Origin of the sequence: Halomonas marinisediminis, from assembly GCF_004347715.1 — a bacterium.
Taxonomy (GTDB): domain Bacteria; phylum Pseudomonadota; class Gammaproteobacteria; order Pseudomonadales; family Halomonadaceae; genus Halomonas; species Halomonas icarae.
Map to the genome: position 1 here is coordinate 1 of NZ_SLTR01000012.1, position 114527 is coordinate 114527.

Consider the following 114527-nt stretch of genomic DNA (forward strand, 5'->3'; position numbering starts at 1 on the left):
AATGTGGCAGAAAAGAACTACTGGAATGCTCAAAACTCAGTGGCCAAAAATACTTGACCACTACAGCTGCCTCCAGACGGTTCCGGCGCTCTAGGGTTATGAAAGGTGCATATAGCGGGAATAGCGTATGACGACGCACCAATAGTGCAGCGTCCAGACCCAACGGCCTGCCAACGTTCATTACCAGCTTCCCCAAGTGGTTTGGCAGATCCGTGGTAGCAGCCACCCAAGGGTCCGAAAAGTACTGCCTCAACAACTCCTTTTGGCTGTCCAAGCCCAGATGGACACGGCAACGAGCCAAGGCGCTGTAGAGTAATTCATCCTGATGCAGCATGGGGAAATACATCTAGCCTGCCTCCCCCCAAAGGCTGCGAAGATCAAACATCATCCCTTGTTCCTTGAACCGCCGGTAGGCCTGGCTCTCTGGGCCAGAGACATGGATCCGGCGTAGATCCTCTTCGGGTAGAGATTTCCACTCGGCCCGTTTCACCCTGCTAGCCTTGGGTTTCTCGGTCTTCGTCCCAGCCATATAGGCGGTTACCTTATGGACCAAGGCGGCCAATGGCAGATCAGGGTGACTGGATAGAATCTCATCGGCCATCGGTACCGCGATGTCTTCCGGGATCTCCATCTGATTCAGCAGGTCAAGCAGACGCTTGGCCTTATCATCATTCACCCTTGACGCTGCCTTGGTTTCCGGCAACTTTTCCGGCACCGATGCCGCCATGGCAAGCATCCTGGTTTCGATCCCCGGCATCTGCAGGTCGTCGTACTGGGCAATGAGTTCCGGTCGGTTGCTCCTCAAGGCGGCCAGCATGGGATGCACCGGCTTCAATTCGTCCTCGTATACCTTGCGCAGCAGAGCCGAAGTGATGCACTCAGCACCGGTGGCGATAGCACGGATCTGAGCTAAGACAAACAACTTCACGACGATGTCCATCACGCCCTGAGTGAGGTCGTACATCGTGGTTTCGAGATCGTCATCCAGGGGCCGAGCATTGCGTAGCCACTGGTATTGCCAGAGGCGCTTCATCAGCTTGGTCCATTGCTTGTCCCTGGGCAGCCTATCCCAGAAGAGGCTGCCCATGCCGGATACCCGCCGTGCAGCCCGGAAAGTCCGCTGAAAGAATTTCCTGGCTCTATGGGTGCCTACCTGAATCACCGGCACCCCGATGGTGTTCACCAGGGAAACAAAGAAATTATGCATCTTCTCTGCCCCACCGGATCTTGCTTCGTTGAGGTTCTGTACTTCGTCGATGATAAGAACGCCGAGGGCATGCAGGTTGGCCACTTGGCACATACTTGCCAACAGTCGCTTGGTACCGAGCCTCTTGCGTCCGTGGCTGCGACTGTAGTCGGTAAGCAGTACCTTATCGACCTGGTTGAAGAAGCTCAGGCAGAGTTCGTCCAGGTCTCCGTCAATGGGGCAGTCAACTTTGAGATAGGTTAACTGGGTGACACCGTGCTCAGGATGATAGACCGCCTGTGGATACATGCCGAGGATACGCTCGAGTGTCCGGCTCTTGCCGCACCCCGAGCATCCGAACAGAGACAGGCTGTTAGCCGTGGATACGACGCCATCGAAAGCCCGCGCCTCCAGGTCCTCCGTCATCACCCTTTGGAAACCGTTCTGTAGGTGCGCGTACAAGGAACCGTTGGCCGGGTTTCGGCCCAAGTAGCCTTGCCGAATCAGCAAGGAGATCTTGGCTTCCAGTTGTAGGTGGTGACCCAAAGGTTGGAAAAAGGAGTGAAGAAGCCTGGCGATGGCGTGAACCCTCAGCCTTCCGTCCAAGTTGAGTTCCTGCTCGTCATAGCGAGGTTTGAGCTGCAACCCTGATACCACCTGCTCTAACGGCATCACTGGGGGAAGGGCGCAGATCAAGGGGTTGTCCCGGTATTCCTCGAGACCGGGATCCTGGTAACTCGCTTCGGGGATCTGGCCGTGAGTTATGGGCTCACTCATCGCCATCCTCCCCAAATAGTAGATCCGTCATGTCAGGATAGGCGTGGTCGTCTTCACTCTCGCCACGAATGCGAACGACTTCGGCCGGAGTCTGCCGCTTCGTCTTGGCGGGCCTGAAGGCGGTGGTACGACGCTCAGCCTGCTTCTCTTCCTGTTTATTCTTCCTCACCTGTGCGCCCAGATCCTGCCTGACGATACCAGAGCGGACGGGGCTGCTCTCTTCAGCCTCGTCAGCAATGGACTCGATGGTCTCCAGCAGTTTGCCTTTTTCCTTCATCGCCTCCATGGCGGCGTTGGCATCGCTTCTACGCTCAGCCTTGGACAACAGCCAAACATCCCAGAAGGTCATGCCCTTGAAACGCCGACTGCGATCGGCAAGGTCGCAAACCCAGTATTCCTTGAGATTGCTGGATGGCCGGATGTAGATATGATCGGCACTGCGTGGATCATAGGCCACCAATATCTTCTGCGGCCTGCGGCCCTGTCCCCGGTGGAACCAACCCTCCTTCAGCGCCTCCTGGCACGTGTAGAAGCAGCCGAAGATCCTGATACCGAGCTCCGATACGGTGGCTTGTTCGTGGGGCAGCAAATTGATGCGGACCAAGTTCTCTGGTGCTGCGCGCAACCGCCCGGTCAGATTAGCCAGCCCCCAGTTCCATAGTTTCACAGGTATGGCCGGTAGACTGGCAGGCACGCCGACGGTCCTGTCGTACTTGCTCATGGTATGGAAGTTGTTGTGCCAAAGGACGCCGGCGATGATATTCTTGGTGAACTCGGCCAGTGTAAGGCTGGCGTCTAGCCTGTAGTCACGCCCGCCACGTTTGCGGCTGGTGGTTCCTTCCACCACACCGCTGACGTAAGGTTTAAAACGATCCTGAGCCGTCCTGAAATAGCGCTCTACTATGCCCTTGGCATCCCCGCGCCGGGCTGACGCATTTTCTATACGCACACCGAATGCTTGGGAAAATGCCTCGACCTTGGTGCCGTTCAGTTCACCTTTATCGGCCAGCACCACGTCAGGTAAGCCCTGCACCGGCCAATCATCGGCATCGATGTCCAAGCCGTACTGACGACAGTATTCCACCTTGTCCAACACGGTGTTAGCCAGGGCCACCATGGCGCTGACCCAGGATGGCCCCTCGAAACCGACGTACATGCCGGTCACCATGCGGCTGAACACGTCAACCACCATGTACACGACGGGTCGGCCGACGATCAGGCTGCGATCATGCTCGGACACCAGGTAAATGTCGGCTATGGTGGCATCTATTTGATATCGATGTCCTGGCCCCAGGGTCTCGGTCGTCGAGGTACTCGTCAGGGGACGAACGTCCTTGGCGAAGTCGACGGCGGAAGTGCGGCGCGCTAATGTGTCGACAAAGTGATATTCGCGCCTGTAGAAATAGCGGAATTGCTCCAGCGTGGGTAATTCCTTCGCCGGGAGGTCGGGCCGAATGGCGCCGATCAGGTTCAAACCGGCGGCATAGGCATCGGTAACCGACGGATGCTTTTCCTTGAGCAGCCGCTCCTCGATAACACGTCGGAAGATACGTTCAATGTCGGGAGTGATGTTGCTTCCCCGGCCATCCCGGACGATACGCGGTCTCCCCAGTTTGACGTGGCCCGGTTTACGGCGCTTCCCTCGCCCCCCGGAATTGATGTAATCCGGCAACAAGGCGTTCTTGCACATGCCGCGCTGCCAGTAACGCCTCAAGAGCCTGTATACCGTCTGCTTGGTGACCCCGTGGCGCTGCATGATGGCCGTGACGATTCGCCCCCTGGACTGGCGCTCGAACAGTCGGGTATCCAGCACCGCCTCGGTAATCATGGCCCAGGCGGCGTCGCGCTTCTGTCGGTCAACGGAGCCTTCTTCTACTTCCCGTAACGTTCTGTCCAAAAAGGGATCATCTATTCGCTGAATGGCCCCATCCATGAGCAACCGTTCCAAATCGGTGACTGGAATCGAAGCTGGTAACGCAGTGGTCGAATCGATGTCGATCCAGATAGCCAGCTCCGCATCACACCAGAGCAGGCGCCTACGATGTTCATCAATTCGAAAAACCTGGTTAACGGGAAGCACGGAGTACCTCCTGCCGTTGGCTTTGGGGAGTTCCGGCAAGATCAGCCGCCTTGAGCGTCCGATACGGCTTATTGATATCGAAAAGAAAATAGTGCTGCGCCAACAACTGGCGGAGCCAATAGAGCGCTTGGCCAGGTTCCAGCCCGTAGGCCATATCCAGACCTTGGGCGATGGTCGTAAGCGGCCGGTCGGGATCGCGCTGGAACTCGTGTAGATACAACTTTTGGTAGTGATCGAGTTCGTCCAGGGAGAGCTCGTTGTCAGATTGGACCGGGTAGAGCCATTGGATGTTAGAGAATGCCGTCTTGGAGACTTCCCTCTCAGTGACGATGGTCCAAGGGACTCCCTTCTCAGCCCAGTACCGCCTCTCGAGTTCCAGCCTCTCGACGACCTCCGACTTCTCGAGATCGCTGCTGTACTTGGCCTGGATGGCCATAGCCGGCCTGGCGGAATCATCAAAATCGACCAGGAAGTCGCTGCTGAGCACCTGTGGAGTGCCCTTGAACCTTGCATGAGGAAGGCCGGCTTCTTCGGCGATCCGGACCGTGTCCTCAACCCGCAAGGGAAACTGTTCTCGTACGTCGACGACCTTGGGCGACCAGTCCAACGACAGGAAGACCGCAAGCTCGAGATCGGACAAGAGATGGTGCATTCGCTGGCACTTGCTGCCGAACAGGCGATGGGAGCGCCCCAACGAGGACACGTCTCGGGTGTAGATGAACGGCTTGTAGTCGGAGCCGTGCCCTTGGCCGCGCCCCTCCTTCAGTCGCTTGTCGATTTGCGCCTGATTGAGCCCCTTGAATGTTCCAGCCATAAAAAAGCCAGTGTCTTAGGTTGTTGAGCTCAACATAGCGGACACTGGCTTAGAATGAAACTTTATTTTCAAGGATGATACTTTATTTTAAGGGATGGTACTTTATTTTCATCCCACAGCGGCGGTTCGGCACGTGGGGCCGTCACTCCACCGTCACGCTCTTGGCCAGGTTACGCGGCTGATCCACATCGGTGCCCTTGAGCACCGCCACATGGTAGCTGAGCAGCTGCAGCGGCAAGGTATAGACGATCGGCGCCAGCGCTTCATGCACCCGGGGCAGGCGCAGCACTCGAATACCCTCGGAGGCCTCGAGTCCCACCCCCTCGTCGGCAAACACGAACAGCTCACCGCCGCGCGCGCGCACCTCCTGCAGGTTGGACTTGAGCTTGTCGAGCAGCTCATCGTTGGGCGCCACGGAGATCACCGGCATGTCGCTGTCGACCAGTGCCAGCGGTCCATGCTTGAGCTCGCCCGCCGGGTAGGCCTCGGCGTGGATATAGGAGATTTCCTTGAGCTTGAGCGCGCCCTCCAGGGCGATCGGGAAGTGAGCCCCACGCCCCAGGAAGAGGGCATGCTGCTTCTCGGCGAAGGCCATGGAGAGCGCCTCGATGGCCGGGTCCAGCGCCAGCACACGCTCCACCAGCCGCGGCAAGCCGCGCAGCGCCGCGACCACCTCGGCCTGCACGGCCTCGTCGAGGCCCTTGACGCGCCCCAGCGCCAGCGTCAGCAACAGCAGGGCGGTAAGCTGCGTCGTGAAGGCCTTGGTGGAAGCCACGCCGATCTCGGGCCCGGCATGGGTCATCAGGGAAAGATCCGACTCGCGCACCAGGGAGCTGCCCGGCACGTTGCAGATCGCCAGGCTGGCCAGATAATCGCCCGCCTTGGCGAAGCGCAGCGCCGCCAGGGTATCGGCGGTCTCCCCGGACTGGGACAGAGTCACGAACAGGGTCCCTTCGGGAACCACGACCCGGCGATAGCGATACTCCGAGGCGACCTCCACCTGCACCGGAACGCCGGCATAGCGCTCCAGCCAGTAGCGCGCCACCATGCCCGCATGATAGCTGGTGCCACAGGCAACGATATGGATCTGCCTGACCTGCCCGAAGAGCGCCTCGGCCTCGGGACCAAAACTCTCCACCAGCGCCGAACGTTCGCCGAGACGCCCCTCCAGGGTCGCGCCGATCACCGCCGTCTGCTCATGGATCTCCTTGAGCATGAAGTGACGGTACTCGCCCTTGCTGGCCGCGCCATCGCCATGCTCGAAGGTTGTTACCTCACTCTCCACCGCCGCGCCGTCGGCATCGAAGATCTCGATGCGGCCACCGGCGGAGAGGCGAACCACATCCCCCTCCTCCAGGTAGATGAAACGGTCGGTAACCTGCAGCAGGGCCAGCGGATCGGAGCCGAGGAAGGCCTCGCCGATGCCCACTCCAACCACCAGTGGGCTGCCCTTGCGGGCCCCGATGATCACGCCGGGTTCATCGGCGTGGATCACTCCCAGCGCATAGGCCCCATCCAGTCGAGCGAGAATGCCGCGTACCGCGGTGAGGAGATCACCCGCCTGGCGGCTCTCGCGCTCCAGCAGATGCGCCACCACCTCGGTGTCGGTCTCGGAAGTGAAGTGGTAGCCCTCGGCCTCGAGCTCACGACGCAAGGCTTCGTGGTTCTCGATGATGCCATTGTGCACCACCGCCAGGCGCTCGCCGGACTGGTGGGGGTGGGCATTCACCTCGCTGGGTCGACCATGGGTCGCCCAGCGAGTATGGGCGATCCCGCTGCGACCGGCCAACGGCTCAGCGTGCAGACGCTCCTCCAGGGCCGCCACCTTGCCCATCGCCCGGCACCGCTGCAGTCTGCCGTCGGGGTCAAGCACCGCCATGCCCGCAGAGTCATAGCCACGATATTCCAGGCGCTTGAGGCCCTCCAGAAGAATCCCTTCCACGTTACGCTCGGCAACGGCTCCGACGATTCCACACATCGCTCTCTCTCCTTAGTCATCCTGCTTGCGGGGCCGGGGCCAGTCCGCCTTGGTTATCTGGCGGGCACGCGTTACCGCCAGGGAGTTATCGGGCACATCCTTGGCCACGGTGGAGCCGGCCCCCACGGTGGCACCCCGCCCGATGCTTACCGGCGCTACCAGGGCACTGTTGGAGCCGATGAAGGCCTCGTCATCGATCTCGGTATGGTGCTTGTTGGCACCATCATAGTTGCAGGTGATGGTGCCCGCACCGACGTTGACACCGCGCCCCAATCGGGCATCGCCCACATAGCTCAGATGGTTGATCTTGCTGCCCTCACCCACCTCGACGTTTTTGGTCTCGACGAAGTTTCCGATCTTGGCCCCTACCGCCAGGCGCGAGCCGGGCCGCAGGCGCGCGAAGGGGCCGATGGTGGCGTGTCCGGCAATCACCGTCCCTTCGATGACGCTATGAGGCTCGATCACGCTCTCGGCACCGATATGGCTGTCGCGAATCACGCAGTGGGGCCCGATGCGAACGCCCTCGCCCAGTTCCACCTCGCCCTCGAAGACACAGCCGACGTCGATTTCCACGTCATGACCACAGCGCAGGGTGCCACGCACGTCGAGACGCGACGGGTCGGCGAGCGCCACACCCTCGGTCATCAGTCTTTCGGCGATGGCCTGCTGATGGGCCCGCTCGAGACGCGCCATCTGCAGGCGATTGTTGACGCCCTCCACCTCGACCGGGTCGCTCGGCTGAGCGGTGACTACCCTGACGCCCTCGGCGGCGGCCATGGCGATGATGTCGGTGAGGTAGTACTCGCCCTGGGCATTGTCGGCGGAGAGTCGCGGCAGCCAGCGGCGCAGCTGGCTGGCGGTCATCGCCATGATGCCGGTATTGCACTCTCGCACCGCACGCTCGCTTTCGCTGGCGTCCTTGTGTTCGACAATGGCGACCGCCAGCCCCTCGGCATTGCGCAGGATGCGTCCATAGCCGCTGGGATCATCGAGGGTCACGGTGAGCAGACCCAGGTGATCGTCGTCGACACCCTCCAGCAGTCGTTCGAGGGTCGTGCGGTGGATGAGGGGAACATCACCGTAGAGCACCAGTACCTTGCCATTGCCGAGCCCATCCAGCGCCTGGGCAACGGCATGGCCGGTACCCTTCTGTTCGGCCTGCAGGGCGAAGTGCACACGACAGTCGGCCAGGGCCTCACGCACCTTCTCGGCGCCATGGCCCACCACCACATGGGTGCGCTCGGCGTTGAGTCCCGCGGCGGTATCGATCACGTGGCGTACCATGGGCTTGCCGGCCAGACGGTGCAGCACCTTGGGCAGGGTCGAGCGCATCCGGGTACCCTGCCCGGCGGCCAGTATCACGACATCAAGCGTCATCCTTCACTCCTGATCCTGTTGTTCATGTTGCCGGGAGGCGTCGCTGTCCGCGACCTCGAGACCCAGCTCCTCGACCCGCGCCTTGCCGAACTGCTCGACGAAGGCGGGAGTGACCCGGCTCGTCCAGCCCTCCTCCTGGCGTAATATCATCAGCGCACTCAGCCGGTGCTCACGGGCCAGCGCCATGCCCGCCTCCTCGCCGAGCACCGTCAGTGCCGTGGCCCAGGCATCCGCCCAGGCGTTGGACGGGTGAAAGACGCTCACCGACGCCAGGCGATGGGTGATCGGGCGTCCGTTGCGTGGATCCAGGGTGTGGGAATAGCGCCGCCCCTCTTCCTCGAAGTAGTTGCGGTAGTCGCCGGAAGTCGCCACCGAGACATCGTGCAACGGCAGCATATATTGCGCCTCCTGGCGATCTTCCAGAGGCGCCTCGATACCGATGCGCCAGGGCTCCTTCTCGCCGTCTCGGTAGCCGTTGGCAAGCAGGTCACCACCGAGGTTCACCAGATAGTGCTCGACCCCCTCGGCGTCGAGAAAGGCGGCTACGCGATCGGTGGCGTGGCCCTTGGCGATCCCACCCAGATCGACGGTCACCTCGCGCGTGCGCCTTGCCTCACGCTGCTGGGCGTCAAGCTCCAGCGCGTCGGTGCCGATCTGTGCCAGGCGCCTGGCCAGCTCGGCGTCGGCGGGGATCTCCTTGGGGCGAGCCTCGGCACCGAAGCTCCACAGGTTGACCAGCCCGCCGATGGTCATGTCGAAGGCGCCACCACTCTCCTCGGCCACGGTCCGGCCGATGGCCAGCACCTCGTAAAGCGCATCGGAGAGCGGCTGCCACTTCCCGGTCGGTGCCTGGTTGAAGGCCATCAGTTCGGAGTCATCGCGGTAGAGCGACATGCTGGCATCCACCGCCTCGAGTTCGGCGAGAATCCCCTCTTCCAGGGCGCTGGCCTCACCGCGGGTCAGGGGGTCGACGATGGTCACCTGGTAGAAGCTGCCGAAGATGGCGCCCTCGAGGCGTACCGGCGAATCGAGCGGCCGGTCGCGCTCGGAACAGCCCGCCAGCGCAAGCAACAGCAATAACATGGGCATCAACAGCAGATGTCGAATCATGCTGGACTCCTCACAGGGGGTGTTACCAGAATAGCCATAACAGCCAGGCTCCGAGCAGCAGCCGGTAGATCACGAAGGGCTGCATGCCGACGCGCTTGATAAAGGCCAGGAAGTAGTGGATGCAGAGATAGGCGCTGATAGCCGAGAGCAGCCCCCCCACCACCAGGGTAACCCAATCCACCTCCGCGGCATCGCGGACAAGTGCCAAGACTTCCATCCCGCCGGCCATCACGATCACCGGGATCGACATCAGGAACGAGAAGCGCGCCGCGGCCTCACGATTCATGCCCAGCAACAGTGCTGCGGTGATGGTGATGCCCGAACGCGAGGTACCGGGAATCAACGCCAGCGCCTGGGCCAGACCGATCAGCAGAGCATCGCGCAGGGTCAGCTGATACTCGTCGCGACGGCCACGATGGCGTAGATCCGCATAGGCCAACAGCAGGCCGAAGGCAATCAGGCCGAAGGCGATGATCAGCGGCGAGCGCATCCGCTCCGCGATATCATCATGGAAGATCAGCCCTGCCAGCCCCACGGGTATCGTCGCCAGCACCACCCACCAGGCCAGGCGGGCATCGGCATCCATGCCGCGCCCCACCAGCGAACCCGACCAGCTCAACGTCATCTTCACGAGTTCCTGACGAAAGTAGAACACCACCGCCGCCAGGCTGCCGATATGCAGCGCCACATCGAAGGCCAGCCCCTGATCACCCCAGTCAGTGAGGACGGGTACCAGGATCAAGTGAGCGGAGCTGGAGACCGGCAGAAATTCGGTGAGTCCCTGTACGATCGCGAGTACGACGACCTGAAGCCAATCCATGGTAATTTCCTGTTAGATGTAGCCCGCGCCCAAGGGCGCCATGCCGTGCAAAGGATACACTCGCATGGCCGAACTGTCCGCCCCGCTTGCCATCGGGTCAGGGCTCATGTGCCGAGGATCGTCGTGGCGATACCGAAGTAGATCAGCACACCGGAGGCATCGATCAGCGTGGTCACCAGAGGTGCCGAGGCGGTGGCCGGATCCCAACCCAGATGGTCGAGCAGGAAGGGCAGGCACATGCCCAGCAGGCTGCCAAACAGCACGATGGTAACCATGCTCATGGCCACCACCAGAGCCAGTGCCTCACCACCACGCATGATCCCAATGGGTGCCACTGCCAGGGCCATGGTCAGCCCTAGCGAGCCCGCCACCAGCATCTCACGCCCCATCAGCTTGCCCCAGTCCTTGATGCCCACCTCACCGGTAGCCATGCCGCGCACCATCAGGGTGGCAGCCTGGGCGCCGGCGTTGCCACCACTACCGATCAACAGCGGCAGGAAGAACACCAGCGCCACCTGAGCGGCGATGGTCTCCTCGAAGTAGGCGATCCCCGCTCCAGAGAAGAGGTTGGCGAATACCAGCAACACCAGCCAGGTAACGCGCTTGCGATACAGGCTCCATAACGGTACCCGGCTGACGCCATCCTCCAGGGTGCCGATCGACATCCCCTTGTGGATATCCTCGGTAGCCTCGGACTCGACCACGTCCAGGGCATCGTCATGGGTGACGATACCTACCAGTCGCGCATCGCCATCCACCACCGGCAGCGCCAGCAGGTCGTAGCGGGCAACGATACGCGCCACCTCCTCCTGGACCTCGTCGACCGGCGCATGGATAACGTCGCGGATCATCAGCGAGTCGATCTGGCCTCCAGGTGGCGCCACCATCAGCTGACGCAACGACAGGGTGCCGGCCAGTCGCCCATGGCTATCGACGATATAGAGCTGATAGACCGTCTCGGCATCGGGCGCGGTCTGGCGGACCCGCATCATCGCCTGGGAGACCGTCATGCCGCTGGGAATGGCCACGTAGTCGGTGGTCATGATCGCCCCGGCGGTGCCCTCCTCATAGCTGGCCAGACGCTTGAGCTCCTGGCGCTCGCGGCGTGCCATCCGCCGCAACAGCCTTTGGCGATAATCCTCATCGAGCAGGTTGAAGAGATCGGCACGCTCGTCGGAGCCCATCTCCTCGAGGATCATCAGCAGATCCTCATCGCCTAGCGCTTCGGCGAGGGTCCGCTGAGTGTTATCGGGCAGATGTCCGAGCACGCTGGCGCGCCGCTCCAGAGGCAGATGTTCCATCAAGGCAAGGGTACGTGAGGAACCCTCATCATCCGCCAGGATGGCCCCGAAAATTTCGGCGATATCCGCCGAGCGTAGCTCGGACAGCAGCGCATCGATGCGCGCCCCCTCCTCCTCGGCAAGCGCCTGACAGAGCGTGATCCGTTGAGTGTTGAGGTTGTCAGTGAGAGACATGGCTTACTCCTCGGCGCCCAGAGTCCGGACACCGGGGTGATAGAGACAAGAACGCCCCCGACTCGACGCTAATGTCGAGCCGGGGGCGCAAGACTCACGCTGGGGCCAAGATCAGCCCTTGCCGGCCTTCTTGCGTAGCTGCTGGATCGTGCGCAGCTGGGCCACGGCTTCGGCCAGTTCTGCCGATGCGCGGGTATAATCCAGCTCGGCGGACTTGTCGTTGAGGTTCTTCAGCGCCTGCTGTCGAGCCTCTTCCGCCGCTGCTTCATCGAGGTCATGGGCACGGGTGGCCGAATCGGCCAGGATGGTCACCACGTCCGGCTGGACTTCCAGGAAGCCTCCCGATACATAGTAATTCTCTTCCTGACCGCCATCATGAAGCACGCGCACCGGTCCCGGCTTGAGCTCGGTCAGCAGTGGGGCGTGACCGGGCAGGATGCCCAGTTCGCCCATGCGACCGTTGGCGATGATCCGCTCGATCTGGCCGGAGAAGATCCCTTCCTCGGCGCTGACGATCTCGCACTTGAAGCTTTTCGTCATGACGACGTCTCCCAGGTAGACGGGATTACTTCATCTGGTTGGCTTTCTCGACGGCCTCGTCGATGGTGCCGACCATATAGAAGGCCTGCTCCGGCAGCTCGTCGTACTCGCCGTCGAGGATGCCCTGGAAACCGCGGATGGTGTCCTTGAGGGACACGTACTTGCCGGGCGAACCGGTGAACACCTCGGCGACGAAGAACGGCTGAGACAGGAAGCGCTGGATCTTACGCGCGCGAGACACGGCCAACTTGTCCTCGTCGGAGAGCTCGTCCATGCCCAGGATCGCGATGATATCCTTGAGCTCCTTGTAGCGCTGCAGCACGTTCTGCACGCCACGGGCGACGCCGTAGTGCTCCTCGCCAACCACCAGCGGGTCGAGCTGACGGGAGGTGGAGTCCAGCGGGTCGATGGCCGGGTAGATACCCAGCTCGGCGATCGAACGCGCCAGTACCACGGTGGCGTCCAGGTGCGAGAAGGTGGTCGCCGGAGACGGGTCGGTCAGGTCATCCGCGGGCACGTAGACGGCCTGCACGGAGGTGATCGAGCCGGTCTTGGTGGAGGTGATGCGCTCCTGGAGCACACCCATCTCCTCGGCCAGGGTCGGCTGGTAACCCACCGCGGAGGGCATTCGGCCCAGCAGAGCGGAAACCTCGGTACCGGCCAGGGTATAGCGGTAGATGTTATCGACGAACAGCAGCACGTCACGACCTTCATCGCGGAACTTCTCGGCGATGGTCAGGCCGGTCAGGGCCACACGCAGGCGGTTCCCGGGCGGCTCGTTCATCTGACCGTAGACCAGCGATACCTTGTCGATAACGTTGGACTCGGTCATCTCGTGATAGAAGTCGTTACCCTCACGGGTACGCTCACCGACACCGGCAAAGACCGAGTAACCGCTGTGCTCGGTAGCGATGTTGCGGATCAACTCCATCATGTTGACGGTCTTGCCCACACCGGCGCCGCCGAACAGGCCGACCTTGCCGCCCTTGGCGAACGGGCAGACCAGGTCGATGACCTTGATGCCGGTCTCGAGCAGCTCGTTGGAAGCCGCCTGATCGGCGTAGCCCGGTGCACTGCGGTGAATCGGCATGCGCTCCTGCTCACCGATCTCGCCCGCCTCGTCGATGGGCTCGCCGAGCACGTTCATGATGCGACCCAGCGTCTCCTTGCCCACCGGCACGGAGATGGCCGCGCCGGTGTTGGTGACGTCCATGCCCCGCTTGAGCCCCTCGGTGGAGCCCATGGCGATGGTACGCACCACGCCATCACCCAGCTGCTGCTGGGTCTCGAGCACGGTCTCGACATTCGAGACCTTCAGCGCGTCGTAGACCTTGGGAACATTGTCCCGCGGAAACTCTACGTCAATCACCGCGCCGATGATTTGTACGATACGTCCGCTCATCTTGGTTCCTCTCAAATACCTGAAAATGAAACCTGCATGCCGGGAGGGCCATGGCCTCCCTGGCGCTTATACGGCCGCGGCACCACCGACGATCTCGGAGATTTCCTGGGTAATGGCCGCCTGACGGGCCTTGTTGTACACCAGCTCCAGGTCGTCGATCAGATTGCCCGCGTTATCGGTGGCACTCTTCATGGCGATCATTCGGGCGGCCTGCTCACAGGCTCCGTTCTCGACCACCGCCTGGTAGACCTGCGACTCGACGAATCGCACCAGCAGGCTATCCAGCAGCGCCTTGGCATCCGGCTCATACAGGTAGTCCCAGCTACCGGGACGCTTGTCTTCTTCGTCGTTAGAATCCGACCCCATATCGGGTGACAGGGGCAACAGCTGACGGACCACCGGCTTCTGGGTCATGGTGTTGACGAACTCGTTGTACACCACGCACAGGCGGTCCAGCCGACCCTCGTCATAGGCATCCAGCATCACCTTGACACTGCCGATCAGATCCTCGACCTCGGGCGCTTCACCCAGGCCGCTCTTCGCCGCAACGAGGTTGCCCCCGTAGCTTCTGAAGAAACTGCCTGCCTTGCTGCCCAGGGCACAGAAATCCAGCTCGGCCCCCTGGTCATGCCACGCCTTGGCGTCCTTGGTCACGGCCTTGAACAGGTTGATATTCAAGCCGCCACACAGGCCGCGGTCGGTGGACACCACGATGTAACCGACGCGCTCAACTTCACGTTCGACCATCCAGGGGTGGCGGTATTCGGGGTTGGCATCGGCGACATGCGCGACCACGTTGCGTATCTGACGCGCATAGGGCTGGCTGGACTTCATCAGGTCCTGAGCCTTGCGCATCTTCGACGCCGCGACCATTTCCATGGCGCTGGTGATCTTCTGCGTGTTCTTGATGCTCCCGATCTGGGTGCGTATCTCTTTTGCAGCTGCCATAGCGATCTACTCCGTTCGTGGCACTCAGTAAGCTCCAGGGCCCACCCCGCGGACGGGATGGGCCAACGGGGTTACCAGCTCTGAGTGGCCTTGAACTTCTCGAGACCCTCTTTCAGTCCGTCCTGGATCTCGCTGTTGTAGTCGCCGGTCTGGTTGATCTTGTCGAGCAGTTCGGCGTATTCGGCCTTCATGAAGTCGCGCAGGGCACGCTCGAAGTCCAGCACCTTGTTGACTTCGACCTCCTCCAGATGGCCCTCGTTGGCGGCATACAGGGAGAGCGCCATCTCGGCCACGGACATCGGCGAGTACTGGTTCTGCTTCATCAGCTCGGTGACACGCTGACCGTGCTCCAGCTGCTTGCGGGTCGCCTCGTCCAGATCGGAAGCGAACTGGGCGAAGGCCGCCAGCTCACGGTACTGGGCCAGAGCCAAACGCACGCTGCCGCCGAGCTTCTTGATGATCTTGGTCTGGGCGGAGCCACCGACACGGGAGACCGAGAGGCCGGCGTTGATGGCCGGGCGAATGCCCGAGTTGAACAGGTCGGTCTCGAGGAAGATCTGACCGTCGGTGATCGAGATCACGTTGGTCGGAACGAAGGCCGAGACGTCACCACCCTGGGTCTCGATGATCGGCAGCGCCGTCAGCGAGCCGGTCTTGCCCTTCACCTCACCGTTGGTGAACTTCTCGACATAGTCGGCGTTCACGCGTGCCGCACGCTCGAGCAGGCGGGAGTGGAGGTAGAAGACGTCACCGGGATAGGCTTCACGGCCCGGCGGACGACGCAGCAGCAGGGAGACCTGGCGATAGGCCACGGCCTGCTTGGAGAGGTCGTCGTAGACGATCAGGGCGTCTTCACCGCGATCGCGGAAGTACTCGCCCATGGTGCAACCGGAGTAGGCCGCGAGGAACTGCATCGGGGCCGGATCGGCGGCGCCGGCGGCGACCACAATGGTGTGCTCCATGGCGCCATGCTCTTCGAGCTTGCGCACCACGTTGGCGATGGTCGACTGCTTCTGACCGATGGCCACGTAGACACAGGTGACCCCGGTGCCTTTCTGGTTGATGATGGCGTCGATGGCGATCGCCGACTTGCCGATCTGGCGGTCACCGATGATCAGCTCACGCTGGCCGCGGCCGATCGGCACCATGGCGTCAATGGACTTGAAGCCGGTCTGGATCGGCTCGTCAACGGACTGACGAGTGATGACGCCGGGGGCGACCTTCTCCACCGCATCGGTCAGCTTGGCGTTGAGCTCGCCCTTGCCGTCGATGGGATTGCCCAGGGCGTCGACCACGCGCCCGCACAGCTCGGGGCCTACCGGCACCTCGAGGATACGCCCGGTGCACTGGGCGGTCATGCCCTCTTCGAGCTGCAGGTAGTCGCCCAGCACCACGGCGCCCACGGAGTCACGCTCGAGGTTGAGCACCATGCCGTAGATGCTGCCGGGAAATTCGATCATTTCACCGAACATCGCGTCTTCGAGGCCGTGCACTTTCACGATGCCGTCGGAAACGCTGACGATGGTGCCCTGGTTGCGGGCTTCGGATGCGACATCCAGCTTTTCGATACGCTGCTTGATGATGTCGCTGATCTCGGAAGGATTCAGTTGCTGCATGCCATGTCCCTCAGACTCAGGCGGTAAGGGCTTCGGAAAGGCGGCTCAATCGACCACGCACCGACCCGTCGATGACGGTATCGCCGGCACGCAGGATGACACCACCGAGAAGCTCGGGATCCACCTGAGTGGTAATGGAGATTTCGCGATTCAGGCGCTTCTTGAGCGCGCCGGAGAGCTTGTCCTGCTGGGCCTTGGTGAGCTTGTAGGCCGACACCACGGTGACGTCGACGCGCTTCTCGTGATCGGCGAGCAGCGTCTCGAACTGTTCGCGGATAGCGGCCAGGGCCGGCAGGCGTCCCTTCTCACCCAGAGTGTTGAGGAAGCGGCCAGCCGCCTCATCGAGGTCGACCTCCGCCAGCTCGACCACCAGGGCCACCTTGCGCTCTGCATCGAGCTTGGGGCTGGCGAGAAGCTTGAGCGCCTCACGGCTCGTCACCACCATGGCCAGCTTGCTCAGCCAGTCGGACCAGGTATCCAGCGTCTGGTGATCGCGTGCGTACTCGAACGCCGCCTTGGCATAGGGCCTGGCGACGGTAGACAGTTCCGCCATGGATCACCTCCTCACAGTTCGGCAGCAAGCTTGTCGAGCAGCTTGCGATGGGCCTTTTCGTCGATGGAGGCTTCCAGGACACGCTCGGCACCGGTGACCGCCAGGCTGGACACCTGGGCACGCAGCTCATCCTTGGCGCGATTGACTTCCTGCTCGATCTCGGCACGAGCGGAGGCGATTATGCGCTCCCCCTCGACGCGGGCCTGCTCGCGAGCTTCCTCGACCATCTGGGAAGAGCGCTTGTTGGCCTGTTCGAGAATCTGTGAAGCCTGTTCCTTGCTTTCGCGCAGCGTCTGCTCGGCGCGCTCCTGGGCGAGTTCCAGGTCGCGCGACGCACGACTGGCCGCATCCAGGCCGTCAGCAATCTTCTTCTGGCGCTCATGAAGCGCATTGCTGATCGGTGGCCACACGTACTTTATGCAGAACCAGACAAAGATCGCGAAGGCGATCGTCTGCCCGATCAGCGTCATGTTGATATTCACGGGGCGGTACCTCTGACAGGTTCGTGTTGTCCGGAAACAAGCAAACCGAGCGCGCAGCGCTCGGTGCTGTCATGCATTAACCGGCAACGACGAAGATCAGATACATCGCGATACCCACGCCGATCATCGGCACGGCGTCGAGCAGGCCCGCCATCAGGAAGGTTTTGGTCTGCAGCTGGTCGCCCAGCTCCGGCTGACGAGCGGTAGACTCGAGCAGCTTGCCGCCCAGGATGGCGAAGCCGATGCCAGTACCCAGAGCGCCCAGGCCGATCATGAGGGAGGCAGCGATATAGACGAGTTCCATGGTAATGCTCCTGATTGAGAGTAGTTTAGGGTTAAGGGTTTAGGGTTGAAGGTTAAGGGTGTTGCAAGGGGTTCGACGTCAGTGGTGCTCGTGTGCCTGGCTCAGATAGACGACAGTCAGCACGGTAAAGATAAAGGCCTGCAGAGTGATGATCAGGATATGGAAGATGGCCCAGGGCACACTCAGGGTCCAGGACACCCAGAAGGGCAGCAACGCGATCAGGATGAAGATCACCTCACCGGCAAACATGTTACCGAACAGACGCAAGCCAAGGCTCAGCGGCTTGACCAGTAGACCGATGATTTCCATCACCAGGTTGAAGGGAATCAATGACCAGTGATTGAAGGGGGTCAGCGACAGCTCCTTGGCGAAGCCGCCAGCTCCCTTGACCTTGATGCTGTAGAAGATGATCAGGGCGAAGACACCGATGGCCATGCCCAGAGTGGCATTGGGGTCGGTGGTCGGCACGAGCTTCATGTAATCGATGCCGAGGCGGGCGAACACTCCGGGCGCGAAGTCGATCGGGACCAGCTTGAGGGCGTTCATCAGGAAGATCCAGACGAACAGCGTCAGTGCCAGGGGCGCGATCACCGGGTTGCGGCCGTGGAAGGCGCCACGCACGGTGAGTTCGATAAACTCGAAGACCACTTCCACCAGGTTCTGCAGCGGCCCGGGAACGCCGGTCGTCGCGGCCTTGCCGGCCTTGCGGAACAGCCAGATGAACAGCACCCCCATGGCGATGGACCAGCCCATGGTATCCAGGTGAATGGCCCAGAACCCCATCTCGCTGGCCTCCTCGGCACTGTGTGCCAGGGACCAACCATTTTCGGGGTGGTGGCCGAAGGTCAGGTTCTGGAGGTGGTGCTGTATATAGTTAGCCGCCGTGTTATCACTGCCTGCTGCCATGCGAAGATCACCTCGGTTAAGGGGTCGACCGCTCGCGCCTAAGCCATGCTGCCAGCCAGGGCATGAGATGGGTCGCCACGTATGCGCTGAAGAAAGAAATAGGGTTTGAGGGGGGCACTGCCACGAAGACCATTGCCAGCAGTGCCACCGTCAAACCGAACTTGCCCGCTTCCGCACGGTAAAGGTTCATCACGAACCGATGTGCCTGTCTCCCGCCTCGCGCCAGACTGCTTCGCCAGACGAAGAACACCTGGGGCAGCAGGCCGACCAGCGCCCCCGAGAGGGCCGACACCCCCACCTCGACGCCTCCCAGCAGGGTCAATGCGGCGACCAGGGCGAACATCACCAGGGCTTCGAGTCGCAGTAGACGCCAGCCCAGATTGTGCCGGCGAGTCACGGGATATCTCATCGTTTTCTCGCCGGATCCTTGGGTCGAGCCTGGCACAAGGCCAAAATCACCGCGGATTATAGGGAACCCCCTTCGGGGCTTCAACTGGAGCGGCAGGCTTTTCGCGTGTTTTCCGGCCACATTCCGACCAAAGGCGCAGAAATTGTCGACAACATGAGGCATATCATGCCGACTCGATTACCGGATGTGCTCCAGAATCCCGTCCAGTTCATCGAGGCTCGAGTAGCGGATGGTCACTCGGCCCTTGCCGCCGCGCCCATGCTGAATCTTCACCGGGGCTCCCAGGAGCTCGCCCAGTCGTGTCTCCAGCCGGGTGACATCGGGGCTGGGGGGGGGCGGCTCGGCCTTGCCGGGCTGCCCCTCGGCAAGCCGCTTCACCAGTGCCTCGGTCGCGCGCACGGTCAGATCCTGATTGACCACCTCGTGGGCAGCCTTGCGCTGCTTGGCAGCAGGCAGGACCAGCAGGGCACGTGCATGGCCCATATCAAGATCGCCTCGCTCCAGCAGGGTCTGCACCTCGGGGGCGAGGGCCAGCAGCCGCAGCAGGTTGGTGACCTGGGTGCGGGACTTGCCCACCGCGTCGGCCACCTGCTGCTGGGTAAGCTCGAACTCCTCCAGCAGCCGCTTGAGCGCCAGCGCCTCCTCGACCGGGTTGAGGTTCTCGCGCTGGATGTTCTCGATCAGCGCCAGGGCCAGCGCGACCTCATCGCTTACCTCGCGTATCACCGCGGGAATGACATCGAGTTCGGCCAGCTGGGCGGCACGCCAGCGGCGCTCCCCAGCGATGATCTCGTAACGATCCTTGGCCACCGGGCGCACCACGATGGGCTGCATTACGCCCTGGGCTCGAATCGAGTCGGCCAGCTCCTCCAGCGCCTCGGGCTGAATATCGCGGCGTGGCTGATACTTGCCGCGGGAAAGCTGGCCTAGCGGCAGACGCTCGAGGCGCTCGGCCGGCTCCGGCTCGGTGGCAGGATTGCTCGACACCTCACCGTCATCGAGTTCCACCTCGGGCAGATCGAGGCTCTCGCGGCGGCGGGCATTACCACCAATCAGGGCATCCAGGCCGCGTCCCAGGGCGCGTTTACGCGTCATCGACTTTCCCTCATCACTGATGTTGCACAACAGGAGTTACAGCGACAGGCGCCGAATCAGTTCCTTGGCCAGCACCCGGTGGGCCTGGCTCCCCCGCGAGAAGCGCGCATACTTGGTCACCGGCAGGCCATGACTGGGCGCTTCGGCGACCCGCACATTGCGGGGAATGGTGGCCTTGAGCAGGGTCTCGCCGAAGTAGTCGCGCAGCTGCTTGGTGATGTCGCGGGTCAGGCTGTTACGGGCATCGAACATGGTACGCAGGATGCCGAAGATCTCGAGCCCGGGGTTCACGCTGTCCTTGATCTGCTCCACGGTGTCGAGCAGCGCGGAGAGCCCCTCCAGGGCATAGAACTCGCACTGCAGCGGAATCAGCACCCCATGGGCCGCGGTCAGGCCATTGACGGTCAGCATGTTGAGCGACGGGGGACAGTCGATCAGCACCACGTCATACTCGTCTGCCACTGCCGACAGAGCGTTCTCCAGGCAGCGCTCGCGCCCCGCCTCTCGGTCCAGCAAGGCGACCTCGGCGGCGGTCAGGTCACCGTTGCCCGGCAGCAGGGCATAGCCCGCCTGGGGACAGTCGAGGATCACCCCGGTGGCATCACGCTCACCGAGCAGCACCTCGAGCACGCTACCATCCAGGTCATGCTTGTCGATGCCACTACCCATGGTCGCATGGCCCTGAGGGTCAAGATCGACCAGCAGCACACGGCGATCCAGGGCCGCCAGGCTGGCGGCGAGATTGACCGCTGTGGTGGTCTTGCCGACGCCACCTTTCTGGTTGGTCAGGGCGATGATCTTGGTCACGGGCAACTCCGTTGCGGGGAAACGCGGGTTGTCAGGGTGCCGGGGCTTATGTCCGGCGCTCTAGCACCACCAGCAGGCGAGTGCCGACATCAAAGGGCACCTCGAGGCGGTGGCGGGCCACCGGGGTGATCTCCACCGGCAGCTCGGCCAGCTCCTCGTCCACGGCGGGCCCCTTCATGGCCAGCCATTGGCCACCGGCCACCACTCGCTCACGGGTCAGCGCGACGAAATCGCCAAGACTGGCGAACGCTCGGGAGATCACCTGGTCATAGCGCTCCTCGAAGGCCTCTATCCGCGCCTGCTCCGGCGTTACATTCGTGAGCCCCAGCTCCATCGCCGCCTGACGCTGGAAGCGAACCTTCTTGCCGTTGCTGTCGAGCAGAGTCACCCGGAGTTCAGGCTTGAGGATCGCCAGCACCAGCCCGGGAAAGCCGGGCCCGGCGCCTACGTCCAGCAGCGTTCGCCCGCTCACGTAGGGCAGCACTGCGGCGCTGTCCAGCAGGTGGCGCGAGACCATCTCCTCGGCCGAGCGTATCGCGGTGAGGTTATAGGCGCGGTTCCACTTGTGCAACAGCCCGACCAGAGCGAGCAGCTGGCGACGCTGCTCCGGATCGACGCTGATCTCCAGCTGCTTGAGCCCCTCGTCGAGTCTCGCCTCCACCATGCCCTGTGACTCCGTCATGCGTTGGCCGCCTTGTGATCATCGAGGAGTCGTCGCTTCTTGAGGTGGATCAGCAGGATCGATATCGCCGCCGGTGTGATACCGGAGATCCGCGAGGCCTGGGCAAGCGTCTCGGGGCGCGCCTCCTCCAGCTTCTGACGAATCTCATGCGACAGCCCATCGACCCGGGTGTAGTCGAGATCAGCGGGCAACGGCGTTGCCTCGTGGCGCTTCAGCTTAGCGATCTCATCGCGCTGGCGGTCGATATATCCCTGGTACTTGGCCTGGATCTGCACCTGCTCGGCCACCGCCTCGTCGTTCACCGTCTGACCGTCGATGCCTGGAAGCCCCGCGACATCGCCATAGCCGAGTTCGGGACGCTTGAGCAGGTCCATCAGGCTGTACTCCCGGGTCAGCGCCTTGCCGGTCTTCTCGGTGATGATACCCGCCGCGGGACTGTCAGGCTGGACCCAGCTGGCCTTGAGCCGGGCACTCTCACGCTCGATGGCCTCGCGCTTCTCGCTGAAGGCCGCCCAGCGTACGTCATCCACCAGTCCGAGCTTGCGGCCCATCTCGGTGAGGCGCAGGTCGGCGTTGTCTTCGCGAAGCAGCAAGCGGTACTCGGCGCGGGAGGTGAACATCCGGTAGGGCTCCCGGGTGCCGAGCGTGATCAGGTCGTCCACCAGCACGCCGAGATAGGCCTCATCGCGTCCGGGGCACCAGGTGTCGAGCCCCTGTGCACGGCGAGCGGCATTGAGACCCGCCAGCAGGCCCTGAGCACCGGCCTCCTCGTAGCCGGTGGTGCCATTGATCTGCCCGGCGAAGAACAGGTTGGAGATAAACCGGGTCTCCAGCGAATGCCTGAGGTCGCGCGGGTCGAAGAAGTCGTACTCGATGGCGTAGCCGGGCCGGGTGATATGGGCATTCTCGAGCCCCTTCATGGAGCGTACGACCTGCAGCTGCACATCGAAGGGCAACGAGGTCGAGATGCCATTGGGGTAGAGCTCATGGGTATCGAGCCCCTCGGGCTCGATAAAGACCTGATGGCTTGCCTTGTCGGCGAAACGGTGGACCTTGTCCTCGATGGAGGGACAGTAACGTGGACCGACCCCCTCGATCGTCCCGGAGTACATCGGCGAGCGATCGAGGTTGGCATGGATGATCTCGTGGCTGCGCTCGTTGGTATGGGCGATGTGACAGCTTACCTGCCGGGGGTGCTGGTCACGACTGCCCATGAACGACATTACCGGGGTGGGTGAATCGCCTGGTTGCTCCTCCAGCTGGGAGAAGTCCAGGCTACGCGCATCCAGGCGCGGCGGTGTGCCGGTCTTGAGACGATCGACCCGGAATGGCAAGGCACGCAGACGGTCGGCCAGGCGGTTCGAGGGCGGATCACCGGCACGGCCTCCATGAGTGCTGTCGAGCCCGATATGGATGACCCCACCGAGAAAGGTACCGGTGCACAGCACCACGGTTTCGCCGAGAAAGCGAATACCGGTCTCGGTGACCACGCCCCGTACCTGGTCATTTTCGACGATCAGATCACCGGCGGCCTGCTGGAACAGCGTCAGATTCGGCTGATTCTCCAGCAGGCTTCGAATGGCTGCCTTGTAGCGCACCCGGTCGGCCTGGGCGCGAGTCGCACGCACTGCAGGCCCCTTGCGGGCATTCAGCACGCGGAACTGGATGCCTCCCAGGTCGGTGGCCAGTGCCATGGCTCCACCCAGGGCATCGATCTCCTTGACCAGATGACTCTTGCCGATGCCCCCGATGGCGGGATTGCAGGACATCTGTCCGAGGGTCTCGATGTTGTGGGTCAGCAACAGGGTCCGAGAGCCCATGCGCGCGGCGGCCAGGGCGGCTTCGGTTCCCGCATGGCCGCCGCCGATGACGATGACGTCGAAGCGGTCGGGGTAATCCAAGGTGCACCTCATTGGCGCTATGGCGCCTGTCTTGCGAGCTAGGGATGAAATCAGCCCGCCAGTATAAACCTCCTGTGGGTAATCGTCAGGGTTTTCCACACCCGCGTCGGCAGAGAGGTCTTTCCTCCGCCCGCCTATCAATTAATATCAGTATATAAATAAAGAAGTTCTGTAATGGTTGTAACTACTGGTGTGGACAATATCTGTGGATAACCATTTCCTCCCCTTTTTGATTAGTGACTTGCGTTGTTGACCACTAAGAGGAGAAGAGGCTGACAGCCTGCGGACTCAGGGTCCGGAACCTGTGGATGAAAGGAGGACCTGTCCACAACGGCAACCCTACACCGCTTGTCCACCGTCGGGTACCTGGCTTGTGCCCGTGGCTGTGAACAACCGCCGTAGTTATCCACGAACCCCTTGGGAGTGGGCCCCGTAGACGAAATGCAGGACATCAGAAGAAATTCTGTCCACAGTCAAAAAAATGGCCCAGCCGCGATGCGGCTGGGCCATTTTTCCTTTCCTCAAGGGCAGGGTTCATGAACATGTCTCATGAATAGGACATGGCAATCTCAGTGCTTCAGTACCCGCGAGAGGAAGCTGCGGGTACGTTCATCGTGCGGGCTATCGAAGATCTTCTCGGGTGGCGCCACCTCGGCGATCTCGCCCTTATGGACATAGATGACTCGATCGGCAACTTCCCGAGCGAACCCCATCTCATGAGTGACGATGATCATGGTCATGCCTTCCCGGGCCAGCTCACGCATGGCGTCGAGCACCTCGCCGATCATCTCGGGGTCCAGTGCGGAGGTAGGCTCGTCGAAAAGCATCAGCCGTGGTTCCATGGCCAGCGCCCTGGCCAGGGCAACACGCTGTTGCTGGCCGCCGGAGAGCTGGGCCGGATACTTCTCGGACTGATCGGCGATCCCGACTCGCTGAAGCAGGCGTTCGGCGGTTTCCACCGCGTCCTCCTGGTTCCAGCCGCGCACCTTCATGGGGGCCAGGGTGACGTTGTCACGCACGCTCAGATGAGGGAAAAGGTTGAACTGCTGGAACACCATACCCACTTCGGTGCGGATCCTCTGCAGCGCCTTGCCACTCTTGCCGTAGGGGGTGAGCTCGTTGCCGTCCACATCGATATGGCCGCTCTGAAACTCCTCCAGGCCATTGATGCAGCGAATAAGAGTCGACTTTCCGGAGCCACTGGCGCCGATGATCACCACCACCTCTCCGGGCATGACCTCCAGGTCGATGTCCTTGAGAACGTGCAGGTTGCCGAAATGCTTGTTGACCTTCTCCATCCGTACGATGGCAGAGGTCGTCTTCTCTTTCTGGGTCATGTGTTGGGCTCCCTTATTGGCCGACCAGGCCGCGACGCTCGAGCTGGCGTAGCAGGATCGACAGGGTCCAGGTGATGGCCAGATAGAGCAGTGCCACCATCAGGTAGACCTCCATGGCGGTGAAGGTGGTGGCGATATAGATCTGGCCCTGTCGCACCAGCTCGCCGACCCCGATCACGGAGAACAGCGAGGTGTCCTTGATGCTGATGATCGCCTGGTTGCCCAGTGGCGGAATCATGCGCCGCAATGCCTGAGGCCAGATGACGTAGCGGAATGCCTGGGTACGTGATAGCCCCAAGGAGAGCGAGGCTTCGCGCTGGCCGCGTTCGATGGATTGCACGCCACCCCGAACCACCTCGGAGATGTAGGCGCCGGAGTTGACGGCGATCGCGGCGATGCCGGCGGTCAGGGCGTTGATCGGTTCACCGAGAATCTGCGGCAGGCCGTAGAAGATGAACAGTACCTGCACCAGGATCGGGGTGCCCCGAAACACTTCGATATAGAAGATGGCGGGCAGGCGCAGCCAGAAGATCGGGCTGATGCGCATAAGACCGAAGATGATGCCGATCACGAAGCCGATGGCGAGACCGCCGAAGGAGATCAACAGCGTCCAGGGTACGCCCGGCAACAGGTGGGGTATCGAGCTGAAGGCGGCCGCCCAGTCGAATTGAAAGGTCACGTCCACGAGAAGTTCTCCGGGAGTGTTAAACGACACGGGGCCGGGAGGTCATGCCGCCCGGCCCCGCGGATACTCGCGTCGCCCTTGGGCGACGATATCGGAAGGGGGAGCCGCCTCAGTCGTCGCTGGGCGCCTCGCCGAACCACTTGGAGTAGATCTCGTCGTAGGTGCCATCTTCCTTCATTGCAGCCAGCGCCTCGTTGACCGGTTCAACCCACTCGCTGCCCTTGTGGAAGACGATGCCGTACTGCTGTCCTTCGTAAAGTGGGCCGACTACCTTGGTACGCCCTTCGCCACGGGTCTGGGCGAAGTAGCCGACATTGGGTGCATCGTAGAAGGTGGCATCGACGTTGCGGCCGAGCAGCGCCATGTACATGTCGGAGGTGCCCGGATAGGGTGTGATCTCGGCGCTGTCGCCCAGCTTCTCCTGGAGGAAGTCGTAGCTGGTGGAGCCGATTTTGGTGGCCACGGTCAGGCCTTCGAGATCCTCGAGGCTCTCCACCTCGTCGTTATCGGCTCTCACCATGATGCGTAGGCCGGAGTCGTAGTAAGGATCGGAGAAGTCGACGATCTCGGAGCGCTCTTCGGTGATGGTCACACCGGCGATGGCGATCTCCTGGCTACCGGTCTGGATCGCCGGGATGATGCCGTTGAACTCCATGGTGGTCAGGTTGACCTCGAAGCCGGCGCGCTCGGCCACTTCATGGATGATATCCATGTCGAAGCCGACCATTTCGCCGGTCTCGGTATCCAGCATCTCGAAGGGGACGAAGCTGGGGTCGGTAACCACATTGACGGTGGCATCCTGGGCCAGGGCGGAGCCGGCCAGACCACTGCCCAGCGCCAGGGCGCTGGCCATAAGAGTCTGTTTCAGGAAGGGTGAAGCCGTAGTGCTATTCTTCATGGGGTTCCCCTGTTCTTGGGACTTTTCTATGGGACTCGCCGTGCCAACCTTGGCGAGATTCCGACAGAGCGTCAAGTTGGGGAATTTCACGCTCCACACCAGCGGTGCGGTGTTACACCATGAAGGAGGCGCCACAGCCACAGGTGGTACTGGCGTTGGGGTTCTGAACCAGAAAGCGAGCGCCGGCCAGTCCCTCCTCGTAGTCGACGGTGGAGCCCACCAGATACTGGTAGGAGAGAGGGTCGACCACCAGCGCCACATCACCGAACGCAATGACGGTATCGTCGTCGGCGATATCGTCGGCGAAGTCGAAGCCATACTGGAAGCCCGAGCAGCCGCCACCGGTAACATAGACGCGCAGCTTCAGCTCGCTGTTGCCCTGTTCCGCGATCAGCGCGCGCAGCCGGGCCCGTGCGCTGTCGGACAGCATCAGAGGCGTGGGGACGAAGGATTCGGCTTCGCTCATGGTGGACTCCAAGGGATGGAAGTGTGACCGGTCATTATCCGCAAACCCCAGTAAAAGGGTCAACTTTGTGTCGTAGGACCTCCTCTGCGACCTTCCCTTGGCGCCCTCAATGTCTGGTGGGAGGGCCCCGGATTAGGGCATCAGGGCGGGGGCAGCCAGGCCGGCGTTTTCGTCGAAGCCAAACATCAGGTTGAGGTTGTGGATCGCCTGACCCGAAGCGCCCTTGACGAGGTTGTCGATCACCGAGAGCACGACCACGGTATCGCCGTCGCCGGGGCGATGCACGGCGAGCCGGCACAGATTGACACCCTTGACGCTGCGGGTCTCCGGGTGGCTACCCGGCGGCATCACATCGACGAAGGGCTCATTGGCGAAGCGTTGTTCGAACAGCCCCTGTAGGTCGTCGTGACTGCCGGTGAGGCGGCCGTAGAGGGTGGCATGGATACCGCGAATCATGGGCGTCAGATGGGGCACGAAGGTCAAGCCTACCGCCCGGCCCGCAGCATCGCCCAGGCCCTGGCGGATCTCCGGCAGGTGGCGATGGCCACTGGCGCCGTAGGCCTTCATGGATTCGCTGGCCTCGGCCAGCAGCGAAGGCACCTTGGCGCCGCGACCGGCACCGGTGACGCCGGACTTGCAGTCGGCAATGATACGCTCGGCATCGATCAAGCCGGCCTCGAGCAGTGGCAGCAGGCCGAGCTGGACGGCGGTGGGATAGCAGCCGGGTACGGCGATCAGGCGTGCCTCACGAATCCTGTCGCGATTGACCTCGGGCAGGCCATACACCGACTCGTCGAGCAGTTCCGGGGCTCCATGGGGCTGGCCATACCACTCGGCCCACTCCGCGGCATCACGCAGGCGGAAGTCGGCGGAGAGATCGATGACGCGAGTGCCCTGCTCGAGCAGCTCACTGGCCAGGGCGTGGGCCACGCCATGGGGAGTGGCGAAGAATACGGCATCGCAGGCGCCGAGACGCTTCGCATCGGGTTCGCTGAAGGTCAGGTTGTCATAGTGACCACGCAGATTGGGGTAAAGATCGGTGACGCATAGGCCCGCTTCGGAGCGTGAGGTGATCGCTTCGACTTCCACCTCGGGGTGCTGGGCCAGCAGCCTGAGCAGTTCGACGCCGGTGTAACCGGTGCCGCCAACGATTCCGACCTTGATCACGTAAGCCTCCTTGGATTGATGGGTGCCGGGCTGTCAACGCCCCGCTGGGATATGATACACAGGTGAAAGACCGGAAGGTTGTCACTCAGTCGTAAAGGAAACCACGACGTGCCGCGTTTGCCACGCTTCGATGTCGGCCAAGGACTGGAGCGCTTTCGCCACCAGCTTGCCAATGTGGATGCACTGCCGCAACTCTGCGTTCTGGGTGTTGTGGCGGGAGTGCTGACCGGCGTCCTGATGGTGGGGTTTCGCAGCCTGCTGGAACTGGGTGGACTGTGGCTGTTCCCCGCCGATAGTCCCGAGGCTTTCGAGCCTATTCCACCGGCGCTGCGCAGTCTTATGCCACTGGGAGCGGCGCTGCTGATCGGGTTGTGGATGAGGTCGACTCCTCAGGCTGGTCGCCAGGTGGGGGTCATTCACGTGATCGACCGTCTGACCTATCATCAGGGACGTTTTCCGCTGCGTAATTGGCTGACCCAATGGGTGGTAGGCCTGATCTCTGTGCTGGGGGGGCTTTCCGCCGGCCGAGAGGGACCGGCCATTCATCTCGGAGCCGCTGCCTCTAGCGGCCTTGGACAGCGTCTGCGGCTACCCCACAACAGCCTGCGCGTGCTGGTTGCCTGTGGCACGGCGGCCGGTATCGCCGCCTCCTTCAACACCCCGATCGCCGGGGTCATCTTCGCCATGGAAGTAGTCATGATGGAGTACACCATCATCGGCTTCATGCCGGTGATCCTGGCCTCCACCATGGGGGCGGTCGTGGCACAGATGGTCTATGGCCCGGATCCCGCCATCTTCGTGCCCGATCTTCATCTCAACTCGTTGCTCGACCTGCCGTGGATCATCGTCAGTGGCCTTGTGATCGGTTTGCTTGCCGGTCTGTTCGTGAGGGTGTCGCGGCTGGGTGAGCGCCTGGAGCCTCTGCCCATGGCACTGCGCTTCCTGATGGCAGGTGGTGCCGTAGCTGTTGTGGCCTGGTGGTATCCCCAGGTGCAGGGCATGGGCTACGACACCCTGCAGGCCACGCTCAGCGGTTCGGTGGCGGTGGATGTGCTGATCGCTGTAGCGGTCGGCAAGCTGTTGCTGACCGCCGGCACCGTGGCCTGCGGAATCCCGGTCAGCATCATCGGGCCGGTATTGGTGATCGGTGGTGCCGCCGGTGCGCTATGTGGCATGGCGGGCCACTGGCTGCTGCCCATCGAGGCATCCGATCCGGCGCTGTTCGCCATGCTGGGCATGGCGGCGATGATGGGGGCGGTTCTTCAGGCACCGCTGGCGGCATTGATGGCGCTGCTCGAGCTCACTCACAACCCCAATATCATCCTTCCCGGCATGCTAGCGGTGGTGATCTCCTGCCTGACCGCACGACAGCTCTGCCGCTGTGGTGGTTTCTTCCTCAGCGTGAAGCGTCAGGGGCTGCACCCCCTGCAGCAACCCTTGATGCAGGCGCTCTCGCGGGTCTCGGTACCGGCGGTGATGGATCGTCGGCTGGAGCGTACCCAGCGCATGGTGACCCAGGCGAAGGCGCGAGCGCTGCTGACGTCCGAGCCAGTGTGGATCCTGATCGAGCGTTCCAGCGACGAGAAGCCGATACTGGCGCTCAAGGCAGCGGATCTGGCTCGCTGGCTCACTGCCCAGGAAGAGGCCGTCCTGGAGGAGAAGGAGAGCGAAGAGTCATCCGTTGAAGGCGAGGTGCCCAATGATCGACAGGGTCGGAAGGAAACTCCGAAAGAAAGAAGCAGGGACAAAGGTGATCCACCCATGATCGACCTGCTGGAGATACCCGGCGAGCGCCTGGAGCTCGCCCCAATCGGATTGCAGGCCACGCTCTCCGAGGCGTTCAACAAGCTCAACGACTCGATGCTCGATGCGCTCTATGTCGAGCATGGTCATCGGCCGAAGCAGAAGCGCATTTCCGGTATCATCACCCGCGGGGACATCGAACGCTTCTATCGCGTCGGTGGCTGACGTCTCCCATCATCTCATCGGTCCCGCAAGGAAATCCCATGTATCTGTGGTTCAAGGCCCTGCATCTTATCGTCATGGTGACCTGGTTTGCCGCCATGTTCTATCTACCCCGGCTCTACGTCTATCACGCCATGGCGCGTGACCGGGGGGAGCAGCAGGCAATCGATCACTTCCTGGTCATGGAGCGCAAGCTCTATCGCGGCATCATGACCCCCTCGATGATTGCCGTGCTGCTCTTCGGTGGCCTCATGCTGGTGCTCAATCCTGGCTGGCTGACTCAGGGGTGGATCCATGCCAAGCTGCTGCTGGTGGCACTGCTGGTCGGCTATCACCATGTCTGTTTGATCTATCTGAAGCAGTTTGCCGAGGCACGTTGCCGACGTGGCCATGTCTTCTTTCGCTGGTTCAACGAGTTGCCGGTGATCGCTCTGCTGATCATCATCTTCCTGGCCGTGATCAAGCCATTCTGATGGCAGACGACGTGACTTACGAACCCCATCTTCCGGTGGTGCTGGTACTGGCGGGCCATGACCCGACTGGCGGCGCTGGTCTGGTAGCCGACGCCGAGGCAGTGGCTGCTGGTGGCGGCTGGGCGCTTACCGTCCCTACGGCCTTGACCGTCCAGTCCTGTACGGATGTCTCCAGGGTGCTGCCTGCCGACCCCGGTGTCATGCGAGCCAGTGTCGCTGCCCTCGATGAGTTCGAGGTGGCGGCGATCAAGCTCGGTCTGGTGGCCGATCTGGCAACTCTGGATGCCGTCAACGATATCCTCGAGCGTTTCCCCGGGGTGCCGGTAGTGGCCGATCCGGTGCTCCGCGCCGGCGGGGGAAGAGAGTTATCCACAATCGAGCTGATCGACGCGTACCGGGAACGGCTGCTGCCGCGGGTGGATATCCTGACCCCCAACCGGGGTGAGCTGACGAGGCTTTCGCCGCAACTGTGCGAGGACACGGAGCGAGCCGTGGCGCTGATGCGTCTCGGCTGTCAGGCGGTACTGGTGACCGGAACCGATGACCCTGAACCCGGCGCACCCGCGGATCGGGTGACACACACACTGCACGCCATTGACCAGAGTCGTCAGTGGAGCTGGCCGCGGCTGGCGGGGCAGTTTCATGGCTCCGGCTGCACCATGGCGGCTTTCCTGGCCGCACGCCTGGCCCTTGGGGAGTCGCTGGTGGCGGCGTGTGAACAGGCCCAGGCCTTCACCTGGGACGCCCTCTCGCACGGTTGGCGACCCGGCTCGGGCCAGGCACTGCCGCGTCGCCTCTGGCACTTGCCGGTGGCGACGCATCGCGGATCATTCGCTTCTCCCTGATGGAGGGATGGTGTTTGGCGGCCGAAGCATCGAGAATGGGGGAATTGAAGACGTTTGCCCCCTTTTCACTCCCTGTGAATAGCTTATCCAGAGAATTATCCACAGCATCGAGGACAGAATACGACATGACAACCTCCGCTCAGCTTTTCGCTCAGGCCTGCCGACATATTCCCGGTGGCGTCAATTCGCCGGTGCGTGCCTTCAAGGGACTGCATCGTCCGCCGGTGTTCATGGAGCGCGCCCAAGGAGCTTACCTGTTCGATGTGGAGGGCCAGCGTTATGTGGATTATGTGGGTTCCTGGGGCCCGATGATTACCGGCCATGCCGATCCCGATGTGCTGGGCGCGGTGCGCAGCCGCCTCGACAACGGCCTCTCGTTCGGGACCCCCACCGCCATCGAGACCACCATGGCGGATCTAATCTGCGAGATGATCCCCTCCATCGAGATGGTCCGCATGGTTAACTCCGGTACCGAGGCCACCATGTCGGCGATCCGTCTAGCGCGTGGCGTCACCGGGCGTGACAAGATCGTCAAGTTTGAGGGCAACTACCACGGTCACTCCGACTCCCTGTTGGTCAAGGCAGGCTCGGGAGCACTGACCCACGGCGAGCCCAGCTCTCCCGGGGTTCCCGCATCCCTGGCCGAGCACACCATCACCCTGGCCTATAATGATGTCGAGGCAGTGGAGCAGTGCTTCGAGGAGATCGGCGATCAGGTGGCCTGCATCATCGTCGAGCCAGTGGCCGGCAATATGAACTGCATTCCCCCGCAACCCGGCTTCCTGGAGTGCCTGCGTCGAGTCTGCAATGCTCACGATAGCGTGCTGATCTTCGACGAGGTGATGACCGGGTTCCGTGTGGCCATGGGCGGGGCCCAGGCGCACTATGGCGTGCGCCCCGACCTGACTTGCCTCGGCAAGATCGTTGGCGGTGGCATGCCGGTGGGCGCCTTTGGGGGGAATGAAACCCTCATGTCCAATATTTCGCCGTTGGGCCCCATCTATCAGGCGGGCACGCTATCCGGTAACCCGCTGGCCATGGCGGCGGGCATCGCGCTTCTCGGCAAGTTGCGTGAGCCCGGCTTCCATGATGCTCTGTCACAACGGGTCGACACCCTTTGCCACGGCTTGCAGGAGCGTGCCGATGCGGCAGGCGTGGAGATGATCACCCAGAGTGCCGGGGGCATGTTCGGCCTCTTCTTCACCGGCCAGAGCCGGGTCGACAACTTTGCCCAGGCCACCGCCTGTGATGCCGACGCCTTCCGTCGCTTCTTTTCGGCGATGCTCGACGAGGGTGTCTATCTCGCGCCGTCGGCCTACGAGGCGGGCTTCATGTCCAGCGCCCATACACCGGAGGATATTCAGTTCACCCTGGATGCCGCCGAGAAGGCCTTCGTGGCTATGCAACGTCAAGACTGAGCAACGTCAGGACTGACGCACTATCGAATCCACCACCGGGAGAATCACCATGCGTCATACCTTGGACGCCAACAAGGCCGGCAGTGGCGAAAGTCTTGAGCTGGAATCGCTTATCGATGCCCTGGTGGCCCATCATCGCGATGCGATACCCCACGCTGCCGTGGCGCAGGATGCCGGTCGGCCATTGACGCTGGCCATGAAGGCCGAGCTGGCGGAGATCCGCGGGGCCCTGTGGGATGAAGGGGAGCGTGAGCGGCTCGACCAGCTGGGCGAGTGGCTGGAGCAGGACCTGGTGCGGCTGACGCCCATCCTCGAGGCGCGTGCCAATCGGCAGGTACCGAGTTGGGCGCTGCACCATCCCGAAAGCCGACTGTGTCACGGCGGACGCCCGCTGCTGGTCAATGCCATCGGTCGTGACCTGGAGGTGCCGGGGGCGGATCTCGTCGACGATCCGGCAAGCGACCTGGCGGCGCTGCTAGTGGGCCTGGAGGGGCGCGAGACTCCGGAGTTGTCGCGGTTGGCGCTGGATCGCTATCTGCGCCAATCAGGAGACTATGAACTCGCCCGTCTGCTTTCGCTGTTCGGAACCTGTCATGCGTTGACCGCGGCTAGACGTGCCCTGCGGCGTCGACTCGCGGATGGGGTCGATACGGAAAACTCCGCTCTGCTGGCCGAGAGCATGGCAGAGTGCCGTCGCTACCTGGCGCTTGCCGAGCGGATTGCGGAGTTTCGCTTTCCACCACTGGTGATCGCCGTGGGCGTCTCGGGCAGTGGCAAGAGCCGCTTTACGCGTGGGCTGGTGACTGGCCTCGGTGCGATTCGTGTCAGTTCAGAGGCTGAGCGTCAGCGTCTTGCACAGCTTGAAGAGAGTTCAAACCATCCACAGGACGATTCCGTTCAGAGGGGTGTGGATATCTTCGGTGAGGCAGCCACGGCAGCGACCTATCGACGGCTTGCCGCCTGTGCCGGCTATCTGCTCGATGCCGGTATTCCCGCCTGTGTGGATGCCACCTGCCTGACCCGCGCCCAGCGCGATCAGTTGCGTCAGCAGGCCGAGGCCCGTGGCCTCCCCTGCCTGCTGGTCAGCTTCGAGGCCGATGATGCCACCCTGCGGCGGCGCATCGAGAAACGAGCCACGCGCCAGGGTGTCCCCGTCGAGGAGAGCCTGGCGGTATTGGTGCGGCAGCAGCAGCGGTTCGAGTCGTTCGGCGACGAGGAGCGTCTGCATCTGGTCCATCTCGATACCACCGCGGACAATGCCGCCGATACCCTACTGGGGTTGATCGAGGAGCACGTGAAGCTTGCCTGAGAGAAATGTCATGATCACTCCCGCTCGCCTGGTGCTTGCCAGTGGCAATGCCGGCAAGCTGCGCGAGTTCGCCCAGCTGCTGGGGCCGCTGGGCTGCCAGGTATTCCCACAGTCGGACTTTGCCGTCTCCGAGGTGGAGGAGAGCGGCCTGACCTTCGTCGAAAACGCTCTATTGAAGGCGCGTGAGGCCAGTCGTGTCAGTGGCCTGCCGGCGCTGGCCGATGATTCAGGCCTCGAGGTCGATGCCCTAGAGGGGGCGCCCGGTATCTACTCGGCTCGCTATGCCGGCGAACCGAAGAGCGATGCGCGCAACAATGCGAAGCTGCTCGAGGCGCTGGCCGAGGTTCCCGAAGGAGCCCGCGATGCACGCTACTGGTGTGTGCTCGTGTACCTTCGCCATCCCGAGGACCCGGTGCCGTTGATCGTGCAGCGCAGCTGGGAGGGGCAGATCCTCGCCCATCCGCGTGGCGAGGGAGGCTTCGGTTATGATCCACTGTTCTGGCTACCCGATCAGGGCATGAGTGCCGCCGAGCTGTCGGCGGCGGAGAAGAATCGCTTGAGTCACCGCGGGCGGGCGCTGCAGGCACTGGTCGAGCCATTCCGTCGAGTCGGCGGGAGCCTCTGATGGCATTACTGCCCATGCTTCCGCACTTGGCACTCTATGTGCACGTACCCTGGTGTGTGCGCAAGTGCCCTTATTGCGACTTCAACTCGCATGGCGTCGGCCGCGATGCCGGACTGCCCGAGGAAGCCTATCTCGACGCCCTGCTCGCCGACCTGGACGCCGACTTGCCGCTGGCGGGGGGGCGCGAGCTGGTCAGCCTCTTTATCGGCGGTGGTACGCCGAGTCTGCTCTCTGCGGATTTCTATCGTCGCCTGCTGGCGGGAGTAGCCGAGCGACTGCCCTTGGCCCGCGATATCGAGATCACCCTCGAGGCCAATCCCGGCACCCTGGAGCGGGGTCGCTTCGCGGGCTACCGCGCGGCGGGTATCAATCGTCTGTCGCTAGGAATACAGAGCTTCCAGGCGGCGCAGCTCGAGGCGCTGGGCCGCATCCACAGCGGTGATGACGCCGAGGCCGCCTTCGTCGAAGCCCGCGAGGCCGGTTTCGACAACCTCAATATCGATCTGATGCATGGGTTGCCGGGCCAGACCCCCGAACAGGCGCTGCAGGATCTTGAGCGTGCCCAGGCGCTGGGACCCGAGCATCTCTCCTGGTATCAGCTCACCCTGGAACCCAATACGGAGTTCTACCGCTATCCGCCGGCTCTGCCCGAGGAGGAAGCACTCTGGGAGATCCAGGATCGAGGCCATGAGCGTCTCGAGGCTTCGGGTTACCATCGATATGAGATATCGGCCTATGCGAGACAAGGGTATCGATCGCGGCATAATCTCAACTACTGGCGGTTCGGTGACTATCTAGGCATCGGCGCCGGCGCCCATGGCAAGTTGAGCACACCCGGCGAGGAGGATGGTCTGCATATCGAACGCCGCTGGAAGAGTCGTCAGCCTGACTCCTATCTGCGCCGGCGCCACGATCCGCGTGGTTTCGTTGCCGATGCGCATCGCGTCAGCGAGGCCGATCTACCGCTGGAGTTCGCCATGAATGTCCTGCGACTCCCCGAGGGGGTGCCGATGACACTGTGGCGTGATTCCACCGGTTTGCCAGAAAACTTGCTGGCCGAGCGTCTTGTGACCGCTCGTGAAAAAGGAATGTTGGTGGAAGCGGCCCATAGGCTTCAAGCTTCGCCTCGAGGTCTACTATTCTTGAATGAATTGCTGGCATCGATCGACGAGCAATGACGATGCCGCCTGTGAAAAGGCTCATCGCAACCTTCGCCATTAACGGCCCCCATGGATGATAGATCGGGCCCTTTGAACCAAGGAGATATTCACGATGACCAAGCCATTTCGCCTTGTTGCTCCGTTGGCTGCCGCTGTTCTACTGGCGGGCTGTGCCACCACGGACCCCTATAGCGGCCAGACCAACCGCAATCAGACGGGAACCGGTGCCGCCATTGGCGCGGTGGTGGGCGCCGCCGCTGGTGCACTCAGCGGTGATGGCAGCACCAGCCGTCGCGACCGAGCTCTTATAGGTGCCGCCGTGGGCGCCGCAGCGGGTGCCGGTGTCGGCGCCTACATGGATCGTCAGGAGCAGCAGCTTCGTCAGAGCACCCAGGGCACCGGCATCGGCGTCGACCGTCGCGGTGACGATATCGTCCTGAACATGCCCAGTGAGGTGACATTTGGATTCGATTCCAGCGACCTGACGTCCAATGCGCGCAATGCCCTCAATGATGTGGCCAGGGTGCTGACTCAGTATGACGATACCCGCGTCAATATCGGGGGGCATACCGACAGTACCGGAGACGCCGGCTACAACCAGCGCCTCTCCGAGCGTCGTGCCCAGGCCGTGGGCAACTATCTCGCTCAGGCAGGTGTGGCGGGTAGTCGCCTGAACATGGCCGGCTACGGCGAGAACCAGCCGGTGGCCAACAACAACACCGAGCAGGGTCGTGCCCAGAACCGTCGTGTCGAAATCACCCTCTCTCCCATTCAGAGCCGCTTCGAGTAAGCGCTATCTCACAGCAAGCGGTAAGCTGTCGGGCTCGTCACACATGTGACGAGCCCTTTCTCTTTCTGACCGATTCGCGGATCCTTCTCCCATGCTCTCCTATCAGCACGCCTATCATGCCGGCAACTTTGCCGACGTTCATAAACATCTGACGCTGCATGGGGTTATCAATCATCTATTACGTAAAGAATCATCTATTACGTATATTGATACTCATGCCGGCCGAGGCCTCTATCCTCTGGCCGCGGAGGAGACAGCTCGGCTGCATGAGTACCGTCTGGGGGTTCTACCCCTATGGGAGTCCCGTAGATCGCTTTCGACGGATGGACTTCTGCATGGCTGGCTGGCGGCCCTGGCCGAGGTACAGTCGGATCCGTCACGGTTGAGCCACTACCCAGGATCGCCCTGGTGGATGAGCCGGTGCCTGCGCTCCCAGGATCGTCAGTTGCTCTTCGAGCTGCATCCAGGGGAGCATGAGCATCTGACGGAACAGACGCTGGACGGCGCCGTCCGTAAGATCCATGGCGATGGCTTGAAAGGATTGGTGCAGCGTTTGCCGGTGAAGACGCCGCGTCTCTGTGTGCTGATCGATCCCAGCTACGAGCGCAAGCAGGAGTATGTCGAAGTGGCCGATACGCTGTCGACGACCCTGCGTAAGGCGCGGCATGCCGTGATAATGGTGTGGTATCCGCTATTGCCGGCGGGACGCCACCACGAGCTGCTTGAGGCGATCAAGGCACATGGGCTACGCAAGGTGTGGCGCAGCGAGTTTATGCTGCATGCTTCCAAGGAAGGGATCGGCGGCATGTATGGCAGCGGCATGTTGATAACCAATCCACCCTGGGGGCTTGATAAGCACCTGGCCGAGGCCATGGCGAGAGTAGCGCCCCTGCTATCGCGAGAGGCCCGCTACCAGGCCGACTGGTGGGTGGGCGAGTAGCGGGCAGAGAGGCGAAGGGATTACAGGCAGCGCCTGAACAGTGCCTCGAGATTGTCTTGGGTCAGCGTGATGGGGTTACCTCCGCAGCTGGGATCTTGCAGGGCCATGGCGACCAACTCGTCGATGCGATCCTCGGTAACTCCTATCTCGGAGAGGGTGCGGGGAATGCCCAGCTGGTCGTTGAGTGTCTGTACAAAGGTACGGAAGCCATCGAAACCGCCCTCGATGCCCAGATAGGCAGCGGCCATGTCGAAGCGCTCGCGGATCGCCTCGGCGTTGAGATCGAGTACTGCCGGCATGCAGATGGCATTGGTGGTGCCATGATGGCTGTTGAACAGGGCCCCGATGGGATGACTCATCGCATGGATGGCCCCCAGGCCTTTCTGAAAGGCGGTGGAGCCCATCATCGCCGCACTCATCATCTGACCGCGGGCCTCGATATCGCCGCCATCGGCATAGGCTCGCGGCAGATATTCCTTGACCAGACGCATGCCCTCAAGGGCGATACCCTGACTCATGGGATGGTAGTGGGGACTCGAGAACGCCTCGACACAGTGGGCAAAGGCGTCCAGGCCGGTACCGGCAGTGATCGGCTTCGGCATGCCGACGGTGAGTTCGGGGTCGCAGATCACCACCGAGGGCAGCACCTTGGGGTGGAAGATGATCTTCTTTTCGTGACTTCGGGAGTTGGTGATCACGCTGGCTCGACCTACCTCGGAGCCAGTTCCGGCAGTGGTAGGCACTGCGACGATGGGGGCGATCGCCTCGGCGTCGGCACGGGTCCACCAGTCAGCGATGTCTTCGAAGTCCCACACTGGACGCGTTTGACCGGCCATGAAGGCCACCATCTTGCCAAGATCGAGTCCCGAGCCTCCTCCGAAGGCAATCACACCGTCGTGCTTGCCTACCCGGTACGCCTCCACTCCGGCCGCCAGGTTGATGTCGTTGGGGTTGGGGTCGACCTCGGCGAAGAGCGCACGACCGAGGCCGGCCGCCTCGAGGATATCCAGCGTGGCTTGGGTGATGGGCAGGGTGGCCAATCCCTTGTCGGTCACCAGCAGAGGGCGGCGGATGCCGGCCTGGGCGCAGGCCTCGGGTAGCTCGCTAATTCGCCCCGCGCCAAAGCGGATGGCGGTGGGATAGGACCAGTTTCCCGTCAGTGTCATGGTGTCTTCTCCTCGGATGTTAACAGTACCCCGTTCGGGGCGCGTTTGATGCCTGGTATCGGTTAGTCCGATGGAGCCTTGAGGTAGTAGGACTTGGGGCGGGTCAGATTGTGGTAGCCAATGACCGACAGCGAGCCGCCGCGGCCGGTATCCTTGCAACCGGTCCAGCACAGTGCAGGATCGAGATAATCGGCGCGGTTCATGAACACGGTACCGGTCTGGAGCCTATCGCCGATATGTTCGGCGCGAGCAAGGTCGGCGGTCCAAAGGCTGGCGGTCAGGCCAAAGGGGCTGTCATTCATCAGCCGAATTGCTTCGGCATCATCGGCAACGGGCATGATGCCCACCACCGGGCCGAAGCTCTCGTCGCGCATCACTCGCATGCCATGGTTCACCCCGGTCAGGATCTGCGGTGTCAGATAGGCACCGCCATCGTCCTGGGGTTTTGTGGTGATATGTGCCGTGGCGCCGGCGGCGACCGCCTCGTCGATCTGAGCACGTACTTCGGCGGCGAAGCGCACATGGGCCATGGGGCCGATATCAGTGGTCTCTTCCAACGGGTTGCCGAGCCGGTAGTCCTCGACGAGTGCCACGGCTTTCTCGACAAAGGCGTCGAAGAGACTTTCGTGCACGTAGATGCGCTCGATGCCGCAGCAGCATTGGCCGGAATTGAACATCGCGGCGTCGATCAGGGTGGCAACGGCGGCATCGAGATCGGCGTCCTCCATCACATAGCCTGGATCCTTGCCGCCCAGCTCCAGGGCCATGCCGGTGAAGGTGCCCGCGGCCGCTTGTTCCAGGGTGCGGCCGGCGTTCACCGAGCCGGTGAAGTTCACGAACTCGAAGGCACGTTCGGCAATCAGCGTCGAAGTGGTGGCGTGATCGAGGAAGACGTTCTGGAACACCGCTTCGGGGACCCCCGCTGCGTGGAACGCCTGAGCCATGCGCTCGCCGACCAGCAGGGTCTGAGTGGCATGCTTGAGAAGCACGCTGTTGCCGGCGATCAGCGCCGGGGCCACGCTGTTGATGGCGGTCATATAGGGATAGTTCCAGGGCGCGACCACCAGCACCACGCCGTGAGGAACACGCTTGATGTAGCGCTTGAGGCCGGCGTCGTCGCTAATCATGATATCGGCCAGTGCCTGCTGGGCGATCTTGGCCATGTGTCGGCCACGCTCCTCGAAGCCGCCGAACTCGCCTCCGTAGCGCACCGGCCGCCCCATCATATGGGCCAGCTCGGGAACGATAACGTCGTTCATCTCACCCACCGCGGCGATGCCGGCCAGGACGCGGTCGATACGCTCCTGCAGCGGGCGGGCGGCCCACTCGAGCTGGGCTTTGCGCGCCTGTTGTGCCACCTGACGCGCGGCGTCGGGTGACAGCGTCAGGCGTTCGGCAAAGACCGTGCCGTCGATCGGTGAGATGCATTGCAGTGTCTGGCCCATTATCCTCTCCGGTAGGCTGAAATCGTTGAACATTGCCTTGCTCAGGCGCGCTCGAAGCCGCGTGCCACCTCAAACTGGGTCACCACCTGGTCGAACGCTTCCAGCTCGACCTCGGCGGCACGCACGTAGTGGTCCACCACGCTGTCGCCCAGCGCCTCGCGCAGCATCGTGGAGCCGGCGAGAGCGTCTCTGGCATCGCGCAGGTTCTGTGGAATCAAGCCACTGTCGCCGCTGTAGGTGTCGCCCTTGGCCGGCGGCGGTAGCTCCAGCTCCTCGGTGATTCCGCGAATGCCGGCGGCCAGCTGGGCCGCCATGGCCAGGTAGGGGTTCAGGTCGGAGCCACCGATACGGTTCTCCACCCTTACCGCCTCGGTACCCGCTGCACAGAGGCGGAGGCCGGCGGTACGGTTGTCCACCGACCACACCGTGCGCGTCGGGGCGAAGGAGCCCTTCTGGAAGCGCTTGTAGCTGTTGACGTAGGGCGCCAGAAAGTAGGTGGTATCGGCGGCGTAGCGCAGCAGACCGGCCAGGTAGTGCTTCATCAGTGGCGACATTCCCAGTTTGTCATCCTCATCGAAGAAGGCGGACGATCCATCTCGAAACAGCGACTGATGAATATGGCTGGAGCTGCCCGAATGGGCGTGGTGCCACTTGGGCAGAAAGGTCACCGCACGGCCCTGCTGCCAGGCGATCTCCTTGATCGCATGCTTGGCGATGGTGTGATAGTCGGCGGTATCGAGTGCCGGCGCGTAGCGAATATTGAGCTCTTCCTGGCCGCGGCCGGCTTCCCCCTTGGTCCCTTCGATGGGGATCCCGGCGGCGTGGAGGTGATTGCGCACGGGGCGCATCACATGCTCTTCCTTGGTGGTCTGGAAGATATGGTAGTCCTCGTTGTAGCCACTGATCGGCTGCAGGTCGCGGAAGTCCCCCTGCCGGATCTCGTCGAAGCTCTGTTCGAACAGGAAGAACTCCAGCTCGGTGGCCATCATCGCGCTCAGACCCAGCTCACTCAGACGTGCCAGCTGACGCTTCAGCATCGCGCGCGGGGAGTGGGCTACGGGTTCATGGGTGTGGTGATCCAGCACGTCACACAGCACCAGCACCGTGCCCTCGAGCCAGGGTAGCGGACGCAGCGTGCTCAGGTCGGGCCGCATGATGTAGTCGCCGTACCCGGCCTGCCAGGACGTGCTGGCATAGCCATCCGGGGTTTCCATTTCCAGGTCGGTGGCCAGCAGATAGTTGCAGCAGTGGGTCTCTCGCCAGCCTCCGTCGATGAAGTGGTGCGCATGCAGCCGCTTGCCCATCAACCGGCCCTGCATGTCGACGAAACACGCCAGCACCGTGTCTACCTCACCGTTTCTGACCTGATCCGCTAGGGCTTCCAGGGCATCCAGCGTCACTGCACTGTTCATTTCCAAGGCTCCTTATGGGGTCGCCGTGCCGCGCCCCGAGGATGTTGGGGCGCGGTAAGGCTCGGGGTCCGGCGTAGCCGGGATCGTGATGTCTCAGGCGTCGGTGTAGCGGTAAGGTCGGCCGGCCTTGCGCATGTCGGCGTTGTACTGCTTGAAGATCTCGACCACCTTGGCCTTGGTTTCCGACTGGGCGGCGATTTCGTCCCAGAATGCGTGGGCGGCGTTCTCCACCTGATCCCACTCGGCGTCGGGAATGGAAGTGAGTTCGAGCTTGTCACCATGTACCCGCAGCTTGGCCTCGCCGCCCCAGTACCAGTGCTGACGGTAATAGTGGGACTGCTCGCAGCAGACCTCGAACAGCAGTCGAAGATCCTCGGGCAGCGCGTTCCAGCGCTCCATGTTGACGAAGAAGTGGCCGATCCAGGCCCCCGAGATGTTGTTGGTCAGGAAGTAATTGGTGACGTCGGCCCAGCCGACCGTATAGTCCTCGGTGATACCCGACCAGGCGATGCCGTCCAGCTCCCCGGTCTGTACCGCCACCTCGATATCCTCCCAGGGCAGGGTCACCGGCACCACGCCGAACTGTGACAGGAAGCGCCCGGCGGTGGGGAAGGTGAAGATACGCTTGCCCTCGAGGTCCTTGAGGCTGCGAATCGGATCCTTGGTGACGAAATGGCAGGGATCCCAGGCGCCGGCACTGACGTGCTTGACGCCGACCTTGGCGTACTCCTCCTCCCAGATCTCCTTAAGTCCGTACTGGTTGAATAGCACCGGTACATCCAGGCTATAGCGCGAGCCGAAGGGGAAGTAGCCGCCGAACACGGTCACCTCGGTGGGCGAAGCCATGGAGTCGTCGTCCGACTGTACCGCGTCGATGGTGCCACGCTGCAGGGCACGGAACAGCTCGCCGGTAGGCACCAGCTGATCGGCATAGAACAGCTCGATCTGCATGCGGTCCCCGGCGATGCGGTTGAACAGGTCGATGGCCGGTTTGGCGACGTGCTCAGCCAGCGCGGCGCCGGCATAGGTCTGCATGCGCCACTTGATGGTGGGTTCGTCCTGGGACTGCGCCATGACGCGGCTGGCCAGTGGCGCCATGGCGGCACCGGCGGCGGCGGTAATCAGAAACTTGCGTCTTGTTGTCATTGTCTCGCTCTCCTGCTATCTCATAACACTGTTGATAACACTCGTCTTTTCCTTGTTTTCTACGTGATTGAGCGCTCCTCCCTGAGTGCTTCCTGATGGCGATGACCCTCGGTACTAACGCCAAATCGGATGGTCATCGATTGGTTTATTGACCATAGACATAGCCGGGCAGCCACAGGGCGATCTGTGGGAACAGCATCACCAGGCTCAGGGCCACCGTCATCACGAACACGAAAGGGATGATCGAACGGTAGATATCGCGAAGACCGATCTCGGGTGGAGCCATGGCGCGCATCAGGAACAGGTTGTAGCCAAACGGCGGCGTCATGTAGGCGATCTGGGTGGTGATGGTGTAAAGCACCCCATACCAGATCAGGTCGAAGCCCAGGGCATCGACCAGCGGCACATAGAGCGGCGCCACGATCACCAGCATGGCGGTATCGTCGAGGAAGGTTCCCATCACGATGAAGCTGAGCTGCATCAGGATCAGGATCAGCCATGGTGATAGTCCCAGCTTCTCCGTGAAGAGGCTCTCGATCGCCTTGACCGCGCCCAGCCCATCGAAGATGGCGCCGAAGGCCAGGGCGGCGAGGATGATCCACATGAACATGCAGGAGATCGCCAGGGTCTGGCGCACCGACACCTCGAATACCCGGCGTGTCATGCGCCCCTTTAGTATGGCCGCCAGCAAGGCCGCCGTGGCACCCACCGCGGAGCTCTCGACCAGCGAGGTCCAGCCCTTGACGAAGGGCACCATCATCACCGCGAAGATCACCAGCGGCAGCACGCCCGCGCGCAGCAGGCGCAGTTTTTCCGCCATGGGGACATCGCGCTCCTCGGCGGGCAGTACCGGTCCCAGCTCGGGCTGCAGGCGACAGCGAAAATAGATGTAGAGGATAAACAGCGTCGCCATCATCAGCCCCGGCAGCACCCCGGCCAGCCATAGCTGGCCCACCGGCTGACGAGCGATCATCGCGTAGAGCACCAGCACCACGGAGGGGGGCACGAGAATCCCCAGGCTCGAGCCTGCCTGGATAACACCCGTGACCATGATCTTGTCGTAGCCACGCCGCAGCAGTTCGGGCAGGGCGATAGTGGCGCCGATGGCCATGCCCGCCACCGAAAGCCCGTTCATGGCCGAGATCAGCACCATCAGGCCGATGGTTCCGATGGCCAGCCCTCCTCTGACTGGCCCCATCCAGACATGAAACATCCGGTACAGGTCGTCGGCGATGCGGCTCTCGGAGAGCACATAGCCCATGAAGACGAACATCGGCAGGGTCAGCAGCGGATACCACTTCATCAGCTTCATGGCGGAGGAGAAGGGAATATCCACTCCCCCGGTGCCCCAGAGGAGTACACCGGCCAGGGCGCCGACGAAACCGATGGCACCGAATACCCGCTGTCCGGTCATCAGCATCAGCATCATCGAGCTGAACATGACAATGGCGATCATCTCGTACGACATCAGATATCCACTCCGCGAAGCCGGCCGATATCCCGGAAAAGTTCGGCAAGGGATTGAAGAATCATCAGAAAAATACCGATGCATAACAGGGTCTTGATCGGCCAGAGCCACGGCCGCCAGGCGGTGGGGCTGCGCTCCAGGAAGCCGACCATGTCTCCCGCTGCCGAGGGCCCCTGGGTCAGGAAGGTCCATCCCAGGTTGAACAGGAAGGCGAAGGGTTCGCTGCCGAAGTAACCCAGCGAGTAGGCCGTCGATACCAGTCCGCCGTACAGCAACACTCCCAGGTAGAAGAGCAGGAAGAACACCGTGAAGGCATCGACCCAGGCTTTGGTTCGGAGGCTCCAGTCGCCATAAAACAGATCCATGCGCACATTCGACCCGAGCTGGATCGAGTAGGGGCCGCCCAACACGAAGTACGCGACCATGACGAACTGGGCGGTCTCGAGCGTCCACATCGAGGGGGTCAGAAACACCTTGGAGGTCGACGACCACAGCAGCACGCCGATCAGCACGAAGATCAGGTACATGGCGCTCCGACCGATGGCACGGTTGAGGGCATCGATGGTGCGGATATAGCTGCGGATCAGGCTAGGCATGGTGGGATCCTTTCGGACCGGGGCGGGTCAACCCCAGCTCTGCCAGAGCCGGTTCAATCAACTGCAGCAGCTCGCCGGCCATTATCTGGATGGCGTCGGGGGTAGACAGCAGGTCGTTGCGGATCTCGAGCATCACGTTGGGTAGCCCATGGCCGATGCCATGCAACTTCAGCGAGTGGGTCACGCCGTCTTCAGGCCCGTAGGGTGCGTTTCTCTCTATCTTGCGGTGCGCCAGGTGTGATGCCTGGGTCAGCATGGCATCGGCCAGACGGCTGTCCGCGTCGTGGAGTACGCCGATCTCCACCGCCCTTGGCCGGCCGTGATAGTCGGGGGTGAAACTGTGCACGGTGACCAGCGCGGTGGGGTGTTGCCGCTCGGTGCGAGCCTCGATGACCTGGGTCACGCTGCGACAGAAGGGACGGTAGACGGACTCGATACGGGCTTGGCGCTGGTCCGGCGTCAACTGATGATTGCCCGGGACCTCGATGATCTCGGAGCGTTCGGGCATGGCGCTGGCTGCCTCAGGGGGGCGATTGCAGTCATACACCAGCCGCGAAACACGGCTGGCCACCAGGGGCGCATCTAGCGCCTGCGAGAGCCGCAGGGCCAGCTCACGAGCCCCTGGGTCCCATGCCGCATGGCTGTAGCGGTGTCGGGGGTCCAGACCCAGCTCGTGATAGGACGAGGGGATATGATGCGATGCGTGTTCGCACAAAAGCACCACCGGCCCCATGCCGGCAGGGTTGTGCAGCTCTACACTCGGGGATGCCTCAGTTGTTGACATTGTTGTTATTGGCATTGTTGTTATTGACATCGTGTTTCCTCCACGTTCTTGTAAAGATATAGACGGGAGTTAATATGAATGTCAAGATTTATTCAGACGCGCCTCTTGCCCCCTATGGCGCACCATAGACAGGTGATGCTTGACGACTCCTAAACCTACCGTGCGTGAGCTTATTCGCCAGCACTATTCGGCACTTACCCAGTCTGAACGCAAGTTGGCAAATACCTTACTGGAGAACTATCCGGCGGCGGGGCTCGCCTCGATCACCAGCGTAGCTAGTGCGGCAGGGGTCTCCTCGCCGACCGTGGCACGGATGGTGAAGAAGCTTGGTTTCAAGGGATATCCGCAGTTTCATCAGGCGCTGCTTGATGAACTTGAAGCCCGCGGTGTGGGGCCGACACAGCGGCGCAACAGCTGGCTTGCCGAGGCACCCGAGACGCACCTGTTGAACCGACTGACCCACGCGGTTCGCCATAATCTCGAGCAGACCTTCGCCCATATAGAGTTGGAACGGTTCGATCAGGCGATTCACCGGATGGCCGACACCGAACATCAGCTTTTTATCGTCGGTGGTCGCATCACTCATGCGCTGGCCGACTACGCCTTTACCCATCTGCAGGCAGTGCGCCCACGAGTCACTCATCTAAGTGACTCCTCGGGCACCTGGCCGCATTACGTGCTCGACATGCAGCCAGGGGATACTCTGCTTATCTTCGATATTCGCCGTTACGAGACCAACCTGCTGCGTCTTGCCGAGCTGGTCGGCCAACGTGGCGTGGCTATCGTGCTATGTACCGACCAGTGGGGGTCACCGATCTCAAGCGTGGCGGATGTAACCTTCAACTGCTGGGTGGAGATTCCATCCGGATGGGACTCTAGCGTCTCCACCCTGATGCTGCTTGAGACAATGATCGCCGCGGTTCAAGAGCAGCGCTGGCCGGAGGTCCGTGATCGTTACGAGCGACTGGACGAGCTGTTCGACAAGACGCACTTCTTTCGCAAGTGAACGCTACTGGTCGATACAGAAGCTGCCGAAGCTCTCGCATGCTGATCTACTTGCCGATACAGAAGCTGCCGAAGATCTCGCCGAGCGGGGTTGCATGAGTGGCGCTGACAGCGCCGTGGCTCGGTGTACTGGTCTACTTGCCAATACAGAAGCTGCCGAAGATCTCGCCGAGCGGGGTTGTATGAGTGGCGCTGACAGCGCCGTGGCTCGGTGTATTGGTCTACTTGCCAATACAGAAACTGCCGAAGATCTCGCCGAGTAGATCATCGGCGCTGAACTCACCGGTGATCTGGCCCAGTGCCTGCTGGGCATCACGCAGGTCCTCGGCGAGCAGCTCGCCTGCACCGTGGCCGGTGAGCTGAGCTTCTCCGTTCTCGAGTGCCTGTTCGGCGCGATCCAAGGCATCGAGGTGGCGCCGGCGGGCCGAAAAGCGCCCCTCTGCCGTGGCGTTGAAGCCCATTACCTCCTTGAGATGCGCCTTCAGGTTATCCACACCCTCCGTGGTCTTCGCCGAGAGCTTCACGATGGGAGTGGGTGTGGACAAGTCGAGTCCCGGGCGCTCTTCGCTGGCGTCGATCTTGTTGCGTACCAGGGTCAGCCGCGAAGGGTCGGGTAGCCGGGCCACGAACTCCGGCCAGATGGCCATCGGGTCGGTGGCGTCGGTGGCTGCGGCATCGACCAGTAGCAGTACCCGGTCGGCCTTCTCGATCTCTTCCCAGGCGCGAGCCACACCGATCTGCTCCACGGCGTCCGGCGTGTCGCGCAGGCCGGCGGTGTCGATCACATGCAGCGGCATGCCGTCGATATGGATATGCTCGCGCAACACGTCCCGAGTGGTGCCGGCAATATCGGTGACGATGGCCGTCTCCTGTTCGGTCAGGGCATTGAGCAGGCTCGACTTGCCCGCATTGGGCCGACCGGCAATCACCACGTTCATGCCCTCACGCATCAGCGCGCCCTGGCCGGCGGCGGCACGAACCATTGCCAGCTCTGCCTTTACCTCGGCGAGCATCGCCGCCACCCGGCCGTCACCCAGGAAGTCGATCTCCTCTTCGGGGAAATCGATGGCCGCCTCCACATAGATGCGCAGCTCGATCAGACGCTCCACCAGGCCTTCGACTCGTCTCGAGAAGTCTCCCTGCAGGGAGCGCAGGGCATTTTCCGCCGCGGCCTGGGAGCTGGCATCGATCAGGTCGGCGATCGCCTCGGCCTGGGCGAGGTCCAGCTTGTCGTTGAGGAAGGCGCGTTCGGAGAACTCCCCCGGACGGGCGGGGCGGGCCCCCAGCTCGAGGCAGCGGCCGAGCAGCAGATCCATGATCACCGGACCACCATGCCCCTGGAGCTCGAGGACGTCCTCCCCGGTGAAGGAGTGTGGCCCGGGGAAGAAGAGCGCGATGCCTTCATCAATCACGCCGCCGCTGCCTTGAAAGGGTCCATAGTGCGCGTGACGAGGTGCGGGGTAGTGGCCCACCACCGCCTCAGCGATCGTTGCACAGAGCGGGCCTGAGACCCGAATGATGCCGACGCCGCCGCGTCCCGGCGGAGTGGCCAGTGCGGCGATGGTGTCCTGGTCGTGAAGCGGGGCCATGGGGGTCTCCTATGCGTGGTGCAGGCATTGTCGTCGCGCCTCCCCAGAAACGCCAGACCCCCGCATGGGCGGGGGTCCGGGGAGTGGCTCGGGAATGAGCGGTTACTTGGTCTTCATGCCCTTGCCGACGCTGGGGTCGTTCTCGATCTTACGAGTGATCACGTACTGCTGGGCGATGGAGATGATGTTGTTCACCACCCAGTAGATCACCAGACCGGCCGGGAACCACAGGAAGAAGAAGGTGAAGACGATGGGCAGCATGCGCATGATCTTCGCCTGCATGGGGTCCGGCGGCGTCGGGTTGAGCATCTGCTGCACGAACATGGAGGCACCCATCAGGATTGGCAGGATGAACAGCGGATCCTTCACCGAGAGATCCTGAATCCAGAACATGAAGGGTGCGTGACGCAATTCCACGGACTCCAGCAGCATCCAGTAGAGTGCGATGAATACCGGCATCTGCACCAGGATCGGCAGACAGCCCCCCAGAGGATTGATCTTCTCCTTCTGATAGAACTTCATCATCTCCTGGGACATCTTCTGGCGGTCGTCGCCATACTGCTCCTTGAGACGCTGCATTTCCGGGCCCAGCTTGCGCATGCGGGCCATGGACTTGTAAGCCTTGGCGGAGAGCGGCCACAGGGCAGTCTTGACCAGGATGGTCAGCAGCACGATGGACCAGCCCCAGTTGCCGATCACGTCATGAATCTTGTCGAGCAGCCAGAACAGCGGGTTGGCGATAAACCACAGCCAGCCGAAGTCGACGGTCAGCTTGAGGTTGGGTGCCACCGCTTCCATATAATCCTGCACCTTGGGGCCCACATACAGAGTAGCGCCCAGGCGTGCCTCACCATCGGCTGCCAGCTCCGTCACGGGCCCGGCAAAGGCGGCCACGTTGCGCCCCCGGGAGTCGGTGGTGGCGTAGAAGAGATTCTGCTGGTTCTGCGGCGGTGCCCATGCACTCACGAAGTAGTGCTGGATAATTGCTACCCATCCGCCCTCGGCCTCGCGGTTCTCGAACTTGCCCTCCTGAATCTCATCGAAGTCGACCTTCAGGTAACGATCCTCGGGCGTGGAGTAGGCCGCACCGAGATAGGAGCGCATTCCCATCTTCGGGCCAGAGGAGGGATCACTGCTGTTGTCTCGGGCCAGTTGCCCGATGAAGCGGGCAGAGACAGGCGACTCGGTATGGTTGGCCAGAAAGTACTCGACATCTACCGCATAGCTGTTGCGTTCAAAGATAAAGCGCTTGATGACCTCGATACCGTTGACCTCACCATTGAGGTCTACCTCGAGGCGGTTGTCCCCCTCGGCCAGGCGATACTCGGTCTGCTCGGGGGCATAGGCGATGCGCCCGGACTGGCCATCCAACTGAAGCCCGGAACGTGCCACGTAGCTGCGCGTCTCGCCATCGGAGAGCATCACATAGGAGCGGTCGGAGTCGAGGCTCAACGTATGCTGGGGCAGGGCCGCATAGACGATGTCGCCGCCCTGGGGGTCGATACGCAGATCCAGCACGTCGGTCATCACGGCAACCAGGTCTCGGCTGGACGCTGTCGCGTTCTCGCCAGGCATCGCCTCCGTCATGCGATCGCCACTGTTCGCCGTGGGAGCCGCCAGGCCTTCATCAGTATTCTCGACTTGGGAGCCGTTGTTTGCGGACTGGCTGCTGGTGAAGGAGGGAGCCTGCGGCTCAGCGGCCATCTGGCCGTAGTCCTGATTCCACTGTACGACGATCAGATAGGCGAGCACCGCCAGTGGAATCAGCAATAGGAGTCGTTTTACGTCCATGAGGGTTCTGCCCAGTGGGTAGTGAACTTGCCAGGGGCGGAAGGCGATTCAGCCGCCCGAGATAGACAAAAGCCTGCCAGGGGCAGGCTGTATTCCGAACACGGACTTTCTAGGGTAGCCCCGGCAGCGTCAAGTCCTGTCTTGCGAAGGAGTGCGCTCATGATCCCGCGAGCTCCGATCCGATGAGGGTGGCTCGATGTTCGGTGGTAGCTGTGTTGCGAACGATTTCTTGGCGTCGCGAGTCAGCCTTTTCCACATCCCGAACAGCTGCCGGTGCAGGGTCTCATTGTCCAGTTCACCGACTCCGCGTCGTGACAATATCACGATGTCGACGGCAGGTAGCCGATGTTGCTGAAATCGGATCGATTCGCGTACCAGCCGTTTGACACGATTACGGTCCACGGCGCGGCGCATGCTCTTCTTGCTGATCACAAGGCCGATACGGGGGTGTCCCAGATCGTTGGGCGAGGCGAGTGCCATCAGCCCTTTGCCATGTACTTTAAAGGCAGCGTTCTCGAAGACCTGACGGTAGTCCCCTGCCGTCAGCAGGCGCAGACGGCGGGGAAACGTTTGACAGGGCACGCAGGGTCCGTGATCAGGCGCTCAGGCGCTTGCGGCCCTTGGCGCGACGACGCGCCAGGACGGCACGACCGTTCTTGGTGGCCATCCGGGCACGGAAACCATGCATGCGCTTGCGCTTCAGGACACTGGGCTGAAAGGTGCGTTTCATAACTCGTTATTCCCACGTGGTTTTCAGGACGATTCGTCGTTTTCGAGGCGCCTGGATTCCCGCTGGGAACCCGGACGTATTCGGCTCAAGACCGGAAATTGTAGTGTTTTCCCCCGAGCGGTGCAATTTTTCCGTGTGCTTGTTGCACTTCTCGGCAAGGTAGGGGTGATGGCGATGGCACCGGGAGGTGTGAGATTTCGGCAGCCAGAGGGAGATTCAGGTACCTAGCAGGCTTGCGCCGCATCAATAACAATAATGTTTATATCTTGTAATGTCTTGTTATTAATGCTGGGGAAGTTGTTTGTGGATAACTGGTTTTATATCAATTACGACAACTAGTTGGGATGCTATAGAATATGTGGATAGTGACGGGAAAAACGGTGCCCTTCACGCGGGAATCCTGTGGATGAAAATGGGCCTTCTCCACAACACTGGATTGCCCACAACTCAATACAGAAGGCGTCATCACACCATACGCCTGTTTTCCACAGGGTGTGTCAAGGTGCCTCGGGGTGTGGATAACCGAGTGTTGTGGCGATACAATGCCCGGCCGTTTTACGACAAGGTGGTGACGTCGCGTGTCGCTGGCTCTCTGGCAACAGTGTCTGGATACCCTGCAGGATGAGTTGAGCTCGCAGCAGTTCAACACCTGGATTCGCCCGCTTCAGGCAGAGGAGGGCGAAGGGGGAGAGCTGTGCCTGCTGGCCCCCAATCGCTTCGTGCGCGACTGGGTCAGCGACAAGTTTGCCAAGCGGATCACCGAACTGCTGCGCGAGCTCTCCCCGGCGCGGCCGCCCAAGGTGGTCCTGAGCGTGGGAAGCCGGCGTGCCGCGCCTCGGCCACAACCGCGGGAGCTCGGCACTCCCGTGTCGGCGACGCCACGGCAGCCGGCAGCTCCGGCGGTCCATACGCGACCCCGGGGTGAGGTGGCCGACGAGGCCGAGATTCAGGCATCCCGAGACGACGCGCCATCGGCCCGACGACCAGGAGGGGAGCGTCAGGTCCAGGTGGAGGGGAGTCTCAAGCACACCAGTGGCCTCAATCCCAACTTCACCTTCGAGACCTTTGTCGAGGGCAAGTCGAACCAGCTGGCTCGGGCCGCCTCGCGCCAGGTATCGGAGAATCCCGGTGGGGCCTATAACCCGCTGTTTCTCTATGGGGGCGTGGGCCTGGGCAAGACTCACCTGATGCATGCCGTAGGCAATGCCCTGGCGGGCCGGCGCGAGAATGCGCGGGTCGTCTATCTGCATTCCGAGCGCTTCGTGGCCGATATGGTCAAGGCGCTGCAGCTCAACGCCATCAACGATTTCAAGCGTTTCTACCGTAGCGTCGACGCCCTGCTGATCGATGACATCCAGTTCTTCGCCGGCAAGGAGCGCTCCCAGGAGGAGTTCTTCCATACCTTCAACGCCCTGCTCGAGGGCGGGCAGCAGATGATCCTGACCTCCGATCGTTATCCCAAGGAGATCAGTGGTGTTGAGGAGCGCCTCAAGTCCCGCTTCGGCTGGGGGCTGACGGTCGCGATCGAGCCCCCGGAGCTCGAGACGCGTGTCGCCATCCTGATGAAGAAGGCCGATCAGGCCAGGGTCGACCTGCCGCACGACGCCGCCTTTTTTATCGCCCAGAAGATCCGTTCCAACGTGCGCGAGCTGGAGGGGGCACTCAAGAAGGTAATCGCCGACTCCCACTTCATGGGCAAGCCGATCACCCAGGACTTTATCCGCGAATCGCTGAAGGACCTGTTGGCCCTCCAGGACAAGCAGGTGGGGGTCGACAATATCCAACGCACCGTGGCCGAGTACTACAAGATCAAGCTCGCCGACCTGCTCTCCAAGCGCCGTTCTCGCTCAGTGGCACGCCCTCGACAGGTGGCCATGGCCCTGGCCAAGGAGTTGACCAATCATAGCCTGCCGGAGATCGGCGATGCCTTCGGAGGGCGTGATCACACCACGGTGCTGCACGCCTGTCGCAAGGTGAAGCAGCTTCAGGAGGAGAGCTCCGACATCCGTGAGGACTACAAGAACCTCATGCGTCTGCTGACCAGCTGACCTAGGGCTATCGCTATCGCAGTTATCGGAATTAAGGGGCGCTGGGGACAAGCCGAAGAGGAGGTCCGAGGACCAGGGATGGCCGAGGTAGCGTACAGGGAGGTATTTACAGCGCCTCCTCGTAAGCTTGTCGCCAGATCAGCCCCGGGCTGTCAAGCTCTTTGCGAATGTCCTGCCAGCTGATCGCTCCGCCCTCCGAGATACTGCCGGCTTGTGGTTTAATGGTCGTCATGCCATCTGGCCGGGCCCCTGCCGGCTGCAACCCCTTCAGGACAAGACGTGGAGCCGACATGAAATTTTCCATCTCCCGCGAAGCGCTGCTGCGACCGTTGACGCTGGTGGCAGGCGTGGTCGAACGCCGCCAGACCCTGCCGGTACTTTCCAATGTATTGATTCAGGTAGGGCAGGACGAGGTCGCTCTGACCGGCACCGACCTGGAGGTAGAGTTGATCGGTCGCACCGTGGCTAGCCGGGTGGATGAGCCTGGTGGCGTTACCGTGCCAGCCCGAAAGCTGATGGATATCTGCAAGTCGCTCCCCGACCAGGCCGAGATCCAGCTCTCCCTGGAGGATGGGCGCGCCGTATTGCGCAGTGGTCGATCGCGCTTCACCCTCTCTACCTTGCCGGTCGCCGAATTCCCGAGCATCGAGGACAGTCAGGGTAGCACCGAGTTGAGTCTGCCGCGGGGAATGCTCAAGCACCTGATCGACGCTACCTCCTTCGCCATGGCACAGCAGGATGTGCGCTACTATCTCAATGGCATGCTCCTCGAGATGCGTGACAACCTGATCCGCGCGGTGGCTACTGACGGCCACCGCCTGGCGGTCTGTTCGCGTCCGGCGGAGCTTCATGTGGAGTCGCCTCAGAAGTTGATCGTACCGCGCAAGGGTATTCTGGAGCTGGTGCGCCTGCTCGATGATGGTGAGGATCCGGTCAGCCTGACCCTGGGAGCCAGCCATATTCGGGCCCACACGGGAGACTTCACCTTCACCTCCAAGCTGGTTGACGGCAAGTTCCCCGACTATGAGCGAGTGGTTCCCCGCGGTGGGGACAAGGTGTTCATCGCCGAGCGTGCCGAGATGCGGCAGGTGCTGTCACGCACCGCGATTCTCTCCAACGAGAAGTATCGAGGAGTGCGACTTCACCTCGAGGAGGGCAATCTCAAGGTGATGGCCAATAACCCCGAGCAGGAAGAGGCCGAGGAGAACATCGCGATCGAATACAGCGGCGACTCTCTCGAAATTGGCTTCAATGTCGGCTATCTGGTCGATGTACTCAATGCCATCGACGACGAGCGCATCCAGATGACGCTGGCAGACTCCAACAGCAGTGCGCTGATGGAGGAGCCGGGTGGTGGGGACGCTCTCTACGTCGTCATGCCGATGCGCCTGTGACCTATCCAGTGCGGCCCGATCGGGCCGCCATGTTCTCCCCTTATGTCTATGCCCCTTGATCATCTCGTCTTCCATGGCCTGAGAAATCTTCAACCTGTTGATTTTAAGCCGAATAATCAGGTCAATCTGATTGCTGGCGAGAACGGGAGTGGCAAGACCAGCCTGCTGGAAGGCATTCATGTTCTGGGTATGGGGCGCTCGTTCCGTACCCGTAACATGCGACATGTCATTGCCCATGACGGTGATGAACTGATGGTCCATGGTCGTATCGCCGGTTCCCCCCCTGTGCCATTCGGCGTAAGGCGCCGTCGCAATGAGGACGAACTTGAAGTTCGTCTTGCAGGAGAGCGTGTCAGTAGGCTATCTCGACTGGTGGAGACCCTTCCCCTTCAGCTGATCAACCCCGATGCCTTCCGGCTTCTAGAGGGCTCTCCGGCTGGCCGGCGAGAGTTTCTTGATTGGGGAGTGTTTCACGTGAAACATGACTTCCTGGAGGCCTGGCAGCGCGCGCGGCGGGCGCTGAAACATCGGAACGCCCTGCTCAGACATGGTAGAATGGACCCCGACTCTCTGGCGGCCTGGGAGCTGGAGCTGGTGCACTGGAGCGAGCGGATCGATGAGATGCGCTCTGCCTGGATCACGGCCTTTCTCCCGGTCTTCGAGGAAACCCTGAACGGACTGTTGCCGCTGAAGGATCTTCAGCTGCGCTACTCTCGCGGCTGGGATCGACGCAAATCGCTGGACGAGCTGTTGAGACAGGGCCGCGATGTCGACCGACAGATGGGATTTACTCAACAGGGGCCTCAGCGAGCCGACCTGGCGATCCGCCTGGGAAAGCGGCCCGCGGTGGAGGTCCTGTCAAGGGGCCAGCAGAAGCTGGTGGTCAGTGCCCTGAAGCTTGCTCAGGGGCGATTGCTGGAAGCCAGTACGGGACGCCGCTGCGTCTACCTGATTGACGACCTTCCAGCGGAACTGGACGACACGCATCGGCGACTGTTCTGCCGCTGGCTGGAAAACATGCGCTGCCAGGTGTTCATCACCACCATCGATCACGATGCCCTGGCGGATCTGTGGCAGGCCGAGACCCCGGTCGAGATGTTTCACGTGAAACGCTCGGCGTCCGGGAGCGGTACGTTGCTGCCACTGGAGTGACAGATTTCATGACGGAGCAGTCAATGAGCGAACAGGCCTACGACTCATCGAGTATCAAGGTTCTCAAGGGGCTCGATGCCGTACGCAAGCGTCCCGGCATGTATATCGGCGATACCGATGATGGCACCGGGCTCCACCATATGGTGTTCGAGCTGGTGGACAACTCCATCGACGAGGCGCTGGCCGGATACTGCAGCGAGATTCGTGTCGTTATTCATCCCGATGAGTCGGTGACGGTGAGCGATAACGGCCGTGGAATCCCGACGGATATTCACGAGGAAGAGGGAGTTTCTGCCGCCGAAGTGATCATGACGGTACTGCATGCCGGCGGCAAGTTCGATGACAACTCCTACAAGGTTTCCGGTGGTTTGCATGGCGTCGGCATCTCGGTAGTCAATGCGCTGTCCGAGGAGCTTCGCCTGACGGTGTGGCGTGCCGGCAACGTCCATGAGCAGCTCTATTGCCACGGCGTGCCCCAGGCGCCACTGTCGGTGGTGGGCAAGACGGAAAACTCCGGTACACGCGTGCACTTCCGTCCCTCGGCAGAGACCTTCGGCAATATCGAATTTCACTTCGATATCCTGGCCAAGCGTCTGCGTGAGCTCTCCTTCCTCAATTCCGGGGTGGCCATTCGCCTGATCGATGAGCGCTCCGGCAAGGAGGAGTTGTTCCACTATGAAGGCGGCCTCAAGGCCTTTGTCGATCACCTCAACACCAACAAAACGGTCCTCAACCCTGTCTTCCACTTCAATACCGAGCGTGATGACGGTGTCGGGGTAGAGGTGGCGATGCAGTGGAGTGACTCCTTCAACGAGAACATCTTCTGCTACACCAACAATATCCCGCAACGGGATGGTGGCGCGCACCTGGCAGGCTTCCGCGCGGCACTGACGCGGACCCTCAATGGCTATATCGAGTCGGAAGGGCTGCTCAAGAAGACGAAGATCAGTACCGCCGGTGATGATGCGAGGGAAGGGCTGACGGCGATCATCTCGGTGAAGGTGCCGGACCCCAAGTTCTCCTCCCAGACCAAGGATAAGCTGGTCTCCTCGGAGGTCAAGACGGCGGTAGAGCAGGAGATGGCGCGCCTGCTTGGCGAGTATCTGATCGAGAAGCCCAATGAAGCCAAGGCGATCGTCAACAAGATGCTTGATGCCGCGCGTGCCCGTGAAGCGGCACGCAAGGCGCGGGACATGACGCGGCGCAAGGGGGCCCTGGATATCGCCGGCCTGCCAGGCAAGCTGGCCGACTGTCAGGAGAAGGACCCCAGTCTGTCGGAACTGTTTCTGGTAGAGGGTGACTCCGCCGGTGGCAGTGCGAAGCAGGGACGTGACCGCCGTACCCAGGCCATCCTGCCGCTAAAGGGCAAGATCCTCAACGTCGAGAAGGCGCGCTTCGACAAGATGCTCTCGTCGGCAGAGGTCGGCACCCTGATCACCGCTCTGGGCTGTGGTATCGGTCGCGAGGAGTTCAACCCCGACAAGCTGCGCTATCACTCGATCATCATCATGACCGATGCCGATGTGGATGGCTCGCATATTCGTACCCTGCTGCTGACCTTCTTCTTCCGGCAGATGTCGCAGCTGATCGAGCGGGGGCATGTGTTTATTGCCCAGCCACCGCTCTACAAGGTGAAGCGTGGCAAGCAGGAGCTCTACCTGAAGGATGAGCAGGCGATGACCGACTACCTGACCACCACGGCTCTGGATGGCGCTCGCCTCTATGTCAATGCCGATGCGCCAGGTATCAGCGGGGCCCAGCTCGAGTCACTGGTCGACCAGTATCGTGATGTCATGCGCCGCATCGAGCGTCTATCGAGAGTCTACCCGGACGAGGTGCTGCGCAAGATAGTGCATGCCCCGGCTCTCGACGGTGAGGTGAGCCTGCGTGATCGAGTCACCATGCAGAACTGGATCGAGGGGCTGCAAACCGAGATGGACGCGCAGCTCGCCTATGAAGGTGGACCGCGTTACAGCTTCCATCTCGAGGATGACAGTGAGCGAGGCCTCTACCTTCCGGCGGTGACGATTGCCGCCCATGGCGTGACGACCGACTATGTGTGGGGAATCGATTTCTTTACCAGCGCCGACTATCGCGCCATGACGAGCCTCGGCGAGACCCTGAGCGGGCTTCTGGAGGAGGGAGCCTATGTGTCGCGCGGGGAGCGCAAGCGCACCGTATCGAGCTTCTACGCCGCCCTGGAGTGGCTGATGAATGAAGCTCAGCGTGGCCTCTCCATCCAGCGCTACAAGGGGCTGGGTGAGATGAATCCAGAGCAGCTCTGGGAGACCACCATGAATCCCGAGACGCGCCGTATGCTGCGCGTCTCCATCGAGGATGCCGTGGGCGCCGACATGATGTTCAATACCCTGATGGGTGATGAGGTGGAGCCGCGTAGGGACTTCATCGAGCGCTTCGCCCTGGTGGCCAATCTCGATGTCTGATTGCATGTTTCACGTGAAACACCGCCAATCGCCTTGATGCCCGTCATCAGGCCTCTGGAAAAGGCCCGTCATCGATAGCGATGACGGGCCTCTTCATCACTGTACCTCAAGGCGTGGGAAGGCTGAGTCGGGCCCTCGTGCCTCACGCTCTCTTTCCATCCTTGCTCTCACTCCCGCGTCCACTGTCACCCCCCATCTCCTAGAAGCCAGCCGACGAAGTCGGCCAGGCTGTCGAAAATCAGCGTATCGTTATCCGAAGCGGCCAGCTCGGGGTGTTGCTCGAGGGTGCGCTGGCCCTTGCCGGTGCGAACCAGAACGGGACGACAACCCATGGGGGCTCCGGCCTGCAGGTCGCGCAGGCTGTCTCCCACCATCCAGCTGCCTGCCAGACCTGGCAGCTGCAGGGTATCGCGGACCTGCTCCAGGAGCCCGGGCAGCGGCTTGCGGCAGCAGCAGTGGTCATCGGGACCGTGAGGGCACCAGGCGATATGGGCAATCTCGCCACCGGCCTCGGTTACTTGGCGGCAAAGTTCCTCATGCATCTCTGCCAGGGTTTCCTCGGTATAGTAACCACGGGCGATACCCGACTGGTTGGTCGCCACGGCTACCGTCCAGCCGGCCTGGCTCAGGCGCGCGATGGCTTCGATGGCGCTGGGGTAGGGAATCCACTCCGCCAGAGATTTCACATAGTCATCAGAATCCTGGTTGATCACGCCATCTCGGTCGAGGATCACCAGGCGATCGCTGGTATGCACGGCACCGTTTCCTTTTCGCAGGGTTGGTTGGTGGTTGCACGCAGTGTTTCACGTGAAACATGGCCTGCCAAGGAGCAAGGAGCAAGGAGCAAGGAGCAAGGAGCAAGGAGCAAGGAGCAAGGAGCAAGGAGCAAGGCGTCAAGGGCGTGGCTGGCTACTGTGTGGCGTTGTGTGGCTGGAACGGCAATGTTCCACGTGAAACCTCACCATGAATGGCAGCCCATGTTTCATGTGAAACACCAGGGTGGCCAGATACAAGAAGGCCGGCAGCTGTTGCTGCCGGCCTCGATGGTGCCAGGGGGGGGTTACTGCTGGAGTTGCGCGATATCGGCAACCTCGAGGAACAGTGCCCGCAGGCCGGCCAGCAGGGCGAGCCGGTTGCTGCGCACCCTCTCATCATCGGCCATGACCATCACTTCATCGAAGAAGGTATCAACCGGTTCACGCAGGCCGGCCAGGACATCCAGTGCCTCCTGATAGCGCGCCTCAACGAGCAGTGGCGTGACCCTGTCTCGGTGACTGACTACCGCGTCGTGGAGCCTCTTCTCGGCGGCTTCCTGCAGCAGCGTGACATCCACGGTGCTGCTCACCTCTGTGGCCTGCTTGGCAAGGATATTGGAGACACGCTTGTTGGCAGCGGCGAGGGCGGCGGCCTCGTCGCGTCCGGTGAACGCCTCTACCGCGCGCAGGCGGCGGGCGAAATCCAGAGGGCGAGTCACGGGGCGTGCACGCACCGCCAGGTAAGCCTCGGTCGAGATGCCTTCACCCTGACCCCATGCCCGGAAGCGGTCGAGCATGTAGGCAAGCACCTCATCCACAAGGTTCTCGGCGTACGGCAGCTCCTGGTGCTGGGCCGCGGCCAGCTCGAGCAGCTCACGGAGGTCGAGTTGCAGTTCCCCCTTGACCATGATGTTGAGCACACCGATGGCGGCGCGACGCAGCGCAAAGGGGTCCTTGGTACCGGTGGGGCGGGCGCCGATGCCGAAGATGCCGGTCAGGGTGTCGAGGCGGTCGGCCAGGGCCAGGGCCTGGCCGGTCCGGCTCCGGGGAGTGGCATCGCTCGCGAAGCGGGGGAGGTACTGCTCCTCCATGGCCCGGGCCACCTCGGCCGGCTCACCATCCTGAGCGGCGTAGTAGCGACCCATGGTGCCCTGGAGCTCGGGAAACTCGAGCACCATCTCGGTCACCAGGTCGCACTTGGCCAGTTCGGCGGCGCGGCGGGCATGGCTGACATCACCACCTAGCTGGCCGGCGATAAAGGCGGCCACGGCGGCGGTACGGTGAGCCTTGTCGGCGAGGGTGCCGAGCTGCTTCTGGAATACAACGCCCGAGAGCTCGTCGATTCGAGAGGCCAGGGTGCGCCTGCGGTCGGTATCGTAGAAGAAGGCAGCATCGGCCAGGCGGGGGCGAATGACCTTCTCGTTGCCCTCGATGACGCGGTCGGGCTCACTGCTGTCGATATTGGCAACGGTGATAAACAGCGGCTTCAGCTGGCCTTCGCTATCGAGCAGGTGGAAGTACTTCTGGTTCGCCTTCATCGAGGAGATCAGACACTCGGCCGGTACCTCAAGGAAGCGCTCGTCGAAGCTGCCGGTGAGGGCCACGGGCCACTCCACCAGGCCGCTGACTTCGACCAGCAGCGCCTCATCGATGACTGCGGTGGCCTCCTGCACCTCCGCTTCCGAAAGTACCTGCTCACGGATACGCTCGCGGCGTAGCTCGCGGTCGGCCAGAACCCACGCCTGTTCCAGGGTGGCGAGATAGTCATCGGCGTGGGCCAGTTCGATGGGGTCGGGAGCATGAAAGCGATGGCCACGGGTCGTGCGGCCGGCCTCGAGGCCCAGTGCCTCGGCTTCGATGATCTCGTTGCCATAGAGCACGACCAGCCAGTGTGCCGGCCGGGAAAACTCCACCCGTGAGGCACCCCAGCGCATGTTCTTGGGTACCGGCAGGGCGGCGACGGCTTTCTTGAGGATGGCTGGCAGCAGGGCAGCGATACTCTCCCCCTGCTGTTGTTCGCGATACCCCAGCCAGGTGCCCTTGTCGGTTTCCAGGTGAATCAGCTCATCCACGCTGACGCCGCAGGAGCGAGCGAAGCCTTCGGCGGCCTTGGAGGGCTGGCCATCCTTGAAGGCAGCGGCCAGTGCCGGGCCGCGCTTCTCCACCACCCGGTCGGGCTGCTTGCCGGCCAGGGACTCGATCTGGACCGCCAGGCGACGCGGCGTGGCGTACGCACGTATTTCGCCATGCTCGACATCGGCATCGCTCAGGCCGCGGCGCAGCCCTTCGGCCAGGGCATCGGAGAGGGCGTCGATGGCGTTCGGAGGTAGTTCCTCGACGCCCAGTTCAACCAGTAGGGTGTTGGCAGCCATGCTCAAGCGTCTCCCTGTTCAAGCAGTTCGCGGCGCAGTGCCTCGGGAGCCAGCGGGAAGCCGGCGGCCTTGCGCGAATCGAAATAGGCGTGGGCCACGTCACGGGCCATGGTGCGTACGCGCAGGATGTAGCGCTGGCGTTCGGTCACCGAGATGGCGTGGCGGGCATCGAGCAGGTTGAAGGTGTGCGAGGCCTTGAGCACCTGTTCATAGGCGGGCAGCGGCAGATTGGCCTCGAGCAGCCTAGTGCAGTCCCGCTCGTGCTGGTCGAAGGCACCGAACAGGTAATCGACGTCGGCGTGTTCGAAGTTATAGGCGGACTGCTCACGCTCGTTCTGCAGGTAGACATCGCCGTAGCTGACCCTGGAGCCATCCGGGGCAGTGGTCCACACCAGATCGTAGACGCTGTCCACGTCCTGCAGATACATGGCGATACGCTCGAGGCCGTAGGTCAGCTCGCCGGTCACGGGAAAGCATTCGATGCCGCCGGCCTGCTGGAAGTAGGTGAACTGAGTCACCTCCATGCCGTTGAGCCACACTTCCCAGCCCAGGCCCCAGGCACCCAGGGTGGGGGACTCCCAGTTGTCCTCGACGAAACGGATGTCGTGAACCAGGGGGTCGAGGCCCAGGTGCTTGAGAGAGCCGAGATAGAGCTCCTGAAACTCGGCGGGGGAGGGCTTCATCACCACCTGAAACTGGTAGTAGTGTTGCAGGCGGTTGGGGTTCTCGCCATAGCGGCCGTCGGTCGGACGACGGGAGGGCTGCACATAGGCGGCGTTCCAGGTCTCGGGCCCGATGGAGCGCAGGAAGGTCGACGGATGGAAGGTACCGGCACCGACCTCCATGTCCAGCGGCTGCAGCACCACGCAGCCCTGATCGGCCCAGTACTGCTGCAGGGCCAGGATCAGACCCTGAAAGGTTGAGACGTCTGGCGCCGGCCCGGAGGGCGAGGTCGACGTTGGTGTCGCGAGTGTCATTGGAAAAGCACCGTTGGCCATGAATTCACAGGGCTTCAAGTATACAATCACCGGAAGATCGGTTATAGGCGCACGCCCCGAACAGAGGAATCTCTCCATGATCGTAGTGACAGGCGGGGCCGGCTTCATCGGCTCGAATCTGGTCAAGGCACTCAATCAGCGTGGCCATCAGGATGTGATGGTGGTCGACGACCTGAGCGACGGCACCAAGTTCGTCAATCTGGCCGATTGCAGCCTGGGTGACTATCTGGACAAGGATGACTTCCGCCAGCGGGTAGAGGCCGAGTTGCGCGGAGAGTCTGCCAGGCTGCCGGAGATCGAGGCGATCTTTCACGAGGGAGCCTGCTCCGATACCACCGAGTGGGATGGCCGCTTCATGCTCGATAACAACTTCGAGTACTCCAAGGTGCTGCTGCACTTCTGTCAGCAGCGGGGGATTCCCTTCCTCTATGCCTCCTCGGCGGCCACCTACGGTGGCAGCGAGGTGTTTCAGGAGGCGCCGGAGCACGAGAAGCCGCTCAACGTCTATGGCTACTCCAAGCTGCTTTTCGACCAGTATGTGCGTATCCACCGGGATTCATTTCGCAGCCAGGTGGTGGGTTTCCGCTACTTCAACGTCTATGGTCCCCGAGAGCAGCACAAGGGCAAGATGGCCAGCGTGGCCTATCACCACCATACCCAGATCAGCGCCGGCCAGGACGTCAAGCTGTTCGGCGCCTGGGATGGCTTTGATGCCGGCATGCAGAGCCGCGACTTCGTCTACGTCGGGGATGTGGTGGATGTGAACCTGTGGTTCCTCGACAACCCCGAAGCGTCCGGCATCTTCAATCTGGGCACCGGTCGTGCCGAACCCTTCAAGGCGATCGGGAACGCGGTGATCGATTACTATGGTCATGGGGCCATCGAGTACATCGACTTTCCCGATGAGCTGAAGGGGCGCTATCAGAGCTATACCCGAGCCGATATCTCGCGGCTGCGCGAGGCCGGATACGATCGCGAGTTCCGCACCGTGGCCGAGGGGGTACGCGAGTACCTGGAGTGGCTGAATGGCTGAATCGGCTTCGCGGGGGGAGACAAGCGGCGAGCGTATCCTGGTGGTCGGCCCCTCCTGGGTCGGCGACATGGTGATGGCCCAGAGCCTGTTGATGACGCTGCGTGACCGCCACCCCGGCTGCACACTCGCCGTGATGGCGCCGGGCTGGTCGCTGCCGATCCTCGAGCGCATGCCCGAGGTGGATGAGACGATCGCCCTGGACGTGGCTCATGGCCAGTTCGGCTGGTCCGTACGCCGCGAGGCGGCTCGCGGGCTGCGGGGTCGTTTCGATCGAGCCATCGTGCTGCCGCGCTCCTGGAAGTCGGCGCTGGTGCCTTTCCTGGCGGGTATCCCACGACGCGTCGGCTTCCATGGCGAGCAGCGCTTTGGTCTGCTCACCGAGCGTCGTCGTCTCGACAAGAGCGTGCTCGACCAGACCGTCAAGCGTTTCGTCTCCCTGGGGCTGTCCGCCGAGGAGTCGGCCAGGGGCAACTTCGCCATACCTCAGCCTCGGCTGATGGTGAATGCGAGTAATCAGGCCGCCCTGCGCGAGCGTCTGGGGCTTGCCGCGTCACCGGCGATCGGCATGATGCCGGGTGCCGAGTACGGCCCCGCCAAGCAGTGGCCGCTGGAGCACTTTCGCAGCCTGGCCGAGGCGCTGATAGCAGAGGGGGTCGAGGTGCGGGTGCTGGGAGGGCCCAAGGATGTCGAGGCGGGTGAGACGATCGTCGATGGGCTGATGGGTGCCCATAATCTGTGCGGCAAGACACGCCTCGCCGACGCCGTGGACCTGCTGGCCGACTGCGAGCAGGTGGTCACCAATGACTCGGGGCTGATGCATGTGGCGGCGGCGGTGGGCATTCGCGTCCAGGCGCTCTATGGCTCCTCGTCGCCGGCCTATACGCCGCCACTGACCGATAACGCCGAGATCCACTATCTGGCCGTTGAGTGCTCACCCTGCTTCGAGCGTACCTGCCCACTGGGTCATACGCGCTGCCTGGTGGAGATGGCCCCCGAGCGAGTGCACCGGGCGATTCACGCGTGGCGTACCACCATCGCAAGGAGCTGATGCGCGGTTAGTCCTTGCCGGAGTTTGCTTCACCAGCAGTATTGCCGAGCGCATCCAGAATCTGCCGGGAAGCGGTCTGCCCGCTCTTCTGCTGCCTGCCTTCAGGTATCAGGCCCTCCCACAGCCGCTGCTGAAGTGCCGTCTCCTCATGCATGCGAGCCGCCAGGTCGGTCAGGCCATGCTGCTCCACTAGGGTCGGCTGCTCGGAGAGCAGGGAGACACCCAGCCCAGCCCGGTGGCGCTCGATGGTATAGCCCATCGCCTCCAGGATGGTGGGGAAAAGATCGATAGTGGCGGCCTCTCGATGGGTCCGCTGGCCGGCCTCGATACCCTGGCCCAGCAACATGAAGGTGTTGTCCCGCTCGCCGGCGATGAGTTGCTCCCAGGCCGACACACGCATCGTCAGATGATCGCTGGCGAGCACGACCAGCGTATTCTCCAGCAGCCCTTCATTTTCGAGTCGGTCGATCAGGTCGAAGGCGAGCCAGGCCGAACACTCCACGGAGTAGAGGATATCCTCGCCGTCGAACTCGCCCTGACGCTTTCGACAGGCCCGCGCCGGATAGCCTCTGGGCGCATGGGCGGTGAGACTCAGGTTGACCACCCCCCAGGGGCCGGCATCTTCCGCCTCCAGGCGGCGAATCTCGTTGATGGTAAAGTCATACAGATTGTCGTCATAGAGTCCCCAGTCGTTGACATAATCGGGCTCGACGAGACGAGGCTCGAGACTGGCTCGTCCCATCACCCTGTCGAAGCCATGGTCCTCGTAGAAGATTCCCTTGCCGGCGAACTCGGTACTGGCGCCGCCCAGGAAGCTGAGACGATAGCCCTGTTCATCCAGCAGGTCGCCCAGGCAGCGAATACCGGGAACCACGCGGCCCAGAGGCTCGAACTGGTTGTCGTGGAGCAGGCCCGCGGGCATCAGCGGGGTGCCACACTGGCTGGCGATCATGCCGGCCATGGTCCAGCCGGTGTTCTCCAGTTGGCGCACACCCTCGAAGACATGACCGCGTCGGCCCAGGGCATCGAGGAAGGCATAGGCATCCCCGAAGCGCTGGCGGTCGGCATAGGTGCGCTCCATGCTTTCCAGGTAGAGCAGCAGCAGGTTGGGTGGACTCTCCGGCGCCTGCTGGATCGTCGGGGCCACATAGCGACGATCCAGCCAGGCGCCGTCATCGGTGACGATGGCCGCACTACGCTGTCCCATGCTGTAGAAGAGCGGGTTGCTGGCGATCAGTGCCAGTGCCAGCAGGCGGTCGACGAGGCGCCAGCGATGGTCACGACGCACCAGCCAGGTATAGGCAGCGAGCAGGGCCAGCATTGCCAGGGTATAGAGCGCCGCCGCCAGCAGGCGGCTGCTGCCGCCGTGCTCGGCGATCCCGGCCTGGAGATGGAAGAAGATCGCCCCGATCTCGACGATGCCGAAGCTTTCGGCCAGGTAGACGTAGACGCCCCACAGGCAGAGGGGCACCAGCGACCAGGGCCAGACTCGTCGGGGCGGGCGTCGCGTGGCCGGCTTTCCCCAACGCAGCAGCCAGCCAAGGCCCAGCCAGAGGCCTGTGATGGGGATCACGCTCCACAGCGGCAGCACGGCCACGGTAGCGATGGCATAGCCAAGGCAAGCCCCGATGACGAGCAGGGACCACCAGCGGGGATGTTTGAGCCTGTTCGGGTTTGCGAGTTGCATGAGTCTCTTCGATAGGGATTGGGTGGCGGCCTTTCAGCTGCATCCACGGGCTCTGTCAGGAAGATTGGTGGAGCGCATAGGCCTTCATGTACTTCCAGAATACGCCATTGGCGTTAGAGTTGACGATGGCATGAATGCTCCCGCCGTGATGCAAGCCGCTTTTCGGGCTCATGTGGAATTGGCCAGATCCAGCATACGCCCGACAGGACTACCAACTAGATAAATCATCGCGATGAAGTTAGCCTCGTTTCGGTAGCCGCGTGCGCGTAAATGGACCGCTTGGAACAGACCGTCCATGCCACACCTCCTGTCGTTGTGGAGGTCATATTCTGGCCTAGCTCATGGGGGGCGTATTCCACATCTGTCGTCGAAGACCCCAATTTCTTTTCTGTACTGCATTGAATATCGTGCTCTTTTTTCGAATTCCTTGCACTATACGGACTGTTGAGTTTGTATTAGATATCGTTCAAAAACTTGTAGAGAAGCAAGCATTTCTTGCTGAGGGTGAAAAAACTCTGAAATATATCGGTTGGCATTTTTAATGATTGCTTCGGCTTCTTTAGGATGGGATAGGTAGTAGTCGATTTTTTCCTCTAGATCAGAGAAATCGTCACTTACTTCCACATAGTGGTAGCCAGGAATTAATGTGCCTTCCATAAACCAGGTTTCATATATAGGGCGCCTCATGAAGCATAATGAATTGGATGCCATTATCCACTTCAAGTTAGTGGCAACGTCGTTTCCTTCGATGCTAAAGATAAATTTATGTTTAAGTTGCTGTTCGATTGTCATGAACGGCTTTCGATATGCGGCCGTTACGTTTTTATCATCTGTAGCGCCAACATCGCAGCGTGGCAAGTTATGACACTTTTCCAGAAAATGTTGCCGATGGAGCTGATGTGCCGCACCCCGCCATACCAGAGTGTCCTTCTTAGCACCGTAGTCATAGGTATCCTTAACTTTGTAGAAGTGGCGAACGCTGTCAAGTTTAAGGAGTACCGAGTTACAATTTTTACCGCGAATGGGACGGCTCTTTACGAATGTAGGTACATCAGGGACGAAGGTCTTGTCACCAAAGCGATAGTGATACATTACGTTAGTGGGAAAATACTTTGCTACATTATAAAAGTCGATATGATAGGTGGATTTTTTTAAACTTAGAGAAAAGTCTTGATTATTAACTGCGTTATTAGAGAGTGTCGTTGGGGTGTCAATCTTATTGTAGTAAGTTACCCTTGCTATAATCGCTTCTTGGTTAGTTATAGGTAGAGCATCAAACGTGGCCATCAACGCATCGCGCCGATGCCGAAATAAGCTTCTGGGTGGTAGGGCAGCCAGCAGGCCACAGGTATAAAACATTAATTTGTGCGCCCGGTAGGCATTTTTTCCGCTTACCATGAAAGATAGGCCCTAAGCAGTATGGGATGAGGAAAGTGGAGAATAAAGTGCCATGTAGGCGTTGGCCATGGCCTCCGGTGTGTACATGTCCAGGCCCTGAGTGGCTTTTTTCACAAGCGACTGGCGTAGCGTCGTGTCTCGTAGCTTGATTAGATGATCGGCTAGTGTTTTACCGTCACCTGGGGGAAACAAGAGTCCCGTTTCTTCGTGGTGAACAATGTCTGGGATGCCGCCCGTCTGGCTAGCTACCACTGGCACTTCTGCCCGCATGGCGTCCAGCAATACTGATCCTAGCCCTTCGTTACGAGAAGGAAAGGCAAAAATATCCAATGCCGGAAGATAGTTGCCAATGTCGGACTTGAAGCCGGCCCAGATTACATTGTCCAGTTTGGCGCTTTCTTGCTTTAGTTTGACCTCATCCTCACCTTGGCCAAAAAACACGAACAGCATGTCCGGCTGTGAGTGCTGTAGTCGTCGAGCGGCGTCGATCAGGACACGCTGCCCCTTGTGTCGATCCACCAGGGCGCCAGCGTGGCCAACCAGGAATCGACCGGGATAGCGTGCACGGAAAGCGCGCGCTATGTCGGGATCTGAGACTAATGGAGTAAAGGCGCTGGGAATTCGTGCCACCGGATGCGGGCTTAGCGGCTGGATATTCTCGGCAATAATCCGGGATAACGCTACGCAGCGATGCGCCTCACGGTAAAAAACTCTGTTGCTGAGTTTGTCTTTGACTGGCGTATCCACACGACGGGTAATCAGGTAGGGAGTGCCAAACAGTCGATGGTGTAGCCAGGCCCAATGTACAGCCTTGGCGTCATGGGCATGGATCAATGTGGTGCGCTCGGCTTGCCAGTGTCCGGCCAACTGGTGGCGAGCACTGACAAATCGCAGACCGTGGGTTGTGGCCAGCTCTGCGCGCAGAGGCGAATCGGGCCGGCACACTAGCGTCTGGGATGATATCTCTGCCTTGTTGGCCAGCGCCTGGATCAGCAGCACTGTTTGCCGCTCGCCGCCGCGAAACCCCCGGGCCAGATTGGCATGGATGATGTGCAAAGCCGCCTCGTTGAAAGTTTGTGAGTATAATGACGGCTATAGTAGCATCCGATGTCTATTCTGGCAGGGTGGTTTTCATATGCTCTCTGAGCTAAGCGCCGTGATCATCACGCGCAATGCATCGGCAACCCTGGGCCGCACCCTGGACTCGCTCGAAGCTCTGGGGGAGGTGGTAGTTTACGACAATGGCTCTATCGATGGGACTCTCGAAATTGCTCGTCGCTACGCCAACGTATCGCTTCACCAAGGCGACTTTCTTGGCTTTGGCCCGACCAAGCGCCATGCCGTGTCGCTCGCTCGCAATGAGTGGATTGTCTCGTTGGACGCCGACGAGGCCCCCACCAGTCGCTGGCTTGAGGCGCTGGACGGCTGGCTGCCCACCGCAGATGCGGACCAGGTGGTCGAGGTGCGGCGTGAAAACTGGCTATTGGGTAAGCCCGTGCACTATTCGGGCTGGGGTAATGACTGGCTGGTACGTGTCTTTCATCGCCAGCGGCATAACTTCAATGATGCCATGGTGCACGAGTCAGTGAAGGTTGCTAAATCCACTTCGGTCGTTCGTTTAGACGGTTGCCTTGAGCATCTGGCTGTCACCGAACTTGGCCAGTTTTTGGATAAGATAAATCGTTATTCGGATATTCGTGCTAAATCGGACGCGTTGCGGGTATATCCTGTAGCGGTAATTTTATTAAAGTCCATGTTTGCTTTCTTGCGCACCTATCTTTTGAAGCGAGGTTTTCTCGATGGCTGGCGTGGTTTGGTGATCGCCGTGGCTAATGCAAACGGTGTGTTCTGGAAATATATGAAGCGTCGTGTTCGAGATATATGAACGCGCCGACCCATGAGGCCGTGCCAGTGAAAATAGCCCTAGTACATATGCGCCACGCTGCCTCCGGCGGTACTGAGCGCTTTCTCAATGAGCTGTCACGCTACCTGGCAGAGCGTGGTGAAGACGTTACAATCATCTGTCGCTCCCATGTGGCACCTGCACATCCGGCCATTCGGTTTGTTCGCCTACGCCCGTTCAGTATCGGAAAAGCCCAGCGTATGTGGCGCTTTGCTGAGGCGGTAGAACGTCACGTTAAGACAGCCGACTATGACCTGGTCTACGGACTGGGAAAGACTTGGACTCATGACCTGCTGCGCATCGGTGGTGGCACTGTCCATCACCATCTTGCCTCGAAGCCGAAGCGTCAGTGGCGGTGGAAGGATAGGGTGGCTGCGCGAATTGAGGCCCGGGCCATGGCGCCTGGCGCCTTTTATCATGTGGTATCAAATTCTCGGCAAAGCGATCATGAGATTGCCGAAGCGTACAATGTACCTGCTGAGCGACGTTCTGTGATTCATAACTTTGTCGACACTCATCGTTTTGACCGCACACGGCTCAGTGATGATGTTAGTGCTCTTTCCCGAGAATTAGGATTGGATGATCAAGTTCCTGTTTTTCTGTTTTTGGGTACCGGTTATCGTCGTAAGGGGCTGGAGCCAACGCTGGAAGCCTTCTCTCGGCTCGACCAGGAAGCCATCTTGCTGGTGGTTGGGCGTGACTCTCGGCAGGCTCAGTATCAGGAGCTCTCACAGCGTCTCGGCATAGCAGATAAATGCCGTTTCCTGGGTGAGCAGCCTTCACCCGAACGATATTTTTCCCTCGCCGACTGCTACGTGCTGCCTGCGTATTATGAACCATTTGGCTTTACCGTACTTGAGGCACTTTCCTGTGGCACGCCAGTTATAACTACCAAAAAGTGTGGCGCTAAAGAAGTGGTAACGTCAGATGTGGCAACGATCATCAATCGCCCAGATGACATTAGGGCACTCACCGACGCTATGTCTCACTGGACCAGGCGTAAAGGTGATGCTGAGCTGAAAAGTCGCTGCCGAAAGTTGGCATTGTCCCTCGATGTAGAAGAAATCATGGCCCAGAATTACCGATGCATTCTTGACGTATACCAGCAAAAGAAGGCGGCTCAATGCCAGACGTAAGGAATTGGAAAATCATTGGTCGGGGAGATGAACGTATCTGCTATCTGCACCCGAATAATTCAGCGCGCTGTATTAAACTCAGCATGAGAGAAAAGGCCAAGCAGACTCATCGAGAACTTCGATATTTCCGGCTCTTGAAGCGTAGGAAAGTTCCCTTCACATACATTCCTGAGTTCTTCGGGGTAGTGAAGGATGATGAAGTGATTGGAATCGAGCAGCAGTTAGTGCTGGACGAGAGTGCCGAGGTACCACCCAGCGTGGCAGGCTATCTGACCAAACAGCTGACACCGGAGCAAGCCCGCCGCTTCTGGGCCGGTCTCGATGCGCTTAAGTGCTATTTATTGGCATACAATGTAGTGCCCTGTGATCTGGTGATGAGTAACCTGCTAGTGATCGAGCGCTCAAATACCACTGACGTTATGTTGATTGACGGTCTCGGCGCTTCGGAACTCATCCCTTTGCCAGACTATGTGCCTTGGCTTGGTCGACGCAAGATTCAGCGAAAGTGGGCCAGATTCATGGCTAAAACGGTTAAGCCGCACTTTGCAGCCACTCAGGGGTGTCAGGCACTGTAACCTTCGGTATACCCTTCGGAGACCTGTTTGACAGTGTTTCTTGCTGTTACAGAATTGGTCAATTTGTCTAGTGAGCGCTCCAGCCGCTCGAGGTTTCTGCCCTTCCAGTCACCATCCCGGCGCAGTCGACAACGATCCAGGTCGATCAGCCACACCTTGCCACTGTTATCCACCAGCAGGTTGCGGGCATTGAGGTCGACATGGTCGAGGCCTGTATCGTGGAAGCGGCGGATGGTGGCACCGACCCGTTGCAGTAGCTCGTCATCGGCTTCACCATTTTCCAGCAGGTTGGCCAGGGCGCGGGCGCCGGGAATGCGCACGGTGAGTAGCGCGGCCTCATAGGTCAGACCATGGCGGGTGACGCTGGCGGCGACCGGTCGCGGAACCGGCAGGTCACGGGCAAGCAGGTCGGCGGTGAGGCGCATTTCGCGAAAGGCGCGGGTGCGCTCCACTCCGGTCCATAGATAACGGGCATCACTGAGGCGTGCCACCATGCCGCCGCGGCGGTAGGGGCGCAGTACCCACTCTTCGCCGGTACCGGCATTCAGAAAAAGGCTGGCACCGCGACCCGGGGCCTGGCCGGTGACCCGGCCTTGCGCCTGCCACCAGTCGGGATCGAAGGTTGACGGGCCGATTTGTGGCGCCTGGTCGGCGTCACATAGACTGTCCTTATCATATAGAATGTAGGACTTTCCCGTTCTCAATGTTGCCAAGCGCATGAAGCATCCTCTGCCCGCCCAACCCCGCCATATCGGCGTGCTGCGACTCTCCGCCCTGGGCGATGTCTGTAATCTGGTGCCGACGGTTCGCGCCCTGCAGCGCCAGTGGCCCGAGGCACGCATTACCTGGATCGTCGGCAAGGCCGAGCACAGTCTACTGGCGGGCCTCTCCGGGGTCGAGTTCGTGGTCTATGACAAGGCCAGCGGCCTGGCAGGCATGCGCGCCCTGTGGCGCGAGCTCTCCGATACCCGCTTCGATGTGCTGCTGCATATGCAGCAGGCCCTGCGAGCCAGCGTGTTGTCACTTGGGCTCAAGGCCGACGTGCGAGTGGGCTACGACAAGGCCCGCGCCAAGGATGCTCAACACTGGTTCACCCACCGTCAGCTTGCGCCTCATCCACGCGCCCATGTGCTCGAGTCCTTTCTCGACTTCGCCCGACTGATGGGGATCGAAGAGCCGAGTCTCGAGTGGAATCTGGCGATTCCCCCGGCGGCCCACGACGAGGCGCGCTCCCTTACCGGCGATACCCGTTATCTGCTGATGAGCCCGTGCGCCAACCCACGGCTGCGCAACTTCCGCAACTGGTCTGCCGAGGGGTATGCCGCCGTGGTCCAGCACGCCTGGGAACAGCATGGTCTGCGCACCGTGCTGACTGGAGGGGGCAGCACTCAGGAGCGGGAGGTAGGGGAGCGTATCCAGGCCCTCTGCCCGGCCGAGGCGGTGATCGATGCCATCGGCAACACCTCACTCAAGGGGCTGCTGGCGCTGATCGATGCCGCCGAAGCCGTCATCGCTCCGGACTCGGGCCCCGTGCATATGGCCAACGCGCTGAATACGCCGACGGTGGGGCTCTATGCCACCACCAATCCCGATCGTGCCGCGCCCTACCGCTGGCGCGACTTCGTGGTCAATCGCTACCCTCAGGCGGTGCGCACCTACCTGCACAAGGAGGTCGAGGATCTACCTTGGGGCCAGCGAGTGCGGCATCCCGATGCCATGTCGCTGATTCGCGCCGATGATGTGATCGAACGCCTCGAGGCAGCACTGCAGTATGCCGCTGACCACTCCACGGAAAGGACGCTTGCCGACGATGAGACTTGATCTGACCGCCCTGGAGCACTCCCGTCTACTGGTGGTGGGGGATGTCATGCTCGACCGCTACTGGCACGGCGGTACCTCGCGTATTTCGCCCGAGGCGCCGGTGCCGGTGGTGCGTGTCGAGGAGAGCGAAGACCGCCCCGGGGGCGCCGCCAACGTGGCACTCAATATCTCCTCCCTGGGCGCCCATGCCGCGCTCTCCGGCCTGGTGGGTGATGACGATAACGCCGACCGCCTGGTGAGTCGCCTGGAAGATGCCGGAGTGAGCACTCACTTCCAGCGCAGCCCGGGTGTGCCAACGATCACCAAGCTTCGGGTGATGAGCCGCAACCAGCAGTTGATCCGCCTCGACTTCGAGGAGGGGCTGGGGGAGGCGGACACCTCCGGGCTGCTGGAGCGGGTGGAGGCGGCGTTGCCGGACTGTGATCTGGTGATCCTCTCCGACTACGGCAAGGGGACGCTCAACCGCGTCGAGGAGCTGATCCGCCTGGTGCGGGCCAGTGGCAAGCGGGTGCTGGTGGATCCCAAGGGGCGTGATTTCTCGCGCTATCGTGGCGCCAGCGTCATCACCCCCAACCTGGCGGAGTTCGAGGCGGTGGTGGGTCACTGCCGTGACGATGCCGAACTGGCCGAGCGAGGCGAGGCCCTGCGTGCCGAGCTCGAACTGGAGGCGCTGCTTATCACCCGCAGCGAGAAGGGGATCACCCTGATTCGTGAGGGGCACGACCCGCTTCACCTGCCCACTCGGGCGCGAGAGGTCTATGACGTCACCGGTGCCGGCGATACCGTGATCGGCGTGCTGGGCCTCGCCCTGGCCGCCGGGCATGGTTTCCCCGAGGCGATGACCCTGGCCAATCTGGCCGCCGGCCTGGTGGTGGCAAAGCCGGGAACCGCGACCCTCTCCATCGCCGAGCTCTACACCGCCCTGCATGGCGACAAGCTGGCCGAGTTCGGAGTGATCGAGGAGCCGACGCTGATCGACGCGGTGCGTGCCGCCCAGGCGCGTGGCGAAAGGGTCGTGATGACCAACGGCTGCTTCGACATCCTTCATGCCGGCCATGTGGCCTATCTGGAGCAGGCCCGCCGGCTCGGTGATCGGCTGGTCGTGGCGGTCAACGATGACGCCTCCATCGCGCGCCTCAAGGGCCCCAAGCGGCCCATCAACCCCCTGGCGCGTCGCATGCAGGTGCTTGCCGGCCTGGGTGCCGTGGACTGGGTCGTCTCCTTTGGCGAGGAGACTCCACAGCGACTGATCGAGGCGGTGCTGCCCGATGTGCTGGTCAAGGGTGGCGACTACCGCCCCGATCAGATCGCCGGCGGCCAGGCCGTGCGTGACGCCGGAGGTGAGGTGCGAGTGCTGGGCTTCGAGGATGGCGTCTCCACCACGGCGATGATCTCCACCATCCTCGACCGCGAGAGCTGATGGGCTGGCCCCGGCAGGCCTACTCCGCGGCGCTGCATCTGGCGGCCCCCCTGCTATGGCGGCGTCTGCGCCGTGAGCATGGACTCACTGACCCCCGATCGTTGCGGCTGGGGCGCATTCCAGAGACGCCTTCCGACACGCGCATGCTGTGGCTGCACTGCGCCTCCGTGGGGGAGGTGCAGGCGGCCAGGCCGTTGATCGAAGAGCTTCTCTCACGCTATCCCGGCCATTCCCTGACCGTGACTACCATGACCGCCACCGGTGCCGAGCGCGTCCGTGCGCTGGCCGAGGGGCGGCAGGATGGACGGCTGAGTCATCACTTCGTGCCCCTGGACTTCCCGCGCGCCGCGTCGCGCTTCGTCGAGCGCCTGCGGCCCGAGCTGGCGCTGTTCTTCGAAACCGAGCTGTGGCCCAACCTGCTTCACGCCTGCCGCCATCGCGAGATCCCGGTGGCGGTGGTCAATGGCCGACTCTCTGCACGCGCCCTGGAAGGCTATCGGCGGCTGCGTCCGTTGATGCGTGAGGCGCTGGGCTGTGTCGACTGGCTGGCCGCCAAGTCCAGTGAAGACGCCGCACGCTTTGCCGAGCTCGGCATGGCGCCGCGGCGTACCACCGTGGTGGGCTCGCTGAAGTTCGATATCGTCCTTGAGGACGGTGCTCGTCAGGTAAGTGAGCGCTTGCGTCAGCTGCTGGGGCGGCCCCGGGTCTGGGTGGCTGGCTCTACCCACGCGGGCGAGGAGTCGCGTCTGCTGGCCGCTCACGCTCTGCTGCGGGAGCACACTCCCGAGGCCCTGCTGGTACTGGTGCCGCGCCATCCGCAGCGCTTCGATGAGGTGGCGAGCCTGTGCGAGTCCCACGGCCAGGTGCCGGCTCGGCGCTCTCGAGGCGAATGGCCCGGGCAGGCTACCTCGGTCTATCTGGCCGACACCATGGGGGAGCTCACCGTGCTCTATGGCGCGGCGGACCTGGCCTTTGTCGGCGGAAGCCTGGTGCCGGTGGGTGGTCACAATCTGCTCGAGCCTGCGGCCCTCGGCATACCGGTGCTTACCGGCCCCGAGCTGGCCAACTTCATGGATGTGGCAGAGGCCCTGCGCGGCGCCGATGCCCTGGTGGAGACGCCCGATGAAGAGGCGCTTGCCGAGGCGCTGATCGCGCTCTTTGCCGACCCGGCCGAGCGCCGCCGACTCGGTGAAGCGGGGCGCGATGTGGTGACCGCCAACCGTGGGGCCCTGGCAAAGACCCTGAAGGGGTTGGATAAACTACTACCGGCGAAGTGAGTGCTCACTTCGCCCCGAGACCTGTCAGGCGGGGGAGAGGCGTTCCACACCCTGGGCGGTTCCCAGCAGCAGCACATCGGCACCGCGGGCCGCGAACAGACCATTGGTGACCACCCCCACGATGGCGTTGATGCGTGCCTCCATGGCCTGCGGGTCGTCGATCATGAAATCGTAGCAGTCGACGATCTGGTTGCCATTATCGGTGACCACCCCCTCCCGATAGACCGGGTCGGCACCCAGCTTGACGAGTTCCCGGGCCACGTAGGAGCGGGCCATGGGAATCACCTCCACCGGCAGCGGAAAGGCACCCAGGCGCTCGACCCGCTTGGAGGCGTCGACGATGCACACAAATGTCTCGGCACAGGCGGCCACGACCTTCTCGCGAGTCAGCGCCGCGCCACCGCCCTTGATCATATGTAAGTGAGCGTTGACTTCGTCAGCGCCGTCGATATAGAAGGGCACCGTGCCCACGGAGTTGAGCTCGAATACCTCGATGCCATGGGTGCGCAGTCGCTCGGCGCTGGCTTCGGAGCTGGCCACGGCACCGGCAAAGTCGTGACGCAGTTCGGCCAGGCGGTCGATGAAGCGGTTGGCGGTGGAGCCGGTGCCGATACCGAGCACGGTGTCGCGATGCAGGTGGGGGCGCACCTCATCGATGGCGGCCGCCGCGACGGCTTCCTTGAGCTCATCCTGGTTCATGGGGCGTTCTCCTGAGGGGGTCGGCGAGAAAGGGGCGATATTATAGGCCAATCGCCACTGTCTGCCGATGGTCAATGCTGGACGCTGGGCCCGCGAAAATGCTACCAATAAGGGTTCCTCGCAGCGCAGCATTCATGCTGCGCCCTCACGCGTCACGCCGCTGGATACCAGGATGCTCGAAGCTACCGTCAAGAAGATTCTCCAGGCCCGGGTCTATGAAGCCGCTCGGGAAACTCCCATCTCGCCGGCCCCCTTTCTCTCCCGTCGCTTCAACAACACCATTCTGATCAAGCGTGAGGACCTGCAGCCGGTTTACTCCTTCAAGATTCGCGGCGCCTACAACAAGATGGCCCTGCTCAGCGAGGAGCAGAAGGCCAAGGGCGTGATCGCGGCCTCGGCCGGCAACCATGCTCAGGGCCTGGCGATGGCGGCGAAGCAGATGGGCGTCAAGGCGACCATCGTGATGCCGCGTATCACGCCCGATATCAAGGTGCAGGCGGTGCGTGCCCGCGGGGCCAAGGTGGTACTCAAGGGGGATGCCTTTTCCGAGGCGGCCGAACATGCCCAGTCGTTGATCGAGGAGCATGGTTATACCTATATCCCGCCCTTCGACGATATCGATGTGGTGGCGGGACAGGGCACCATCGCGGTGGAGATCCTGCGCCAGCAAGCGGGTGCGTTGGACGCGATCTTCGTTCCGGTGGGCGGCGGCGGCCTGATCGCCGGCGTGGCCGCCTACGTCAAGTATCTGCGTCCGGATATCAAGGTGATCGGCGTCGAGGCCGAGGATAGTGCCTGCTTCAAGGCGGCACTCGAGGCGGGCAAGCGGGTTACCCTAGATCAGGTGGGGGTGTTTGCCGAGGGGGTGGCCGTGGCCCAGGTCGGCAAGGTGCCCTTCGATATCGCCCGCGACCTGGTCGACGAGGTGATCACCGTCAATACCGACGAGATGTGTGCGGCGGTCAAGGACATCTTCGAGGAGACTCGAGCGGTCTCCGAGACGTCCGGCGCGCTCTCCCTGGCGGGACTCAAGAAGTATATTCAGCAGACCGGCGTCGAGGGGCAGACGCTGCTGTGCATCAACTCCGGTGCCAATACCAACTTCGACCGCCTCCAGCATATCGCCGAACGCACCGAGCTCGGTGAGCAGCGGGAGGCGATCCTGGCCGTCACCATCTCCGAGCGGCCGGGGAGCTTCAAGAAGTTCTGCAAGACCATCGGCAAACGCATGGTCACCGAGTTCAACTACCGCTATGCGGATCCGGAGCATGCGCATATCTTCGTCGGCGTGCAGGTGAAGCCCGGCGGAGAGGATCGTCAGGCGGTGATCGACAGGCTTCGCGATGCCGGTTATGCGGTGGAGGACCTCACCGATAACGAGCTGGCAAAGCTCCATATTCGCCATCTGGGGGGCGGACGGCCCAAGCAGCAGTTCGATGAGGAGGTCTACCGATTCGAGTTTCCGGAGCGTCCGGGAGCGCTGATGAATTTCCTCACTCACCTGCCCCATGACTGGAATATCTCGCTGTTTCATTACCGGAATCACGGTGCCGCCTACGGCCGGGTGCTGGTGGGCATGCAGGTGCCCAATGGCGATCGCTCCCATGTCGAGGAGTATTTCGACGCCATTGGCTACCGCTACTGGAAGGAGTCCGACAACGCCGCTTATCGGCTCTTCATGGCTTGAGGAGGCGTACTGGGAGGAAGTGAGCGCTGACTCGCCCAGTGTTCCTCGCCAGGCGGAAGTTTCATAAGTTGAACGTTGAGTCAGGGCGGTTGTCTTGATGGTTGCGTCAGCTTATAGTCGCCGACGTTTAAATCCTGCTACCCGGAGTCAAAGATGAAGCGCAAGCCCGATGTGGTCAGGGCCCTGGTGCTGTTGTTCGGTATTGGCGTCGTGGCAACCGGCTATGCCCAGGCGCTGGTCGGCAACTGATCACGAGCTGTCGAGCCCCGCCAGAGTGTCAACGGGCCGATGCCGAGAGGCGTCGGCCCGTTAACGTTTCCAGGCGGATGTATCAGGGGCGTACCAGTCGGGCGTCGCTTGCGATGGCGTCGAGTGGAACGTCCCACGAGGCCACCGGCAGTGAGTCGACCCGCTGGCAGTCATGGGCCAGGCCGATCAACCGCGGGCGTGGGCCGGGTCGGCGGGTGAAGGCCAGGGTGCGGTCGTAGAAGCCGCCCCCCATGCCCATGCGCTGACCGGCATCATCGAAGCCCACCAGTGGCAGCAGGATCAAATCGAGGGCCCAGGCGGCCATTCGCCGCGCACGGTGAGCCCCATGGCGGGTGGCGGGCTCGGCAATGCCAAAGCGATTTCGGACCATGGGTGTGTTCGCATGGTAGTGCACGAACCACAGTCGGTTGTGTGAGAGGGGCTTGAGGACCGGCATGTAGACACGAGCGCTACGCTGCCGTAGCCAGTCGATCAGCGGAGTGGGGTCGATCTCGCCGTCGTTGGGCAGGTAGAGCGCCACACGGCGGGCACGCTGTACTTCGGGCAGGCGTCGCAGCCGGCGACACAGACGTTCGCTGGCCAGTCGGCGCTGCTCGGCGCTCAGGGCGCGGCGACGTCGACGCAGCTGTTGACGCAGTTCACGACGCGAGCCGTTGAAGCTGGTCAAGGAAAGAGGTGCGGCGGGTGTCGGCATGAGATGGGTCATGTTGACGAGGTTCCCCAGAGTGCCGCTGTCGTTCTGGCCCTTGAACCCATTGGTTCAAGGTGGGTGGCCGCAGCCGAACCGTCAGGCTTTCCGACGCACGGACATGCACACGGGTCCGGCTAGCATTTGGCCCCCTGGGTACTGCGCATAGGCTCGAGGGACGATAACGACTGGCAAACACCCCAGGGAACAACCTCATCGTACCAGAGCCGGTGGGGAGCGGCCAATGGATTCCCGGTGCGAGGCTCAGCGCGGCTTGGTGTCGGTCAGCGCACGCTCCAGGCGTTCGCTCAGGGCATCCAGGCTGCGCTCCCCTTCACGCTGACTCTCCAGGGCCTCCAGCAGCTCATGGGTGATGTTGAGTGCCGCCATGACGGCGATGCGCTCGTTGCCCAGCAGGTTGTTCTGGGAGTGGATGCCGGTCATCGCGCGATCCAGGTAACGGGCCGCACGCTCCAGCTTGGCTTCTTCCTCGGGGGGGCAGGCAATGACGTAGCTACGTCCCAGGAGGGTAATTTCGGCGGTCGGCCGTGTCGCATCACTCATCGGGGGGCTCCGGCTCGACCCCGCAGGTCACGCTGGCCGCGCGTCCCTGGGGGCCGATGCGTTAACATCCAGTCAGTACCGCATGGCCCGTCACTATAAGAGAGCCCTTCTCGAGGGGTCAACGCACGGTGCCGAATGCCGACCCTCTTCTGCACACCCCGCTACCATGGAGCTCCCATGTCACTGATCGATGAACGCCAGGATTTCTCCACTATCGCCGACCTGTTCCTGCTTCACGGCAGCATGCAGTCGCCGGCCTTCAGCGACGGACGACTGTGCGCCCGACTTGCCATGCACGATATCGACCCTGCCGTCTGGCTTGCGGAGGTGTGTGAGGTGCTTGGCGTCGAGCAGCCGCGCGACGAGCCATCCGCGGAGCGCTTCCTGGCCTGGCGACGCCAGACCCTGGAGGCTCTCTCTGGCAACGAGCTCGGTTATGAACCACTTCTGCCCGATGAGCTCTTCTCCCTGGCCGAGCGTGCCCGCGGACTCAAGGAGTGGATCCAGGGCTTTCTGGAGGTCGTCCAGGATGCCGGGGAGGAGCCGCGCGAGAGATGGTCAACGGCGCTACGCGAAGCGCTGGAGGACCTGGAGGGGATCGCCGCCATGCCGGCCGACCTCGAGGAGAGTGCCGAAAACGAGAATGATCTCTTTGCCCTGGTGGAGCATGTCCGCATGGCCGCCATGCTGCTCTATACCGAACAGCACCCGGGCAAGCCTCAGGTCGAGGATGCCGAATCCTCCACGCGTCACTGAGCTGTCCATCGCGCCCCATCGCCGCCAAGGAGCTGTCATGTTGTCCGAGACGTTGCCCGAGACCTTGTCGCGCCCGGCACCCATTGCCAACGCCGAGTATCGTCAGCGTCGCCAGGCGTTGATGGCGGCACTGCCTGGCGATGCCGCCGTGCTGCTGCCTGGCGCCTCTCTGGTTACTCGCTCGCGTGACAGCGAGTTCCCCTTTCGCCAGGACAGCGACTTCCATTATCTCACCGGCTTCCCCGAGCCCGGCGCCCTGCTGCTGCTACTGTCGGGGCGGGCCGAAGGGGAGAGCGTGCTGTTCTGCCAGGATCGCGACCCGGCGCTGGAGGCCTGGACCGGTATCCGTCTGGGGGCCGAGGGAGCCATTCGCGAGCATGGTGTCGACCAGGCCTTCGAGAATGCCGAGCGCAGCGAGCGCCTGGCGGCACTGCTCGATGGGCGGCGCACGCTCTATCTGGCGCTGGACAGCGCCGAGGCGCGGGGACTGGCCGAGGAGATTCGCGCGGACCTGATGGCTCGCCAGCCTCAGGGGGTGTGTCCTCCCGAGGCCATTGCCGATGTGGCCCCGCTGCTTCACGAGGCGCGACTGATCAAGAGTCAGGCGGAGCTTGCCCTGCTGCACCACGCCGCCGAGATCTCGGCGCGTGGCCATGTGCGTGCCATGCGTGCGGTACGTCCTAGGGTGGCAGAGTATCAGCTGCAGGCGGAGCTGGAGCACGAGTTCCGCTGGCAGGGGGGTAGTGGTCCGGCCTATGCCACCATCGTCGGTGGTGGCGCCAATGCCTGTGTGCTGCACTACATCGAGAATCGCGCCCTCCTCGAGGAGGGTGACCTGGTATTGGTCGATGCTGGCGCCGAGTTCGACCTCTATGCTGGTGACATCACTCGCACCTTCCCGGTCAATGGCCGCTTCAGTGACGCCCAGCGGGCCCTCTATGAGGTAGTGCTCGAGGCTCAGGAGCGCGCGGTGGACGCGGTGCGCCCCGGCACGACCCTGGCGGCGATTCATGCCGAGGTGGTGCGCGGGCTTACCGCCGGCCTGATCCGGTTGGGGCTGCTCGAGGGCAGTGTCCAGGCACGTATCGATGATAAGAGCTACCGGCGTTTCTACCTCCACTCCACCTCGCACTGGCTGGGTCTCGATGTCCACGATGTGGGCGCCTACCGTCGTGATGGCCAGCCCCGGCCGCTGGTGCCGGGCATGGTACTCACCGTGGAGCCGGGGCTCTACGTGCCCGATGACGACGACATTCCCGACACCTTCCGCGGCATCGGGATACGCATCGAGGATGATGTCGTGGTGACCGACGAAGGCCATCGGGTGTTGACCGCTTCCGTTCCCAAGTCAGTTGCGGACATAGAGACACTGATGGCTAAAGGGTGTGCGACATAAATCATGATTTTTCTCGAGTTATGTAAATTACATTATGAATCGCTGGTCTGAGGTGGCGCGATGAGTCTCGAAATGACACTCCCGACAACAGAAGCGGTGGATATCGCCATCGTGGGTGGCGGTCTGGTGGGTGCCAGCCTGGCCTGTGCGTTGATGCCGCTGATCGAGCGTCACGGCCTCTCGGTTGCGGTGATCGAGGCGTCGCCCATCCTCGATCTGGCCGCGGCACCCTGGCAGCCCAGCTTCGATGCCCGTGCCAGTGCGATCTCCCTCGGCGCCGCCCTGCACTTCACCGAGATGGGGGTGTGGCCGACGATAGCCGAGCAGGCCACCGCCATTCGCCGCATCCATGTCAGCGAACGAGGCCACTTCGGGGCCACCCGCCTCGATGCCCAAGAGCTAGGGGTCGAGGCACTGGGCCATGTGGTGCCCAACGCCTGGCTGGGTCGCGTCCTGCATCAGCATCTCACCGGACTGCCGCTGGCCTGGCACTGCCCGGATCGCGTCGAGACGATCGAGCCGACGGCGAAGGGCTATCACCTGGGACTCGCCTCCGGCACCAATTTGCAGGCACGGCTCACGGTGCTGGCCGATGGCGGGCGCTCGGGCCTCAAGGAGCGCCTGGGAATCGCCAGCGACGTGCGTTCCTATGATCAGGTGGCGTTGATCGCCAGTGTCGAGGTGAGCCGCTTTCATCAGGGTGTCGCCTGGGAGCGCTTTACGCGCGAAGGCCCCATTGCCCTGCTGCCGCTCCAGGGCCAGACCATGGAGCTGGTGTGGACCCATGTCGCGGGAGACGAGCGGCGACGCCTGAGCCTTTCGCAGGGTGACTTCCTGGCCGAACTGCAGACGGCCTTCGGTGATCGGGCGGGGCGCTTCCGGCGTGTGGGCAGCCGTCATGCCTATCCGCTGAGCCTGGTGACCGCGCGCGAGACCACGCGGCCCGGACTGGCGGTGATGGGGAATGCGGCCCACTCCCTGCATCCGGTGGCCGGTCAGGGCTTCAACCTGGCACTGCGTGGGGTGATGGATCTGGTGGCGTCGCTGGAGGCGGGGCTGGCACACGGTCGCTCGGTCGGTGATACCGAGGTGCTGGAGGCCTTCGAGGCCCGCCGTGCTGGCGACCGCCACAGCGTGACCCGCTTCAGTGACGGGCTGATACGGTTGTTCGGCATCGACAGCCGGTTGCTGGGTCATGCCCGAGCCGCCGGTCTGGTCGGTCTCAACCTCGCCGGCCCCCTGAGGCGTGCGCTGGCTCGCCGCGCCATGGGACTGGAGCGATGAGTCGCGCCGACGAGGAATGTGAAGAGTCGAGAAGAGGCGAAGACATGAGTGTCACGGGAGATGGTGTAGCGAGTCGCTCGGCCAATGACCGCCATGAGGTGGTGATCGTTGGCGGAGGCATGGTGGGGGCCGCCTTGGCGGTGCTGCTCGGCGAGGCCGGGGTCGAGGTGGCCCTGGTGGATGCCAGGCCCGCGCTGCTGGATGCCGAGGCCGTGGGGCGAGGGCAGCCGGCGCGCCGGGTCAGCGCGCTGACACCGGTCTCGCAGCGGCTGCTGGAGGGGGTGGGCGCCTGGGCATGGATGGCGTCACGACGCATCAGCCCCTACCGCTATATGCAGGTCTGGGACGCCGAAGGGAGCGGTGAGGTCAACTTCTCCGCGGATCAGGCCGGCATGCCGGTACTCGGACATATCGTCGAGAACGATGTCACCCTGGCGGCGCTGGAGCGACGGCTGGAGGCGCTGCCCTCGGTACGCCTCTGCCTGGGCGCACGGGTCGAGGGGCTGGAAGGCGGTGGCGAGGGGCGGTGGATCGTGCTGGCCGATGGTCGCCGGCTGAGCGCTCCCCTGGTGGTGGCCGCGGACGGTGTCCGCTCCCCGCTACGCGACATGGCGGGCATTGCGCTCAGTGAGCGTGAGACCGGACATGTCGGCCTGGTGACCACGGTGCGTGTCGAGAGGCCCCACGGCGAGGTGGCGCGGCAGACCTTCCTGCCGACGGGCCCGCTGGCCTTCCTGCCCCTGGCGGTAGAGGAGCGGGAGCATCACTGTTCCATCGTCTGGTCTACCTCTCCCGCGGAGGCCGAACGCCTGGCGGGACTCCCGCGTGATGAGTTGGGGGAAGCACTGGCGGCGGCCATCGGTCATCGACTGGGCGTGGTAACGGTTCTCGACGAGGCGACCGGCTTCCCGCTGGTACAGCGCCATGCCAAGCGCTATACCCTGCCCGGTTTTGCCCTGGTGGGTGATGCCGCCCATGGCATTCACCCCCTTGCCGGCCAGGGAGTGAACCTCGGCCTGATGGATGCCGCGGTGCTGGCCGAGGAGCTGCTGGCGGCTCGTCGACGAGGCATGCGGCTGGGGGATGAGCGGATCCTGGCGCGCTATGCGCGGCGGCGGCGTGGTGATAACGCCGGCATGCTGGCGCTGATGGATGGCTTTCGACTGCTGTTCGGGGCACGCCATCCGGCGCTGACCCTGGGGCGCAATCTGGGGATGGGTAGCGTGGATCGCCTCGTTCCGCTCAAGCGATTGTTGCTGCAGCAGGCCACCGGCCAGCGCGGTCGCCTGCCTGTCAGCTGCCGCTGAACCGCCTGGCTCAGCGGTCGCGCTGGCGGACCACGTTGAGGGCCTTGAGCAGGTTAAGGGCCTCGCTGAGCTGGTAATCCTCGCGTAGCCGCTCGCTCCGCTCGGTCTTCTCCCGCGGGGCCTCCTGTGCGCCGAGATGGCCCTCCAGGTCGGCCTCGCGAACCCCGCGGCCGTTCTCGGTGACCTCCACGCGTCCGCGCACCACCCTGACGTCGGGTTCGATGCCCTTGGCCTGGATGGAGCGCCCACCGGGTGTGAAGTAGAGCGCGGTGGTGAGCTTGAGCCCCTCGCCGTTGCCCAGCGGCATGATCTGCTGGACCGACCCCTTGCCGAAGCTCTCGGTGCCCATCACCACGCCACGCTTCTGGTCCTGAAGGGCGCCGGCGACGATCTCCGCCGCCGAGGCGCTGCCGCCGTTGATCAGCACGACCAGCGGAACGTCGGGAGCCGCCGTTGTGGCGTTTGCCGAGAAGCGCATCTCGGTATCCGGCAGGCGCCCCTCGGTGTAGACGATCAGCCCCTCTTCCAGGAAGGCGTCGGCCACCGCGACGGCGGCCTGCAGGACCCCGCCGGGGTTGTTGCGCAGGTCGAGCACCAGCCCGTCCAGTTCTCCGTCGCGCGTCAGCTGGCGGATGTGTTCGCTCACCTGCTCGCCGGTACGGGTCTGGAACTGGCTGATGCGCAGATAGCCGAAGCCAGTAGTCAGCAGCTCGCTCTTCACGCTCTCGGTGCGGATATTCTCGCGTGTCAGCGGGATGCGGCGTGGCGAGCTTTCGCCCTGGCGCAGGATGGTCAGCTCGATCTCGCTGCCTGGATCACCGCGCATCAGTTCGACCGCCTCCTGAAGCGACAGGCCCTCGGTAGGCGTGTCGTCGATGCGCAGGATCTGGTCGCGTGCCTGCAGGCCGGCCCGCGAGGCGGGGGTGTCGTCGATGGGCGTGATCACCGTCAGCTGGCCATCCTCCATGCCGACCTCGATACCGATACCGCCGAACTCCCCCTGGGTCGACTCGCGCAGGCTCTGGAAGGCCTCGCGATCGAGATAGGAGGAGTGTGGGTCGAGCTCGCTGAGCATGCCACGCATGGCGTTGCGCAGCAGGCTGGCGTCATCGACCTCCTCCACATAGGCGCGCTTGATGCGCTCGAACACCTCGGCGAAGGTCTGAATCTCGGCGATTGGCAGCTCATCATCGGCGACCTGGGCGGTCGCCGTCAGCGGTAGCGTCAGCAGGGCCAGGGGCAGCAGCCTGGCCAGCAGGCGTCGAGGCGAGCAGGAGCGAGAGAGCCTGCCCGGCAGGGGAAGCGCTGGGGTCATGCGAACTCCGCTGTTCCGGAACGGTGAGCGACCAGCATAGCCCGCCGCCGGCCTGCATGGAAAGCGGCGTTCAGCGGCGGGCGATCCATGTCTGGGGGTCGATGGGGGTGCCGGCGCGACGCACCTCGAAATAGAGTGCCGGGCGGCGATGGCCCCCGCTCCTGCCCACGGCGCCGATCGTCTCGCCCCGCGAGACCGGACGGCCGACCTGGGCGATAAAGTGCTGCAGGTGGGCGTGTAGCGTCATCACGCCATCACCGTGGTCGATGATCAGCAGGTTGCCGAAGCCGCGCAGCCAGTCGGCGAAGACCACCCGGCCGGCATGCACGGCGCGTACCGGGCTGCCCTCGGCGGCCAGGATCAGAATGCCGTTGCGATGGACGGCCTCGCCGGCGCCGAAGCGCGAGGCGATGCTGCCCTGGGCCGGCCAGGGGAGCTCACCGCGGGTGCGTTCGATGGCGGTGGAGGGGGGCGGGCGCTGCAGGCGGGCCAGCTGCTCCTGAACGTCGCGCAGTACCTGCTCGGCGCGCTCGCGGTCCTGCTCCAGGGAGGCGAGCCGGGCGGCCTCGCCGCTGTGGCGGCTCTCCAGCTCCGCGACCAGGTTCGAGCGTTCGTGCATCTGTTCGGCCAGCTCGGCGCTGCGGGTGGCGAGTTCGGCGGCGAGGGCATCGAGGCGGTCACCGCGGGTTTCGAGCTCACCTCGGGTCTCGGCCAGTGCCGTGTCGAGGCGTGCGAGCTCGTCGAGACGGGCGCGTCGGGCGCGGGCCAGATGGTTCAGGTAGTGCTGCAGCCGGTCCAGCCGTGCCGGATCGTCCTGATTGAGCAGCAGCTTCAGCTGGGGCGAATGGCCCAGTCGATAGAGTGCATCGAGCTGGGCATGGATGGCCTCGAGCTGGGCGCTCCGCTCGGCGTCGAGTTCGTCGCGGCGCGACTGCAGGGTTTCCATCTCGGTGCCCAGCTCGCGTCGCTCGGCCTGGAGTTCATCGAGGCGACGATGGGTGGTGGCCAGCGAGGTCTCGATCTCCTCCAGCTGGCGAGCCGCCGCGTTGCGGGCCTGGCGGGTGGATGCCAGGCGCCGATCGGCCTCCTCGATGGCCTCGCCGATGGCGTCGAGGCGCTCCCGTACCGCCTCCTCGCTGGGCTGGGCCGCCAGCGGCCCAGCCAGGAGCAGCGTCAGCAACAGGGTGCCTGGGAGGGTGACGCTCCTGAACATCCTGTCGCTCATTCAAGCTCGAGCAGGACGCGTCCACTCATCTCCTCGGGGGCAGGCTGCTTCATCATCGCCAGCAGGGTCGGGGCGATATCGCACAGGCTGCCGTCGTCGCGGAATCGAGCCGGGCGCTCGCCGACATAGATCAGCGGCACCTGGAAGGTGGTATGGGCGGTCTGGGGGGCGCCGGTCTCGGGATTGATCATCTGTTCGGCATTGCCGTGGTCGGCGGTGACCAGGCAGGCACCGCCGGCGCGCTGGATCGCCTCCACCACACGGCCTACACAGCCATCGACGGTCTCGATGGCCTTGACCGCGGCATCGAAGTCACCGGTGTGACCGACCATGTCGCCATTGGCGTAGTTGCATACGATCAGGTCGAAGCGGCCGGAGTCGATCGCTTCCACCAGACGGTCGGTGACCTCGTGGGCGCTCATCTCGGGCTTCTCGTCATAGGTCTTCACGTCCCGGGGAGAGGGCACCAGGATACGCTCCTCGCCACGGTACTCGGCCTCGCGACCGCCGGAGAAGAAGAAGGTGACATGGGGGTACTTCTCGGTCTCGGCGATGCGCAGCTGGGTCAGGCCACGGCTCTCGACTACCTCGCCGAGGGTGTTGTGAAGATCCACCGGCGGGAAGGCCGCCGGCGCGGGGATCTCGGCGGCGTAGCGGGTCAGGGTCACCAGGCCCTCGGCGGCGAGTCGCGGATGTACACGGCGCTCGAAGCCCTCGAAGCTCTCGTCGACGAAGGCCCGGGTCAGTTCCCGGGCGCGGTCGGCACGGAAGTTCATGAACAGGGCGGCATCGCCCGTCTCGAGGGTGACCACTTCCCCGGCCGGGCGTACGCTGGTGGCGGCCACGAACTCGTCGGTCTCGCCGCGCTCGTAGGCGGCGCTCAGGCCCGCCTCGGCGCTGGCGGCGACGTACTCGCCTTCGCCCTCGGTGAGCAGACGATAGGCCTTTTCGACGCGCTCCCAGCGGTTGTCACGATCCATGGCGAAGTAGCGGCCGATGATCGAGGCCACGAAGCCTTTGTCGGCGCCGACCAGCTCGGCGAGACGCGCATTGGTGCGCTCGATGGAGGCCTGGGCGCTCTGGGGCGGCATATCGCGGCCATCCAGGAAGGCGTGCACGAAGATGCGTGTGGCGCCACGACGGGCCGCCAGCTCGGCGGCGGCGAGGATATGCTCCTCGTGGCTGTGCACCCCCCCCGGCGAGAGCAGGCCCAGCAGATGGACCGCACGCCCCGCGGTCACGGCCGCGTCGATGGGCGCGGTGAGGACCTCGATGCTATCCAGGTCGCCCTCCTCGATGGCCTTGGTGATGCGTGTGAAGTCCTGGTAGACGACCCGGCCCGCGCCGAGATTCATGTGGCCCACCTCGGAATTGCCCATCTGGCCATCGGGGAGTCCGACATGGCGGCCATCGGTATGGATCAGGGTGTGGGGATGCTCGGCCCACAGGCGGTCCATGACCGGGGTATCGGCGGCTTCCACGGCGTTGTTGGCCGGGTCGGGATTGTGGCCGTAGCCATCGAGGATGATCAGGGCGACGGGGCGCGGGGCGTTGGCGGTCATGGCGAATGTCCTCGAAGCGTGAAAGGCGCGACCCGGCCCGGGCGGCTGGGGCCTCTCGTGCATGCCGATACCCAGGTCCAGAGGGCGATGCGGGGCGTTCGGGGTCGCGGTAGGAAGTGTCTTGCGGCATCATATCGCAGGCGGCATCGTGCGTCATGGCTCCCCGCGGCCAGAGGCTGCGGCGGTACCTCCGGGGCGGCCTGATTCGTCGGCGCCGACCTCGTGTATACTAGGCGCCCGGGCGCGCCCCAGCGCCCCTGTTTATTTACGTGTTATTCACGAGCACCGAGACGAGAGTTATTCGTACCCATGATCGATCAGCTGTTTGAATTCGTGCAGAACCACCCGCTGCTGGTGGGCGCCTTCCTCCTGGTACTGACCGCCTGGATCCTCTATGAGGCGCGTAACAGTGCCGCCAGTGGCGTAACCTCCGGTGAGGCGACCCAGCTGATCAACCGCGAGGATGCGGTGGTGCTGGACACCCGGGAGTCGGGTGACTTCAAGTCTGGCCATATCGCTGGTGCCCGCAATATTCCTCAGAGTCGCCTCGATGAGCGCATGAACGAACTCGAGAAGGTCAAGGAGAAGCCGATCATCGTGGTCTGCAAGCACGGCCAGGCCGCCGGGGCGGCCGTGGCCAAACTCTCCAAGGCCGGTTACTCTCGAGTGCTCAAGCTCAAGGGCGGCATGACGCAGTGGCAGGCCGACGGTCTGCCCGTGGTCAAGAAGTAGCCATTGTTTGCCGTAAATTTGTTTACCGTATAAAAGGACCTTTCCCATGGCGGAAGAGAATAACCAGGGCGCCGACGGCCAGGCCGCCGGCCAGCAGGACAAGCCGCAGCTGCAGTTCGCCGTGCAGCGCATCTACGTCAAGGATATCTCCTTCGAGGCACCCAACTCGCCGGCGGTCTTTCAGCAGCCCTTCAAGCCCAAGGTGGGCCTGAACCTGGATACCACCAGCACCCAGGTGGGTGATGGCCTCTACGAAGTGACGATCAAGGTCACCGCTCAGGTGACCCACAGTGAGGAGGGCACGACCTCCTTCCTGGCGGAGCTCGAGCAGGCCGGTCTGTTCCGCATTACCGGCATCGAGGGCGAGCAGCTCGACCACACCCTGGGCGCCTTCTGCCCCAATGTGCTCTTCCCCTATGCCCGTGAGTGCATCGATAACCTGGTCAATCGTGGTGGTTTCCCGCCGCTGATGCTATCGCCGGTCAACTTCGAGGCGATCTACGCCCGCAAGAAGCAGCGCGCGGCCGAACAGGGCCAGGACGCGCCGGCAACCCAGTGATGCAGCGCGAGTGGCTCTAAGGTGATGACCAAGAGATCGCCGCGTATCCACGTCGCCGCCGACCTGCGTGTCGGCGGCGACGTCGTTCTGCCCGAGGGGCCTGCCCGCCATGTGGCGCGGGTGTTGCGCCTGGGTGAAGGGGCCGCGCTGCGGCTGTTCGACGGCGCGGGCCTCGAAGCCAGTGCGGTGCTGGTGGAGGCCTCGCGCAAGCGGGTAGTCGCGCGTGTCGAGTCGGTGACCACCGGAGCCTGCGAGTCGCCGTTGACGGTGCACCTGGGTCAGGCGATCTCCAAGGGGGATCGCATGGACTACGCCATCCAGAAGGCCGTGGAGCTCGGCGTGGCCGCCATCACACCGCTCTATACCGAGCATGGTGATGTACGCCTGAAGGGTGATCGCGAAACGAAGAAGCTTGCCCACTGGCAGGCCGTGGCGGCCAGCGCCTGCGAGCAGTGTGGACGTGCCGTGGTACCGCCGGTGCACCCACCCCTCGGCCTGGCCGACTGGCTGGTCGAGCGCGACGAGGCACTCCGCCTGGTGCTGCATCCGGAGACCGACGGAGGTCTGGATAGCGAGCCACCCCCCGACGGCGTGGCCCTGCTGATCGGTCCCGAGGGTGGGCTGGCCGAGGCGGAGGTCGCGGCCGCCCGCGAGGCTGGCTTCGGGCCGCTCTCCCTGGGGCCGCGTATCCTGCGTACCGAGACCGCTCCGGTGGTGGCACTCTCCCTGCTGCAGTACCGTTTCGGGGATCTTGACGAGAATCGCTGACACTTTCGCTCGGCTCCATCGAGTGCCGCTCCACCCTACCTCTCTATGGATATATATCATGACCGATCGCCGCGACTCCCGTTCCGCCCCTTCTGGCCCTGCTGCCCAGCGCCCCGGGCGACGCTATCGTGCGCCGAAGTGTCACGTGGGCGAGGTGGCCTATCTGGAGGTGGTCACCGTCAATGATATCGGCGCCTTTCTCGACTGGGGGCAGCCCCGTGACCTGTTGCTTCCCTATGGAGAGCAGCGTTTCCGGCCCAGTGTCGGCAAGCGAGTGCTGGTCCGCATCTACGAGGACCAGCAGGGGCGGCCGGTAGCCTCCCAGAAGCTCGAGCGCTTCGTTGCCGATGAGGCCGAGGGGCTTCGCGCCGGCGACGAGGTGATTCTGGTGGTCGCCGAGCAGACCGACCTCGGCCTCAAGGCGGTGGTCAACCACCGCTTCTGGGGCGTGCTCTATCGCGATGACATGACCCGACCGCTGCGTCGTGGCCAGCGCCTGACCGGCTACGTGAAGCGGCTGCGCGAGGACAACCGCCTGGATCTCTCGCTGCTGCCCCCGGGCGAGGCGCGCCTGGATGTGGTGGGAGAGACGGTGCTCAAGGCGCTGCGTGAGAGCGGTGGCTACCTGCCGCTGGGTGACAAGAGCGATGCCGCCGAGATCAAGGCGCGTCTGGGAGTCAGCAAGAACGCCTTCAAGCAGGCCATCGGCCGGCTCTACAAGCGTCGGCTGATCACCCTGGAGCCTACCGGCATCCGGCTGGCGCCCAGCGGCGAGTAGCCGGCATACTGGCCCTATTCATACTCTCGACCGGAATCCGACCCCATGAGCGAACGTGCGCTGAAGATCGGCGTGGTGATGGACCCCATCGCGGACATCACCTACAAGAAGGATACCTCCCTGGCCCTGCTGTGGGCCGCCCGGGATCGCGGTGCCTCGCTGCACTATCTCGAACCCGGTGATCTCTTTCTGCGTGATGGGCGAGCCTTCGGGCGCATGCGCGACCTCGAGGTGCATCGCGACCCCGGTCACTGGTATGACCTGGGCGAGCCCTCGCCGCGTCCCCTGGCCGAGCTGGATGTGATCCTGATGCGCCAGGACCCGCCGGTGGATACCGACTTCCTCAATGCGGTGCATCTGCTCGGCTTCGCTGAGCGCGAGGGGGTGCTGGTGGTCAACCCCACCCGGGCGCTGCTCGAGTGCAACGAGAAACTCTTCGCTCAGCAGTTCCCCCAGTGCTGTGCGCCGACCCTGGTCTCGTGCAGCGAGACCGAGCTGCGCGCCTTTCATGCCGAGCATCAGGATGTCATTCTCAAGCCGCTGGACGGCATGGGCGGCAGCGGGATCTTTCATGTCGGCCCCGAGGGGCGCAACCTGGGGGCGGTGATCGAGACCCTTACCGAGCGTGGCCGGCGCCAGATCATGGCCCAGCGCTACCTGTCCGAGATCAAGGATGGTGACACCCGCATCCTGCTGGTGGATGGCGAGCCGGTGCCCTATGGCCTGGCCCGGGTACCGATGGCGGGCGAGACCCGCGGCAATCTGGCCGCCGGCGGCAACGGAGTCAGTCGCGAGCTTACCGAGCGTGATCACTGGCTGGTTGGCCAGGTGCAACCGATGATTCGCGAGAAGGGGCTGATGTTCGTGGGACTCGATGTGATCGGTGACTTCATCACCGAGATCAACGTGACCAGCCCCACCTGTGTGCGCGAGATCGACGACCAGCGTGGTACCGATATCGCCGGCCTGCTGATGGATGCCATCGAGCGTCGCCTCGCGGCGGCGCGAGGCTGAGGCGCGAGGCCACCATGACGCTTGCCGTCGGCGACCCCATCCAGTATGCCCCGGTCACCCGCTCCTATCGGCGCTGGCTGGCCTGGTCACTGGCGCTGCTGCTGCACCTGGCGCTGATCGGCGTGGTGGCGAGCTGGCAGTTCGCCGCGCCCCCCCCCGAGCGCTCGAGCCTCGACGTGGTGTTGGTGACTCGCCCCGCCGAGGCGCCGGTAAACGCCGAGGCCATCGCCGAAACCGACCAGCAGGCGGCCGGCACCCAGCAGGAGGAGGCGCCTGCCGAGTCGCGTGCGGCCCCGGTGGAGGCCCCGGCAACGGCGCAGCAGGGGGCCAGGGATGTCGACCCCGCCACGCCGGCACCACCCGAATCGGCCGAGCGGGTCACTCCCGAGGCACCGCCGGTCGAGGAGGCGCCATCGGTGGCGGAATCCGAGACCGAGAGTCCGAGGCCGCCGACACTCCGTGAGGCCCCTCAGACGGCGGCTGCCGAGGCCGAGCCTCGAGTGGCGACGCCGACCGCCTCGGGCCGTGACCTGCTCGCCGATGCCACTCGCAGCATCCGCGAGCAGGGCCTGGCACCGACCTCCCGGGGCCTCGACAGTGCAGCCCCTCGTCAGGCCGCCCAGCGCGCCGCCGAGGCGCGCTATATCGATGACTGGACGCGACGTGTCGAAGCCTATGGCAACCGTGTGCATCCGGCACCGCGTCATCTTCAGGGCCAGCTGCGCATTCGGGTGGTAGTCGGTCGTGGTGGCGAGTTGCGCCAGGCGGAGGTGGTACAATCGTCGGGACATCCCGAACTCGACCAGGCGGCGCTGGATACCGTTCATGGTGCCGCACCCTATCGCCCCTTCGATGCGGGCATGGGCAACCTGGACACGCTCTCCATCACTCGCGTCTGGCGGTTCGGTCAAGGCAACAATTACGGCGTGCGTTAGAACCGCCGGGGAGTCTCATGCAATCCGTGGAAAACTTCGGCCTGAAAGATCACTTCCTGCTGGCGATGCCACACCAGGAAGATCCCAATTTCGCCGGCACGCTCGGCTATCTGTGTGACCATGACGAGAAGGGCACCATGGGGGTGATCGTCAACCGCCCCCTCGAGCTGACGCTGGAAGCGCTGTTCGAGCAGCTCGACCTCGGCGGCGAGGAGAGTCCGCATCGCAACGCACCGGTCTACTTCGGTGGTCCGGTGCACAAGGATCGTGGCTTCATCCTGCATCGCGGCGTCAGCGATGAGTGGGACTCCAGCATTCAGGTCACCGATGAGGTTGCCCTGACCACCTCCATGGACATGCTCCAGGCGCTGGCCGCTGGTCGTGGCCCCGAACATTTCCTGGTGTGCCTGGGCTGCGCCGGGTGGGAGTCGGGCCAGCTCGAGGCCGAGTTGCTCGACAATGCCTGGCTGACCGTGGAGGGGCGCAGCGATATCCTCTTCGAGGTGCCACCGGAGCAGCGACTGAATGCCGCCGCGGGTATTCTCGGTGTCGACCTCAACCTCATGACCCGCGAGGCGGGGCACTCATGAGCAGTCCCCTGATGGCAGGAGGTCGTTGATGGCCAGGCCAGGCGAGCGCCTGATCCTGGGCTTCGACTTCGGCACTCGCCGCATCGGTGTGGCGGTGGGCAACGAGCTGCTGGGCAGCGCCCGGGAGCTGGACCCCTTGCCGGCCCGGGAGGGCATTCCCGACTGGAGACAGGTGGGGCGACTGGTCGAGGAGTGGCAGCCCGACCTCTTCGTGGTGGGCCTGCCGCTCACGGCGGCGGGTGAGGAGCAGGAGATGAGCACCCGTGCCCGCAAGTTCGGCAAGCGCCTGTTCGGGCGTTACGGGTTGCCCTGCGAGATGGTCGATGAGCGCGGCTCCACCGGCGAGGCCAAGGCGATCGCCCGGGAGCGTGGCCATCGGGGCAGCTGGCGTGACGAAGGTGTCGACGGCATCAGCGCGGTGCTGATCGTCGAACGCTGGTTCGTCGCCCGTGAGGGGCTGCCCCGCAAGGGCGTGGAGCAGCGCTGAGCCTCAGGCAGCGTCGGGGCGCTTGAAATCTCCTACCGAGACGCCGGCGAACTTTTCCAGGAAGAACACCAGCGTGGCGGGGTGGCGGAAGCGCTCCTCGAAGGCCTCGCGCTCGGCGTGGCGACGGCGCGTCACGCTGGCGTGGTACGCATCGCCGGTCTTGACCACCGTGACCCGAGACTCGCGTTCACCATCACGACTCTCGGCCTGCAGCGGGCCCTCCCCCTCCTCCAGCATCGCCTCCAGCCGCCGGGCCGCTTCCAGCTCCTCGGGCGTGGCCCAGTGGGCCTGGTCGCGGTCGCCGTAACGATAGAGGATCACCACCAGCAGCAGCGAGAAGATCGTGCTGGCCAGCATCCAGGTGAGCATTTCGCCGGAGAGCGACAGACTGAATATCGCCCACAGCTGGATCAGGGCCACCACGGCCAGCACCGCCGCCAGGGGTCGCCAAAGGCCCGGGTTCATGAAGCCGCGGTTGAGGGTATACCCCCATAGCCCCACGACCGCCAGGGCCCCGAGAGCGAGGTGAACCAGCGATAGGGCACTGCCGCCGCCGGCCAGCAGGGCAATGGCCCCGACCAGCAGCAGCACGGTATAGAAGAGGGCCAGTAGCCGATAGGCGCGTTGCAGATTCATGTCGTGGTGCCTCTTGCCGCCAAGGGGAAGGGATCACCCCTCAGCATAGGCGAGGGCAACGACTCCGCCCGTTGCCTACAGCGCCGGGTCGTCAACGCCCAGGCGAGGCGGCACGAACCAGCGCACCGGCCGCAGCTCCCGCTCGATCAGCTCGTCCACCTCGAGCAGGGTGGCGAAGATCGCCATGCGTACCGGGATGCCGTTGTCGGTCTGGCGGAAGACCGCCAGGCGTGGGTCGCCGTTGAGGTCGACATCGAGATCGTTGGCCTCGGGGCGGCTGTCCCGGGGCAACGGGTGCATCACCAGGGTGTCGCGTCCACAGCGAGTGTCGAGGAAGGCACGGTCCACGGTGAAGTCGCGTGACAGGCAGAAGCCCTCGCTCATCTCGGCGGTAAAGCGCTCCTTCTGGATGCGCGTTGTATAGACCACGTCCACATCGGCATACTCCTGGGCCAGGCTGTCGCGCTGCTCGACGCGGTGGCCCCGGGAGGTCACCAGGTCGATCAGCTGGCTGGGCATCTCCAGTCCCGGCGGCGCCACCAGGGTGATGCGCATGGGGGCGTAGAGGGACAGCAGCTTGATCAGCGAGTGGACGGTGCGCCCGTACTTCAGATCACCGGTCATCAGCACATGGGCACCGGCAAGCGACTTGCCCAGCCGGGTGAACTCCTTGTCGATGGTGTAGAGGTCGAGCAGGGCCTGGCTTGGGTGTTCGCCGGGCCCGTCGCCGCCGTTGATCACCGGCACATGGGTGGCGGCGGCGAACTCGGCCACCGATCCAAGCTCCGGATGGCGCATCACGATGGCATCGCAGTAGCCGCTCATCACCCGGCTGGTGTCGTAGAGCGACTCGCCCTTGGCCATGGAGGAGAAGGTGAAACCGGTGGTGTCGCAGACGCTGCCACCGAGGCGGCAGAAGGCGGCATTGAAGCTGACCCGGGTACGGGTGCTGGCCTCGAAGAAGAGATTGCCGAGCACGGCCCCTTCCAGCACGCGGGTGACCTGGCGCCGCTGGGCGATGGGCTCCATGCGGGCGGCTACCCGCATCAGGTGATCGACATCGTCGCGGGACAGGGAATCGACGGAGAGCAGATGGTGACTCATCGGCATGGCCTCGGCTGGGGCGAATGAACGGCCGCTAGTGTAGCGCCGAGGGCGGTCGGGTTCACCGGTTGTAGCAGATGGTTTCGTGTACCTCCGCTGTGAGCGGGGTCAAGTGCCTGCCAAACTCGACTCACACCGAGGATTTGCCACGCTGTCTGATCAATCCAGCGTAGGCCGTGAACGAAATCAGCCCGCCCAGCGCGATGGCAATCGCCATGGTGCGTGAGGTGCCGTCATGGAACTGGCCCACCAGCGCTCCGCCCAGCGCGGCGATCGTCATCTGCAGGAAGCCGAACAGTGACGAGGCCGAGCCAGCACATTGAGGGTTCGGGGCGAGAGCCCCGGCCATGCTCTGGGGCATCACGATGCCGAAACCGAACAGGAAGATGACGTGGGGGGCGATCACGGCCCATGGTTCGTGAACCCCCGCGATGGCCAGGATGGCCATGGTGGTGCCGGCCAGGGCGCACATCAGGCTGGCCAGCATCAGCAGGTAGTCGCGTCCCAGGCGCTGGCTGTAACGGCCACTGCATAGCGTGCCGAAGAAGAAGCCGGCGACGATCAGGACAAAGCCGCTGCCGTACTGAAAAGGCGACAGGCCCATGTACTCGATAAGCACGAATGATGACCCGGAGAGAAAGGCAAACAGGCCGGCAAAACCACTGGCGTTGATCAAGGTATAGCCAACGAAGCTGCGTTGAGTCAGCAGCATGCGGTAGTTGGCCAGGATCATCCCAGCCGTCATCGATTGTCGACGATTGGCGGGTAGCGGTTCGGGTATCATCAGGATGAGAATCAGCAGCATGATGGCGGCATAGATCGCCAGCAACATAAAGACCGACTCCCAGCCGAAGAACAGCAGAAGCCCTGCCCCTACCGCTGGCGCCAGTGCCGGCGCCAGCGCCATGGTACTGGCCATATGAGAGAGAGCGCGCCCGGCCGCGATGGGGTCGTAGATATCACGCACGGCGGCGCGTGCTAGCACGGGGCCTGCGGCGCCGCCGAAGGCCTGCAGAAAGCGTCCAACGAGCAGCCATTCGATAGTCGGCGCGACGACGCATAGCAGGCTGGCAGCGAGAAACAGCGCGAGGCCGGCGACCATCACGGGCTTGCGGCCGAAATGGTCAGAGACTGGCCCGACAAACAGCTGGGCCAGGGCGAAGCCTGCCATGTAGAAGCTCAGCGTCAACTGAACCTGGTCGGGACCGGTATCGAGAGCCTCGGCCATGCTGGGCATGGCAGGCAGGTACATATCGGTGGCCAGCGGGCCCAGGGCAGTCAGTGCGGCCAGGATCAGGATGGTGGCGGGAGAAGTCAGCCTCAGCACCGGAATCTCCTTGAGATTATTATCCTGCAGAAAAGAAAACGGGCAGGACCTCGGGGGCGCCCCGATGTCGTGCCCATTCCATTAGCCTGCTAGTTTATCAGTGGGCGTTCGGCCGTGTCTTCGCACACCTGCGAGTGACTAGCTTGTCGTCGGAACACACCCACCCAGCCGGGCGGTAATCTCGGCGGCGGTATCGCGCACCAGGGCCCCCAGCTCCAGAAGGCGTGCTTCCGGGATACGCGCTACCGGGCCGGAGACGGAGAGGGCGGCCAGCGGGGTGCCGTGCTCATCGTGGATGCAGGCGGCCACGCAGTGCAGGCCGATGGCATGCTCCTCGCGGTCGCAGGCGAAACCCAGCTGGCGAATCTCCGCCAGGCCCTCGCGTAGGCTCCCGGGGGTGTGCAGGGTGTTCTCGGTGACCCGAGGCAGGCCGCGCTCGATAAGGACCCGCTCGAGCTCCTCCTCGGGGAGCCAGGCCATCAATGCCTTGCCCACCCCCGAAGCGTGCAGCGGGGCACGGGAGCCGAGGCGGGTGATCATGCGCATCATCTGCGGCGACTCGCTCTGGGCGAGGAACACCGCGGTGCCGCCGTCGCGGATGCCGAGGTTGGCCGTTTCGCCGGTCTGGTCGGTGAGCCGGCGCAGGAAGGGACGGCTGGTGCCGACGAAGTCTCGGGCCTCGAGGAAGCTGTTGCCGACGCGAAAGGTCTTGACGTCGACCTTCCACACGCCGAGCTCGCTATCCTGAGTGATGAACCCCTGACTCTGCAGCGCCTGCAGCAGGCGGTGAGTGGTGGAGGGGGCCAGGTCGGCTTGTTCGGCGAGCTCCGAGAGTGCCAGGCCTCCGGGGTGCCCGGCCAGGCGTTCCAGAAGATTAAGGCCGCGCACCAGCGACTGGCTGTGGCCGCCGCTGGCCTTGCCCGACCCCGCGGGACGCCCCGCCGTTCTGCGCTTCACTTCACTCACCCTGCTGCTCCTTATGGCTTGGCTTCGCCGGCACAGGATACCCTGTCGACAGGTGTCTGTCGTGCCTTCGGAAATCGCTTCCATTAACCCTTGTCGCAGGGATCAGCGGTCCTGCCATACGGGGCGACGCTTCTCGATAAAGGCATCGATGCCTTCGGCGACGTCCTCCGCCAGCATGTTGCCGGCCATCACATCGCCGGCGAAGGTGTAGGCCTCGTCCAGGGGCATGCGCAGCTGGCGCTGAAACATCGCCTTGCCGGTGCGTACCGCCACCGCGCTCTTGGCGCAGATGCTGGTGGCAAGCTCGGCGACTGCCTCGTCGAGCCGCTCGTCATCGGCGACGCGATTGATCAGCGCCCAGTCGCGGGCGGTGTCGGCGTCGATGAACTCGCCGGTAAGCAGCATCTCCATGGCGTGCTTGCGGGCCACGTTGCGCGACAGGGCCACCGCCGGGGTGGAGCAGAACAGCCCGGCGTTGATGCCGGAGACGGCGAAGCGTGCCGAGCGTGCCGCCACCGCCAGGTCGCAGCTCGCCACCAGCTGGCAGCCCGCCGCGGTGGCGATGCCCTGAACCCGGGCGATCACCGGGACCGGCAGCTCGACGATGGCCTGCATCACCTTGGCGCAGCGGGTGAAGAGTGCCTGGAAGTAGTCGCGGTCGTCACCGTGGGCGCGCATCTGCTTGAGATCGTGGCCGGCGCAGAAGGCGCGCCCCTCGGCGGCGAGCACCACGCAGCGTACGGCGCCGTCGTCGGCCAGCTGCTCGAGCTCGGTGCCCAGCGCTTCGAGCATCTCCTCGGAGAGAGCATTGAAGCTACCCGGGCGGTTGAGGGTCAGGGTGGTCACGCCTTCGGCATCGTGGCGCAGCACCGGTGGGGTCGTTTCGCTCATGGGTGTCTCCTGTTGTTGTTCGGGTCTGTCCTGACGATGCCATAGCCTAGCGCGGCCGGGCCACCCGACGCATTGCGACCTTGGCTCGGACTTTCCCAGACTGGCCCGGCATGTCGGCAAGGGTGAAGCACACAGCTGACATCGGTATGCTGGGAGTCTCCACGCAATTGGTGATGTGGCTCCTTCAGGATGAATAGTATGGCAACGGAAGCAGGGGGGCTTGGCCCGGAGCAGCAAGCGCGTCGACGTATCGACCGCCAGCTGGAGGCGTCCGGGTGGACGGTGCAGACCATGCACGAACTGGCGCCCAATGTGGCATGCGGCGTGGTGGTACGCGAGTTTCCCACCGATACCGGCCCGATGGACTATCTGCTGATGGTGAATGGTCAGGCGGTTGGCGTGATCGAGGCCAAGCGTGAAGAGGCCGCGGAGCGACTGAACGTTGTCGAAGATCAGTCCAGCCGCTATGCGAACTCGGCGCTCAAGCATCTCGGCCAGGTTGCACTGTACTTTGTCTTCGAGTCGACGGGTACCATCACCTGGTTCACCGACCTGCGCGACCCCGTTCCCCGGGCCCGCGAACTCTTCCAGTTTCCCCGCCCCGAAACGTTGGCCAGGCAGCTGGCTGAAGCGCAGACGCTGCGGGCTCGGCTGCAGGCGCTGCCGGCAAGTGCGCCGCTTGGGCCCACCGGGCTGCGCGACTGCCAGTTCCAGGCCATCTCACGGCTGGAAGCCTCACTTGCCGAAGGGCGACCGCGTGCCCTGGTGCAGATGGCCACCGGGGCCGGCAAGACCTTTACCGCCATCACCTCCATCTATCGGCTGCTCAAGTTCGGCGGCGTGCGCCGTGTGCTGTTTCTGGTCGACACCCGCAACCTCGGCGAGCAGGCCGAGGGGGAGTTTGCCCAGTATCTGCCCCAGGACGACAACCGCAAGTTCACCGAGCTGTATACGGTAAGCCGCTTGACCAGCAGTCATGTGCCGGCGGATGCCGAGTTGATCATCTGCACCATCCAGCGCCTCTACTCGATTCTCAAGGGCGAGCCGCTGGACGAGGTCGACGAGGAATCGCCGCCGGAGGGTCTCGAGGCGCTGCGCCGTGAGCCGCTGCCGGTGGTCTACAATGCGAAGATCCCACCGGAGTTCTTCGACGCGATGGTGATCGATGAATGCCATCGCTCCATCTACAACCTTTGGCGCCAGGTGCTGGAGTACTTCGACAGCTTCCTGGTCGGCCTGACCGCCACGCCGGATAGCCGCACCTATGCCTTCTTCCAGCAGAATGTGGTGAGTGAATATACCCTTGAGCAGTCGGTGGTCGACGGCGTCAACGTCGACCACCGAGTTTGGCGGATCGATACCGAGGTCACCCGCCAGGGCAGCCGTATCGAGGCCGAAGAGCTGATCGAGAAGCGCGAGCGGCTGACCCGCCGCCGGCGTTGGCAACAACTCGACGAACCCCTCGACTACCAGGGCACCCAGCTCGATCGTTCGGTGGTCAATCCCTCGCAGATTCGCACCGTGCTCCAGGCCTTTCGCGATGGCCTGCCGCAGATGTTTCCCGAGCGAGTGGATCGCGAGGGTCGCGTCGAGGTGCCCAAGACGCTGATCTTCGCCAAGACCGACAGCCACGCCGACGATATCATCCGCATCGCCCGCGAGGTGTTCGCCGAGCGCAACGACTTCTGCAAGAAGATCACCTACCGCATCGACGAGGACCCGCGCAGCGTGCTGGCCAGCTTTCGCAACGACTATCTGCCACGCATCGCCGTGACCGTCGACATGATCGCCACCGGCACCGACGTGAAGCCGCTGGAATGCCTGCTGTTCATGCGCGACGTGAAGAGCCGCAACTACTACATGCAGATGGTCGGGCGCGGCACGCGCAGCCTGGATGCCGACGGTCTGCGTGCCGTATCACCCACTGCCAAAGGCCCCAAGGAGGGCTTCGTGCTGGTGGATGCGGTGGGTGTCAAGGATTCCGAGAAGCGCGAGACCGGTGCCCTGGAGAAGGCGCCCACGGTCTCCACCAGGGATCTGATGACGGGTGTGACCCTGGGCGTGCGTGACGAGGAGACGCTCAGCAGCCTGTCCGGCCGCCTGGCACGCCTGGCCAAGCGCCTGGATGCCGAGCAGCATGCCCAGGTGCGCGAGCAGACCGGCGGCGTGGGTCTCAACGAACTGGCCTCGCGACTGCTCGGCGTTGATGATCCCGACGCCATCGAGGTCGAGGCCCGCCAGCGGTTCGGCCTGGCGGAGCAGGAGACCGTGACCAGCGAACAGCGTGATCAGGTGCGCGAGGCGCGCGCCGCGACCGCTTGCGCGCCGATCAACGGCCCGCTGACCACTCTGCTGGAAGAGTTGCGCCAGCGCAGCGAGCAGGTGGTGGACGATGTCAATCTGGACGAGTTGACCCACAGCGGCTGGGAGGGCGAGCTGGAGACCCACCGCGCGGCGCTGCGCCGCGACTTCGCCGCCTGGCTGGAGGCCCATCGGGATGACCTCACCGCCCTGACCATCTACTATGCCCAGCCCCAGCGGCGAGCCGAGCTGACCCAGGCGATGATCAAGGAACTGCTCACCACCCTGAGGCGCGAGCAGCCCGGCCTGGCCCCGGCGAGGGTGTGGGAGGCCTATGCGGCCCTGGATGACGTGACGGTGAAACAGCCGCGCAGCGAGCTGGCCCAGATCGTTGCCCTGGTGCGCCGCGTCTGCGGCTGGGACGAGACGCTGACGCCCTACGCCGAGACCGTGCGGCGCAACTTCAAGCGCTGGATCTTCGATCGCCACGCCGGCAACCGCACCAAGTTTACCCCCGAACAGCAGGCCTGGCTGGAAATGATCCGCGACCATGTGGCGGCCAGCTTCCATATCGAGCTCGAGGACTTCGACTATGCGCCTTTCGATGGCGAGGGCGGCATCGGCGCCATGGTCGAGCTGTTCGGCGAGGAACTCGACCCGCTGCTCAATGAAATCAATGATGCCTTGGCGGCTTGATGCTTTTTTGGAGCCTTGATATGACACTACCCGCCACATGGCAAACGGCTTCCATCGGCGAGCTCCTTTTGGATGTGGAGAAGGGTGAGCCTTCAGCGTGGCATGAAGAGAGTTTTTTTTATGTCGATATTGCCTCGATAGATTCTTTGGCCATGAAGGTGTCTTCTCCATCGGAGATAAGGGTTGATGAAGCACCATCGAGGGCAAGGCAGCACTTACAAGCTGGAGACGTTGTGTTCTCCACCGTTCGCCCCTATCTAAAGAATATTGGGCTGATTGAAGAGTGGCTGGACGGGCAGGTCGCATCTACTGGCTTCTGTGTGCTGCGTGCTGATGAAGATATTTCGTATAAATACCTCTATTATTTTGTAATAAGCGACGATTTTATCGAGAGATTGAAGCCTCTCCAGCGAGGCACCAGCTATCCTGCGGTGAGAGATGCTGATGTAAAGAGCATATCCATTCCGTTGCCGCCAGCTAATGAACAACGCCGTATCGTGGCCAAGATCGAGGCGCTATTTTCAGAAATTGACCACGGCGTGGAGGAGCTCAAGGCCGCCCAGCAAAAGCTCAAGAGGGCACGCCAGGCGCTGCTCAAGGCTGCCTTTGAAGGCAAGCTGACGGCTCGCTGGCGAGCCGAGAACCCGGACAAGCTGGAAAGCCCCGACGCCCTGCGCCAGCGCATCCAGGCAGAGCGCGAGGCCTATCATCGGTGCCAGCTCGAGCAGTGGGAGAAAGCCGTCGAGGAGTGGAGGGCCAGTGGCAGCGAAGGCAGAAAGCCGCGCAAGCCGAAACCCATCAAATTACTTTCAGAGTTGGAAGACCACGAGTTACCAGAACTATGTGAGGGCTGGGCATGGCTCAGAGTTGCTGAAGTTGGCCAGGTGGGAACCGGTGTTACACCTCTCAAGCGAAAGGAAGATTATTATAGGAATGGAGGTGTTCCTTGGATAACGAGTGGTGCGCTAAATAAGGATTTTGTTTTAGAGCCATCGGGATATGTCACTCAATTGGCTCTTGAAGAAACTAATTTGAGGCTTTATCCGGCTGGGACTATCTTGGTGGCTATGTATGGAGAGGGTAAAACGCGCGGCAAATGCTCCGAGCTAAGGTTTGAAGCTTCCACGAATCAGGCGATAGCGGCAATTGAGTTGGTAGAAGGTGGGGGCTTGAAGAAAAGTTACCTTAAATGGTTTCTAAAAATGAACTACGAAGATATCCGTAGGCGCTCATCTGGCGGTGTGCAGCCAAATCTAAATCTGGGTATCGTAGAGCAGCTGATGTTTCCCGCCCCTGGTCCTGATGAGCAAGCATTGGTATGTGAAACGCTTGAAAGCCAGATGTCGTACATTGATCAATTGGACATAATTTTAATAAATGCCCGCCAGCGCGCCGAGTCGCTGAAGCAGTCCATCCTGATGCAGGCCTTCTCCGGCCGGCTGGTGCCCCAGGATCCGGACGATGAGCCGGCCAGCGAGCTGCTGGCACGGATTCGCGCCGAGCGTGAGGCCGAGCAAGCCACGGCACCCCGGCGTCGCCGGGTGAATAAAGCAGAGGCCACTTCATGACGGCCACTGCCGCCGAGCTGCTGGAGCAGTTGCGCCTGCTCGATGAGTCGGAGCGCATCGAGGCCAAGCGCGGTCAGCAGTTCGGCAAGTCGATGTTGGAGACCATCTGTGCCTTCGCCAATGAGCCGGGCCTCGACGGTGGCTTCCTGCTGCTGGGCGTCGTCGGCGATGGCCAGGGCCACTATCGCGTCGAAGGCGTTCCCGATCCCGATACGCTGCTGAACGATCTGCACTCGGCCTGTGCCTCGACCTTCAACGTACCGCTACGGGTGCAGGCGGTGACCGAGCGGGTCGAGGGTCAGCGGTTGGTGGTGGTGCAGGTGTCGGAGGCGCGTGCGGCCGACAAGCCGATCTACTTCACGAAGTCCTCGCTGCCTAAAGCCGCCTGGCGGCGCGGTCCCAACGGCGACTATCGCTGCAACGAGCATGATCTGGAGCTTCTGTATCAGCAGCGCGCCCAGCTCGAGTTCGATCGTTCGGTGCCATCCGGCGCGCGCCGTGACGACATCGACCCGGATGCCCTCGAGGACTATCGCCGGGATCGCCGCAAGATGAATCCCAACGCCGAAGAGCTCGACTACAGCGACGACGAATTGCTCGAGGCGCTGGGGGCAGCCGCCTGGCAGCAGGGCGAGCTGACGCCGACCCTGGCAGGCATCCTGCTGTTCGGGCGGCGCATGGCTATTCGCCGTCTGCTGCCGGCCCACCGGGTCGACTATATTCGCGTGACCGGCAAGGAATGGATCGAGGACCCCGACGAGCGCTTCACCACCCTCGACATGCGCGACACCCTGCCACGGCTGATCAATCGCGCCTCGGCCGCCGTGATGGACGATCTGCCTTCGGCCTTTCATCTGCCTCAGGGCAGCGCGCGGCGTGAGGAAAAGCCGTTGATTCCCGCCAAGGTGATCCGCGAGGCCATCGTCAATGCGGTGATGCATCGCAACTACCGGGCCAACCAGCCCGTGCAGGTCATCCGCTTCAGCAACCGTATCGAGATACGCAACCCTGGATACTCGCTCAAGCCGGAAGAGCAGCTGGGCCAGCCGGGCAGCGCCTGGCGCAACCCCACCTTGGCCACCGTGCTCCACGAGACGGGGTTTGCCGAAACCAAAGGCAGCGGTATTCGCGTCATGCGCCGGCAGATGGAGCGGGCGGGGCTGACGCCCCCGGTCTTCGAGTCGGTGCGCCATGAGGACCGCTTCTTGGCGATGCTGCTGTTCGTGCACTTCCTGGATGCCGAGGCCGTCGAGTGGCTCAAGCACTTCCGCCCCTGGTCGCTTTCCGAGGAGGAGTGTCGGGCGCTGCTGTTCGTGCGGGAGACGGGGCGCATCACCAATGCCGACTACCGGGATCAGAACCGCGTCGATACCCTGATGGCCAGTCAGCAGCTCACACGCCTGAGGGATCTGCATATCCTCCAGCAGGTCCCCAGGGGAGCGGCCACCTTCTATGTGCCGGGTGAGTACTTTCCCCACCCCGCCGCGGGTGCCGAGCCCCCCTTGCCTGACGGCCAGGCCGGTCTGCCGCTGGAGAGTGGGCCCTTACCTGACAGCCTGGAGGGCTTACCTGACAACCTGGAGGGCTTACCTGACAACCTGGAGAGCTTACCTTCGGAGTCGGGGAAGTTACCTGACAACCTCGAGCGCTTCTCTGACAGCGGGGAGTCGGCCTACGCTACGCTGTTATCCGAGCTGCCTGCAGAGTTGAAGGTTCAGGTGGCGGCCCTTGGGCAGCGTGCACGTCAGCCTCATGGACTGAGCGGGCTGATCGTCGCGCTCTGCGGGCATCGTCCTTATCGCCCGCAGGAGCTTGCCTGCCTGTTGAAGCGGAATCAGCGCTATCTACAGACCCAGTACCTGACGCCCCTCAAGCAGCGGGGCCGGCTCGAGTATCGCTATCCCGATGAGCCCCACCATCCCCACCAGGCCTATCTGGCCGTATCAGACGATCGAGAACGCGAATGAACGCCGAAACCCTTGCCTCCAAGGTCTGGAACTTCTGCCATACCCTGCGCGATGACGGCGTGGGCTATGGTGATTACCTGGAGCAGCTGACCTACCTGATCTTCCTGAAGATGGCCCATGAGTACAGCCAGCCGCCCTACCGCCGGGAAGTGGGCGTGCCCCCGGGGTATGGCTGGCCTTCGCTGACCTCGCGCAAGGGAGCGGAGCTGGAGGCTCACTATATCGATCTGCTGCGCACACTCGGCCAACAGCCGGGCATGCTCGGTCAGATCTTCACCAAGGCCCAGAACAAGATCCAGGACCCGGCCAAGCTGGCGCGCATTATCGCCATGATCGACGCCGAGTCGTGGACACGACTCAACGCGGATGTGAAGGGCGACATCTACGAGAGCCTGCTGGAACGTAACGCCGAGGACACCAAGTCCGGGGCGGGGCAGTACTTCACGCCCCGGGCGCTGATCCAGGCCATGGTGGCCTGCGTGCAGCCGGCACCGGGCAAGACCATCGCCGACCCTTCCTGCGGCACCGGTGGGTTCTTCCTGGCCGCCTATGACTGGTTGATGGACCATCATGGCGCCGAGATGGACCGAGAGCAGAAGCACTTCCTCAAGCACGGCACCTTCCACGGCAACGAGATCGTGGCCAACACGCGCCGGCTGTGCCTGATGAACCTCTTTCTGCACAACATCGGTGAGATCGACGATCAGCCGACGGTCCTGTCCACCGATGCCCTGGTCAGCCCTGCGCCATATCGCTACGACTATGTGCTGGCCAATCCGCCTTTCGGGCGCAAGAGCAGCATGACGGTGACCAACGCCGAGGGCGACGAGGAGGCGCAGGAGTTCGTCTACAACCGGCAGGACTTCTGGGCGACGACCTCCAACAAGCAGCTCAACTTCGTGCAGCATATTCGCACGATGCTCAAGGAAAATGGCCAGGCCGCAGTCGTGGTGCCGGACAACGTGCTCTTCGAAGGCGGTGCCGGGGAGACGGTGCGCCGCAAGCTGTTGGAGACGACGGAGCTGCATACTCTGCTGCGCCTGCCCACTGGGATCTTCTATGCCAACGGCGTAAAGGCCAACGTGCTGTTCTTCGATAACCGCCCTGGGCGAGCGGAGCCCTGGACGGAGCAGGTATGGGTCTATGACTACCGCACCAACGTGCATCACACCCTGAAGAAGAAACCGATGCGCCTTGCGGACCTGGAAGCATTCATCGCCTGCTATCAGCCGCAGGACCGCTCGGCTCGCCGGCCCACCTGGAGCGAGCAGAACCCCGAAGGGCGCTGGCGAGCCTTCAGCCGTGAAGAGATCCTCAAGCGTGACAAGGTCAGCCTTGACCTGTTCTGGCTCAAGGATGACTCGCTTGGCGACCTGGACAACCTGCCGGCGCCGGACGTGCTGGTGGGTGAGATCATCGAGCATCTGGAGTCGGGGCTCGAGGCGTTTCGCCGTGTCTCCGAAGAGCTCGATTCGACGCCGGTGGCTTGAAAAAGGGGCACCCCGGAACGCAAGCCGCCGCGTCGTGAAGACGCGGCGGCGAGGAGTGCGGCACCGGGCTGGCGTGACGGGATCAGATGTCCTGGCTACCCTCGGAGTAGAGCACGCGCACCTTGAGGGTGTGCGCCACCTGGCGCAGGGCGTCCAGCGCCTGGGGGCCGTAGGCCTTGTCCACATCGATGACCACGTAGCCGACCTTGTCGTTGGTCTGCAGGTACTGGCCGGCGATGTTGATGCTGTTCTCGGAGAGCACGCGGTTGATCTCCGACATGACGCCCGGCACGTTGTCGTGGATATGCAGCAGGCGGTGCTTGCCCGGGTGAGACGGCAGTGCCACTTCGGGGAAGTTGACCGAGGTGACGGTGGTGCCGTTATCGGAATAGGTCGCCAGCTTCTCGGAGACCTCGATGCCGATATTCTCCTGTGCCTCCAGGGTCGAGCCACCGATATGCGGGGTCAGGATGACATTGGGCAGGCCGCGCAGCGGGCTCTCGAACTCCTCGTCATTGCCCTTGGGCTCGACCGGGAAGACATCCACGGCGGCACCGTTGAGGCGCCCCTCGCGAATCGCCTCGGCCAGGGGCTCGATCACCACCACGCTGCCGCGGGAGGCATTGATCAGGATGCCCCCCGGCTTCATGCAGGCGATCTGCTCGGCGCCGATCATCCAGCGAGTGGAGGGCAGGTCGGGGACATGCAGGCTGACCACATCCGCCTTCGCCAGCAGCTCCTCGAGGCTGCCGACCTGGCGGGCGTTGCCCATGCCCAGCTTGGCGACCACATCGTAGTAGATGACGTCGAAGCCCAGTGACTCGGCGAGCACCGAGAGCTGGGAGCCGATGCTGCCATAGCCGACGATGCCCAGGGTCTTGCCGCGGGCCTCGTGGGAGTTCTTGGCGCTCTTGAGCCAGCCGCCTTCGTGGGCACGGGCGCTCTTCTCGGGGATGCCGCGCAGCAGCATGATCGCCTCGGCCAGCACCAGCTCGGCCACCGAGCGGGTATTGGAGTAGGGCGCGTTGAACACCGGAATACCGCGTGCCAGGGCGGCATCGAGGTCGACCTGATTGGTGCCGATGCAGAAACAGCCCACGGCCACCAGCTTCTCGGCGGCGGCAAACACCCGCTCGTTGAGCTGGGTGCGCGAACGGATGCCGATGAAGTGCACGTCACGGATCTTCTCGATCAGTGCGGCTTCATCCAGTGAGGTGGGCAGGTGCTCGATATTCGAGTACCCGGCGTTGCGAAGATTGTCCACCGCGGTCTGGTGGATGCCCTCGAGAAGCAGGATCTTGATCTTGCTCTTGTCCAGGGACGTCTTTGCCATGGTCGAATCAACCCCTTCCGGCGCGAGCCGCATGCTGTGTCAGAAACTGGTGAGGCGGTTATCGTATCACAGCCTCCGGATGAGCCAGGATGAAAATGCTGCGCTGCTCATATGAGTCAGGCGCAAGTTCATGGCGACCCCCGGTCCGGCACGCGGTGGGGAGACGACCCCCCGGGGAGAGCGTGTATACTGTCGCCCCTTGAACGAACTCTTTCTGACTATCGGGGGCGGTAAAGGAGCACCATGGCTGAGCGCAACGAGCGGTCCCGGGAACCACAGGCCGATGACGCCTCGTCCGCGGACTTCGCCGCCACCGTCGAGCGGCTCGAGGGGCTGGTGGCGCGTCTGGAGTCCGGCGAGCTGTCGCTGGAAGAGTCGCTTGCCGCCTTCGAGGAGGGGGTGCGATTGACGCGTGATGCCCAGCGTCGCCTCGATGAGGCGGAACTCAAGGTGCGTGCCCTGACCGAGGGCGCCCAGGGCGGTATCGAACTCGAGCCCTTCACACCGCCGTCGGAGGATGACAGTGAACGCTGAGACCCTGACGACCGCGTTGGCCGCGGATCGTGCGCGCGTGGATGCGTGCCTGGAGGCACTGTTCGCCGAGCGTGTCGCTCCCGCCCCGCGGCTCGAGGCCGCCATGCGCCACGGCGTGCTGGTGGGGGGCAAGCGGCTGCGCCCGGTGCTGGTGTATGCCGCCGGTCGCGCCCTGGGCGCCGATGATGATGCCCTCGATGCCCCGGCCATGGCCATCGAGCTGATCCATGCCTACTCGCTGGTTCACGACGACCTGCCGGCCATGGACGACGATGATCTGCGCCGCGGCCAGCCGACCGTGCACCGCGCCTATGACGAGGCCGCGGCGATCCTCGCCGGTGATGCGCTGCAATCGCTCGCCTTCGAGGTGATTGCCCGCTCCCGGCACCCCCGGTTGGCGGCGATGATCGCCAGCCTCGCCGAGGCATCGGGGCGCGATGGCATGGTGGCCGGCCAGGCCCTGGACCTCGAGGCCGTTGGCGGCCACCCTGATGTCGCGGCCCTGGCGACCATGCACGCCCACAAGACCGGGGCGCTGATCCGTGCCGCGGTGCGTCTTGGCGGGCTGGTGGCGGTGAGCGAGGATGATGCGCGCCTGAACGCCCTGGACGCCTACGCCCGGGCCATCGGCCTGGCCTTCCAGATCCACGACGACGTACTCGATGTGATCGGGGACACGGCTACCCTGGGCAAGGCCTCGGGCGCCGATGCCGTTCGCGACAAGCCCACCTATCCGAGCCTGATGGGGCTCGAGGGGGCTCGTGCCCGGGCGGCGGGGCTGGTCGAGGAGGCCGCCGCCGCCCTGGCGCCGCTGGGTGAGTCAGCCTTCCCGCTGCTGGCGCTGGCCCGATACATGATCGAGCGTGACCACTGACACGACAGATGCCCACATGAAGCTGTTCGATGATATTCCCGTCGAGCGTCCGGCCACGCCGCTGCTCGACACTCTGGACACTCCGGCGGCGCTGCGCGCCATGTCTACCGCGCAGCTGGCGCAGGTGGCCGATGAGCTGCGCGCCTACCTGCTCTATAGCGTGGGGGTCTCCGGGGGGCACTTCGGGGCCGGCCTCGGCGTCGTGGAGCTCACCGTGGCCCTGCACCAGGCGCTGGAGACGCCCCATGACCGCCTAGTATGGGACGTGGGCCATCAGGCCTACCCCCACAAGATCCTTACCGGGCGCCGTGAGGCGATGCCCAATATCCGCCACCATGGTGGGCTGGCCGCCTTCCCGCGGCGCGCCGAGTCGGAGTTCGACACCTTCGGTGTCGGCCACTCCAGCACCTCGATCTCGGCGGCGCTCGGCATGGCCCTGGCCGCCCGCACCCGCGGCGAGCGGCGGCGGGTCTGCGCGGTCATCGGCGACGGCGCCCTGACCGCGGGGATGGCCTTCGAGGCCCTGGCCCATGCCGGTCATGTCGATGCCAACCTGCTGGTGGTGCTCAACGACAACGAAATGTCGATCTCCGAGAACGTCGGCGGCATGGCCAGCTACCTGGCACGCATCCTGACCAGCAAGCCCTATACCAGCATGCGCGAGGGCGGCAAGAAGGTGCTCTCCCACCTGCCCGGGGCCCTGGAGCTGGCGCGGCGAACCGAGGAGCACATGAAGGGCATGGTCAGCCCGGCCACCCTGTTCGAGGAGATGGGCTTCAACTATATCGGGCCCATCGACGGTCACGACCTGCCGCTGCTGGTGCAGACCCTGCGCAACATGCGAGACCTGGAAGGGCCCCAGTTCCTCCACGTCAAGACCCGCAAGGGCAAGGGCTTCCTGCCCGCCGAGGCCGACCCTATCGGCTATCACGCGATCACCAAGCTGGAGAAGGGCGAGAACAACGCCACCCCGCCACCGCTCAAGCCGGTCGCCCAGGGCAGCAGCGACGCGGCTTCCCCGCCGCCCCCCAAGCCGCGCAAGTATTGCAGCGTCTTCGGCGACTGGCTGTGCGATATGGCCGCCGCCGATCCGCGCTTGATCGGTATCACCCCGGCGATGCGCGAGGGATCGGATATGGTGCGCTTCTCGCAGACCTACCCCGATCGCTACTTCGATGTGGCCATCGCCGAACAGCATGCCGTGACCCTGGCGGCGGGCATGGCCTGTGAGGCCATGAAGCCGGTGGTGGCGATCTACTCGACCTTCCTGCAGCGTGGCTATGACCAGTTGATCCATGATGTGGCGGTACAGGATCTGGATGTCACCTTCGCCATCGACCGCGCCGGTCTGGTGGGCGAGGATGGCCCGACCCACCACGGCAGCCTCGACCTCTCCTATCTGCGCTGCGTGCCCGGCATGGTGGTGCTGGCGCCGGCCGATGAGGCGGAGTGTCGAGCGATGCTCAGCGCGGCCTATCATCACCCCGGGCCGGCGGCGGTTCGCTACCCACGGGGTACCGGCCCCGGCACCGCGATTCCCGCCCACCTCGAGCCGGCCCCCATCGGGCAGGCGCAGCTGCGCCGCGAGAGCGACGCCGAGAGTGGGCGGCGGGTGGCCCTGCTGGCCTTCGGCAGCCTCAATACGCCGGCGGCCGAAGTGGCCGAGCGACTCGATGCCAGCCACCTCAATATGCGCTCGGTGAAGCCCCTGGATCGAGAGGCGGTGCTGGCGGCGGCAGCCGACCATGACCTGCTGGTGACCCTGGAGGAGAATGTGGTGGCCGGTGGAGCCGGTAGTGCCGTCAACGAGCTGCTGGCCGCCGAGGGGATCTCCAGGGAGGTGCTCAATCTCGGCCTGCCCGACGCCTTCGTCGAGCACGGCAAGCCCGGCGAGCTGCTGGCCGAATGCGCCCTGGATGCCGATGGCATCGAGGCTTCCATTCGACGTCGCCTGGTGGCCGTCGACGCCACCGTGAAAGAGGAGATGCGCTGATGTGGTTTGTCGTTCTGATTGGCGCAGGCCTCGGCTACCTGATCGGAGGGCTCGTCGGCGCGCTTATCGGTGGCGGGCTCGGTTACTGGCTCGTCGCCCGCCTGCGCCGCAGCATGCTGGGCAAGCTGGCCGCCTCCCAGGCGCAGTTTCTCTCCTCGACCTTCGCGGTCATGGGCTGCCTGTGCAAGGCCGATGGCCAGGTCACCGAAGATGAGCTGGATGCCTCGCGGCAGCTGTGGGAGCGGCTGCGCCTGAACGAGGCCCAGCGTGCCAGGGCCCGGGCCGACTTCAATCGCGGCAAGGCGGCCGACTTCGACCTGGATGCCGAGCTGGCGAAGGTGCGCAGCCTGCTGGGAAGCCAGCCCGCGCTGCGTCAGGTATTCCTGCAGGTACAGCTGGCGGCGATCGCCGCCGACGGACGCCTGCATCCCGCCGAGCGCGAGATGCTGATGCGGGTGGTACGCGGACTCGGCTGTTCCGAGGCGGAGATCGCCCAGGTCGAGGCGATGCTGCATGGCGCCGGTCAGCAGGCCGGGGGTGGTGCGGCCAGCGGCCCGACCCTGGCCGATGCCTACCGGGTGCTGGGGGTCGAGGAGGATGCCAGTGACGCCGAGGTCAAGAAGGCCTATCGGCGCCTGATGAGTCAGAATCACCCCGACAAGCTCGCCGCCAAGGGGTTGCCCGAGAGCATGCGCGAGGTGGCCAAGGAGCGTACCAGCGAGATCAGCAACGCCTACGATCGCATTCGCAAGGCGCGCGACGTCGCCTGAACCTTCGAAGACTCCCCGATTCCCCCTTCAGGCGTGAGTTGGCCGTGAGTTGGCCGCGACTTGATCGATCACCAGCCGCGCCAACTACGTCACCAACCACGGCCATCAAGAACGCCACCAAGATCCAAGGAGAGCATCCGTCATGTCTTTCGGTGCCTTTTCCCTGCTGCCGCCGTTGTTGGCGATAGCGCTCGCGCTGATGACGCGCAACGTGATTCCGGCCCTCTTCTGCGGGGTCTGGCTGGGTGCCACCATGCTGGCAGGTGGCAACCCGGCGGCGGGGCTCTATGACACCTTCGATGCCTTCATCATCCCCAGCGTGGGCGATGAGTGGAGCGTGACGGTGCTGATCTACTGTGGCCTCTTCGGCGTCCTGATCGGTGTGCTGGAGCGCTCGGGAGGAGCCCAGGCCATTGCGCACTGGATCTCGGCGCGGGTGGCGTCGCGGCGCGGCGCCCAGGGGGCCACCATGGGACTCGGGGTGCTGATCTTCTTCGAGGACTACTTCAATGCCCTGACCGTGGGCAGCGTGATGCGCCCGATCACCGACAAGATGAAGGTCTCTCGGGAAAAGCTGGCCTATATCGTCGACTCCACCTCGGCGCCGATGTGCCTGCTTGGCCCGGTATCCACCTGGGTGGTGTTCGTGATGGGGTTGATCGGCACGCAGCTGGTCGATATGGGCGCCAGTGGCTCCGAGTACCTGATCTACCTGTCGACCATACCACTGAACTTCTATGCCTGGCTGGCGCTCGGGCTGATTGCCTTCCTGCTGATCACCCAGTGGGACTTCGGTCCCATGGCCGCGGCCGAGCACCGTGCCCGCACGACCGGCGAGATAATGGCAGCCGGCGCCATGCCGCCCTCCGAGCGCCATACCGTCAGCGACAGCGCCGTGAACGAGGAGCAGGCACGCAAGCGCAATATGCTCGTGCCGATCGGCGTGCTGCTGGTGATGATTCCACCGCTGTTTCTCTGGACCGGCAACTTCCCCGAGAATGACCTGGTCACCGCGGTGGGCAATGCCAAGGGCGGGCTGTCGATCCTGCTGGCGACGCTGGTGGCCGTGGTGGTTGGCCTGACCATGGGCATGATGCAGAAGCTGTTCGATTTCCGTGAAGCCATGGATATCGTGGTCGATGGCATCAAGAGCATGACCCTGGTCTACATCATCCTGACGCTGGCCTGGTCGATCGGCAGCGTGACCTCGGAGCTTGGCACCGCCGCCTATCTGGTGACACTGGCCGAAGCGAGCCTGTCGCCCAGCCTGGTCCCGGTGCTGCTGTTCGTGATCGCGGCGCTGGTGGCGTTTACTACCGGCACCTCCTACGGCACCTTTGCGATCATGATTCCCATCGCCATGCCGGTGGCCGCGGCCATGGACCTGCCGCTGGCGCTGACCATCGCGGCGGTGCTGAGTGGCGGCATCTTCGGTGATCACTGCTCGCCCATCTCGGATACCACCATCCTCACCTCTGCCGGGGCATCCTGTGACCATATCGATCACGTACGGACCCAGCTTCCCTATGCGATCACCGCAGGCAGTGCGGGTATCGTGGCCTTCTTCGTCGCCGGGCTGACGGGGAGCGCCCTGCTGGGTGGGGCCAGCGGCGTGGTCGTGCTGCTGACCATTGCCATCGCGCTCAGGCTGCTGTGGGGAGCGCCCCGCAAGCGGGTGGCGACCAAGTGAACTGAGGCGAGCCCGGTGGCTCTGTTAACCCTGCCTCATTCGTGAGGGCGCTGATCGAGCCACGTGAAGGGCCTTTCTTCCGGTCACGGCCCCCAAGAGGAGCATTGGCAGCGTGAGAGTCTGCCAGCATATGCTAAAATAAGGTTTTTTTCGCCTATATATGACTTTTAGTAACGGGTTGAAGCCACCAGAGCAGCCGAGGTCGTCAGCCACTATGGTGGCACTCTCAGTCGTAGTGTCGCTGGGCGTCAGCTCAGCGCAGTTAATTCCGGCTGCCCATTCAGCAACGTCGGTCACCACTTGTCGGCAGTCGCCTCGAGGCGAGCAGTGATATGTCTAGCATGCACTGACTAGCGGCGACCCACCTGCTTACGCATCCTGGTCAGACTCCAGCCGTGCCGGTGTCAGCCGCTCCAGCAGTCATTGCAGGCCATACAGGACTTGATGCCTGTAGAGACTCAGCAGCATTCGCATCTCATTGCGAGCCATCATGTCCTAGATGGTGAAGGTGCGGGGATCCTATATACCTTTAATATAGTTTGCTATTTAGCTTGCATCGAATGCTGGGAAAATTTACTCAAGTTAGCGAGCCTGCCAATTAGTAAATCCTCTGCTCTTAGGGGGCGACACCAGACACGAGCGCAGTGTTTATGAATTATTATATACTAACTATCTTATATTTTTGTTCTTATATTGTTTTTAACACAGTCAATAAACGCGGATGTTGTGGCCTTCTCGCTTTGAGAAGTTTGCCAAGAAAGTATTTCACTCATCTTAGCGCTACAACCTCTTATTGGTATAGATGCTATATCTTTGTAGCCTTTTTTTTCAGCCTCTG

The 114527-nt window shown here is 63.0% G+C and carries 104 protein-coding genes, 1 other RNA gene and 1 pseudogene (1 of these 106 running past the window's edge); 44 read left to right on the forward strand and 62 right to left on the reverse strand.

Going from position 1 to position 114527, the window contains the following annotated elements; translation table 11 throughout:
* From E0702_RS19550 to argC, 27 genes are all read right to left on the reverse strand, one after another.
* Nucleotides 1-346, reverse strand: a 346-nt coding sequence (locus E0702_RS19550) for a TniQ family protein (RefSeq protein WP_240721709.1), incomplete at its 3' end; no start/stop codon positions are given.
* Complete coding sequence (locus E0702_RS09850; protein WP_132043340.1) at nt 347-1963, reverse strand: ATP-binding protein; 1617 nt, start codon at nt 1961-1963, stop codon at nt 347-349. It lies immediately after the preceding gene.
* Nucleotides 1956-4043 (reverse strand): Mu transposase C-terminal domain-containing protein, encoded by a 2088-nt coding sequence (locus E0702_RS09855; protein ID WP_240721710.1) that lies wholly within the window; start codon nt 4041-4043, stop codon nt 1956-1958. The genes E0702_RS09850 and E0702_RS09855 overlap by 8 nt, the downstream gene beginning before the upstream one ends.
* Nucleotides 4030-4857, reverse strand: coding sequence for a TnsA endonuclease C-terminal domain-containing protein (locus E0702_RS09860; protein WP_132043342.1), 828 nt, complete (start codon nt 4855-4857; stop codon nt 4030-4032). The genes E0702_RS09855 and E0702_RS09860 overlap by 14 nt, the downstream gene beginning before the upstream one ends.
* 142 nt (nt 4858-4999) lie before the next feature.
* Nucleotides 5000-6835, reverse strand: coding sequence for a glutamine--fructose-6-phosphate transaminase (isomerizing) (gene glmS, locus E0702_RS09865; protein WP_132043344.1), 1836 nt, complete (start codon nt 6833-6835; stop codon nt 5000-5002).
* A gap of 12 nt (nt 6836-6847) precedes the next feature.
* Nucleotides 6848-8212: a bifunctional UDP-N-acetylglucosamine diphosphorylase/glucosamine-1-phosphate N-acetyltransferase GlmU gene (glmU, locus tag E0702_RS09870; protein ID WP_132043346.1), complete on the reverse strand. Its 1365-nt coding sequence runs from the start codon at nt 8210-8212 to the stop codon at nt 6848-6850.
* 3 nt (nt 8213-8215) lie between these two features.
* Nucleotides 8216-9322: an FAD:protein FMN transferase gene (locus E0702_RS09875; protein WP_132043348.1), complete on the reverse strand. Its 1107-nt coding sequence runs from the start codon at nt 9320-9322 to the stop codon at nt 8216-8218.
* A gap of 22 nt (nt 9323-9344) precedes the next feature.
* Nucleotides 9345-10142: an undecaprenyl-diphosphate phosphatase gene (locus tag E0702_RS09880; protein ID WP_132043350.1), complete on the reverse strand. Its 798-nt coding sequence runs from the start codon at nt 10140-10142 to the stop codon at nt 9345-9347.
* A 104-nt stretch (nt 10143-10246) separates the two neighbouring features.
* A complete protein-coding gene (gene mgtE, locus E0702_RS09885; protein WP_132043352.1) occupies nt 10247-11617 on the reverse strand; it encodes a magnesium transporter in 1371 nt (456 codons plus the stop codon).
* A 111-nt stretch (nt 11618-11728) separates the two neighbouring features.
* The gene (locus tag E0702_RS09890; protein WP_132043354.1) at nt 11729-12157 is read right to left on the reverse strand and encodes a F0F1 ATP synthase subunit epsilon; all 429 of its coding nucleotides are present in this window, start codon (nt 12155-12157) and stop codon (nt 11729-11731) included.
* Nucleotides 12158-12182: 25 nt separating this feature from the next.
* Nucleotides 12183-13559 carry a F0F1 ATP synthase subunit beta gene (atpD, locus tag E0702_RS09895; protein ID WP_132043356.1) on the reverse strand — a complete coding sequence of 459 codons (1377 nt, stop codon included), beginning with the start codon at nt 13557-13559 and terminating at the stop codon, nt 12183-12185.
* A gap of 66 nt (nt 13560-13625) precedes the next feature.
* Complete coding sequence (atpG, locus tag E0702_RS09900; RefSeq protein ID WP_132043358.1) at nt 13626-14507, reverse strand: F0F1 ATP synthase subunit gamma; 882 nt, start codon at nt 14505-14507, stop codon at nt 13626-13628.
* A 71-nt stretch (nt 14508-14578) separates the two neighbouring features.
* Nucleotides 14579-16123 (reverse strand): F0F1 ATP synthase subunit alpha, encoded by a 1545-nt coding sequence (atpA, locus tag E0702_RS09905; protein ID WP_132043360.1) that lies wholly within the window; start codon nt 16121-16123, stop codon nt 14579-14581.
* A gap of 16 nt (nt 16124-16139) precedes the next feature.
* Complete coding sequence (locus E0702_RS09910) at nt 16140-16676, reverse strand: F0F1 ATP synthase subunit delta (protein ID WP_132043362.1); 537 nt, start codon at nt 16674-16676, stop codon at nt 16140-16142.
* 11 nt (nt 16677-16687) lie between these two features.
* Complete coding sequence (locus tag E0702_RS09915; RefSeq protein ID WP_132043364.1) at nt 16688-17158, reverse strand: F0F1 ATP synthase subunit B; 471 nt, start codon at nt 17156-17158, stop codon at nt 16688-16690.
* Nucleotides 17159-17234: 76 nt separating this feature from the next.
* The gene (atpE, locus tag E0702_RS09920) at nt 17235-17462 is read right to left on the reverse strand and encodes a F0F1 ATP synthase subunit C (protein ID WP_023006402.1); all 228 of its coding nucleotides are present in this window, start codon (nt 17460-17462) and stop codon (nt 17235-17237) included.
* 78 nt (nt 17463-17540) lie between these two features.
* Complete coding sequence (gene atpB, locus E0702_RS09925; RefSeq protein ID WP_132043366.1) at nt 17541-18368, reverse strand: F0F1 ATP synthase subunit A; 828 nt, start codon at nt 18366-18368, stop codon at nt 17541-17543.
* 16 nt (nt 18369-18384) lie between these two features.
* Nucleotides 18385-18777 carry an ATP synthase subunit I gene (locus E0702_RS09930; RefSeq protein WP_132043368.1) on the reverse strand — a complete coding sequence of 131 codons (393 nt, stop codon included), beginning with the start codon at nt 18775-18777 and terminating at the stop codon, nt 18385-18387.
* Nucleotides 18778-18954: 177 nt separating this feature from the next.
* Nucleotides 18955-19872 (reverse strand): ParB/RepB/Spo0J family partition protein, encoded by a 918-nt coding sequence (locus tag E0702_RS09935; RefSeq protein ID WP_132043370.1) that lies wholly within the window; start codon nt 19870-19872, stop codon nt 18955-18957.
* Nucleotides 19873-19908: 36 nt separating this feature from the next.
* Nucleotides 19909-20679, reverse strand: a complete 771-nt coding sequence (locus tag E0702_RS09940) for a ParA family protein (RefSeq protein ID WP_132043372.1) — start codon at nt 20677-20679, stop codon at nt 19909-19911.
* A 46-nt stretch (nt 20680-20725) separates the two neighbouring features.
* Nucleotides 20726-21361, reverse strand: a complete 636-nt coding sequence (gene rsmG, locus E0702_RS09945) for a 16S rRNA (guanine(527)-N(7))-methyltransferase RsmG (RefSeq protein ID WP_132043374.1) — start codon at nt 21359-21361, stop codon at nt 20726-20728.
* Complete coding sequence (mnmG, locus tag E0702_RS09950) at nt 21358-23262, reverse strand: tRNA uridine-5-carboxymethylaminomethyl(34) synthesis enzyme MnmG (RefSeq protein WP_132043376.1); 1905 nt, start codon at nt 23260-23262, stop codon at nt 21358-21360. The genes rsmG and mnmG overlap by 4 nt, the downstream gene beginning before the upstream one ends.
* Nucleotides 23263-23831: 569 nt before the next feature.
* Nucleotides 23832-24599, reverse strand: a complete 768-nt coding sequence (locus tag E0702_RS09955) for an amino acid ABC transporter ATP-binding protein (protein ID WP_132043378.1) — start codon at nt 24597-24599, stop codon at nt 23832-23834.
* 13 nt (nt 24600-24612) lie between these two features.
* Entirely contained in the window at nt 24613-25284 is a 672-nt protein-coding gene (locus E0702_RS09960; protein WP_132043380.1) for an amino acid ABC transporter permease, read from the reverse strand.
* A gap of 109 nt (nt 25285-25393) precedes the next feature.
* A complete protein-coding gene (locus E0702_RS09965; protein WP_132043382.1) occupies nt 25394-26182 on the reverse strand; it encodes a transporter substrate-binding domain-containing protein in 789 nt (262 codons plus the stop codon).
* Between the two features lie 112 nt (nt 26183-26294).
* On the reverse strand, nt 26295-26648 hold the full coding sequence (gene erpA / locus E0702_RS09970; protein WP_132043384.1) for an iron-sulfur cluster insertion protein ErpA: 354 nt from the start codon (nt 26646-26648) through the stop codon (nt 26295-26297).
* Nucleotides 26649-26780: 132 nt separating this feature from the next.
* Nucleotides 26781-27815 (reverse strand): N-acetyl-gamma-glutamyl-phosphate reductase, encoded by a 1035-nt coding sequence (gene argC / locus E0702_RS09975; RefSeq protein WP_132043386.1) that lies wholly within the window; start codon nt 27813-27815, stop codon nt 26781-26783.
* Between the two features lie 108 nt (nt 27816-27923).
* Between argC and E0702_RS09980 the strand changes: the two genes are divergently transcribed.
* The 9 genes from E0702_RS09980 (at nt 27924) to E0702_RS10020 (ending at nt 37340) form a co-directional block, all read left to right on the forward strand.
* Nucleotides 27924-29783 carry a chloride channel protein gene (locus E0702_RS09980; protein WP_132043388.1) on the forward strand — a complete coding sequence of 620 codons (1860 nt, stop codon included), beginning with the start codon at nt 27924-27926 and terminating at the stop codon, nt 29781-29783.
* Between the two features lie 38 nt (nt 29784-29821).
* Nucleotides 29822-30253 (forward strand): protoporphyrinogen oxidase HemJ, encoded by a 432-nt coding sequence (hemJ, locus tag E0702_RS09985; protein WP_132043390.1) that lies wholly within the window; start codon nt 29822-29824, stop codon nt 30251-30253.
* Complete coding sequence (gene thiD, locus E0702_RS09990; protein WP_132043392.1) at nt 30253-31098, forward strand: bifunctional hydroxymethylpyrimidine kinase/phosphomethylpyrimidine kinase; 846 nt, start codon at nt 30253-30255, stop codon at nt 31096-31098. Before hemJ ends, thiD begins: the two co-directional genes overlap by 1 nt.
* 125 nt (nt 31099-31223) lie before the next feature.
* On the forward strand, nt 31224-32516 hold the full coding sequence (gene hemL, locus E0702_RS09995) for a glutamate-1-semialdehyde 2,1-aminomutase (protein ID WP_132043394.1): 1293 nt from the start codon (nt 31224-31226) through the stop codon (nt 32514-32516).
* Nucleotides 32517-32565: 49 nt separating this feature from the next.
* Complete coding sequence (locus E0702_RS10000; protein ID WP_132043396.1) at nt 32566-33825, forward strand: AAA family ATPase; 1260 nt, start codon at nt 32566-32568, stop codon at nt 33823-33825.
* A gap of 10 nt (nt 33826-33835) precedes the next feature.
* The gene (rdgB, locus tag E0702_RS10005) at nt 33836-34450 is read left to right on the forward strand and encodes an RdgB/HAM1 family non-canonical purine NTP pyrophosphatase (RefSeq protein WP_132043398.1); all 615 of its coding nucleotides are present in this window, start codon (nt 33836-33838) and stop codon (nt 34448-34450) included.
* Complete coding sequence (gene hemW, locus E0702_RS10010; RefSeq protein WP_132043400.1) at nt 34450-35628, forward strand: radical SAM family heme chaperone HemW; 1179 nt, start codon at nt 34450-34452, stop codon at nt 35626-35628. Before rdgB ends, hemW begins: the two co-directional genes overlap by 1 nt.
* Nucleotides 35629-35722: 94 nt before the next feature.
* Entirely contained in the window at nt 35723-36400 is a 678-nt protein-coding gene (locus E0702_RS10015) for an OmpA family protein (protein WP_132043402.1), read from the forward strand.
* A gap of 91 nt (nt 36401-36491) precedes the next feature.
* Complete coding sequence (locus tag E0702_RS10020) at nt 36492-37340, forward strand: 23S rRNA (adenine(2030)-N(6))-methyltransferase RlmJ (protein ID WP_132043404.1); 849 nt, start codon at nt 36492-36494, stop codon at nt 37338-37340.
* Nucleotides 37341-37360: 20 nt separating this feature from the next.
* Here E0702_RS10020 and E0702_RS10025 read toward each other — a convergent pair whose 3' ends face one another.
* From E0702_RS10025 to E0702_RS10055, 7 genes are all read right to left on the reverse strand, one after another.
* On the reverse strand, nt 37361-38506 hold the full coding sequence (locus E0702_RS10025) for an iron-containing alcohol dehydrogenase (RefSeq protein WP_132043406.1): 1146 nt from the start codon (nt 38504-38506) through the stop codon (nt 37361-37363).
* Between the two features lie 62 nt (nt 38507-38568).
* A complete protein-coding gene (locus E0702_RS10030) occupies nt 38569-39951 on the reverse strand; it encodes an aldehyde dehydrogenase family protein (protein WP_132043408.1) in 1383 nt (460 codons plus the stop codon).
* A gap of 41 nt (nt 39952-39992) precedes the next feature.
* Nucleotides 39993-41363 carry a glutamine synthetase family protein gene (locus tag E0702_RS10035; RefSeq protein WP_202597216.1) on the reverse strand — a complete coding sequence of 457 codons (1371 nt, stop codon included), beginning with the start codon at nt 41361-41363 and terminating at the stop codon, nt 39993-39995.
* Nucleotides 41364-41456: 93 nt separating this feature from the next.
* Nucleotides 41457-42509, reverse strand: a complete 1053-nt coding sequence (locus tag E0702_RS10040; protein ID WP_132043410.1) for a TRAP transporter substrate-binding protein — start codon at nt 42507-42509, stop codon at nt 41457-41459.
* 145 nt (nt 42510-42654) lie between these two features.
* Nucleotides 42655-43977: a TRAP transporter large permease gene (locus tag E0702_RS10045; RefSeq protein ID WP_132043412.1), complete on the reverse strand. Its 1323-nt coding sequence runs from the start codon at nt 43975-43977 to the stop codon at nt 42655-42657.
* On the reverse strand, nt 43977-44573 hold the full coding sequence (locus E0702_RS10050; protein WP_132043414.1) for a TRAP transporter small permease subunit: 597 nt from the start codon (nt 44571-44573) through the stop codon (nt 43977-43979). The genes E0702_RS10045 and E0702_RS10050 overlap by 1 nt, the downstream gene beginning before the upstream one ends.
* Nucleotides 44566-45294, reverse strand: a complete 729-nt coding sequence (locus E0702_RS10055) for an N-formylglutamate amidohydrolase (RefSeq protein ID WP_374708669.1) — start codon at nt 45292-45294, stop codon at nt 44566-44568. The genes E0702_RS10050 and E0702_RS10055 overlap by 8 nt, the downstream gene beginning before the upstream one ends.
* A 223-nt stretch (nt 45295-45517) precedes the next feature.
* Here E0702_RS10055 and E0702_RS10060 point away from each other — a divergent pair, with 223 nt between their 5' ends.
* Nucleotides 45518-46363, forward strand: coding sequence for a MurR/RpiR family transcriptional regulator (locus tag E0702_RS10060; RefSeq protein ID WP_306766911.1), 846 nt, complete (start codon nt 45518-45520; stop codon nt 46361-46363).
* Between the two features lie 220 nt (nt 46364-46583).
* Here the strand turns inward: E0702_RS10060 and mnmE are convergent, their stop codons facing one another.
* From mnmE to rpmH, 4 genes are all read right to left on the reverse strand, one after another.
* Nucleotides 46584-47951, reverse strand: a complete 1368-nt coding sequence (mnmE, locus tag E0702_RS10065) for a tRNA uridine-5-carboxymethylaminomethyl(34) synthesis GTPase MnmE (protein WP_132043420.1) — start codon at nt 47949-47951, stop codon at nt 46584-46586.
* A 102-nt stretch (nt 47952-48053) separates the two neighbouring features.
* Nucleotides 48054-49742 (reverse strand): membrane protein insertase YidC, encoded by a 1689-nt coding sequence (gene yidC / locus E0702_RS10070; protein WP_132043422.1) that lies wholly within the window; start codon nt 49740-49742, stop codon nt 48054-48056.
* Nucleotides 49743-49871: 129 nt separating this feature from the next.
* On the reverse strand, nt 49872-50324 hold the full coding sequence (gene rnpA / locus E0702_RS10075) for a ribonuclease P protein component (protein ID WP_132043424.1): 453 nt from the start codon (nt 50322-50324) through the stop codon (nt 49872-49874).
* Between the two features lie 13 nt (nt 50325-50337).
* Nucleotides 50338-50472, reverse strand: coding sequence for a 50S ribosomal protein L34 (rpmH, locus tag E0702_RS10080; RefSeq protein WP_027960517.1), 135 nt, complete (start codon nt 50470-50472; stop codon nt 50338-50340).
* 578 nt (nt 50473-51050) lie between these two features.
* On the opposite strand from rpmH, the gene dnaA reads away from it, so the two are divergent.
* A complete protein-coding gene (gene dnaA, locus E0702_RS10085) occupies nt 51051-52520 on the forward strand; it encodes a chromosomal replication initiator protein DnaA (protein WP_132043426.1) in 1470 nt (489 codons plus the stop codon).
* 106 nt (nt 52521-52626) lie between these two features.
* Here dnaA and E0702_RS10090 read toward each other — a convergent pair whose 3' ends face one another.
* Complete coding sequence (locus tag E0702_RS10090; RefSeq protein ID WP_132043428.1) at nt 52627-52812, reverse strand: hypothetical protein; 186 nt, start codon at nt 52810-52812, stop codon at nt 52627-52629.
* On the opposite strand from E0702_RS10090, the gene dnaN reads away from it, so the two are divergent.
* The 3 genes from dnaN to gyrB are packed head-to-tail and all read left to right on the forward strand — an operon-like array spanning nt 52811 to nt 57510.
* A complete protein-coding gene (dnaN, locus tag E0702_RS10095; RefSeq protein WP_132043430.1) occupies nt 52811-53914 on the forward strand; it encodes a DNA polymerase III subunit beta in 1104 nt (367 codons plus the stop codon). The two genes, E0702_RS10090 and dnaN, sit on opposite strands and share 2 nt — an antisense overlap.
* 48 nt (nt 53915-53962) lie before the next feature.
* Complete coding sequence (recF, locus tag E0702_RS10100) at nt 53963-55066, forward strand: DNA replication/repair protein RecF (protein WP_132043532.1); 1104 nt, start codon at nt 53963-53965, stop codon at nt 55064-55066.
* A gap of 23 nt (nt 55067-55089) precedes the next feature.
* Entirely contained in the window at nt 55090-57510 is a 2421-nt protein-coding gene (gene gyrB, locus E0702_RS10105) for a DNA topoisomerase (ATP-hydrolyzing) subunit B (RefSeq protein ID WP_132043534.1), read from the forward strand.
* Nucleotides 57511-57695: 185 nt separating this feature from the next.
* Here gyrB and gmhB read toward each other — a convergent pair whose 3' ends face one another.
* The 3 genes from gmhB to glyQ form a co-directional block, all read right to left on the reverse strand.
* The gene (gmhB, locus tag E0702_RS10110) at nt 57696-58265 is read right to left on the reverse strand and encodes a D-glycero-beta-D-manno-heptose 1,7-bisphosphate 7-phosphatase (RefSeq protein WP_240721713.1); all 570 of its coding nucleotides are present in this window, start codon (nt 58263-58265) and stop codon (nt 57696-57698) included.
* 305 nt (nt 58266-58570) lie between these two features.
* Nucleotides 58571-60637, reverse strand: coding sequence for a glycine--tRNA ligase subunit beta (gene glyS, locus E0702_RS10115; RefSeq protein WP_132043434.1), 2067 nt, complete (start codon nt 60635-60637; stop codon nt 58571-58573).
* A gap of 2 nt (nt 60638-60639) precedes the next feature.
* Complete coding sequence (glyQ, locus tag E0702_RS10120; RefSeq protein ID WP_132043436.1) at nt 60640-61614, reverse strand: glycine--tRNA ligase subunit alpha; 975 nt, start codon at nt 61612-61614, stop codon at nt 60640-60642.
* A 97-nt stretch (nt 61615-61711) separates the two neighbouring features.
* Between glyQ and rfaD the strand changes: the two genes are divergently transcribed.
* Complete coding sequence (gene rfaD, locus E0702_RS10125; protein WP_132043438.1) at nt 61712-62668, forward strand: ADP-glyceromanno-heptose 6-epimerase; 957 nt, start codon at nt 61712-61714, stop codon at nt 62666-62668.
* The gene (gene waaF, locus E0702_RS10130; RefSeq protein WP_132043440.1) at nt 62661-63716 is read left to right on the forward strand and encodes a lipopolysaccharide heptosyltransferase II; all 1056 of its coding nucleotides are present in this window, start codon (nt 62661-62663) and stop codon (nt 63714-63716) included. Before rfaD ends, waaF begins: the two co-directional genes overlap by 8 nt.
* A 7-nt stretch (nt 63717-63723) precedes the next feature.
* Here waaF and E0702_RS10135 read toward each other — a convergent pair whose 3' ends face one another.
* From E0702_RS10135 to E0702_RS10150, 4 genes are all read right to left on the reverse strand, one after another.
* Complete coding sequence (locus tag E0702_RS10135; RefSeq protein ID WP_132043442.1) at nt 63724-65403, reverse strand: sulfatase-like hydrolase/transferase; 1680 nt, start codon at nt 65401-65403, stop codon at nt 63724-63726.
* Nucleotides 65404-65571: 168 nt separating this feature from the next.
* Nucleotides 65572-65700, reverse strand: coding sequence for a hypothetical protein (locus tag E0702_RS20065; protein ID WP_272922909.1), 129 nt, complete (start codon nt 65698-65700; stop codon nt 65572-65574).
* 135 nt (nt 65701-65835) lie between these two features.
* Nucleotides 65836-66690: a glycosyl transferase family 90 gene (locus tag E0702_RS10145; protein WP_240721714.1), complete on the reverse strand. Its 855-nt coding sequence runs from the start codon at nt 66688-66690 to the stop codon at nt 65836-65838.
* A gap of 123 nt (nt 66691-66813) precedes the next feature.
* The gene (locus E0702_RS10150) at nt 66814-67857 is read right to left on the reverse strand and encodes a glycosyltransferase family 4 protein (protein WP_132043446.1); all 1044 of its coding nucleotides are present in this window, start codon (nt 67855-67857) and stop codon (nt 66814-66816) included.
* A gap of 79 nt (nt 67858-67936) precedes the next feature.
* Here E0702_RS10150 and E0702_RS10155 point away from each other — a divergent pair, with 79 nt between their 5' ends.
* From E0702_RS10155 to E0702_RS10165, 3 genes are read left to right on the forward strand one after another with little or no spacing between them, the layout of a single operon-like run.
* On the forward strand, nt 67937-68686 hold the full coding sequence (locus E0702_RS10155; protein WP_132043448.1) for a glycosyltransferase family 2 protein: 750 nt from the start codon (nt 67937-67939) through the stop codon (nt 68684-68686).
* Nucleotides 68683-69840: a glycosyltransferase family 4 protein gene (locus E0702_RS10160; RefSeq protein ID WP_240721715.1), complete on the forward strand. Its 1158-nt coding sequence runs from the start codon at nt 68683-68685 to the stop codon at nt 69838-69840. Before E0702_RS10155 ends, E0702_RS10160 begins: the two co-directional genes overlap by 4 nt.
* On the forward strand, nt 69828-70415 hold the full coding sequence (locus E0702_RS10165) for a YrbL family protein (protein ID WP_132043450.1): 588 nt from the start codon (nt 69828-69830) through the stop codon (nt 70413-70415). The genes E0702_RS10160 and E0702_RS10165 overlap by 13 nt, the downstream gene beginning before the upstream one ends.
* Here the strand turns inward: E0702_RS10165 and E0702_RS10170 are convergent.
* Nucleotides 70403-71134, reverse strand: coding sequence for a 3-deoxy-D-manno-octulosonic acid kinase (locus E0702_RS10170; RefSeq protein WP_132043452.1), 732 nt, complete (start codon nt 71132-71134; stop codon nt 70403-70405). The genes E0702_RS10165 and E0702_RS10170 overlap by 13 nt on opposite strands.
* Here E0702_RS10170 and E0702_RS10175 point away from each other — a divergent pair.
* The 3 genes from E0702_RS10175 to waaA are packed head-to-tail and all read left to right on the forward strand — an operon-like array spanning nt 71133 to nt 74933.
* Nucleotides 71133-72236, forward strand: coding sequence for a glycosyltransferase family 9 protein (locus tag E0702_RS10175; protein WP_132043454.1), 1104 nt, complete (start codon nt 71133-71135; stop codon nt 72234-72236). The two genes, E0702_RS10170 and E0702_RS10175, sit on opposite strands and share 2 nt — an antisense overlap.
* A complete protein-coding gene (hldE, locus tag E0702_RS10180) occupies nt 72226-73656 on the forward strand; it encodes a bifunctional D-glycero-beta-D-manno-heptose-7-phosphate kinase/D-glycero-beta-D-manno-heptose 1-phosphate adenylyltransferase HldE (RefSeq protein WP_132043456.1) in 1431 nt (476 codons plus the stop codon). The genes E0702_RS10175 and hldE overlap by 11 nt, the downstream gene beginning before the upstream one ends.
* Nucleotides 73656-74933 carry a lipid IV(A) 3-deoxy-D-manno-octulosonic acid transferase gene (waaA, locus tag E0702_RS10185; protein ID WP_132043458.1) on the forward strand — a complete coding sequence of 426 codons (1278 nt, stop codon included), beginning with the start codon at nt 73656-73658 and terminating at the stop codon, nt 74931-74933. Before hldE ends, waaA begins: the two co-directional genes overlap by 1 nt.
* Nucleotides 74934-74957: 24 nt before the next feature.
* Here the strand turns inward: waaA and rpiA are convergent, their stop codons facing one another.
* Entirely contained in the window at nt 74958-75632 is a 675-nt protein-coding gene (rpiA, locus tag E0702_RS10190; protein WP_132043460.1) for a ribose-5-phosphate isomerase RpiA, read from the reverse strand.
* A gap of 67 nt (nt 75633-75699) precedes the next feature.
* On the opposite strand from rpiA, the gene ilvA reads away from it, so the two are divergent.
* Nucleotides 75700-77319: a threonine ammonia-lyase, biosynthetic gene (gene ilvA, locus E0702_RS10195; RefSeq protein ID WP_132043462.1), complete on the forward strand. Its 1620-nt coding sequence runs from the start codon at nt 75700-75702 to the stop codon at nt 77317-77319.
* A 331-nt stretch (nt 77320-77650) separates the two neighbouring features.
* On the opposite strand, the gene E0702_RS10200 is transcribed toward ilvA, so the two are convergent.
* The 3 genes from E0702_RS10200 to E0702_RS10210 form a co-directional block, all read right to left on the reverse strand.
* Nucleotides 77651-78295 (reverse strand): 5-formyltetrahydrofolate cyclo-ligase, encoded by a 645-nt coding sequence (locus E0702_RS10200; protein WP_165927513.1) that lies wholly within the window; start codon nt 78293-78295, stop codon nt 77651-77653.
* Between the two features lie 7 nt (nt 78296-78302).
* Nucleotides 78303-78487, reverse strand: a non-coding RNA gene (ssrS, locus tag E0702_RS10205) — 6S RNA.
* A gap of 54 nt (nt 78488-78541) precedes the next feature.
* Nucleotides 78542-78841, reverse strand: a complete 300-nt coding sequence (locus E0702_RS10210; RefSeq protein ID WP_132043464.1) for a cell division protein ZapA — start codon at nt 78839-78841, stop codon at nt 78542-78544.
* A 177-nt stretch (nt 78842-79018) separates the two neighbouring features.
* Here E0702_RS10210 and E0702_RS10215 point away from each other — a divergent pair, with 177 nt between their 5' ends.
* From E0702_RS10215 to E0702_RS10230, 4 genes are all read left to right on the forward strand, one after another.
* Nucleotides 79019-79597, forward strand: a complete 579-nt coding sequence (locus tag E0702_RS10215; RefSeq protein WP_132043466.1) for a UPF0149 family protein — start codon at nt 79019-79021, stop codon at nt 79595-79597.
* Between the two features lie 37 nt (nt 79598-79634).
* Nucleotides 79635-80993, forward strand: coding sequence for a Xaa-Pro aminopeptidase (pepP, locus tag E0702_RS10220; protein ID WP_132043468.1), 1359 nt, complete (start codon nt 79635-79637; stop codon nt 80991-80993).
* A 72-nt stretch (nt 80994-81065) separates the two neighbouring features.
* On the forward strand, nt 81066-82277 hold the full coding sequence (gene ubiH, locus E0702_RS10225; protein WP_132043470.1) for a 2-octaprenyl-6-methoxyphenyl hydroxylase: 1212 nt from the start codon (nt 81066-81068) through the stop codon (nt 82275-82277).
* A gap of 44 nt (nt 82278-82321) precedes the next feature.
* On the forward strand, nt 82322-83584 hold the full coding sequence (locus E0702_RS10230) for a UbiH/UbiF/VisC/COQ6 family ubiquinone biosynthesis hydroxylase (RefSeq protein ID WP_132043472.1): 1263 nt from the start codon (nt 82322-82324) through the stop codon (nt 83582-83584).
* A gap of 10 nt (nt 83585-83594) precedes the next feature.
* Here the strand turns inward: E0702_RS10230 and E0702_RS10235 are convergent, their stop codons facing one another.
* The 3 genes from E0702_RS10235 to gpmI form a co-directional block, all read right to left on the reverse strand.
* Complete coding sequence (locus tag E0702_RS10235) at nt 83595-84899, reverse strand: S41 family peptidase (protein ID WP_132043474.1); 1305 nt, start codon at nt 84897-84899, stop codon at nt 83595-83597.
* 70 nt (nt 84900-84969) lie between these two features.
* Nucleotides 84970-86124, reverse strand: a complete 1155-nt coding sequence (locus E0702_RS10240) for a murein hydrolase activator EnvC family protein (RefSeq protein WP_240721716.1) — start codon at nt 86122-86124, stop codon at nt 84970-84972.
* Nucleotides 86121-87686, reverse strand: coding sequence for a 2,3-bisphosphoglycerate-independent phosphoglycerate mutase (gpmI, locus tag E0702_RS10245; protein ID WP_132043476.1), 1566 nt, complete (start codon nt 87684-87686; stop codon nt 86121-86123). The genes E0702_RS10240 and gpmI overlap by 4 nt, the downstream gene beginning before the upstream one ends.
* Before the next feature lie 309 nt (nt 87687-87995).
* Here gpmI and E0702_RS10250 point away from each other — a divergent pair, with 309 nt between their 5' ends.
* Genes E0702_RS10250 through ruvX form a run of 8 tightly spaced genes read left to right on the forward strand, consistent with a single transcriptional unit; the run spans nt 87996 to nt 93549 of the window.
* Nucleotides 87996-88418 carry a rhodanese-like domain-containing protein gene (locus tag E0702_RS10250; RefSeq protein WP_132043478.1) on the forward strand — a complete coding sequence of 141 codons (423 nt, stop codon included), beginning with the start codon at nt 87996-87998 and terminating at the stop codon, nt 88416-88418.
* Nucleotides 88419-88464: 46 nt separating this feature from the next.
* Nucleotides 88465-88977, forward strand: a complete 513-nt coding sequence (gene secB, locus E0702_RS10255) for a protein-export chaperone SecB (RefSeq protein WP_132043480.1) — start codon at nt 88465-88467, stop codon at nt 88975-88977.
* A 24-nt stretch (nt 88978-89001) separates the two neighbouring features.
* Nucleotides 89002-89745 carry a 16S rRNA (uracil(1498)-N(3))-methyltransferase gene (locus E0702_RS10260; protein WP_132043542.1) on the forward strand — a complete coding sequence of 248 codons (744 nt, stop codon included), beginning with the start codon at nt 89002-89004 and terminating at the stop codon, nt 89743-89745.
* A 58-nt stretch (nt 89746-89803) separates the two neighbouring features.
* On the forward strand, nt 89804-90523 hold the full coding sequence (locus E0702_RS10265; RefSeq protein WP_132043482.1) for a CvfB family protein: 720 nt from the start codon (nt 89804-89806) through the stop codon (nt 90521-90523).
* A 45-nt stretch (nt 90524-90568) separates the two neighbouring features.
* Complete coding sequence (gene gshB, locus E0702_RS10270; RefSeq protein ID WP_132043485.1) at nt 90569-91537, forward strand: glutathione synthase; 969 nt, start codon at nt 90569-90571, stop codon at nt 91535-91537.
* Between the two features lie 14 nt (nt 91538-91551).
* Nucleotides 91552-92472 carry a TonB family protein gene (locus tag E0702_RS10275; RefSeq protein ID WP_132043487.1) on the forward strand — a complete coding sequence of 307 codons (921 nt, stop codon included), beginning with the start codon at nt 91552-91554 and terminating at the stop codon, nt 92470-92472.
* A 17-nt stretch (nt 92473-92489) separates the two neighbouring features.
* Nucleotides 92490-93062 (forward strand): YqgE/AlgH family protein, encoded by a 573-nt coding sequence (locus E0702_RS10280; protein ID WP_132043489.1) that lies wholly within the window; start codon nt 92490-92492, stop codon nt 93060-93062.
* A gap of 28 nt (nt 93063-93090) precedes the next feature.
* Entirely contained in the window at nt 93091-93549 is a 459-nt protein-coding gene (gene ruvX / locus E0702_RS10285) for a Holliday junction resolvase RuvX (RefSeq protein WP_132043491.1), read from the forward strand.
* Nucleotides 93550-93552: 3 nt separating this feature from the next.
* Here the strand turns inward: ruvX and E0702_RS10290 are convergent, their stop codons facing one another.
* The 5 genes from E0702_RS10290 to E0702_RS10310 form a co-directional block, all read right to left on the reverse strand.
* Complete coding sequence (locus E0702_RS10290; protein ID WP_132043493.1) at nt 93553-94185, reverse strand: hypothetical protein; 633 nt, start codon at nt 94183-94185, stop codon at nt 93553-93555.
* A 75-nt stretch (nt 94186-94260) separates the two neighbouring features.
* Nucleotides 94261-95289 carry an aspartate carbamoyltransferase gene (locus E0702_RS10295; protein WP_132043495.1) on the reverse strand — a complete coding sequence of 343 codons (1029 nt, stop codon included), beginning with the start codon at nt 95287-95289 and terminating at the stop codon, nt 94261-94263.
* A 130-nt stretch (nt 95290-95419) separates the two neighbouring features.
* Entirely contained in the window at nt 95420-96616 is a 1197-nt protein-coding gene (locus E0702_RS10300; RefSeq protein ID WP_132043497.1) for a multidrug effflux MFS transporter, read from the reverse strand.
* Between the two features lie 138 nt (nt 96617-96754).
* A complete protein-coding gene (locus tag E0702_RS10305; RefSeq protein WP_132043499.1) occupies nt 96755-97582 on the reverse strand; it encodes an IclR family transcriptional regulator in 828 nt (275 codons plus the stop codon).
* Nucleotides 97583-97684: 102 nt separating this feature from the next.
* Nucleotides 97685-98473 (reverse strand): enoyl-CoA hydratase, encoded by a 789-nt coding sequence (locus E0702_RS10310; RefSeq protein ID WP_132043501.1) that lies wholly within the window; start codon nt 98471-98473, stop codon nt 97685-97687.
* A 198-nt stretch (nt 98474-98671) separates the two neighbouring features.
* Between E0702_RS10310 and E0702_RS10315 the strand changes: the two genes are divergently transcribed.
* From E0702_RS10315 to E0702_RS10330, 4 genes are read left to right on the forward strand one after another with little or no spacing between them, the layout of a single operon-like run.
* Nucleotides 98672-101470 (forward strand): type I restriction endonuclease subunit R, encoded by a 2799-nt coding sequence (locus E0702_RS10315; protein ID WP_132043503.1) that lies wholly within the window; start codon nt 98672-98674, stop codon nt 101468-101470.
* Nucleotides 101471-101490: 20 nt separating this feature from the next.
* The gene (locus E0702_RS10320; RefSeq protein ID WP_165927514.1) at nt 101491-103038 is read left to right on the forward strand and encodes a restriction endonuclease subunit S; all 1548 of its coding nucleotides are present in this window, start codon (nt 101491-101493) and stop codon (nt 103036-103038) included.
* Entirely contained in the window at nt 103035-105005 is a 1971-nt protein-coding gene (locus E0702_RS10325; RefSeq protein ID WP_132043507.1) for an ATP-binding protein, read from the forward strand. The genes E0702_RS10320 and E0702_RS10325 overlap by 4 nt, the downstream gene beginning before the upstream one ends.
* Entirely contained in the window at nt 105002-106495 is a 1494-nt protein-coding gene (locus tag E0702_RS10330) for a class I SAM-dependent DNA methyltransferase (RefSeq protein ID WP_132043509.1), read from the forward strand. Before E0702_RS10325 ends, E0702_RS10330 begins: the two co-directional genes overlap by 4 nt.
* Nucleotides 106496-106577: 82 nt before the next feature.
* On the opposite strand, the gene serA is transcribed toward E0702_RS10330, so the two are convergent.
* Nucleotides 106578-107828 (reverse strand): phosphoglycerate dehydrogenase, encoded by a 1251-nt coding sequence (gene serA / locus E0702_RS10335; RefSeq protein WP_132043511.1) that lies wholly within the window; start codon nt 107826-107828, stop codon nt 106578-106580.
* Nucleotides 107829-108071: 243 nt separating this feature from the next.
* On the opposite strand from serA, the gene E0702_RS10340 reads away from it, so the two are divergent.
* The 5 genes from E0702_RS10340 to E0702_RS10360 all read left to right on the forward strand — a co-directional run bounded on the left by E0702_RS10340 (nt 108072) and on the right by E0702_RS10360 (nt 113689).
* Nucleotides 108072-108362 carry an exodeoxyribonuclease VII small subunit gene (locus E0702_RS10340; RefSeq protein WP_132043513.1) on the forward strand — a complete coding sequence of 97 codons (291 nt, stop codon included), beginning with the start codon at nt 108072-108074 and terminating at the stop codon, nt 108360-108362.
* Nucleotides 108346-109236, forward strand: a complete 891-nt coding sequence (gene ispA, locus E0702_RS10345; protein ID WP_132043515.1) for a (2E,6E)-farnesyl diphosphate synthase — start codon at nt 108346-108348, stop codon at nt 109234-109236. Before E0702_RS10340 ends, ispA begins: the two co-directional genes overlap by 17 nt.
* 16 nt (nt 109237-109252) lie before the next feature.
* On the forward strand, nt 109253-111229 hold the full coding sequence (gene dxs, locus E0702_RS10350; RefSeq protein ID WP_132043517.1) for a 1-deoxy-D-xylulose-5-phosphate synthase: 1977 nt from the start codon (nt 109253-109255) through the stop codon (nt 111227-111229).
* Nucleotides 111229-111999, forward strand: coding sequence for a co-chaperone DjlA (djlA, locus tag E0702_RS10355; protein ID WP_132043519.1), 771 nt, complete (start codon nt 111229-111231; stop codon nt 111997-111999). The genes dxs and djlA overlap by 1 nt, the downstream gene beginning before the upstream one ends.
* A 142-nt stretch (nt 112000-112141) precedes the next feature.
* On the forward strand, nt 112142-113689 hold the full coding sequence (locus E0702_RS10360; RefSeq protein ID WP_132043521.1) for a Na+/H+ antiporter NhaC family protein: 1548 nt from the start codon (nt 112142-112144) through the stop codon (nt 113687-113689).
* Between the two features lie 293 nt (nt 113690-113982).
* Here E0702_RS10360 and E0702_RS19920 read toward each other — a convergent pair.
* Nucleotides 113983-114184, reverse strand: a pseudogene (locus tag E0702_RS19920) (IS1380 family transposase); the annotation flags it as partial.
* 179 nt (nt 114185-114363) lie between these two features.
* On the reverse strand, nt 114364-114527 hold the end of the coding sequence (locus E0702_RS10365; protein WP_132043523.1) for a LysR substrate-binding domain-containing protein. 724 nt of this gene lie beyond the right edge of the window; the window shows 164 of its 888 coding nt (coding positions 725-888); its start codon lies off the right edge, out of view; its stop codon occupies nt 114364-114366.

Excerpts from the sequence above, each read along its gene's own strand:
- E0702_RS09850 (WP_132043340.1), bottom strand. The coding sequence starts at position 1,963 with ATGAGTGAGCCCATAACTCACGGCCAGATCCCCGAAGCGAGTTACCAG.
- E0702_RS09860 (WP_132043342.1), bottom strand. The coding sequence starts at position 4,857 with ATGGCTGGAACATTCAAGGGGCTCAATCAGGCGCAAATCGACAAGCGA.
- glmS (WP_132043344.1), bottom strand. The coding sequence starts at position 6,835 with ATGTGTGGAATCGTCGGAGCCGTTGCCGAGCGTAACGTGGAAGGGATT.
- glmU (WP_132043346.1), bottom strand. The coding sequence starts at position 8,212 with ATGACGCTTGATGTCGTGATACTGGCCGCCGGGCAGGGTACCCGGATG.
- E0702_RS09875 (WP_132043348.1), bottom strand. The coding sequence starts at position 9,322 with ATGATTCGACATCTGCTGTTGATGCCCATGTTATTGCTGTTGCTTGCG.
- E0702_RS09880 (WP_132043350.1), bottom strand. The coding sequence starts at position 10,142 with ATGGATTGGCTTCAGGTCGTCGTACTCGCGATCGTACAGGGACTCACC.
- mgtE (WP_132043352.1), bottom strand. The coding sequence starts at position 11,617 with ATGTCTCTCACTGACAACCTCAACACTCAACGGATCACGCTCTGTCAG.
- E0702_RS09890 (WP_132043354.1), bottom strand. The coding sequence starts at position 12,157 with ATGACGAAAAGCTTCAAGTGCGAGATCGTCAGCGCCGAGGAAGGGATC.
- atpD (WP_132043356.1), bottom strand. The coding sequence starts at position 13,559 with ATGAGCGGACGTATCGTACAAATCATCGGCGCGGTGATTGACGTAGAG.
- atpG (WP_132043358.1), bottom strand. The coding sequence starts at position 14,507 with ATGGCAGCTGCAAAAGAGATACGCACCCAGATCGGGAGCATCAAGAAC.
- atpA (WP_132043360.1), bottom strand. The coding sequence starts at position 16,123 with ATGCAGCAACTGAATCCTTCCGAGATCAGCGACATCATCAAGCAGCGT.
- E0702_RS09910 (WP_132043362.1), bottom strand. The coding sequence starts at position 16,676 with ATGGCGGAACTGTCTACCGTCGCCAGGCCCTATGCCAAGGCGGCGTTC.
- atpE (WP_023006402.1), bottom strand. The coding sequence starts at position 17,462 with ATGGAACTCGTCTATATCGCTGCCTCCCTCATGATCGGCCTGGGCGCT.
- atpB (WP_132043366.1), bottom strand. The coding sequence starts at position 18,368 with ATGGCAGCAGGCAGTGATAACACGGCGGCTAACTATATACAGCACCAC.
- E0702_RS09930 (WP_132043368.1), bottom strand. The coding sequence starts at position 18,777 with ATGAGATATCCCGTGACTCGCCGGCACAATCTGGGCTGGCGTCTACTG.
- E0702_RS09935 (WP_132043370.1), bottom strand. The coding sequence starts at position 19,872 with ATGACGCGTAAACGCGCCCTGGGACGCGGCCTGGATGCCCTGATTGGT.
- rsmG (WP_132043374.1), bottom strand. The coding sequence starts at position 21,361 with ATGACGGAGTCACAGGGCATGGTGGAGGCGAGACTCGACGAGGGGCTC.
- E0702_RS09955 (WP_132043378.1), bottom strand. The coding sequence starts at position 24,599 with ATGACCCAGAAAGAGAAGACGACCTCTGCCATCGTACGGATGGAGAAG.
- E0702_RS09965 (WP_132043382.1), bottom strand. The coding sequence starts at position 26,182 with ATGAAGAATAGCACTACGGCTTCACCCTTCCTGAAACAGACTCTTATG.
- erpA (WP_132043384.1), bottom strand. The coding sequence starts at position 26,648 with ATGAGCGAAGCCGAATCCTTCGTCCCCACGCCTCTGATGCTGTCCGAC.
- hemJ (WP_132043390.1), top strand. The coding sequence starts at position 29,822 with ATGTATCTGTGGTTCAAGGCCCTGCATCTTATCGTCATGGTGACCTGG.
- thiD (WP_132043392.1), top strand. The coding sequence starts at position 30,253 with ATGGCAGACGACGTGACTTACGAACCCCATCTTCCGGTGGTGCTGGTA.
- hemL (WP_132043394.1), top strand. The coding sequence starts at position 31,224 with ATGACAACCTCCGCTCAGCTTTTCGCTCAGGCCTGCCGACATATTCCC.
- E0702_RS10000 (WP_132043396.1), top strand. The coding sequence starts at position 32,566 with ATGCGTCATACCTTGGACGCCAACAAGGCCGGCAGTGGCGAAAGTCTT.
- rdgB (WP_132043398.1), top strand. The coding sequence starts at position 33,836 with ATGATCACTCCCGCTCGCCTGGTGCTTGCCAGTGGCAATGCCGGCAAG.
- hemW (WP_132043400.1), top strand. The coding sequence starts at position 34,450 with ATGGCATTACTGCCCATGCTTCCGCACTTGGCACTCTATGTGCACGTA.
- E0702_RS10015 (WP_132043402.1), top strand. The coding sequence starts at position 35,723 with ATGACCAAGCCATTTCGCCTTGTTGCTCCGTTGGCTGCCGCTGTTCTA.
- E0702_RS10020 (WP_132043404.1), top strand. The coding sequence starts at position 36,492 with ATGCTCTCCTATCAGCACGCCTATCATGCCGGCAACTTTGCCGACGTT.
- E0702_RS10025 (WP_132043406.1), bottom strand. The coding sequence starts at position 38,506 with ATGACACTGACGGGAAACTGGTCCTATCCCACCGCCATCCGCTTTGGC.
- E0702_RS10030 (WP_132043408.1), bottom strand. The coding sequence starts at position 39,951 with ATGGGCCAGACACTGCAATGCATCTCACCGATCGACGGCACGGTCTTT.
- E0702_RS10035 (WP_202597216.1), bottom strand. The coding sequence starts at position 41,363 with ATGAACAGTGCAGTGACGCTGGATGCCCTGGAAGCCCTAGCGGATCAG.
- E0702_RS10040 (WP_132043410.1), bottom strand. The coding sequence starts at position 42,509 with ATGACAACAAGACGCAAGTTTCTGATTACCGCCGCCGCCGGTGCCGCC.
- E0702_RS10045 (WP_132043412.1), bottom strand. The coding sequence starts at position 43,977 with ATGTCGTACGAGATGATCGCCATTGTCATGTTCAGCTCGATGATGCTG.
- E0702_RS10050 (WP_132043414.1), bottom strand. The coding sequence starts at position 44,573 with ATGCCTAGCCTGATCCGCAGCTATATCCGCACCATCGATGCCCTCAAC.
- mnmE (WP_132043420.1), bottom strand. The coding sequence starts at position 47,951 with ATGGCCCCGCTTCACGACCAGGACACCATCGCCGCACTGGCCACTCCG.
- yidC (WP_132043422.1), bottom strand. The coding sequence starts at position 49,742 with ATGGACGTAAAACGACTCCTATTGCTGATTCCACTGGCGGTGCTCGCC.
- rpmH (WP_027960517.1), bottom strand. The coding sequence starts at position 50,472 with ATGAAACGCACCTTTCAGCCCAGTGTCCTGAAGCGCAAGCGCATGCAT.
- dnaN (WP_132043430.1), top strand. The coding sequence starts at position 52,811 with ATGAAATTTTCCATCTCCCGCGAAGCGCTGCTGCGACCGTTGACGCTG.
- E0702_RS10090 (WP_132043428.1), bottom strand. The coding sequence starts at position 52,812 with ATGTCGGCTCCACGTCTTGTCCTGAAGGGGTTGCAGCCGGCAGGGGCC.
- recF (WP_132043532.1), top strand. The coding sequence starts at position 53,963 with ATGCCCCTTGATCATCTCGTCTTCCATGGCCTGAGAAATCTTCAACCT.
- gyrB (WP_132043534.1), top strand. The coding sequence starts at position 55,090 with ATGAGCGAACAGGCCTACGACTCATCGAGTATCAAGGTTCTCAAGGGG.
- glyS (WP_132043434.1), bottom strand. The coding sequence starts at position 60,637 with ATGGCTGCCAACACCCTACTGGTTGAACTGGGCGTCGAGGAACTACCT.
- glyQ (WP_132043436.1), bottom strand. The coding sequence starts at position 61,614 with ATGACACTCGCGACACCAACGTCGACCTCGCCCTCCGGGCCGGCGCCA.
- rfaD (WP_132043438.1), top strand. The coding sequence starts at position 61,712 with ATGATCGTAGTGACAGGCGGGGCCGGCTTCATCGGCTCGAATCTGGTC.
- waaF (WP_132043440.1), top strand. The coding sequence starts at position 62,661 with ATGGCTGAATCGGCTTCGCGGGGGGAGACAAGCGGCGAGCGTATCCTG.
- E0702_RS10135 (WP_132043442.1), bottom strand. The coding sequence starts at position 65,403 with ATGCAACTCGCAAACCCGAACAGGCTCAAACATCCCCGCTGGTGGTCC.
- E0702_RS20065 (WP_272922909.1), bottom strand. The coding sequence starts at position 65,700 with ATGGACGGTCTGTTCCAAGCGGTCCATTTACGCGCACGCGGCTACCGA.
- E0702_RS10145 (WP_240721714.1), bottom strand. The coding sequence starts at position 66,690 with ATGGCCACGTTTGATGCTCTACCTATAACTAACCAAGAAGCGATTATA.
- E0702_RS10155 (WP_132043448.1), top strand. The coding sequence starts at position 67,937 with ATGCTCTCTGAGCTAAGCGCCGTGATCATCACGCGCAATGCATCGGCA.
- E0702_RS10160 (WP_240721715.1), top strand. The coding sequence starts at position 68,683 with ATGAACGCGCCGACCCATGAGGCCGTGCCAGTGAAAATAGCCCTAGTA.
- E0702_RS10165 (WP_132043450.1), top strand. The coding sequence starts at position 69,828 with ATGCCAGACGTAAGGAATTGGAAAATCATTGGTCGGGGAGATGAACGT.
- E0702_RS10175 (WP_132043454.1), top strand. The coding sequence starts at position 71,133 with ATGAAGCATCCTCTGCCCGCCCAACCCCGCCATATCGGCGTGCTGCGA.
- E0702_RS10170 (WP_132043452.1), bottom strand. The coding sequence starts at position 71,134 with ATGCGCTTGGCAACATTGAGAACGGGAAAGTCCTACATTCTATATGAT.
- hldE (WP_132043456.1), top strand. The coding sequence starts at position 72,226 with ATGAGACTTGATCTGACCGCCCTGGAGCACTCCCGTCTACTGGTGGTG.
- waaA (WP_132043458.1), top strand. The coding sequence starts at position 73,656 with ATGGGCTGGCCCCGGCAGGCCTACTCCGCGGCGCTGCATCTGGCGGCC.
- rpiA (WP_132043460.1), bottom strand. The coding sequence starts at position 75,632 with ATGAACCAGGATGAGCTCAAGGAAGCCGTCGCGGCGGCCGCCATCGAT.
- ilvA (WP_132043462.1), top strand. The coding sequence starts at position 75,700 with ATGGTCAATGCTGGACGCTGGGCCCGCGAAAATGCTACCAATAAGGGT.
- E0702_RS10200 (WP_165927513.1), bottom strand. The coding sequence starts at position 78,295 with ATGACCCATCTCATGCCGACACCCGCCGCACCTCTTTCCTTGACCAGC.
- E0702_RS10210 (WP_132043464.1), bottom strand. The coding sequence starts at position 78,841 with ATGAGTGATGCGACACGGCCGACCGCCGAAATTACCCTCCTGGGACGT.
- E0702_RS10215 (WP_132043466.1), top strand. The coding sequence starts at position 79,019 with ATGTCACTGATCGATGAACGCCAGGATTTCTCCACTATCGCCGACCTG.
- pepP (WP_132043468.1), top strand. The coding sequence starts at position 79,635 with ATGTTGTCCGAGACGTTGCCCGAGACCTTGTCGCGCCCGGCACCCATT.
- ubiH (WP_132043470.1), top strand. The coding sequence starts at position 81,066 with ATGACACTCCCGACAACAGAAGCGGTGGATATCGCCATCGTGGGTGGC.
- E0702_RS10230 (WP_132043472.1), top strand. The coding sequence starts at position 82,322 with ATGAGTGTCACGGGAGATGGTGTAGCGAGTCGCTCGGCCAATGACCGC.
- E0702_RS10235 (WP_132043474.1), bottom strand. The coding sequence starts at position 84,899 with ATGACCCCAGCGCTTCCCCTGCCGGGCAGGCTCTCTCGCTCCTGCTCG.
- E0702_RS10240 (WP_240721716.1), bottom strand. The coding sequence starts at position 86,124 with ATGAGCGACAGGATGTTCAGGAGCGTCACCCTCCCAGGCACCCTGTTG.
- gpmI (WP_132043476.1), bottom strand. The coding sequence starts at position 87,686 with ATGACCGCCAACGCCCCGCGCCCCGTCGCCCTGATCATCCTCGATGGC.
- E0702_RS10250 (WP_132043478.1), top strand. The coding sequence starts at position 87,996 with ATGATCGATCAGCTGTTTGAATTCGTGCAGAACCACCCGCTGCTGGTG.
- secB (WP_132043480.1), top strand. The coding sequence starts at position 88,465 with ATGGCGGAAGAGAATAACCAGGGCGCCGACGGCCAGGCCGCCGGCCAG.
- E0702_RS10260 (WP_132043542.1), top strand. The coding sequence starts at position 89,002 with ATGACCAAGAGATCGCCGCGTATCCACGTCGCCGCCGACCTGCGTGTC.
- E0702_RS10265 (WP_132043482.1), top strand. The coding sequence starts at position 89,804 with ATGACCGATCGCCGCGACTCCCGTTCCGCCCCTTCTGGCCCTGCTGCC.
- gshB (WP_132043485.1), top strand. The coding sequence starts at position 90,569 with ATGAGCGAACGTGCGCTGAAGATCGGCGTGGTGATGGACCCCATCGCG.
- E0702_RS10275 (WP_132043487.1), top strand. The coding sequence starts at position 91,552 with ATGACGCTTGCCGTCGGCGACCCCATCCAGTATGCCCCGGTCACCCGC.
- E0702_RS10280 (WP_132043489.1), top strand. The coding sequence starts at position 92,490 with ATGCAATCCGTGGAAAACTTCGGCCTGAAAGATCACTTCCTGCTGGCG.
- ruvX (WP_132043491.1), top strand. The coding sequence starts at position 93,091 with ATGGCCAGGCCAGGCGAGCGCCTGATCCTGGGCTTCGACTTCGGCACT.
- E0702_RS10290 (WP_132043493.1), bottom strand. The coding sequence starts at position 94,185 with ATGAATCTGCAACGCGCCTATCGGCTACTGGCCCTCTTCTATACCGTG.
- E0702_RS10295 (WP_132043495.1), bottom strand. The coding sequence starts at position 95,289 with ATGAGTCACCATCTGCTCTCCGTCGATTCCCTGTCCCGCGACGATGTC.
- E0702_RS10310 (WP_132043501.1), bottom strand. The coding sequence starts at position 98,473 with ATGAGCGAAACGACCCCACCGGTGCTGCGCCACGATGCCGAAGGCGTG.
- E0702_RS10315 (WP_132043503.1), top strand. The coding sequence starts at position 98,672 with ATGGCAACGGAAGCAGGGGGGCTTGGCCCGGAGCAGCAAGCGCGTCGA.
- E0702_RS10320 (WP_165927514.1), top strand. The coding sequence starts at position 101,491 with ATGACACTACCCGCCACATGGCAAACGGCTTCCATCGGCGAGCTCCTT.
- E0702_RS10325 (WP_132043507.1), top strand. The coding sequence starts at position 103,035 with ATGACGGCCACTGCCGCCGAGCTGCTGGAGCAGTTGCGCCTGCTCGAT.
- E0702_RS10330 (WP_132043509.1), top strand. The coding sequence starts at position 105,002 with ATGAACGCCGAAACCCTTGCCTCCAAGGTCTGGAACTTCTGCCATACC.
- serA (WP_132043511.1), bottom strand. The coding sequence starts at position 107,828 with ATGGCAAAGACGTCCCTGGACAAGAGCAAGATCAAGATCCTGCTTCTC.
- E0702_RS10340 (WP_132043513.1), top strand. The coding sequence starts at position 108,072 with ATGGCTGAGCGCAACGAGCGGTCCCGGGAACCACAGGCCGATGACGCC.
- ispA (WP_132043515.1), top strand. The coding sequence starts at position 108,346 with ATGACAGTGAACGCTGAGACCCTGACGACCGCGTTGGCCGCGGATCGT.
- dxs (WP_132043517.1), top strand. The coding sequence starts at position 109,253 with ATGAAGCTGTTCGATGATATTCCCGTCGAGCGTCCGGCCACGCCGCTG.
- djlA (WP_132043519.1), top strand. The coding sequence starts at position 111,229 with ATGTGGTTTGTCGTTCTGATTGGCGCAGGCCTCGGCTACCTGATCGGA.
- E0702_RS10360 (WP_132043521.1), top strand. The coding sequence starts at position 112,142 with ATGTCTTTCGGTGCCTTTTCCCTGCTGCCGCCGTTGTTGGCGATAGCG.